Source organism: Klebsiella ornithinolytica NBRC 105727 = ATCC 31898, from assembly GCF_001598295.1.
In the GTDB taxonomy this organism is placed as follows: Bacteria; Pseudomonadota; Gammaproteobacteria; order Enterobacterales; family Enterobacteriaceae; genus Klebsiella; species Klebsiella ornithinolytica.
This window is the reverse complement of the sequence record NZ_BCYR01000001.1, coordinates 113,939-228,275: the sequence shown is the minus strand read 5'-3', so window position 1 is coordinate 228,275 and position 114,337 is coordinate 113,939. Positions and strand designations below refer to the sequence as shown.

Here is a 114,337-nt window from a genome sequence, read left to right as displayed (position 1 = left end):
GTCTGCACGGCGATCTGTTTACGCCGGCGACGGATCTGGTGCTGACTTCACCGGCGGGTCCGTCTGATGACGATGCGGAGCAGGAAGCGGTTGCTGCGCTGGTAGCGCTGGGCTATAAACCTCAGGAGGCCAGCCGGATGGTGAGTAAAATCGCTCGCCCGGATGCCAACAGTGAAATGCTAATTCGCGAAGCGCTCCGCGCCGCGTTGTGAGGTAAGGGATGATTGAAGCAGACAGGCTGGTATCGGCAGACAGCGCCGGGTTTGAAGAGACGGCCGACCGCGCAATCCGCCCGAAATTGCTGGCAGAGTATGTCGGTCAACCGCAGGTGCGTTCGCAAATGGAGATTTTTATCCAGGCGGCAAAGCTGCGCGGGGACGCGCTCGATCACCTGCTGATCTTTGGTCCACCGGGGCTGGGAAAGACGACGCTGGCAAACATCGTCGCCAATGAGATGGGCGTCAACCTGCGAACCACCTCCGGTCCGGTGCTTGAGAAGGCGGGTGACCTGGCCGCCATGCTCACCAACCTCGAACCCCACGATGTGCTGTTTATTGATGAAATACACCGCCTCTCGCCGGTAGTGGAAGAGGTGCTGTATCCGGCAATGGAAGACTATCAGCTGGATATTATGATCGGCGAAGGGCCTGCGGCGCGGTCGATCAAAATCGATCTGCCGCCGTTTACCCTGATTGGCGCCACGACGCGCGCGGGGTCATTAACTTCGCCGCTGCGTGACCGTTTCGGGATTGTACAGCGCCTCGAGTTTTACCAGGTTCCTGACCTGCAGCATATCGTCAGCCGCAGCGCGCGCTTTATGGGGCTGGAAATGAGCGACGAAGGTGCGCTGGAGGTGGCCCGCCGCGCGCGCGGCACGCCGCGTATCGCCAACCGCCTGCTGCGCCGGGTACGTGACTTTGCCGAAGTGCGCCATGATGGCACCATTTCGCTGGAGATTGCCGCTCAGGCGCTGGACATGCTGAATGTTGATGCGGAAGGGTTCGACTATATGGACCGCAAACTTCTGCTGGCGGTCATCGATAAATTCTTCGGCGGCCCCGTCGGCCTGGATAACCTGGCGGCGGCGATTGGCGAAGAGCGGGAAACTATCGAAGATGTTCTGGAACCGTATCTGATCCAGCAAGGCTTTTTGCAGCGTACGCCGCGTGGGCGTATGGCGACGGTACGCGCCTGGAATCACTTCGGTATTACGCCGCCGGCAATGCCGTAACCTGGCTGCCGGCAGATGAGCGGTGAGCTTGTTCCGACAGGGCAGGGATGAGGACCCCGGTCAACTCGCCGCGACCGGGGAAGAGGGCGCGGCTCAGGCGGCCGATTTTTTCATCATGCTGAAGATAAACAGCAGCGCGGCGCACAGCACCACGGACGGGCCGGCGGGGGTGTCGTAAAACGCCGAGAAGGTCAGTCCACCGGTCACCGCGATAATCCCCACCCCAACGGCAGCGGCGGCCATCTGCTCCGGCGTACGGGCAAAGCGGCGCGCCGTGGCGGCAGGAATGATCAGCAGCGAGGTAATAATCAACGCGCCGACGAACTTCATGGCGACGCCAATGGTCAGCGCGGTGACCAGCATTAGCAGCAGTTTCACCCGCTGCAGCTTCACGCCATCGACAAACGCCAGATCGGGGCTGATGGTCATCGACAGCAGGTTGCGCCACTGCCAGAGCAGGATAGCCAGCACAATCACCACGCCAATGGCGATAGAGATCAAATCTTCCGGCGTTACCGCCAGTAAATCGCCAAACAGATAGGCCATCAGGTCGACGCGAATATTCGACATCAGGCTAACCACCACCAGACCAAGCGACAGCGCGCTGTGCGCCATAATCCCCAATAAGGTATCGAGCGCCAGATGCGGACGTTTTTCCAGCCACACCAGACCGCCTGCCAGCATTAAGGTCACGGCGATCACCGCATAAAACGGATTGACGTTAAGCAACAGCCCGAAGGCCACGCCAAGCAAAGAGGCATGCGCTAAGGTATCGCCGAAATAGGACATCCGGCGCCAGACCACAAACGACCCGAGCGGGCCTGCCGCACAGGCAAGCATCATCCCGGCCAGCCAGCCGGGTAACAGAAGTTCAATCATCAGCGCTCATTTCCCCTACGCAGTACAATCCGCCCCTGCAGGTCATGGCGGTGATTATGATGGTGACGATAGATTCCCAGCTGTTCCGCCCCACGCTGGCCAAACATCGAGATAAACTGCGGATGCGTGGAGACCACTTCCGGGGTGCCGGAACAGCAAATATGTTGATTCAGGCACAGCACCTCATCGGTTTTTGCCATCACCAGATGCAGGTCGTGGGAGACCATCAGCACCGAGCAATCAAGCTCCTGGCGGAGCTGGTTTATCAGATCGTACAGGGCAACCTGCCCGTTAACGTCGACGCCCTGCGTGGGTTCATCCAGCACCAGCAGCTGCGGCTGGTTCAGCAGGGCCCGGGCCAGCAGCACGCGCTGGGTTTCGCCACCGGAGAGTTTTTGCATCGGCGCTTCAATCAGGTGCCCGGCCTGGACACGTTTCAGCGCCGGCAGGATGTCCTGCTTGCGGGTGCCGGGACGTAAGCGCATGAACCGGCTGACGGTCAGCGGCATCGTGGCATCCAGATGCAGTTTTTGCGGGACGTAGCCAATCCGCAGATTGTTCTCGCGCTTGATAACACCGTCACTCGGTGCTACCAGTCCAAGAACCACCCGCACGAGCGTGGATTTGCCTGCGCCATTAGGGCCGAGTAAGGTCAAAATTTTGCCGGGCTTTAGCGTCAGCGAAATGTCAGACAGTACGCGTCGTTGGCCGAAGGCGACCGAGACGTTTTCGAGAGTTACAAGATTTGTCATGTCAAATTAGGGGTTGCACAAGCGAGTGAATGTTATAATATCACATCTTTCTCATTCATTACGATGACTAGACGCATTATGTTACATAAAAATACGCTTCTTTGCGCTGGACTTAGCGCCGTTTTTTTGTTCGCTCAGACCTCTACGGCGAATGCTGCCGTGGTTACCTCAATGAAACCCTTAGGCTTTATCGCTTCCGCTATCGCGGATGGGGTCACGGAGACCCAGGTGCTCCTGCCTGACGGTGCCTCAGAGCATGATTATTCACTGCGTCCTTCCGATGCAAAACGCTTACAGAACGCAGACTTAGTGGTCTGGATTGGTCCAGAGATGGAAGCGTTCATGGACAAGTCAACGCAAAGCATTGCGTCGAATAAAAAGGTGACCATCGCTGAGCTTGCCGGCGTGAAACCGCTGCTCATGAAAGGGGCGGATGACGACGATGACGATCATGGCCACGAACACGCCGCAGGTGAAAATAGTGACGGCGATCACCATCATGGTGTTTACAATATGCATCTGTGGTTATCCCCAGAGATAGCGCGGCTTTCAGCGGTTGCAATCCACGATAAATTATTGGAACTTATGCCGCAGAGTCGAGCCAAACTTGACGCTAACCTGAAAGAATTTGAGGCAAAATTAGCCTCAACCGATAAGCAGGTGAGTAACGAGCTCGCACCGCTGAAAGGAAAAGGGTATTTCGTTTTTCATGATGCCTATGGCTACTTTGAAAAACACTACGGTCTGACCTCTCTGGGGCATTTTACCGTAAACCCTGAAATACAGCCCGGTGCGCAGCGTTTACACGAAATCAGAACACAGCTGGTTGAGCAAAAAGCAACGTGCGTTTTTGCTGAGCCACAGTTCAGGCCAGCCGTTATAGAAGCTGTTGCCAGGGGCACCTCTGTGCGCATGGGGACTCTGGACCCTCTCGGTACCGGGATTAAGCTGGGTAAAGAAAGTTACCCGCAGTTCCTCGACCAACTGGCGAAACAGTATTCGAGCTGCCTGAAAGGAGATTAACGAGGAAGTGAATACGTGCAACAGATAGCCCGCGCTGTCACTCAGGCATTCAACAATTTGCCACGACCTCACCGCGTCATGCTGGGGTCGTTGAGCGTTCTGACATTAGCGGTCGCCGTCTGGCGACCCTATATCTACCATCCAGAATCCGCCCCTATCGTCAGGACGATTGAGCTGGAAAAAAGCGAAATCCGCTCTCTGCTGCCGGAAGCCTCCGAACCTATCGACCAGGCGCCGCAGGAAGAAGAAGCCATTCCTCAGGATGAACTGGATGATAAAGCCGACAGTGAGTCAGGCGGCCACGAATATGTGGTCTCCACTGGCGATACGCTGAGCAGCATCCTCAACCAGTACGGCATCGATATGGGCGATATCGCCCAGCTCTCCTCAGCCGACAAAGAGTTGCGAAACCTGAAAATTGGTCAACAGCTCTCGTGGACCTTAACGGCAGAGGGGGATTTGCAAAGTCTGACATGGGAAATGTCGCGCCGTGAAACCCGCACCTATACCCGGGTTGCGAACGGCTTTAAAATGAGCAGCGAGCTGCAGAAAGGGGATTGGGTCAACAACGTGTTGAAAGGCACCGTGGGCGCCAGCTTTGTTGCCAGCGCTCGTGAAGCCGGGTTAACCAGTACGGAAGTCAGCGCGGTGATCCGAGCGATGCAGTGGCAGATGGACTTCCGCAAGCTGAAAAAAGGCGATGAGTTCTCGGTACTGATGTCGCGCGAAATGCTTGACGGTAAACGGGAACAGAGCCAGCTGCTGGGCGTGCGTTTGCGTTCAGAAGGCAAGGATTACTACGCGATTCGTGCGGAAGACGGTAAGTTCTACGATCGTAACGGTACCGGTCTGGCGAAGGGCTTTATGCGCTTCCCGACGGCGCGCCAGTTCCGCGTCTCTTCGAACTTTAATCCGCGTCGCCTGAATCCGGTGACCGGGCGCGTGGCGCCGCACCGCGGCGTCGATTTTGCTATGCCGCAGGGGACGCCGGTTCTTGCGGTCGGCGATGGTGAAGTCGTGGTCGCTAAGCGCAGCGGCGCGGCGGGATACTATGTGGCCGTACGCCATGGTCGCACCTATACCACTCGCTATATGCACCTGCGTAAACTGCTGGTGAAACCGGGGCAGAAAGTGAAGCGCGGCGATCGTATTGCGCTGTCGGGTAACACCGGCCGTTCTACCGGTCCGCATCTGCACTACGAAGTGTGGATTAACCAACAGGCCGTGAACCCATTAACGGCGAAACTGCCGCGTACCGAAGGGTTGAGCGGTTCCGATCGCACCGATTATCTGGCGCAGGTCAAAGAGGTCATCCCGCAGCTGCGGTTTGACTAGCAGGATGTCAATGCAAGCCGGTGCCTGTCGCGCGCCGGCTTTTTCTTTTGTAGGTTCCCCGTCGTATCGCTAAACTATACCCACAATAAGTCGTCTTACGGCTTCTGAGGCTGCAACTTGCGGTTTGACGGGATTACCCCATTATCTTTTTTATGCAGTACGGCTGTGGACTGGGCATGGAAACGAAAAAAAATAATATTGAGTTTATTCCAAAGTTTGAAAAATCCTTTTTACTCCCGCGCTACTGGGGCGCCTGGCTGGGGGTTTTTGCGTTTGCCGGTATCGCTCTGACGCCTCCCTCTTTTCGCGATCCGATCCTCGGTAAACTGGGACGGGCGGTGGGTCGGCTGGCGAAAAGCTCGCGCCGACGTGCGCAGATAAACCTGCTGTACTGCTTCCCGGAAAAGAGCGAGCAGGAGCGCGAGGCAATTATCGATGAAATGTATATGTCGGCACCGCAGGCGATGGTCATGATGGCCGAGCTGGGTCTGCGGGATCCTGCTCATATTCTTTCCCGCGTCGACTGGCAGGGCAAAGAGATCATCGAAGAGATGCAGCGCAATAACGAAAAGGTGATCTTCCTGGTGCCGCACGCCTGGGGGGTGGATATTCCAGCCATGTTGATGGCCTCGGGCGGTCAGAAAATGGCGGCAATGTTCCATAACCAGGGGAATGCGGTCTTCGACTACGTGTGGAATACCGTCAGACGTCGCTTTGGCGGGCGCATGCACGCGCGTAACGATGGCATTAAACCGTTTATCCAGTCGGTCCGCCAGGGCTACTGGGGCTACTATTTGCCCGACCAGGATCACGGCGCCGAGCACAGCGAATTCGTCGATTTCTTCGCGACCTATAAAGCCACCCTGCCGGCGATTGGCCGGCTGATGAAAGTCTGCCGTGCGCGCGTGGTGCCGCTGTTTCCGGTCTATGATGGGAAAACTCATCGTCTGACGGTGCTGGTGCGTCCGCCGATGGATGACCTGCTGGACGCCGATGATCGCACGATCGCGCGGCGGATGAACGAAGAGGTCGAGATTTTCGTCAAGCCGCATACCGAGCAATATACCTGGATCCTCAAGTTGCTGAAGACGCGTAAACCGGGGGAAATCGAGCCTTATAAGCGCAAAGAGCTCTTCCCGAAAAAGAAATAGCGCCCGCCTGTTCCTGCACCGACGTAGCAAAAGAGAGCCAATGAACCTGTCGGGTTCATTGGCTGTATTGTCTGAGTAAAGCGATATGTTCGCTAATCAACCGATAGCGGTATTCCGGTCTGCCGGTGAGACCATAGTGGTTATTGGTGAAGAGAATCCCCGTTTTTTCTAGCCAGATTAAATATTTACGACACGAAACTCTGGAGATTTGCAGCGCGGTGGCGATCTCATTTGTCGAGAAGGCACTCTCCTGATGGGTATCGATCCATTGGCATACCAGGCGCAGCGTTTGCGGCGTTAATCCCTTAGGTAAGCGGCGGGCGTTATCCGGGCGCTGAATACCGCTGCGCAGTAAATCGTCAACATCGGACTGCTCGTAGCGGGATTTGGCGCGCTGCAGCTCGCGTCGTTTACGCCATGTCAGCAGCGCCTCTTCAAAGCGCGGGAACTGAAACGGTTTAATTAAATAATCAACCACGCCATAGCGCATTGCCGTCTGGACGGTTGCCGCATCGGCGGCGGAAGTAATCATGATCGCATCGATGCTGCGGGCGCTCGTACGCAGGGTGGGCAGCAGATCCAGCCCGTTCTCTCGCTGCATGTACACATCCAGCAGAACCAAATCGATCGGTGGCAAATGGTTCAGCATCTGCTCAGCTTCCGCCAGCGTTGAGGCGATACCGCAGCAGCGAAAATCGGCGACCCTGCTGATAAACAGCCGGTTCAGCTCCGCAACCATCGAATCATCATCCACAATAAGCACATTGAACATGCGTGGTTCCTTTGACTATCGGGAAGCAGGGGAGTCGACGCCTCGATGCTTCCCGCAGGATTAATGAAGAGACGTGTCGCTATAGCGATGAACGCTTATAGGAGGTGTAACGCGCGTGCCAGAAGGTTTTATCAATATTCGCGATCAGCTCTTCCTCGCTGAGTTTTGCGGCGACGCCTTCGGCCTGGGCCACCAGAGCGACATCAAGGGCAATGGCCCGGGAAATCATCTCAATCTCTTCTACCGGGGGTAATAATCCGCCTTTTCCGGTTGTGGCTAACGGCGAGTGCGCCGCCAGCGTTTTACTGCAGGTAATCAGCATGGCTTCGGTGACGCGTTCTGCTTTGGTCGCCAGGATGCCTAGCCCCAGTCCCGGGAAAATATAGGCGTTGTTGCACTGAGCGATATCGTAAGTCGCACCTTGACAGAACACCGGTTCAAACGGGCTGCCGGTGGCGATCAGCGCGTTACCCTGAGTCCATTCAAGCAACTCTTTCGGCTGCGCTTCGGCGCGGGAAGTTGGGTTAGAGAGCGGCATCACGATTGGCCGCGGGCAGTGGCGATGCATCTCTTTGATAATCTCTTCGCTGAACAGACCCGGCTGTCCGGATACGCCAATGAGCACGGTCGGGTGCACATTGCGCACGACATCCATCAACGACAGGTTGGCAGACGTGACATCCCAGTGGGCAGTAGTGTCCCGCGGCGTCACGAGGCGTTGCTGAAAATCGAGCAGATTGGGCATCTCATCGGTCAGTAAACCAAAACGATCGACCATGAAGACTTTGCTGCGGGCCTCTTCCTCCGACAAACCATCATCAACCATCAGCGCAATAATTTTTTCAGCAATACCGCAGCCGGCGGAACCGCCGCCGAGGAAGACAACGCGCTGGTCGCGCATACGGGTACCTGCCACCGCGGCGGCGGCAATCAGCGTACCTGTCGTGACGGCAGCGGTTCCCTGGATATCATCGTTGAAACAGCACAGCTGGTTGCGATAGCGATTAAGCAGGCGGCTGGCATTCTTCTGGGCAAAATCTTCGAATTGCAGCAGGACATGCGGCCAGCGACGTTTTACCGCATCGACAAACATATCCATAAACTCCATATACTGATCGTCGTTAATGCGCGGATGACGCCAGCCCATATACAGCGGGTCTTCAAGGAGCTTCGCATTGTTGGTCCCGACGTCCAGCATCACTGGCAGCGTCGCGGCGGGATGAATGCCGCCGCAGGCGGTATACAACGAGAGTTTACCGATCGGAATACCCATCCCGCCGATGCCCTGATCGCCCAGACCAAGAATACGCTCGCCGTCGGTGACGACGATCACCTGAATATCGTTGCGCGAGAAGCCCTGCAGCATCTCGTCAATGTGATGGCGGTTAGGCCAGGAAATAAACAGGCCGCGGCCGCGACGATAAATTTCAGAGAAGTGTTCGCAGGCTTCTCCGACGGTTGGCGTATAAATCACCGGCAGCATCTCTTTCATATGACGGCGCAGTAAATGATAAAATAGTGTCTCGTTAGTATCCTGAATATTCCGCAGATAGATATGCCGGGAAATATCGCGCTTAAATTCACTGAACTGCTTCCACGCGCGCTCCGTTTGTTCTTCGATAGTTTCAACATTATGCGGAAGCAATCCCTGGAGATTAAACGCCGTTCTTTCCCCCTCGGTAAATGCGAGCCCTTTATTTAACAGCGGATTTTCCAGCAGGACTGCGCCATTATAAGGGGTATATAATGTTTCTTTGACTAACATTTGATGACTCCTGAACATTGTTTAAATAAAAACAGGTTTTAACTTGATAGAAATGTTGCCCTGAGACGGTAATTAAGAAATTAAATAAATCATGATCCCTTCGGTGACCACGCCAATGGCGGTGCCGAGTAAAATAGAGGATGAGGCCGGCTCAATATACGTATCGCTGCGCAGTGCAAACATACCGGCGGCGATGGCTGAAGGGGTTGCGCCAATGATAATGACCTGCTGCATCAGCGTGTGGCTAAGACCAAAAGCCAGGCCTGCCGCGGCCATCATGGCGGGCTGAATCAGATTTTTAATACTGATGTTGGTGCAGGTCTGAATATTAACCGTCGGGCGTTCGCCATAAAACAGCAGGCCAAGAGCAAACAGCGACAGGCCGCCGGCAATTTTCCCGACCATTTCAATCGGCATGCTGAGCATATGGGGAAGCTGTACGCCAGCAAGGCTCAGCAGCACCCCTGAGATAGGGATCCAGACGATTGGATTTCTTATGGCTTTCAGCAGGTTTTGCACAATCAGCTTACCAGCATGAATCTCCTCGCTATCGCCAGCGGCATGTTTATCGCCCATCCGAATCAGGATTATCGTCAGGGGAATCATGAACACGCTGGTGATTAAGTTGCCGATAAGCACGCCCAGAAAGCCTTCGGGTCCAATCAGGACGGCAAGGACCGGCGCACCGAAATAGGCCATATCAGGAAATGCGCACACCAGGGACTGGATCGCGCTGGTTTTGATGTCATGGCGGAATACGTAGCGCGAGATCAGCAGAGTAAGGAAATAAGACCCCATCAGGCCAATCACTAATACGGCCATAAAGGCGAAGTTTTTAATTTTATCCGGGTTGGTATTTAACGCGCCAATAAAAAGATGGAAGGGCAGAGCAAACCGAATGACCACGGTGGCTAACACCGAAGCATCTTCACGACGGGTATAGCCTAACTTACCGCTGAGCCAACCGAGTAACATGATAAAAACTAATGGGAACAATGATTGCAATAGCAGCGTAGGCATAAATTATCCTGAAAATAGGGTGTAGGGTTGCTTGTGGTTTTTAATCTAACGATCCCCTATGGAATGAAAGGTGATTGAAATCACAATGGCGGGTATTTAAATAATTTCGCCTTGGGAACTTTACTTACAAATAGCGGTGCGGAGATTAACTCCTTGTTTTTCATGGCTGTCGATAACGCAATGTCGTAACCAATAACTTTAACTACGGCGTAATAATTTAAATTACTTAAAAGGGAGTTTCTAACTCAGTCACAAAGTCGTGAACGGAGAACGTTGTTTTCTTTTTTAGCGAAAATTCCTGTGCTACCGTTTACGTGGTTTTAATTCGAATGCTTCTTCATTTTTTGTTTCTTTTTATTTTTATTTGACTGCGCAATTTTAATATTGCGCCTCGATCCTACGCCATCTATCACAATTCAGGTGAAACATGAAAAATAATTCACTCAACCATCCGGTAGAACAAACGCACTCGAGTGGGCAAACTCCGCGGTTCTTATCCAACGTTGATGTCGGCGCCGTACCTTTAACGCTGTTTGTCGGTATTGCAATGATTGTCGCCGTCTCATCAATGGCGGGACTGTTGCCAAAGAACATGATTGGCGGGCTGGCGGTCATTATGACCCTGGGATTCGCGCTGGCCAAAATCGGGCGAATGGTGCCGGTGCTTAAAGATATCGGCGGCCCGGCCATTTTGTGTCTGATGATGCCGTCGGTACTGGTCTATTTCGGGGTATTTGATCCCCACACTCTGGGCACCGTGCATCTGTTGATGAAAGAGGCCAATTTACTCTATTTTGTCATCGCCTGTCTGGTGGTTGGCAGTATTCTGGGAATGAACAGAACCATTCTTATCCAGGGAATGGTGCGTATGTTCGTTCCGCTGGTTGTGGGGACCGGAGCGGCGATCGCGACGGGGCTGCTGGTGGGAAGCCTGTTTGGCTACAGCATGTACCATACCTTTTTCTTTATTATTGTGCCGATTATCGGCGGCGGTATTGGGGAAGGCATCCTGCCGCTGTCGCTGGCATATTCTGCGATCCTCGGGCAAACGCCGGACGTGTATGTGGCACAGCTGGCGCCAGCTGCGGTGGTGGGGAATATCTTCGCCATTATCTGCGCAGGCTTTCTGGCTCGCCTGGGCGTCCGCCGCCCGGCGCTGTCCGGCGATGGCATGTTAATTCGCAGCCATGATGATAACCACGTTTTCTCGCAGTCTCAGGGAGGGCAGCCCACCGATTTCCAGCTGATGGGGGCCGGGCTGCTAATGATCTGCGCATTTTTCATCGTTGGCGGGCTGCTGGAGAAAGTGCTGCACATCCCGGGACCGGTATTGATGATTCTGGCCGCCGTTCTGTGCAAATACACCAAAATTATCCCCGCAGCGATGGAGCTGGGGGCGCATAGCTGCTACAAATTTGTGTCCGCAGCCCTCGTCTGGCCGCTGATGATCGGCCTTGGGATGCTGTATGTCCCTCTGGAGAGCGTGGTTTCCGTCTTCTCGATTGGCTACGTCGTGGTTTGCGGTTCCATCGTGATTGCCATGGCGTTAAGCGGATTTTTCATCGCTTCCCGGCTGAATATGTATCCTGTTGAAGCGGCGATTGTGACCAGCTGCCACAGTGGGCTGGGCGGCACCGGGGATGTGGCGATACTCTCGGCATCGAATCGCATGTCGCTGATGCCGTTTGCACAGATTGCCACCCGTATTGGCGGCGCCTCAACGGTGATTGCCGCGACGTTGCTGCTGAGCTGGATTGTCTGATTACGGATAAAAAAAACCTGCCAGCATGATGCTGGCAGGTTGGGCGTTCACCACGAGGTCGGTATTACTCGACGGTCAGAATACGCGTGGTGTTAGTGCTGCCGATGGTGCTCATCACGTCACCCTGGGTCACGATAACGAGGTCACCGGAGACCAGATAGCCTTTATCACGCAGCAGATTCACCGCATCGTGCGCCGCAGCGACGCCGTCGTTGGTGCTGTCGAAGTGAACCGGCGTCACGCCGCGATACAAGGCGGTCAGGTTCAGCGTACGTTCATGGCGGGAGAGGGCGAAAATGGGCAGGCCAGAGCTAATGCGTGAAGTCATCAGCGCGGTACGACCGGACTCGGTCATGGTGATGATCGCGGTGACGCCTTTCAGGTGGTTCGCCGCATACATCGCTGACATGGCAATCGCCTCTTCAACGTTATCGAACTGGATATCCAGACGATGTTTGGAGACGTTGAGGCTTGGGATTTTTTCGGCGCCCAGACAGACGCGCGCCATAGCGGCCACGGTTTCTGACGGATACTGACCGGCGGCGGTTTCCGCTGAGAGCATCACGGCATCGGTACCGTCGAGGACGGCGTTAGCGACGTCCATGACTTCCGCGCGGGTTGGCATCGGGTTAGTAATCATCGACTCCATCATCTGAGTCGCGGTGATGACCGAACGGTTCAGCTGACGAGCGCGGCGAATCAGGGCTTTCTGGATCCCCACCAGCTCCGGGTCGCCGATTTCAACGCCAAGGTCGCCACGGGCAACCATCACCACGTCAGAGGCCAGAATTACGTCGTCCATTGCGTCCTGATCGCAAACCGCTTCCGCACGCTCAACTTTCGCGACGATCTTCGCATCGCAGCCGGCTTCGCGCGCCAGGCGGCGGGCATAGTTCAGGTCTTCGCCACAGCGTGGGAAGGAGACGGCCAGGTAATCAACGCCGATTTTCGCCGCGGTGACGATGTCAGCCTTGTCTTTCTCAGTCAGCGCTTCGGCGGACAGGCCGCCACCCAGTTTGTTGATACCTTTATTGTTTGACAGCGGTCCGCCGACGGTGACTTCGGTGAACACTTTCAGACCCTTAACTTCGATGACTTTCAGCTGTACGCGGCCATCGTCCAGCAGCAGGATATCGCCTGGCACGACATCCGCCGGCAGGCCTTTATAATCAATACCGACTTTCTCTTTGTCGCCTTCGCCTTTGCCCAGCTCTGCATCAAGCAGGAATTTGTCGCCGATATTAAGGAAAATTTTGCCTTCTTTGAAGGTGGATACGCGAATTTTGGGGCCTTGCAGATCGCCGAGGATGGCCACATGACGGCCCAGTTTTGCCGCGATCTGACGGACTTTATCCGCGCGAATCTGATGATCTTCCGGGGTACCGTGAGAGAAGTTCATACGTACCACGTTAGCGCCTGCGGCGATCACCTTTTCAAGGTTGTTATCACGATCGGTTGCCGGGCCTAAGGTCGTTACGATTTTGGTTCTGCGAAGCCTTCTGGACATGTAATACTCCGTTGACTAAAACAACTTTGGTGTTGCGTGAACATGGAATCGGCGGTGCCGGTCAGCAATGTCGCTCTGCCGGAACGTTACCGAAGGTGTAATGGGTCACTACCTAATTATCAAGTTTTATGGGTTGTCGCTGTGTACAGGCAGCTCTTTATCAAAACGCGATTCCTTCAATGCTTCCTTGACCCTCTTCAAGTTATCTCTGAATTTCGCTCCTCGACGGAGGGTAAAACCGGTGGCCAGCACATCTATTACCGTCAGCTGAGCAAGACGTGAAACCATGGGCATATAGATATCCGTATCTTCGGGGACATCAAGCGTAATCGACAAGGTTGCCTCTCGCGCCAGCGGGGTATCCGCCGACGTGATGGCGATGACCATGGCATCGTTTTCACGCGCCAACTGCGCCAGTTCGACCTGGCTTTTTGTCCGGCCAGTATGTGAGATAATCACGACAACGTCATCATCATTGCAATTCATACAGCTCATGCGTTGCAGGACAATGTCGTCGGAGTAGATAACCGGAACGTTAAAACGGAAAAATTTGTTCATGGCGTCATGCGCGACGGCTGCCGAGGAGCCGAGGCCAAAGAAGGCAATTTTCTTGGCCTGGGTCAGAAGGTCGACGGCACGATTAACCGCTGACATATCGAGAGAGTGGTGGACCTGATCTAAACTGGCCATGGCTGACTCGAAAATCTTCCCCGTATAGGACTCTACGCTGTCGTCTTCATCGACATTGCGGTTAACATAGAGAGTACCGTGTGCCAGGCTTTGTGCCAGGTGAAGTTTAAAATCAGGAAAGCCGCGGGTTTCCAGACTCCGGCAAAAACGGTTAACGGTCGGTTCGCTGACGCCAGCTTCCAGCGCCAGGGCCGCAATGCTTGAATGAATTGCCTGAGCAGGCGTAGCAAGAATGACTTCCGCCACTTTGCGTTCGGATTTGCTAAGGTGTTCCAGCCGGGACTGGATTTTTTCCAGCATGTTCATGGGTAACGGAGCGCTCATCAGTGGAAGCGATTTCATTAATGGATGAAATCATCAGGCGTTTTAGCAAGAATATACCCCTCCGTTACGCTAAGCGGGGAGGAATGACGTTAAAAAATGTTGTTTTTTTTCATTACATGATCAGAGTCGTATTTTATTAACTTAAAACCGGTCGAAAGAACGAACAAGTTTAGCCGTTTGCCCAAATAGTCGCCGGAACTTTTCTCCGCGTGCGGTTTAGCGTCGGGAATGGCGGCCTGAGGGTTTCGGGAAGTTCGTAAACACAGTACAGTGCAGTGTAAGAAAATTACAAATATAGCCTGGCATAAGCACCAGACTATCAACTGAGGAGAATGACATGGCGGTAACGCAAACGGCCCAGGCATGCGATCTGGTCATTTTCGGCGCGAAGGGTGACCTGGCGCGTCGTAAATTGTTGCCTTCCCTGTATCAGCTCGAAAAAGCTGGCCAGATCAACCCTGAGACCCGGATTATCGGGGTCGGACGTGCTGACTGGGATAAAGATGCTTACACCAAAGTCGTCCGTGAAGCGCTTGAAACCTTCATGAAGGAAAAGATTGATGAAGGTTTGTGGGAAACCCTGAGCGGACGTCTGGATTTTTGTAACCTCGATGTGAACGATACCAAAGCGTTTTCCCGTTTGGGCAAAATGCTGGATCAGGAAAACCGCGTCACCATCAACTACTTTGCCATGCCGCCGAGCACTTTTGGCGCCATTTGCAAAGGCCTCGGCCAGGCGAAACTGAACGCCAAACCTGCGCGCGTGGTGATGGAGAAACCGCTGGGTACCTCTCTGGATACCTCCCGCGAGATCAACGATCAGGTCGGCGAATTCTTCGAAGAGTGCCAGGTTTACCGTATCGACCATTACCTCGGCAAAGAGACGGTGCTCAACCTGCTGGCGCTGCGCTTTGCGAACTCCCTGTTTGTCAATAACTGGGACTGCCGCACGATCGACCACGTTGAAATCACCGTAGCGGAAGAAGTGGGTATCGAAGGTCGCTGGGGTTACTTCGATCAGGCCGGGCAAATGCGCGACATGATCCAGAACCATCTGCTGCAGATCCTGTGCATGATCGCGATGTCGCCGCCGTCAGACCTCAGTGCCGACAGTATTCGTGACGAAAAAGTAAAAGTGCTGAAGTCGCTGCGCCGTATCGACCGCTCCAACGTGCGTGAGAAAACGGTCCGCGGCCAGTACACCGCCGGCTTCGCCCAGGGTAAAAAAGTCCCGGGCTACCTCGAAGAAGAGGGGGCGAACAAATCCAGCAATACCGAGACCTTTGTGGCTATCCGCGTCGATATCGATAACTGGCGCTGGGCCGGCGTGCCGTTCTACCTGCGTACCGGTAAACGCCTGCCGACCAAATGTTCTGAAGTGGTGGTGTATTTCAAAACCCCGGAGCTGAACCTGTTTAAAGAGAACTGGCAGGAGCTGCCGCAGAACAAGCTGACGATTCGTCTGCAGCCGGATGAGGGCGTGGATATTCAGGTCCTCAACAAAGTGCCGGGCCTTGACCACAAACACAATCTGCAGATAACCAAGCTGGATCTGAGCTATTCGGAGACCTTCAACCAGACTCACCTGGCGGATGCCTATGAACGTCTGCTGCTGGAAACCATGCGCGGTATCCAGGCGCTGTTCGTGCGTCGTGATGAAGTCGAAGAGGCGTGGAAGTGGGTTGACTCCATTACTGAAGCCTGGGCTGCCGACCGCGATGCGCCGAAGCCCTATCAGGCAGGTACCTGGGGGCCGGTCGCCTCTGTGGCGATGATCACCCGCGACGGTCGTTCCTGGAACGAATTTGAATAGTTTGCGGGTTATCCGGAGGAGTTATTTTACCGGTAACATGATCTGACGCAGCAAGTCGCATAATTTTTGCTCTTTTAAGCCCCGGGAGGATTCACCCCCGGGGCTTTTTTTATTACACTGCGGATAGATATTTTGCCGCTGAGCTGCAGTGTTGGTGCCTTTCACCTTCTAAGAAGTTGCTAAAATGCTGTGGCCGGACAGATAAAAATTCAGGAGCCTTTATGAATTCGACAATGTTACGGGTAACAAATCGCATTATCGAACGGTCGCGCGATACCCGCACCGCCTACCTCGCACGGATTAACCAGGCGAAGACCGATACCGTCCATCGCGCGCAGCTGGCGTGCGGTAATCTCGCCCACGGCTTTGCTGCCTGTCAGTCGGACGATAAAGCCTCGCTGAAAAGCATGTTGCGTAACAATATCGCCATTATTACCTCTTACAACGACATGCTGTCCGCCCACCAGCCCTATGAGTATTACCCGGATATCATTCGCAAAGCGCTGCATTCGGTAAATGCGGTAGGCCAGGTCGCGGGGGGCGTTCCGGCGATGTGCGATGGTGTCACCCAAGGTCAGGACGGGATGGAACTCTCCCTCCTGAGCCGCGAAGTGATTGCAATGTCGGCCGCTATCGGCCTGTCGCATAACATGTTCGACGGCGCGCTGTATCTGGGCGTATGTGACAAAATCGTCCCCGGACTGACGATGGCCGCGCTCTCCTTTGGCCACCTGCCGTCAGTCTTCGTACCGTCGGGCCCGATGGCCAGCGGCCTGCCAAATAAAGAAAAAGTGCGCATCCGCCAGCTGTATGCTGAGGGTAAAGTCGATCGTATGGCGCTGCTGGAGTCTGAAGCGGCGTCCTACCACGCCCCGGGTACCTGCACATTTTACGGTACGGCGAACACCAACCAGATGGTGGTGGAGTTTATGGGCATGCAGCTTCCGGGCTCGTCGTTTGTGCATCCGGATGCCGAACTGCGCCAGGCGCTGACCGCCGCCGCCGCACGCCAGGTGACGCGCATGACCGGTAACGGTAATGAATGGATGCCGTTAGGCAAAATGTTTGATGAGAAAGTGGTGGTCAACGGGATCGTGGCGCTGCTGGCAACCGGCGGTTCGACCAACCATACGATGCACCTGGTGGCGATGGCTCGCGCGGCGGGCATTATCATTAACTGGGATGATTTCTCCGATCTCTCCGACGTTGTGCCGCTGCTGGCGCGCCTTTACCCGAACGGTCCGGCGGATATAAACCACTTCCAGGCCGCGGGCGGCGTACCGGTGCTGGTCCGTGAGCTGCTGAAAGGCGGCCTGCTGCACGAAGATGTCAACACCGTAGCCGGTTTTGGTCTCTCGCGTTACACCATGGAACCCTGGCTGAATAACGGCGAACTGGACTGGCGTGAAGGGGCGACGGCGCCATTGGACGATCAGGTTATTGCAACTTTCGACAAGCCATTCTCTCGCCATGGCGGGACGAAAGTGCTGAGCGGCAACCTCGGGCGTGCGGTGATGAAAACCTCGGCCGTACCGGTTGAGAACCAGATCATTGAAGCGCCGGCGGTGGTGTTTGAAAGCCAGCACGACGTTTTGCCTGCTTTCGAGGCCGGAATGCTGGACAAGGATTGCGTGGTGGTTGTTCGCCACCAGGGGCCAAAAGCGAACGGCATGCCAGAATTACATAAACTTATGCCGCCACTTGGTGTATTATTGGACCGCCGTTTCAAAATTGCGCTGGTTACCGATGGTCGACTCTCTGGCGCATCCGGCAAGGTTCCGTCAGCAATCCACGTTACGCCGGAAGCGTATGATGGCGGGCTGCTGGCAAAAGTACGTGATGGCGATATCATCCGCGTCAACGGGCAGACGGGCGAACTGACGCTGCTGGTGGATGACGCTGAACTGGCTGCACGCCAGCCGCATGTTCCTGACCTCAGCAGTTCGCGCGTCGGGAGCGGCCGGGAAATGTTCGCAGCGCTGCGTGAAAAACTCTCCGGAGCCGAACAGGGCGCAACCTGCATCACTTTTTAAGACGATACAATTTGTAGATCTGGCGAGAGAGAAACTCTGATGAAAAACTGGAAAACAACTGCAGAAGCAATCCTCACCAACGGCCCGGTTGTCCCGGTGATCGTGGTGAAAAAGCTGGAACACGCTGTGCCGATGGCCAAAGCGCTGGTTGCCGGCGGCGTACGCGTACTGGAAGTCACGCTGCGTACCGCATGCGCGCTTGATGCGATTCGCGCGATTGCGAAAGAAGTGCCGGAGGCGATTGTCGGCGCAGGTACCGTAACAAACGTTGAGCAGCTGAAAGCCGTCACCGAAGCTGGCGCGCAGTTCGCTATCAGCCCGGGTCTGACCGAGTCCCTGCTGAAAGCGGCGACTGAAGAAGGGACCATCCCGCTGATCCCGGGGATCAGCACCGTGTCCGAACTGATGCTGGGCATGCAGTATGGCCTGAAAGAGTTCAAATTCTTCCCGGCAGAAGCTAACGGCGGCGTGAAAGCGCTGCAGGCGATTGGCGGTCCGTTCGCCCATATCCGTTTCTGCCCGACTGGCGGCATCTCTCCGGCGAACTACCGCGACTACCTGGCACTGAACAGCGTGCTGTGCATCGGTGGTTCCTGGCTGGTTCCGGCGGATGCGCTGGAAGCGGGCGATTACGACCGTATTACCAAAATTGCTCGCGAAGCGGTGGAAGGCGCGAAGTAATTTTCACGCCCTGATAACGAGCGAAATCCAGACCCGGTAGCGCTGAGGCGACCGGGTTTTTTTTATCCCTGAATCAGCACGGCCGACGCGGCGGCTTTCGCGCGCGCCACCGCCTCCTCGACGCTATCGGCGACGGCCAGCGTGACGCCCAGTCGACGAGAACCGTCAATCTCCGGCTTACCGAACAGGCGCAGCTGTAGTCCCGCCCCTACCGCGCCCTGGATATTGCTAAAGGTGACGTTCTGGCTGGTGAGCTGCGGCAGAATGACCGCGGAGGCCGCCGGGCCATACTGGCGAATCGCGCCAACCGGCAGACCGAGGAAGGCGCGAACGTGCAGAGCAAATTCCGAGAGGTCCTGGGAAATCAGCGTCACCATCCCGGTGTCGTGTGGGCGAGGGGAGACTTCACTGAAAATCACCTCATCGCCGCAGACGAACAGCTCTACGCCAAACAGACCGTAGCCGCCAAGCGCCAGCACGACTTTGCTGGCAATGTCCTGGGCGCGGGCCAACGCCAGCTCGCTCATCTGCTGCGGCTGCCAGGATTCGCGATAATCGCCATCCTCCTGGCGATGGCCGACCGGGGCGCAGAAATGGACGCCATCGACCGCGCTGACGGTAAGCAGGGTAATTTCAAAATCGAAATTCACCACCCCCTCGACGATAACCCGACCGGCGCCCGCGCGGCCACCTTGTTGCGCATAGCGCCAGGCCTCAGCCAGCTGATCAGCGTGACGAATAAAGCTCTGACCTTTGCCAGAAGAGCTCATGACCGGCTTCACAATGCAGGGAAGGCCAATCTCCGCGACGGCTTCGCGAAAGGCCGCTTCGCTGTCGGCAAAGCGGTATGCCGAGGTGGGAAGCTGCAGCTCCTCCGCAGCCAGGCGGCGAATACCTTCGCGATTCATGGTCAGTTTCGCCGCGCGAGCGGTGGGAACGACTTTTTGCCCGGCCTGCTCCAGCTCCACCAGCGTATCCGTGGCGATAGCTTCAATTTCCGGCACGATAAAGTCAGGTTTTTCTTCCGCAATCAGCGCGCGCAGCGTTTCACCATGCAGCATGTTGATGACGTGCGAACGGTGCGCCACTTGCATCGCCGGCGCGTCGGGGTAGCGGTCGACTGCGATGGTCTCAATACCCAGCCGTTGGCACTCAATGGCGACTTCTTTACCCAGTTCGCCGGAACCTAACAACATCACCCGTGTCGCTGCCGGACGCAGCGCTGTGCCTAATAACGTCATGACTCTTTTCCACAGTAAAAAAACATGCGCCACATTATAAACGAAAACGTTTGCGTCTGTCTTTATGACCGTTGGTTGAGTCCTGGGTGAAAATTTGCTATACTGTATAAAAATACAGTATAAAGAGGCTGCACAATGGCGGTTGAAATTAAATATGTGGTGATCCGCGAAGGTGAGGAAAAGATGTCGTTTACCAGCAAAAAAGAGGCCGATGCTTACGACAAAATGCTCGATCTTGCCGAGGTCCTCAACGACTGGCTGGTAGAGTGCCCGCTGACGCTGGATGAAACCCAGCGTGATGAAATGGCAATGTGGCTGGCGGAACGCAAAGAGACATTGCACCACATTCTGAGGTCAGGAAAACGCCCGGAAGCAGAAGACGGGGCAACCGGACAGGCTTCTCAGGATGAGAGCTCCGCGGCTGAAATCTCAGAGGCCGTAGCCGAGGGGGCAAGCGAACAACCCGCGGCAACCGCGCCGGCAAAATCGCGCAAGGTAAAGGCCGCCTGAGTCCGGCCGAATTTGCGCATCTTTAGCTGCTCATAACATTTCCTGACATCTCGTCGTTTAGGCTGATGACATCGCTTAATAAGCAACGAGGGAAATCATGGCTAACTGGCTTAATCAACTCCAGTCCCTGCTGGGCCAGCAGGGACCGTCTTCCTCATCAGGCGAGCGGCCGGATGGTAAAAGCTTCCTTCTGCCCGGGGCGCTGGGCGGCCTGGCGGGGCTGCTGGTGGCCAGTAAATCATCGCGCAAGCTGCTGGCCAAATATGGCACCAGCGCACTGCTGGTTGGCGGCGGGGCGGTGGCGGGAAGCGTACTGTGGAACAAGTATCAGCAGAAAATGCGGGAAAATTCCCCTGCGCAATCTGTCGCTTCGCCGGGGCAAGCCACCGGGGCGTCAACCTCGCCAGCCTCCGGGCTTGATGCCCGCAGTGAACGGCTCATTCTGGCGCTGGTGTTTGCCGCTAAAAGCGACGGGCACATTGATGACAGCGAGCGGGCAAACATTGAAGAGCAGCTGCGCGCGGCCGGTATTGCCGTGCAGGGGCGCGTTCTGATCGATCGCGCGCTGTCCCAGCCTCTCGATCCGCAGCGTCTGGCGCAGGGCCTCAACAGCGAGCAAGAGGCGCTGGAGATCTATTACATCAGCTGTGCGGCGATCGATATCGACCATTTTATGGAGCGTAGCTATCTCAACGCTCTTGGCGAAGCTTTAGGCCTCCCGCCAGAAGTGCGTGCCGACATCGAACAGGATATTCAGGCACAAAAACAGGCGCTTTCTACCTAAATCAGCAGGTTTTGCTTGCAACGTGGGCCACTTTTGCCACCCTTATACACACGCCATCCTTCAAGCCGCTTCTTGAATGATTTTGTGTATGAAATACAGGATGCAGAAGACCAAAAGATGCCACCAAAAGCAAAACGAATCCCCCACGCCATGACCCTTCATGGCGATACCCGTATCGATAATTACTTCTGGCTGCGCGACGATGAGCGTTCGCGGCCGGAAGTGCTTGATTATCTTCGCGAGGAAAATGAGTACGGCCGGCAGGTCATGGCGACTCAACGTAGCCTGCAGGAGCGGGTGCTAAAAGAGATTATTGATCGTATCCCGCCGCGCGAAGTCTCTGCGCCCTACAGCAAAAATGGCTACCGCTATCGTCAGGTATATGAGCCGGGCTGTGAATACGCTATTTATCAGCGTCAGTCGGTGCTGAAAGAGGAGTGGGATGAATGGGAGGTGCTGCTCGATAGCAACCAGCGCGCGGCGCAGAGTGAATTCTATACTCTCGGTGGGCTGGGCATTTCGCCGGATAACATGATCATGGCGCTGGCGGAGGATTATCTCTCCCGTCGGCAGTATGGCCTGCGTTTGTGCAATCTGCAAAATGGCGAATGGTATCCTGAAGTGCTGGAAAACGTCTCCCCGGAATTTGCCTGGAGCAATGATTCGCAAACGCTGTGGTATGTCCGCAAGCACCCGACTACGCTGCTGCCTTACCAGGTCTGGCGGCATACCGTGGGCGCTTCGCCGCGTTCCGATGTGCTGGTCTACGAGGAGAAGGATGAAACCTTCTACGTCAGCCTCCATACGACCACCTCCCGGCAATTCGCCGTGATCTATCTTGCCAGCGCGACAACCAGTGAAGTGCGGCTGCTGAATACCGAAATGCCGGATGCGGAACCGGTGTGTTTCCTGCCGCGACGTAAAGATCACGAGTACAGTCTCGATCATTACCAGCATGCTTTTTATCTTCGCTCCAACCGCGAGGGGAAAAACTTTGGTCTCTATCGTACCCATGAACGCGACGAACAGCAGTGGGAGACGCTGATTGCGCCACGCCAGGATGTGATGCTCGAGGGATTCACCCTGTTTACCGACTGGTTGGTGGTTGAAGAGCGCCAGCGCGGGTTAACCAGCCTGCGCCAGATTAACCGCAAGACCCGGGAAGCGGTTGGCATTGCCTTTGATGACCCGGCCTACGTGACCTGGCTTGCCTATAATCCGGAGCCGGAAACTTCGCGCTTACGCTACGGATACTCATCCATGACCACGCCGGATACGCTCTTTGAGCTGGATATGGATACCGGTGAGCGGCGGGTACTGAAACAGCAGGAAGTGAAAGGGTTTGAGGCCAGCCATTATCGCAGTGAACATCTGTGGATTAAGGCTCGGGATGGTGTGGAGGTTCCTGTTTCGCTGGTTTATCGGCGTGAGCATTTCCGCAAGGGCGTCAGTCCGCTGCTGGTCTATGCCTACGGGTCGTACGGCGCCAGCGAAGATGCTGATTTCAGCGCCAGCCGGTTGAGCCTGCTCGATCGTGGTTTCGTGTTTGCGATCGCCCACGTTCGCGGCGGCGGTGAATTAGGGCAGCAGTGGTACGAAGACGGCAAGTTCCTGTGTAAAAAGAATACCTTTAATGATTATCTTGATGTCTGCGATGCGCTGCTGGCGCAGGGATATGGCGATCCTCGCCTGTGCTACGGCATGGGCGGCAGCGCGGGCGGCATGTTAATGGGCGTCGCTATTAATGAGCGGCCGGAGCTGTTTCACGGCGTAGTGGCTCAGGTTCCGTTTGTCGATGTCCTGACCACCATGCTCGACGAGTCGATTCCGCTGACGACCGGGGAATTTGAAGAGTGGGGAAATCCGCAGGACGAAGAGTACTATCGCTATATGAAGAGCTACAGTCCTTACGATGGCGTCACGGCGCAGGCCTATCCCCATCTGCTGGTTACCACCGGCCTGCACGATTCCCAGGTGCAATACTGGGAACCGGCAAAATGGGTGGCCAGGCTGCGCGAGCTGAAAACGGACGATAACCTGTTACTGCTGTGCACCGATATGGATTCAGGGCACGGCGGTAAGTCGGGGCGTTTTAAAAGCTATGAAGGGGTTGCGCTGGAGTATGCCTTTCTGATTGGCCTGGCGCAGGGGACGTTACCCGGCCAGGCGGACGTTTAGCGTCGCTACTCCCCGAGATAGTGCTTGAGCGTTAAGCGCAGCTCGGGGCTCATCCGATCCAGGTTATTGAACAGCCAGCGTAAATAGCCCGGGTCGTTTTCTGCGATTTCGGCCACCGCCTTGCCGCGATATTTACCGAAGGTAAAGGTGGTCAGCAGCGCCGGACGACCGGTAATGGTCGCCATCTCCTCAGGCTGCCAGCCGGAAACGTTGATAATATCGAGAAGCAGTGCGGCGGTGATATAGCAGTCGTACAGTGCGCGGTGTTGATGCAGTCCGGCAGGCGTTGCGACACTGAGCTTACGCGATTTATACAGCCCCATATTGCTGTATTTAATGCCTGGCCACAGACGGCGGGCCATCTTCATGGTGCAGATCCACTCCCCGTGCATTTCCGGTAACACCCGGCGATCGAAGCTGGCGTTGTGGGCGACATACCACCGGCTGCCGATGTAATGCGGCAGAACCTCTTCAATCCACGGCTTGTCGGCGACCATCTCTTCGGTGATACGGTGAATTGCCATGGCCTGGGGGCTGATAGGTCGGTCGGGACGAACCAGATGACTCATGGGATTGGTTATCTGACCATCGACAATATCAACAGAGGCGATTTCCACAATGCCTCCCTGCAGTCCGCAGGTTTCCGTATCGATTACGCGTAGCATGGCTCACTCCGGCCCAAAGAAACCAGCGTAAATGAATGCGCAGCGCTTGCCAACCGGGACGTCCGTAAGGGACGAGAATTATTTCGCTTTGGGTTCATAGGGCAGGCGCGACAGCGAAACAGACGCCAGTCGATGGGCGATCAGGCGTTCACGGAACCAGTCACGCAGGTGTGACGGTTGCTCCCGCTCCACTAAATCGGCGACAACGGGCATATTGTAGCGTTCTTTAAAGGCGACACCGGCCGCGGCAAGGTCGACGTTCACTTTGTCCATCTCGTCCTGCGAAATTTTGGCCAGATTTTTTTCCATATGGTTTCTCCTTCATGATGCTGAAAACCGATCGGGCGCGACGTCGGACCGGGACGCATCGCTCGACTACGCCATTATACAGGGTTATTCTCTGTGCTACATACATAACGAAAAGGAATGACGATTATGCGTACCATCGCCGGGCGCGCGCTGCGCGCCTCTGCTTTTTTCGCCGGTTTCCTCGTCAGCACCGCGGCCTTTGCCCATGCGCATCTTCAACAGCAAACGCCAGCCGCAGATTCGACTGTCGCCGCCTCTCCCGAATCACTGACCTTGAGCTTTTCTGAAGGTATCGAAACGGCCTTTAGCGCCGTGACCCTGACCGGCCCGCAGCAGAAAGCCGTTGCGACCGGTAAGCTTACCCGCAGCGACAGCAATAAAGCCCAGCTGATTGTTCCGCTGACGCAGCCGCTGGCGGCGGGGGAGTATACCGTTGACTGGCACGTGGTCTCCGTTGATGGCCACAAAACCAAAGGGCAATATCACTTTACCGTGAAATAACGCATGCTCACGGGAATCTATATCGGTCTGCGCTTCGTCCACTTTCTCTCGCTGATGGTGGCGTTTGGCTGCGTGCTGTACGGCGCGTGGTGGGCGCCGCTGACGCTGCGGCGTTTGCTGATGCAGCGTTTCTTCCCGCTACTGCGCCACCTTCTGCTGCTCAGCGCGGTTTCTGCGCTGCTGATGCTGATGGTACAGGGCGGTCTGATGGGGAATGGTTGGGCGGATCTCTGGCAGCCTGCTATCTGGCAAGCCGTTGCCGGTACCCGCTTTGGCAGCGTCTGGGTCTGGCAGATTCTGCTGGCGTGGATTGCGCTGGCGATCGCGTGGCTCAAACCGCGTCGTCCGGCGCGTCTGCTGCTGGTGCTGCTGTGCGCGCAGATCTTGCTGATGGCGGGCGTTGGCCATGCGGCAATGAGCGAGGGGGGACGAGGTGTAGTGCAGCGGACTAACCATGCTGTGCATCTGTTCTGTGTCGCCGGCTGGTTTGGCGGGCTGCTGCCGTTCATCTACTGTCTGCGCCTGGCGCGCGGGCGCTGGCGTCAGGCCGCTATCGGCACCATGATGCGCTTTTCTCGCTACGGACATCTGGCGGTTGCGGGCGCGATCGCCAGCGGTGTGATAAATGCGCTGCTGATCCAGGGCGGATTATTCCGTGATTCGCTGTGGGGAGAGATGCTATTGATCAAATGTGCCCTGGTCGCAGGGATGGTAGCAATTGCGCTGGTGAACAGGTATGTTCTGGTGCCACGTATGTCGGTGAACGGAACGCGAGCGGAGCAGCTCATTTTGCGCACCACGCAGGTTGAAATGGCGCTCGGAGCATTGGCGCTGCTGGCCGTCAGCCTGTTTGCGACCTGGGAACCTTACTGAATTAACTGGCTAAATCATGAAAAAAACTCTTTTAACTATGTTGTTACTGGCAAGCTCTGGCGTCGCGCTGGCAGCACCGCAGATTATCACCGTTAGCCGCTTCGAAGTGGGGAAAGATAATTGGGCGTTCAATCGCGAAGAGGTGATGTTGACCTGTCGCCCGGGGAATGCGCTGTTTGCCATTAACCCCAGCACGCTGGTGCAGTATCCGTTGAATGATGTTGCTGAGCAGCAGGTGAAAGCGGGGAAAACCAGCGCTCAGCCGATCTCAGTGATCCTGGTCGACGATCCGCAACATCCGGGACAAAAAATGAGCCTCGCGCCATTTATTGAGCGCGCGCAGAAGCTTTGTTGATACCCGAACCTATCTTACTGTATTAACATATAAAAAACCGCCTACATTCCTTTCAGGAAGCGGCGGTTTTTTGTTGGCACCGGCCATTTTGTCAGGAATTATTCGACCACTTTTGTTGCGGACTGGAAAACCTGACGCGGTAAACTATTCTTATAAGGCAAGGCGACTTAGCCTGCATTAATGCCAACTTTTAGCGCACGGCTCTCTCCCAAGAGCCATTTCCCTGGACCGAATACAGGAATCGTGTTCGGTCTCTTTTTATCTGAAGCTTATCAACTCGTTACATAAAAAGACCGGAAATCATCCCTCATTTCCCGTTACGGTCTTTTTCCCTTATACCACAACAAAAAACGCCTTAACATTCTCTTTACAGTAAATCTGAGCCGGATACTCCGGGTTCTGCGGGTCAAGGTCAGGGCGATGGCGCGCCGCGCGCCCGCAGACAGGTCCTCATCGCCGCGGGATATCCATGCCCTGAAGATACGCGGGCATATTATTTTAGTGCGATCTATTTGGCCGCGCGTTGCCAGGAAATGAAGGGCTGCCGGGATGAAGATGGAGTAATAAAAACAACGTATTATTCAGGCGCGACGATTGACGGATACAGCTGGGATTCAAGGTAGCAGACCAGGGTCCAAATCTCACCGCTGAAAATAAACCAAAGCGCACCGAGCAGAATTATTATCACGATAACCAGAAGGGCAATTTCACTCTTACTCATAACTTCACTGGCTACCAGAAAGGAAACGATGAAGAGATGATAGTAACGAAACCACAGGATAAGATGCAAACGCCGTGATTTAAAAACGGCGTTTGTTTGATATGGACAGGCGTTAATCTGTCAGGGTTGGGGAGTCAGCTGCGCGACCTGCGCGATCAGGTCGTCCAGCAGCTGGAAGCGGCGGCGGTATTCCGCCCGCTTTTTACTGGCGATGGCATCCAGCGATTTCCTTTCCATCTGTCGCGGCAAGCGCCAGCGCCAGGCGCCATCGGCTACGCCATCAATAGACTGCCAGAACTCATCATAGCTGGCGTGGAAATGGCGCCCCTTGCTGAGACGATAGCGCAGCGCGCGGAAAACGTGGCCATTATCGCTTACGCCATAAATGGCCTGAATGTGGCTTCTGGCGGCCAACGCCCAGATAAACTCGATCAGCAGGCGTTTAGGAAACAGACCATGGCAGGCGCGGGTAGCGAGTTTAATCACTTCATGCGGCACGTTACGTCGCGGCCCCTGCAGCCCGCCGATAACCAGCTGCCATTGCTCCTGCTGGCGCACGACGCTGAAGGTGGCGCTGGCCAGCAGCGTCTGGTTACCATCGCGCAACCACAATGTGGTTTCGCCTTCGCGCTCGGCTTTACCCGCGGAGGAGGCCGAGAGAGTGAAGCGGGCTTCATCTTTACCCTGCAATTCCAGCAGGATCGTCTCTTTAGCGGCGGTCATGGCAGCAGCCAGCTGCGTGCCTGACAGTGAGTCGATGAACTGATAGTGGCTGATAATCGCCTGGGCGCGTTGGCTGGCGTTTAACCCACGCGTCAGATACTGGCGGTGAACTTTACCCGGCAGGGTAACCTGTGCGGCAAGCAACTGATTAAAGTCAGGACGCACGGAAAGATTATCCAGCATTGCGCGAGTGGGCGTATAAAATAAGGCCGTACGCAATAAAAATTTCAGCCGGTAATTACGCTTTTGCCAAATCGGAGCGGGAATAAGTCTGCCCATCACCAGATCGGCAATAAGATTTGTGCGGGGCTGTTGTGCGAAGGCTGAGTGCAGGCTATTGTCCGTCACGATAAAATACCTCGTTGTTATTTAGCCTCTATTTTAAGGGCTTGGTGAGGCGAGATTAATATCCTGGCGGACTATATTTCTGTTTCGTTTATATTTGATTGAGGTGGGTATCTTTGGGGTGGTGAAGAGAGAATTAACTATAATTGTATCAGGGGGGCAAAATATGTATCAGCGTATTGAGGGTTCGGCCTGGCGCAATATCTGGCTGGTTGGCGATCTCCACGGCTGCTTTGCCGTATTGATGAGCCATCTCCGGCAGATAAAATTCGACCCATACCAGGATCTTCTCATCTCCGTGGGCGATTTGATCGATCGCGGGCCGCAAAGCGCGAAATGTCTCGCGCTTCTCGACTGCCGCTGGTTCTGTGCGGTGCGAGGTAACCATGAACAGATGGCGCTGGATGCGCAAGAGAGCGGGGCGTTGACGCTATGGGTCATGAACGGAGGCCACTGGTATCAGGAGAGCACGCGCGGCGAGCGGCTGCAGATTGACGAACGCCTGGATCGCTGTCGCCAGCTGCCGCTGATTGTGGAGCTCAGCGCCGGATCGCTGCGCCATATTGTGGCCCATGCCGACTACCCGGCGGCGACCTATCGTTGGCAGCAGCCGGTGGATGAACAACAGGTGCTCTGGAGCAGACAGCGCCTGATGGACCATCTGGCCGGTCGACATGGCGCGATAGGCGGAGCGGACCACTTCTGGTTTGGCCACACGCCGTTGAAGCAACGTTATGATAGCGATAATCAACATTATATTGATACGGGGGCGGTATTCGGCGGTGCACTCACCCTGGTGCAGCTGCAGTAAGCCGCTTAAAAATCGCTGTATTCGCTGGCAGGCTGCCAGAAACCATCAATAAAATCTTCAACCGGAAAACAGCCGCCCTGGCGTATCCGCTGATCGTTCATCGCCACAAGGCACCGTCGTTCGTTATCGTAAACGTCGACGACAATATCTTCGCAACCACCGTCCAGGTAACAAATAAACAAAACTAAGGCGAACATCCTGGCCTCATGTTTGGGTTTGTTAATCAGTATAGGGTAGTTCATAAACGGGGGGAATAAATAACCCGTCTCAGGCGACGGGTTCTTTTTGAATCAGGCAACGCGCATGATCCAGGCATCGGATTGTTGATCGTAGTGCTTACGGTAGAGGACGGAATGTTGACCATCAAGAATGGCAGGGACGCTGGTTTCCGCATCCCAGCCATCCAGCTGCATGCATAAGTCCGGATCGGATTTGCAAGGAATGCTTAACGTTCGCTCTCCCTGCTGTTCACCGTGCAGCTCGGCGTCATCTATCTCAAACGCGCCGATTCGAATGCTGGTTTTACTCATAAATTCACCCCGTTGGTCTGCTGAGTTGTGGTACGACCAGTTAGGCCGTCATTTTTCAGCGTAGACAACGGGGGACAAACCGCCAGTAAAAAAATGCGGTTTTTTTGCAGTCGATCACGCCTTACCGGCAAATAGTTTACCGTCGCGAACCAGCTCACGCGGGTAGCTGTTTTTCAAACGGGAGCCGACTTTTTTCGCCAGGCCCAGCGTTGCCCCCTGGAACGTGACGATGACTTCATCCTGCTGCGGCGTCGTTTCAGGGTAGACGTCGCGGCCACGATACCACTCTTCCGCTTCATCCTGCGTCAGTTCAAAAGGAGCATCCGGGACGGCGAGCGCAATGACCGCTTCGTGCTGCCAGCGAAAGCCTTTGTTATGGGTTTCCGCCAGGCGAATGCCAATCCGCGAAAAACGGACCTGGCCGATAAATGATTCCAGCGCTTGCGGGAACAGCCAAATCTCTTTATCACGCTGCCAGAGCGTATGATGGTCATCCCAGTGTAGTCCGACGGCGGCAGCGGCGGCGGAAATCGCTGCAGATTCCCGGCTTTTAAGCGGCGTAAAAGGAAATTTTCCGACTTTGTAACCCGGCGCCGGTAGCGCCTCGATCGCTGCGGTTTTCTTGAGGCGGGCAACAAAAAAACCTTCGCAGTCAAAAATCTGCGGAAAGACGTGGAGAAATCCCTCAGTGGTTAAGGCTTCCGTAGCCTGCGGGAACAGCGTGCCGAGCGGTAGCACCTCGACCGCCTGCGGATAGCGGGCTAACAGCCACTGCACGACCTCTTCGTTCTCTTCCCGGTTCAGGGTGCAGGTCGAGTACACCAGCGTGCCGCCGGGGCGCAGCGCGTGAAATGCGCTGTCGATGAGCTCCCGCTGAGTTTCGGCGATCTGCTGATTACTCTCAGGCGACCAGTTTTTCAACGCATCGGGATCTTTGCGCACCACCCCCTCGCCGGAGCAGGGGGCATCCAGCAGGATGGCGTCAAAGCGTTCCGGCAGCGCGGCGCCAAACACCCGACCATCGAAGTGGGTCAAGGCGACGTTGCTGATGCCGCAGCGGCTGATATTGGCATGCAGGACTTTAACCCGACTGGCGGAAAACTCGTTGGCGAGAATCCCGCCCTTATTTCCCATGCGCGCAGCAATCTGTGTGGTTTTGGAACCAGGGGCGGCGGCCACATCCATGACCCGCTGCGGCATGTCGCCATCGGCAAACAGCGCCGCAACCGGCAGCATAGAACTGGCTTCCTGGATGTAAAACAGGCCGCTGAGATGTTCGGCGGTGCTGCCCAGCGGCAGGGAGTCCTCATCATCGCGTTCGATCCAAAAGCCCTCTTCGCACCACGGGATCGGCGTCAGCTGCCAGCCATAGGGCGCCACCTGCTGCAGAAAGTCGGCGACGGAAATTTTCAGCGTATTCACGCGCAGGCTGCGGCGTAACGGGCGCTGGCAGGCCGCGATAAAGGCATCGAAAGAGAGATGCGTGGGCATCGCGTCACGCATTTGAGCGAGGAATTGGTCAGGAAAATAGACTGCGTTTTGAGCCACTGGTGCGCACCACAAGAAAAAAGGGTGCGCAGTTTATCATAAACGCTCCGGCGGGGGACACCGGAGCGTTTTGCTTACTGTGGCAGGGCCGTGCCCCATTCCCGCCACTCTTTCGGTTCGCTTTCCAGCAGCAGGAAGTGTTTACCATCCTGTGCCTTCGGCGCCAGCGGCGTGCCCGGCGGCGTGGCAAAGGAGATACCGCCGCGAATGAACTGGTTAAAGGTCCCGGTTTTCACGACGCCGCCAATCAGGCCAAAGTCGAGGTTATAGCCGGAAGAGAGCCAGAAGACCGAATTGTTACGCACCAGATACTGATAGCGTTTGCTGATACGCAATTTGACCATCACGCGATCCGACATCGAGCCCAGCGTCAAGCCGGTCACCGTACCGACTTCCAGGCCGCGGAACAGTACCGGCGTTCCGATATCCAGCGAACCGGCTTCCGGCACTTCGACAACGATGCTCAGACCGTCAATGTAGCGGGAGTCGCTAATTGTCGTTTCCTGAATTTCGAAATCACGGCGTGGCGTGCCGCGGCCGGGTTCAACGTTGATGTAGGGCTGGAAAATGGTATCCAGGTGTTCGACGCCCGCCGCAGAAATCTGCGGGGTGATCACCGAGAAACGGGTCCCGCTGCGGGCGAAGGTCTCGACGTACTCCGGGTAAAGCACGGCTTTCGCCTGGACTTCGTTTTTCGCGGTAATCAGATTCAGGGACTGGATCTGGCCGATATTAATGCCCAGGTAGCGAATCGGCATCCCTTCGGAAATTTTACCGGCATCAAAGGCATGCAGCGTAATCTGGCCACCGACTGCCCGGGCAGCGGTTTCAGAAGCATAGAGAATGCGTTTGTTGCCAATTCGCGCGCCGGCGCTACTGCCGCTGAGATCGTCAAAGCTGATTGCGCCTTTCAATGCCCGTGACAGCGGTGATGCCTGCACGGTCAGACCATTGCCATCGAGCTGGACTTTGGCGCCGCCCTCGGCCCAGAAGACGCTATTGTTGGTCAACAGATTGCGATATTCCGGCTTAATATGCAGATCGATATCAAATGCGTTGCGGCGGGGTTTAACCGAAATGATCTCGCCGACGGCAAACTTACGATACAGCACCACCGAGCCTTCCTGAACATCCGGCAGGGTCTCTGCCGTCAGGCTCAGAGTGGTGGTGGGCACTTCGCTGAGGCTGTTTTCTTCCGCCTTCTCCATATTGGCATACAGCGGATAGCTGGCCTGTATTGCCCCTTTCTCGCCAGGGATAATACGAATACCGCCTTCGACCCACTCGCTGGCGCTGGCGCCCAGCACTTTGATGCCATCAAAACCCACTTTCACGTCAAGACGGCTGTTAACGACAAATTTGCTGTCGCCGCGCACCAGGTCGCGATACTCAGGGGTAATGGCCACCTGGAACGTGACGCCTTTAGCGGTCAGCTTGCGCTCCAGAACCTGACCCACTTTCACGCCGTGCAGCACCAGCGGCTGCCCGGCATCAATGCCGTAACTCTCCGCTGCCGTGAGCGTCACCGTCGCCACATCCGGTTCATCGAGCAGGGATTTGTCAGCCGGAAGCACCACAAAGTGATTTCGCGTCTCCCCCTCTCCGGGCACCAGTTCGAACGTATTCCCGGTCAACAGGGCACTGAGGCTGGGGTTATCCAGCGAGATTTTCGGCTTTTTCATCTGAATAAGCGTCTTATCTCTGAGCAGGGTGACCACGCTTGGGTCAACCGTCATCTCACCGGTCACTTTACTGCCGGGATTGAGGTTGAGTTTGGTCAGCTGCCCGACTTCCAGCCCCTGGTACATCAGCGGGGTGGAGCCGGCTTTCAGGCCTTCGCCGTCAGGCAGCTCCAGCGTGACCAGAACCCCGCGCTGGCTATGAGCCAAATCTTCGTACAGACCAAACTCATCGTTTTGTTGCGCGGCCTGAGAATCGGCAGGGGAGTCAAAGGCAATAGCGCCATTGACCAGCGCGGAGAGGCTTTCCAGCTGGACTTTCGCGCCGCCGAGGCCGACATCGGCCTTAACGCCTGACACATTCCAGAAGCGGCTGCCTTTTTTCACCAGGTTTGTAAAGCGGCGTTCAATCAGCACATCGATAGTGACGCCCTGATTGTTATCATTGAGCGCAAAATCGTACACCCGACCCACCGGAATTTTGCGGAAGTAGACCAGCGATCCGCTGGTGAGCGAACCGAGGTCCGGCGCCTGCAGATGAATCATCAGCTCGCCGTTGTTGATATGGTATTTCGGCTGGGTATCGAGAGCGACGAAATGGTCCTGCGGCTCCCCTTTACCCGGCATCATGCCGATGTAGTTACCGCCAACCAGCGCATCAAGACCGGATACGCCGGCCAGCGAGGCTTTCGGAGTAACCAGCCAGAACTGGGTATCTTTGCGCAGAGCGTCTTTCATATCGCCCTTCACACTGGCCGAGACTTCGATTTTGCTCAGGTCTTTGCTCAGCGAGATATTCTCGACGGTGCCCACCTCGACCCCTTGATAGCGGATAGGCGTGCGCCCCGGGACAATCCCGTTGGCCGACTGGAAGTCGATGGTGATGGTCGTCCCGCGGTCGTTATAGCTGGTCCAGATCAGCCAGCTGGCGATCAGCAGGGCTATTACCGGCAGCAGCCAGAATGGCGAGATGCGACGTTTAGTTTTAATTCTGGCTTCAGTCGGTGAAGCGGGCGTTTCCTGACTCATGTGCGTCCCAAAGTAAGCGGCTGTCCAGCCATTCAACAGCAAGGATAGTTAATATTACCGCGGCGCCGAAATATACCGCAGCAGGCCCCATCGTGAAAGCGAGGAGTTGGTCGCGATTAATCAGTGACATGGTTAATGAGATAACAAAAAGATCCAACATTGACCAACGGCCGATCCAGGTAATCAGCCGCAGCAGGATGATGCGGGTACGCAGCCCCTGTTCGCACTTGAATTGTATGCTCACTAACAGCGTAAACAAGACAATAACTTTGGTAAATGGCACCAGAATACTGGCGATAAACACCACGCCGGCAATCGCCACATTGCTATTGGCCAACGACATAATCCCCGACAGAATCGTATCATCCTGTCGTGCGCCGTTGACGTAAATAATGGAGATCGGCAGCAGGTTTGCGGGAAGCAGGAACACCACCGACGCAATCAGCCCGGCCCAGCTTCGCTGCAGACTCTGCGGCCGTCGATGGTGGAGCGGCGTATGGCAGCGTCGGCAGCGTCCGCGGGCATCGCGAAAGCCGGTGTAATGACAGCCGGTGCAAACCTGTAGCGCCGGGTCGGCCCGAAACGCTGGACGCTGGGGATAAAATCGCTCCCATAGCTCTTCAACGTTCATATGAATGATCGTCAGAATGCTGAGCAGGGTGAGCGAGATAAAGGCCACAAGCCCGACGCCCGGCTGCAGGAAGGCATAATCCTGTACTTTGATGGAGGCCACGCCGATACCGACCAGATAGATATCCAGCATCACCCACTCTTTGAGTTTTTCCAGCATCAGCAGCACCGGGCGTAAATTCATCCCCAGAACGTTCCCCAGCCAGAGATAGGCGATCGAGATGACCAGCAGCGCCGGTGCGCCAATCGCACAAAACAGCACCATCGCGGCAGTAAGCGGATCGCCCTGACCGGTCATTTGCCAGATCCCCTGGATTACGTTCGCATCGATACGTACGCCGAGCAGATGCAGACGCAGTAAGGGTTCGGTCCACGCAAAGGGCATCAGGAGCATCATGGTAATGGCCATACTACCCAGTCGCGAAAGAGACCAGTCGCGGCCATCACGCACTTTCGCATTGCAGCGCGGGCACCAGGCACTTTGATAACGCTTAAGCACCGGCAAACGAAAAAGAACGTCACACTGCGGGCAGCGGTGATAATGTGCCTGAGGGAGCGGACGGCTGACCGCATGCACGACCATCTTTTTTGCCGGTGTTATCGGTTGTGTTTTTAGTGGCATTTATTACGTACAGGAATGAATGTATCTCACTATCTTAACCCAGGATTGAATTCATCTTGAGCCTGAACGCATTTAATGCTTATTTTATTAGGCAATGCGTGTTTCGCAGTAAGACAACTAAGTGACCAGATAATGAACAAAACAGAATTTTACGCGGATTTGAACCGTGATTTTCAGGCTTTAATGGCAGGTGAAACCAGTTTTTTGGCGATGATCTCTAATACCAGCGCGCTGCTGTTTGAGCGCCTGACCGAGGTTAACTGGGCAGGTTTCTATCTGCTTGAAGGGGACACGCTGGTTTTAGGACCATTCCAGGGCAAACTGGCCTGCGTACGGATTCCGGTTGGGCGAGGCGTATGCGGTGCGGCCGTTGCGCAAAATCGCGTTCAGCGGGTGGAAGATGTTCATGCCTTCGATGGACATATCGCGTGTGATGCCGCCAGCAATTCGGAAATCGTCTTTCCGCTGCAGGTGAACAATCAGATTATTGGCGTTCTGGATATCGACAGCACCGCCTTCTCCCGCTTCACCGCTGAGGATGAGCAGGGGCTGGCTGAACTGGTCGCGCATCTGGAAAAACTCATTTCTGCGACTGACTATCAAAAAATATTCGCCCACGTCGCAGGATAATCAACGGATAACGTAGCATTTAGCGATGGCGTCATTATAATGACGCCTGTTCATGCCTGCGGCTTGTTGGCTACGTCCGTTGTAATCAGGAAATTTCATGGAAAATCAACCTAAGTTGAATAGCAGTAAAGAAGTTATCGCGTTTCTGGCCGAACGTTTCCCTCAGTGCTTCAGCGCTGAAGGTGAAGCTCGCCCCCTGAAAGTCGGTATTTTTCAGGATCTCGTGGAGCGTGTTGGGGGGGAGATGAATCTCAGCAAAACCCAACTTCGTGCCGCTTTACGTCTTTATACTTCGAGCTGGCGCTATCTGTACGGCGTTAAGCCAGGCGCAGTTCGCGTTGACCTTGACGGCAACCCGTGCGGCGAACTGGAAGAGCAGCATGTTGCTCACGCTCGTCAGCAGCTCGAAGAAGCAAAAGCTCGCGTTCAGGCGCAGCGCGCAAGCCAGCAGGCTAAAAAGCGCGAAGCCGCCGCCGCTGCGGGTCAGCAGGAAGACGGTGCTCGTCGTGAGCGTAAGCCACGTCCTCAGGTTCGTCGCAAAGAAGGCACCGAACAGCGTAAGCCGCGTCCAGCCGTTGCAAAAGCACCGCGTGAAGAGCGTCATACCCCTGTATCAGATCTGACCGCGTTAAGCGTTGGCCAGGCTCTGAAGGTGAAAGCAGGCAACAACGCAATGGACGCCACCGTTCTGGAAATCACCAAAGATGGCGTTCGTGTACAGCTGACTTCTGGTATGTCAATGATTGTACGCGCAGAACACCTGGTGTTCTGAAACGGAGGCCGGGCCAGGCATGAACACATTCTTTAAGCTCACCGCGCTTGCGGGCCTGCTAGCAATAGCAGGCCATGCGTTCGCCGTGGACGATATTACTCGAGTCGATCAAATTCCCGTGCTGAAAGAAGAGCCGCAGCACGCGACGGTGAGTGAGCGCGTTACCTCGCGCTTTACCCGTTCTCACTACCGGCAATTTGATCTCGACAACGCCTTCTCGGCAAAAATTTTCGACCGCTATCTGAATCTGCTGGACTACAGCCACAATGTGCTGTTGGCCAGCGATATCGCTCAGTTCTCGGCGAAGAAGAATCAAATCGGCGATGAGCTGCGTACCGGAAAGCTGGACGTTTTTTACGACCTGTATAACCTGGCGCAGAAGCGTCGTTTTGAGCGCTATCAGTATGCATTGAAGGTGCTGGAACGTCCGATGGACTTTACCGGCAACGACAACTTCAACCTTGACCGCAGCAAAGCCCCCTGGCCGAAAGACGAAGCCGAGCTCAACGCGCTGTGGGATGCCAAGGTTAAGTTTGACCAGCTGAGCCTCAAGCTTACTGGCAAAGATGACAAAGAAATTCGCGATACCTTAACGCGTCGCTACAAGTTCGCCATTCGTCGCCTGGCGCAGTCTAACAGCGAAGATGTGTTCTCGATGGTGATGACCGCTTTTGCTCGCGAGATTGACCCGCACACCAACTATCTGTCCCCGCGCAATACCGAACAGTTCAATACCGAAATGAGCCTGTCGTTAGAGGGCATCGGCGCGGTACTGCAGATGGATGACGACTATACGGTCATCAATTCGCTGGTAGCCGGTGGTCCGGCGGCGAAGAGCAAATCGATCGCCGTCGGCGATCGTATCGTCGGCGTCGGCCAGTCCGGTAAAGGCATGGTTGACGTTATCGGCTGGCGTCTGGATGACGTTGTTGCGCTGATTAAAGGGCCGAAGGGCAGCAAAGTGCGTCTCGAAGTTCTGCCTGCTGGTAAGGGCGCGAAAACCCGCATCGTCACGCTAACCCGAGAGCGTATTCGTCTCGAAGACCGCGCGGTGAAGATGTCGGTGAAAACCGTCGGCAAAGAGAAAGTCGGCGTGCTGGATATCCCGGGCTTCTACGTTGGCCTGACGGACGACGTCAAGGTGCAGCTCCAGAAGCTGGAGAAACAGAACGTCAGCAGCATTGTTATCGACCTGCGCAGCAATGGCGGCGGGGCGCTGACCGAAGCCGTTTCACTCTCCGGTCTGTTTATCCCGTCTGGCCCGGTGGTTCAGGTCCGTGACAACAACGGCAAAGTGCGTGAAGACAGCGATACCGATGGCGTGGTGTACTATAAAGGCCCGCTGGTGGTGTTGGTCGATCGTTTCAGTGCTTCGGCCTCTGAAATCTTCGCTGCCGCCATGCAGGATTACGGTCGCGGCTTAATTGTTGGCGAGCCGACCTTTGGTAAAGGCACCGTTCAGCAGTATCGCTCGCTGAACCGGATTTACGATCAGATGCTGCGCCCTGACTGGCCGGCGCTGGGCTCTGTACAGTACACCATTCAGAAGTTCTACCGCATTAACGGCGGCAGTACCCAACGTAAAGGCGTCACGCCGGATATCATGATGCCGACCGGTAGCGAAGATCGTGAAACCGGTGAGCAGTATGAAGATAACGCGCTGCCGTGGGATAGCGTCAATGCGGCGACCTACGTGAAATCCGGTGATTTGAAACCGTTCGATCCGCAGCTGCTGAAGCTGCATAATGAGCGCATCGCCAAAGATCCCGAGTTCCAGTACATCATGAAGGACATCGCTCGCTATAACGCAATGAAAGATAAGCGTTATATCGTTTCTCTCAACTACGCTCAGCGTGAAAAAGAGAACGAAGAAGACGATGCGACGCGCCTGGCACGGATTAACGATCGTCTGAAGCGCGAAGGTAAACCGCCGCTGAAGAAACTGGACGATCTGCCGAAGGACTACCAGGAGCCGGATCCGTATCTTGATGAGACAGTCCACATTGCGGTAGACCTTGCGCATCTTGAGAAAGAGATGCCCGCGGTAGAACCGCCGGTCAGCAAATAAGCACCCAACGGGCACAATGATTGTGCCCGTTTTTCTTTCCGTCATCTTCCCGACCGTCCTCTCTTAGACATACAAAATGTCAACAACTTACGCAGATGTCAGTTCGCTGTGACAAAATGTAAAGTTGTGTTTTTCTCGTGACTTAGCGGGGCCTGATCGTTGAAAATTGGCGTTCTACCCATACGATATGGGTAATCGCATAGTGCGTTTTGTTAAATCGAGGTTAAAAGAAAATTATGATGCGAATCGCGCTTTTCCTGTTGACCAACCTGGCGGTGATGGTGGTATTCGGGCTGGTGTTAAGCCTGACGGGAATTCAGTCAAGCAGCATGACCGGGTTACTGATCATGGCGCTGCTTTTTGGTTTTGGTGGATCGATCGTTTCGCTGATGATGTCGAAATGGATGGCACTGAAATCCGTGGGTGGGGAAGTGATTGAGCAGCCGCGCAATGAAACAGAACGCTGGCTGATGAACACCGTCGCACAGCAGGCGCAGCAGGCGGGTATTGGCATGCCGCAGGTCGCCATCTACCATGCGCCGGATATCAACGCGTTTGCCACCGGCGCCCGCCGCGATGCTTCTCTGGTCGCCGTGAGCACCGGGCTGCTGCAAAACATGAGTCGTGACGAAGCCGAAGCGGTCATCGCTCACGAAATCAGCCACATCGCCAACGGTGACATGGTCACTATGACGCTGATTCAGGGGGTGGTGAACACCTTCGTTATCTTTATCTCGCGTGTTATCGCGCAGATTGCCGCCGGCTTCCTGGGCGGAAACCGGGATGACAGTGAAAGCAGCAACGGTAACCCGCTGATTTACTTTGCCGTAGCGACCGTGCTGGAATTGGTGTTCGGTATTCTGGCCAGCATTATTACCATGTGGTTCTCGCGCTATCGTGAATTCCACGCCGATGCCGGGTCTGCCAGACTGGTTGGGCGTGAGAAAATGATTGCCGCGCTGCAGCGCCTGAAAACCAGCTATGAACCGCAGGAAGCCAGCAGCATGATGGCGTTCTGCATTAACGGTAAGGCGAAGTCAATGAGCGAACTGTTCATGACTCACCCGCCGCTGGATAAGCGTATTGAAGCGCTGCGCAGTGGCGAATACCTGAAGTAACGTTGTTGCTGAATAGCTAAAAAAATCCGCGGCCCACGGGCTGCGGATTTTTTTTGGACTGAAGCCTGAGGAGAGCGGCTATTGTCCCGGACGGGGCTGGGTTACGCGAAGCCCGCTGACGGTTGCGGCAATCACCGCCAGCCCACCGGCCAGCAGCAGTGCGCTGTGGGTGCCGCTGTTGCCCTGCAGGTTAAGTAGCAGGGCAACCAGCGCCGCACCGGTACTTTGACCGAGCAGTCGCGCGGTCCCCAGCATTCCGCTGGCGCCGCCGCTGCGCTGGGCCGGTGCGGAAGAGACAATGGTATGGTTGTTCGGCGACTGGAACAGGCCAAAACCGGCGCCGCACAGCGCCATGCGCCAGATAATATCCAGATCGGAAGGCGAGGAGGGCAACAGCGCGAGGCCAAACAGGCCGCAGGCCATCACCAGCAGACCGATTGCCCCCAGTAATCCCGCGTGCACTTTCTCAATCATATAACCCGCCAGCGGCGCCATCACCATGGTAGCCAGAGGCCACGGCGTCAGCAGTAAGCCGGTTTCGACTTCGCTACGGCCCATCACCGACTGCAGGAAGAAGGGCAGGGAAACCAGCGCCAGCATTTGCGCGCAGAACGAGCAAACAGAGGTACAGATAGACAGGGAAAACAGCGGGATGCGCAGCAGGTCAATCGGCAACAGCGGTACCGGCATCTGCAGCTGGCGGCGCACAAAGAAGAAACCGATAACCAGCATCGCGGCCACTTCTGCAAGCACGAGTCGTCCCGACTGACCCTGGGCAAAACCGCCGAGAGCGGTGATCAACAGGCCAAACGTCAGCGCATTCATTATGGCGCTGGGAAGATCGAAACGGGTGATTTTGCTCCGGCCAACGTTCGCCGGCAGGTAACGCATGGCGAGGATAAGCGAAACAATCCCGAGCGGAATATTAATAAAAAACAGCCATTGCCAGGAGGCCACCGAGAGAATCGCTGCCGCAATAGTGGGGCCAGCGGCCGATGAAACCGCCACCACGAAGGAGTTAATCCCCATCCCGCGTCCGAGAAAACGCTGCGGGAAAATAAGCCGGATCAGCGCCGTATTGACGCTCATCAGGGCGGCGCCACCAAGGCCCTGCGCGACGCGGGCAAGGGTCAGCATCTCCAGACTATGGGAAAGTGCGCAGGCGAGCGAGGTCAGAGTAAACAGCGCAAGGCCGATTTTATAGATACGCCGATAGCCAAACATATCGCCGAGAAAAGAGAGCGGCAGAAGGGCAATCACGATAGCTATCTGGTAGGCGTTGACAATCCAGATTGACGCCGCCGGCGAGGCGTTTAAATCGGTGGCAATAGTCGGCAGGGCCACGTTAGCGATTGCGCCGTCGAGCACCGCCATGGCTAACCCTAAAACGATGGTCAGAATTGCGCCGTAGCGCTGCGGCAAAGGCAGGCCATCGGAAATGTTTTTATCCATGTTGAATGTATGTCTTTAGGGTAATTATTCTCTGAGTAATGATTTTAGCATTGATTATTCGGCTGTATGTCGCAGATTTGTAACGAATGAGCAGAAGAACGATTGCGGGGGGCGCGATGCGAATTTATAATAAAAACCGGTTCTGATTTTTATAAAACAGTTACGATGAGGTGATAAATGGCAGTTGCAGATTTGGATAAGCAGCCAGATTCTGTCTCTTCGGTATTGAAGGTTTTTGGCATTCTGCAGGCGCTTGGTGAAGAGCGTGAAATTGGCATAACCGAACTGTCCCAGCGCGTCATGATGTCAAAAAGCACCGTTTATCGCTTTTTGCAAACCATGAAATCGCTGGGCTATGTGGCGCAGGAAGGTGAATCCGAGAAATACTCCCTGACGCTCAAGCTGTTCGAACTGGGCGCGCGTGCGCTACAGAATGTCGATCTGGTCCGCAGTGCCGATATCCAGATGCGTGAACTTTCGCGGCTGACGAAAGAGACGATCCACCTGGGGGCGCTGGATGAAGACAGCATCGTCTATATCCACAAAATCGACTCGATGTACAACCTGCGGATGTACTCACGAATCGGTCGCCGCAACCCGTTGTACAGTACCGCTATCGGTAAAGTGCTGCTGGCGTGGCGCGATCGCGCTGAAGTTGAGCAAATTCTTGAAGGCGTCGAATACAAACGCAGCACCGAGCGGACCATTACCAGTACGGAAGCGCTGCTTGGCGTCCTGGATCAGGTTCGTCAGCAGGGCTACGGTGAAGATAATGAAGAACAGGAAGAGGGACTGCGCTGCATCGGCGTACCGGTTTTCGACCGCTTTGGCGTGGTGATTGCAGGTCTGAGTATCTCTTTCCCGACTCTGCGTTTCTCGGAAGAGCGTCTGAGTGAATACGTGGAGATGCTGCACACGGCGGCGCGTAAGATTTCTGAACAGATGGGCTATAACGACTATCCATTCTGATCCGAAGGGCAGCCTGGTCAGTTAAGCGACAGCGGGAATACGTTTCCCGCTGTCGCTTTTACGCATTAACCTTTGTCGATAACGGTTTCGCTTTTGCGTAAAATCGGGCAGTCGGTAACACCGATAATACCGCTATCAGAATTAACGTATTGTGCGGTACTGGTGCCGCGAGCGGTCAGATATTTACACTGAAGCCCCAGTCCCGCAGCATTCTCATTGCTGCCAATAAGAATGCCATAGCCGCTCAATAATATCCCAATCCATACGATAGCCAGTACTACAATGGAACGAATGATTAATCGCATTGTTGCCTCATGGTTTACATTATCCCTGCGCCTATTTTGACAGCTACACGTATTGAAACAAGTCTATGATTCCTAAACTTGTCTTTCGTATTACAGTTAGCCACGGTTTAAGATGCTCATGTTATCCTGGAAACATCTGATACTGATGCGGAGAATGGAGTGAAAAAAGTACGCTGGGTTTTGCTGATAGTCATCATAGCGGGCTGTTTGTTGCTGTGGACTCAGATGCTTAACGTAATGTGCGATCAAGATGTACAGTTTTTCAGCGGCATCTGCACAATCAACAAGTTTATCCCCTGGTAAGACATTTTTATGACGACCGATTTCCTTCTGCTGCGCGAGTGGTAGAATGGACGCCTTCTCTTTGAGGTGGTGAAATGAGTGAGTTACTGAATCCTGGGATCTTAAATCTGGCATCGCTGGCACTGTCCGTTGTGCTGCTGCTTGTCGGTTTGTTGTTATGGTTTTTTGTTAATCGCGCAAGTTCGCGCACCAATCAGCAGATTGAACTGCTGCAGGCGTTACTGGACCAGCAAAAGCGGCAAAATGCGCTGCTGCGCCGTCTCTGTGAAGCCAATGAGCCTGAGAAAGAAGAGGTTACTAAGACTTCGGCGGGAGAGAAAGACGATGACGACTTTATCCGTCTCGTCGCCGAACGGTAACTGACTGACAGGTGTGCACCGCGTCGGTGTGCACCTGGATCACGGAGAGGCTATAACTTTTTCTTATCCTTCCCGAGCGTTTTGTTACACTTCCTCGCGCCCTGAGTGTGTTCCCGCTCCCAATTCTGGCTATTGACGCCATTGATTTTTTAGTTAATCAAATTAAATAATAACAATCTGTTTTAATTGTCTGATGAAAAAATATCGTCATTAATGCTTCATGTTTAAATTGTATTATAAATAATATTTATAACGTGAGCGGGTGACGATTTTATATCTTTACCTCCGCAGAATTTAAGCGAAATTTCAACTATAGATATGACCTTTTATACGCATCATTATGCACCGCTCCTGACGGTGCTTGCTGAAAATGTGGTGTTTGAATAGCCAGGTACCTGGACGAACCGAAGTTGTTGAGCTATGGTAAAAAAGTTGCAATCATGGGGTTGGCTATATTGCGAATCCTGCGGTAGCAGCGAGGGCAACCCTGGGCGGCAAAGACGCATAAATGTGCAGGCGATCAAATGATTACCTTATAATTTGTGCGAAGGATCGAGACACGTTTAAAAATGGCTTGCCATTATTTACGTTGTATGTGATAACACCTTTCGGGTTAAACGAGGTACAGTTCTGTTTATGTGTGGCATTTTCAGTAAAGAAGTCCTGAGTAAACACGTTGTCGTTGAATACCGCTTCTCTGCCGAACCTTATATTAGTGCCTCATGCAGTAATGTGTCAGTTTTATCTATGTAAGCGCCTGTGGGCGAAGAAAACAGTCTAAGGAATTTTGCAAATGGCAAAGATTAAAGGTCAAGTTAAGTGGTTCAACGAGTCTAAAGGTTTTGGTTTCATTACTCCGGCTGATGGCAGCAAAGATGTGTTCGTACACTTCTCCGCTATCCAGGGTAATGGCTTCAAAACTCTGGCTGAAGGCCAGAACGTTGAGTTCGAAATTCAGGACGGCCAGAAAGGTCCGGCAGCAGTTAACGTTACTGCTATCTGATTCAAGACCACTCATCTTGTAAGAAAAGCCTCGCCTCTGCGGGGCTTTTTAGTCTTTATTGCAAAACATTTCCATTTTTCCCCCTCCGTCGCGCTTTGTTGCAAAACAACATCCTTATTCGCATAGTTTCGCATCCTGTTGTGCCGATTTTCTGTTAAATCAGAGGGTTGTAATATAATGCTGGAGCTACGGTGCTAAAGTACAAAAATAAGTCAGTTGCTCATTTCACCCCTCTTCGTTTTGGGCTGTTGTGCGTGGCAATTCTCGGGTGTCTCGGAATACTGTTGGGGCGGGTAGCCTGGCTGCAAATCGTTTCTCCAGATAACCTGGTGAAACAAGAAGATATGCGTTCGTTGCGCGAAGAACCCATCGATGTACAGCGTGGAACCATCAGCGACCGCGAGAACCGCCCGCTGGCGGTCAGCGTGCCGGTGAGCGCTATCTGGGCCGACCCGCAAACCATTATGCAAAAGGGCGGCGTCGGCTATGGCCCGCGCTGGCAGGCGATGGCGGAGGCGCTGCACCTCAATCTGAGCGAATTGGCCAAACGCGTTGAGAGCCATCCGCATATGCGGTTCATCTATCTGGCCCGTCAGGTTAACCCGGAGCAGGCCGAATGGATCGACAAACTGCACCTGCCAGGGATCAACCTGCGCGATGAGTCGCGCCGCTTCTATCCCGCGGGGCACGTGGCGGCTAACCTGTTGGGGTTTACTAATATCGATAACCAGGGCATTGAGGGGATTGAGAAAAGCTTTAATGTCCAGCTTACCGGAAAGCCGGGGCGCCGGCTGGTGCGTAAAGATCGTCATGGCCACGTGATTGAAAATATCACCGAGATGCCGGCGGTGCCTGCGCATAATATTCAGCTGAGTATCGACGAACGTCTGCAGACGGTGACTGAAGATGCGCTGGATAACGCTGTGAACTGGAATAAGGCGGAATCAGGGGCGGCGGTACTGATTAAGATTGATACCGGCGAGATACTGGCGATGGCCAGCTATCCGGACTTCAATCCCAATAATCGTGACAACGCCAGGCTCGATGATTTTCGCAACCGCGCCATCAGTGACACCTTTGAGCCAGGCTCGACGGTAAAACCGCTGGTAGTGATGACGGCGTTACAGCAGGGGATTGTGCAGCCGGACAGCGTAGTGGATACCCATCCCTTTGTGCTTGATGGTCACCGCATTCGTGACGTTGGCTATTATCCCGAACTGTCATTGACCGGTATTTTGCAAAAATCCAGCGATACCGGCGTTTCGCATCTGTCGCTGGCCATGCCGGTTCAACACCTGATCGATACCTATAAAGCGTTCGGTTTTGGCGACCCGACCGGGCTGGGGCTGACCGGTGAAAGCGCCGGACTGATGCCGCAACGGCGCTATTGGGGCCAGCTGGACCGCGCGACCTTTGCCTTCGGATATGGTCTGATGGTGACTCCGCTGCAGCTGGCGCACGTTTATGCCACTATCGGCGGTTTCGGTATCGAACGACCGCTCTCGATTACCCGTATCGACCCGCCGGTTATCGGCACGCGGGTTATGCCAGAACCGATAGTGCATGAAGTGGAGCATATGATGGAGAGCGTGGCGTTGCCGGGCGGCGGCGGAACCAAAGCGGCGGTGCGCGATTATCGCATTGCGGTGAAAACCGGGACCGCGAAAAAAATCGGTCCTGACGGTAAATATATCGATAAATATGTGGCGTATACCGCAGGCGTGGCGCCCGCCAGTCGTCCGCAGTTTGCGCTGGTGGTGGTGATTAACGATCCCAGCAATGGTGCCTATTATGGTGGGGCGGTTTCTGCACCGGTCTTTAGCCAGATCATGGGAGATGTGCTGCGGCTGGAAAATGTGATGCCGGACGGTATGCCACAAGGTTCGGAAAATCTGATTGTGATGCATAGCGGGGATGCCGTTCCGCCGGCGTTGTAACAGTGGTCTGAAAGGGCGAATAGCGCTACACTTTCGCCCTTTCAGCGACACCGGAGTTGTCATGTCATACAGTTGCCCACTTTGCCACGCGCCGCTTTCCCGCCGCGATAATAGCTATATCTGCCCGCAGCGGCACCAGTTCGATCTGGCGAAAGAGGGGTATGTCAATTTACTGCCGGTGCAGTTTAAGCGGTCTCGCGATCCGGGCGATAGCGCGGAGATGATGCAGGCGCGGCGGGCGTTTCTCGACGCGGGCCACTATCAACCTCTGCGTGATGCCATTAGCGACTTTCTGTCCGTCGCTGCCCCTGAGCGCCTGCTTGATATCGGCTGCGGGGAAGGGTATTACACCCATGCGTTTGCCGCCATCGCCGCTCATTGTTGGGGGCTGGACGTCTCAAAGTCGGCCATTCGCGCGGCGGCCAGACGCTATCCGCAGGTTAACTTTTGCGTCGCATCGAGCCAGCGTCTGCCGTTCGACGACGCCAGCCTGGATGCGGTGGTGCGAATTTATGCCCCTTGTAATGCGCAGGAGCTGGCGCGGGTGGTCAGACCCGGCGGCTGGGTCATTACCGCCACGCCGGGGCCGCGTCATTTGCTGGAGCTGAAAGGGTTGATTTACGATGAGGTGCGTCTGCATGAGCAAAATCATGAACAGATGGCCGGTTTTACATTAAGCCAGCAGCAGCAGCTGGCCTATCCGATGCAGCTGACCGGGGCCGAGGCTGAAGCGCTGCTGCAGATGACGCCATTCGCGTGGCGGGCGAAGCCAGCGGTGCGTGAAACGCTGCGCGCGCAGGCGACTTTCCGCTGCCAGACCGATTTTATGATTCACTGCTGGCAGCGTGAGGCCTGAGAACTAACCGGCGAAATGGCTCCAGAGAATCTGGGCGCCGATACCCATCAGGACAATACCACCAAGAATTTCGGCTCGTTTGCCCAGCAGCGGGCCGATAAACCGTCCGACCATTATCCCCAGCGTCGACATCACCAGCGTTGCGCAGCCGATAGCCAGCGCGGTGGCGATAATATTTACCTGCAGGAATGCCAGGCCGACGCCGACGGCCATCGCATCGAGACTGGTGGCGAAGGCGGTGGTGACCAGCAGCCAGAAACCATGGCGACGAGGCGCTTCACACGCCTCATCTTCGGTTGTACGAAAACCTTCGATGACCATACGTCCGCCGAGAAAGACCAGCAGCACGAACGCGATCCAGTGATTCCACTCCAGCACGAACTGGCTGGCGAGCATCCCCATCCCCCAGCCGACAAGCGGGGTGAGTGTTTCGATGGCGCCGAAAATTAACCCGGTGCGCAGCGCTTCGGAGAACTTAGGTTTGTGTAAGGTGGCGCCTTTACCGATAGAGGCCGCGAAGGCGTCCATGGACATGCCAAAGGCAAGAAGAATCGTAGCGGAGATGTTCATGATTGCGTCCTGACCGGGGAAAATCCATATGACACATCACAGCCCCCAGTAGATATACGCAGCCCGCGATTCAGGTATGCGTACAGCGGTGATGTGTCTATGGTCTCGCCTGATTGAACACCTTCTTCAACCCGTACGTGCCACGTTTTGCAACGAGTATGTTGACACGCACATTTCCTGGCAGGCAGGAAACCGGCTACTCCCCAACGACGGGCGCAACCTTAACATATTTTTAGAATATAAAACAATAACAGGATTTATTTATTTCGATAACCAAATGATAACGATTTTCATTTGAATTTATGGGTAAATAATTCGTTAATAAATATAAGTAAAGTGCGCAGACGGAATATAGCCATGGCTATATATCCATCTGCCAGAAATCGCTGAAATATAGCGTTGGCTATATTAGTAACTTACTGAGTTGAAACGAGAAGTTTGTATATCTTTTCCAGATCGTCGATGTTTCGTACACGAATAAGCAGGCGCCGCTGTTCTAATTGCATCACCAGTACGCCATCTTCCGATAAATTCATCGCTTTAATTCGCTTATATTCAATCCAGATATTGGCGAAGAAAAAACCAGTTGGTTTGAAGATGATTTTCGGCGTCCGGATCCAGAACAGAAACAACCCCATTAACGCCAGCGCAGATAATAACCATGTGGTGATTAGCGCACCGTGACTGATGATATTGTTATAAATCAGAATGGCGATCAGGCCGACGAAGATGATCCCGTCAACGCGACTGCGGCGGAGCAGGGGGATGGCCAGGAGTAACGGGCCGTTGCGACGGGGCATAATAAACTGGTCATAAATGGCAAACGCCAGCAGAACAACAATAAACAGAATCAGCACCAGATCCGTGATTGTCATCTATCCTCCAGTGAAAAAAAAGCCGGGGGCAAGCCCCCGGCGGACAACAGGATTATTACAGGCCCAGCAGGCCGATAGCGTAGCCGACGATACCGATGACGAAGAAGCCGACGATAATCCACAGGGCGTTAACTTTCTTACGCAGCAGCCACATACAGGCGAAAGTCAGCAGCAGAGGCACCAGGCCCGGCATCAGCTGGTCAAGGATAGTCTGTACGGTCGTTACGTGAACCTGACCATCTGAACCGGTGATTTTTGACACCACCAGCGGAATGTTCACATGCGTCCACTTGTTAACCAACGCCCCCATGACAAACAGGCCGAGAATTGACGCCCCCTCGGTCAGTTTCTGCAGGAAGCCGCCGCCCATATCCTTAACGATATCGACACCTTTGCTGTAACCGTATGCCACGCCGTAGTAACGGGTCAGCAGACGGACGGCGTTGAACAGAATAAAGAACAACAGCGGGCCTAACAGGCTGCCGCTCATCGCGATACCGGCGCCCAATGCCGCAAATACCGGACGCACGGTACCCCAGAAGATCGGGTCGCCGACGCCAGCCAGCGGCCCCATCAGACCGACTTTGATACCGTTGATGGCACCATCATCGATCTCGGCACCGTTTGCACGCTGCTCTTCCATCGCCAGCGTTACGCCCAGAACGGGCGCTGCGACGTACGGGTGAGTGTTAAAGAACTCCAGGTGACGCTTAATTGCCTGCTTACGCGCATCGTTGTTCTCCGGATACAGGCGACGAATAGCCGGTACCATAGAGAAGCAGAAGCCCAGCGCCTGCATACGTTCGAAGTTCCATGACCCCTGGAACAGGTTAGAACGAATGAACACGCCACGAATGTCACTCGGAGTGAGTTTTTTCTCGGTGGTATTTTTAGTCATATCAACCATTTCGCTCACCTGTTAGTCCAGTTCGTTATCGAGATCGTTATTACCAGCAGCCTGCGCTGGCGCACCCGCTACGCGGTTGTATTTCGGGCTCAGCTGGATGTAGAGGATAGCCATTACCGCGCCAATCACCCCCAGCGCAACCAGGTTGAAGTTAGTGAACGCAGCGGTGACGAAGCCAAGGTAGAAGAACGGCATCAGGTAGCCTGCGCGCATCATGTTGATGACCATCGCGTAACCAACGACCACGATCATGCCGCCGGCGATGTTCAGACCGCTGGTGACCACTTCAGGAATCGCATTCAGCATGCCCTGAACTTCGCTGGTTCCGACGGAGATAGCCACGATGACCGCCGGGATAGCGATACGCATAGCCTGCAGGAACAACGAAGAGACGTGGAGCCACGAAATCGCCGTCAGGTTGCCATTTTCCGCCGCTTTATCCGCCGCATGCTGGAAGGCTACGGTAATGGTACGCACGATGATGGTCAGAACCTGGCCTGCTGCTGCCAGCGGGATAGCCAGTGCGATACCGGCGCCGATACCCTGATGACCGGCAATAACCAGAACGGTAGAAATGATGGATGCCAGCGCGGCATCCGGCGCAACCGCCGCACCGATGTTCATCCAGCCCAGGGCGATCATTTCCAGGGTACCACCGATGATGATACCGGTTTTCATATCGCCGAGAACGGCACCGATCAACGTACACGCGACCAGAGGACGGTGGAACTGAAATTCATCAAGTACCGACTCCATACCCGCAATACACGCGACGATGAACACCAGCACAATCTGAAGAAGGGTAATCTCCATTGTACTTCTCCTGTTGATTAAGTCTTAAGTTGAAAACTGGGGCGCGACCCGCAAGGTTATTTCGTTACCTTGCCAATCAGGTCCATCATTTTCAGTTTCTGGTCGGTGGAAACTTTGCGGACTTCCAGCTCGATACCGCGGGCATTTAGCTTTTTAAATGCTTCAATATCTTTTTCATCGACCGAAACGGCGTTGTTCACCTGCGTTTTACCCTGACGGAAAGCCATACCACCAATATTGACGGTGGTGATTTTCACGCCGCCTTCAACGACACGTTCGACGTCGGTAGGGTTGGTAAACAGCAGCATGACGCGATCGCCTGCGTATTTCGGGTTGTTGTAGACGCGAATCATCTTCGCAACGTCGACAACGTGGGCCGTCACGCCCGGAGGAGCAACCTGAGTCAGTAACGTTTTGCGCACGGTATCCGCCGCCACTTCATCACTCACGACAATAATACGGGTAACGTTGGTTTCTTTGGTCCAGCGGGTGGCCACCTGACCATGAATGAGACGGTCATCAATACGCGCCAGGCCGATGACCATGTAGTCGTTCGGACCCATTGGTTTTGCCGGGGCTGCCGCTTTGGCTGCTGCCTTAACCGGCGCCGGAGCGACTTTTTCCACCGCTTTCGCTTTCAGCGCCTTCACGCCTTCGCGACCGGTTTCTACCGCCAGAGCCACCAGCTCGTCGAACGACGGATCGTCGTCGCGCGCCATCAGCGTTTCGACCAGCATCGGAATGTTGACGCCAGCAATCACTTCGTAATGTTCTTTATCGACGACAATGCGGCTGGCGGCATTAAATGGACTACCTCCCCACGTATCGACGAGAAATAACACGCCCTTAGTTGTGTCCAGCTTTGCCAGCTGTGCGTTGTATTTCTCAATTAACGTTTCGGCATTTTCACCGGGAACGAAATCGATCCAGCCAACGTTTTCCTGCTCGCCCAACAGCATTTCTGCGGTTTTCAGCAGTTGTTCTGCAGCCCAACCATGTGTGCCTATTACAATAGCAATCGTCACTTGCTACCTCCTTTATTATCGTGAATGCATCATCTGTGGTGATACATCCTGAATCACTCTTGCGAACAAAATCGATTCAGTGAGGGTGTAAGATCTAAAATAATTACTACCGCGAATTATTTTAGATAGTGAAAAAATAATTAATGTGATGAAGATCCGTTAATCACGCATCTGCGATTAATAATTTCGCAGCGCAAAAAATAGGCTTACCTATTGCAAAGACTGGTAAAATTTTTTCCAATCTTCCTCCATTTTTTGCTATGTTTAGCTTCCGTTTAATTACTCAGGAGTATAGGGCATAGCCCGCTGTATGGACCCTCATCGACGTCTTTTCACCTTCTGGCATTTTTCTGCCACCGCTACCTGCTACGCTTTTTTACCAGCAACGATTGTCTCTGCCGTGCGTGACATCGCGATGACTCCGTCTGTCGTGAACTGGAGCAACTCATGGAATTCTTAATGGATCCCTCTATCTGGGTCGGTTTATTGACGCTGGTCGTCCTTGAAATCGTCCTCGGTATCGACAACCTGGTCTTTATCGCTATCCTCGCGGATAAACTGCCGCCGAAACAGCGTGACAAAGCGCGGCTGATCGGTCTGTCGCTGGCGCTGTTTATGCGTCTGGGGCTGCTGTCAGTCATCTCGTGGATGGTGACCTTAACCAAACCGCTGTTCAGCATTGCGGATTTCTCTTTTTCCGGGCGCGATCTCATCATGCTGCTCGGGGGGATATTCCTGCTGTTTAAAGCGACGACGGAACTGCATGAACGGCTGGAGAACCGCCAGCACGATGCCGGTCATGGTAAAGGTTATGCCAGTTTCTGGGTGGTGGTGTTACAAATCGTCGTGCTGGATGCGGTCTTCTCGCTGGATGCAGTCATTACCGCCGTCGGGATGGTCAACCATCTGCCGGTGATGATGGCCGCGGTGGTCATTGCGATGATGGTGATGCTGCTGGCCTCTAAGCCGCTGACCCGTTTCGTGAACCAGCATCCGACGGTCGTGGTGCTCTGTCTGAGCTTCCTGCTGATGATCGGCCTGAGCCTGGTGGCTGAAGGCTTCGGTTTCCATATTCCGAAAGGGTACCTGTACGCCGCTATCGGCTTCTCGATCACCATTGAGTTCTTCAACCAGGTGGCACGACGCAACTTTATTCGTCACCAGTCGACGCTGCCGTTACGCGCACGCACGGCTGACGCTATCCTGCGTATGATGGGCGGGCGCAAACAGCACGCCGTGAGCCACGATGGCGAGAGCCCGGCGCCGGTTCCGGTGCCGGAAGGGGCGTTTGCGGAAGAAGAGCGTTATATGATTAACGGCGTCCTGACCCTGGCACAGCGTTCATTGCGCAGCATCATGACGCCGCGCGGTGAAATCAGCTGGGTGAATGCGGAACAAAGCGAAGAAGAAATTCGCCGTCAGCTGCTCTCTTCGCCGCACAGTCTGTTCCCGGTATGCCGGGGCGAACTGGATGAAATCATTGGTATCGTACGGGCCAAAGAGATGCTGGTGGCGCTGGAGGCCGGTGAGAACGTCGCCGCATTAGCCTCGGCTTCGCCGGCGATTGTGGTCCCGGAAACGCTGGATCCTATCAATCTGCTGGGGGTGCTGCGTCGCGCTCGCGGAAGCTTCGTCATCGTGACCAACGAGTTTGGCGTGGTGCAGGGGCTGGTGACGCCTCTGGATGTCCTTGAAGCCATCGCCGGGGAGTTCCCTGATGCCGATGAGACGCCGGAAATCGTCGCGGATGGCGACGGTTGGCTGATTAAAGGATCAACCGATCTGCATGCCTTACAGCAGGCGGTCGGGCTCGATGACATCGTCGATGAAGATGAGGATATTGCGACGGTAGCCGGACTGGTCATTGCCGTGAACGGCCATATACCGCGTACCGGCGATATTGTTGAGCGGGCGCCGCTGCAGTTTACCGTCCTCGAAGCGAACGACTATCGTGTCGATCTGGTGCGCGTAGTCAAAACGGTGCATGACAGCCAGGAAGAAGAATAATCCTCCGGTGTCGTCAAACTGATCGGCCGGTCTCCGCTGGAGGCCGGCCGGTTTTATTATCTGCCATCGCCTCGACCTGACGTCGGGCCGCCAGCCACTGCGGAAAGTCTTCAACCGGCATCGGCCTGGCATAGTAAAATCCCTGCAGAATATCAACGCCGTGGCGCCGCAAATATTCGTCCTGCTGCTGGGTCTCCACACCTTCTGCCACCGTCACAATATTCAGCCGGTGCGCCAGCGCAATAATGATATCCGTTACCGTCGCATTCACGCTGTCGATACCGATAGCGCTGGTAAAGGATTTATCAATTTTCAGCACGTCAGGCCGCAGTTTTTCCAGCCAGGAGAGCGAGCTGTTGCCGGTGCCAAAGTCATCGATAGCCAGGTGCACGCCTCTGAAATGCAGATGTTCCGCCATGTGGTGATCGCCGTCCTGAAGCACGTCCCGCTCGGTGAGTTCAACCACCAGCTGCTGCACCGGGTAGGCGCTGAACCAGAGTTTATGCAGATCGCGCAGCAGTTCACCCTCGGCAAAATGGCGAGCGGCGACATTAATCGAAATGTGAAAATGTTTATCGTGGGGGAATAGCGAAAGCTGGCGTGCGGTTTCCGCAATGACATAGCGGGTGAGGGGAATGATCAGGTTGTAGCCTTCGGCGATAGGAATGAACACATCCGGCGATATGTTTCCCCGTCGCGGATTGTTCCAGCGGAGTAAAACTCGACGCCGGTACATTTTCCCGAATGCAGATCCTTCAACGGTTGGCACCACAGCTTGAATTCGCGGGCGGCGATGCCGAGGCTGATTTCCCGGGAAAAACTCATCCTGCCTGCGGTAGCCAGCCAGGCTATTCCGGTCATCAGTAGACTCAGGATCAGCGCCAGCGGCAGTTCGCCCGGCAGTTCGTGGAGGGCGATAGCGGAAGCGCCGGGACCGCTGACGTTGATGGCAAACGGGAACTGGGTCGAATGTTGACGGTATATCACAGACTCGCCGGGAAGCACCGGATGAGCAACCACCCCGGTCCCGCTGATAAAGTTGCGGGGGCCGACGCTCAGTCCAATACCGGTAATCAACGATGATTTTGCGTTGAGAATTAACTCTCCCAGCAGCTCAATATTGATGATCATCATCACGCCGTCGGCGCTATTGAACGCCGAGGGATACCATTGAATTAAGATGGGCGAGCCGACCAGCAGCGTGTTATCGGTTGAAAAAGCCAGCAGCTCCCGCTGGACTGGCAGGTCGGGTTGCAGCTGATGAATAGAGACGTTGCGATCGCCAAAGATGCTGGAGCAGTAGAGAATATTCGACTTAACCAGCACGATCGAACGCACGGTCTGTAGCGAGGCCGCCAGTTTGCGCAGCGGCAGACGCACATCCTCGCAGGGTTTCCCCACCAGCTGAAGCAGCGAAAGGTGTTGTTCCGATAACGGGCGTAAAATTTTATCCATCGCCACCACCATTTTATTGGTGGTCATCTGGACACGCTGCTGATTTAAACTACGCTGCGAAATAAATCGGATCGCCAACGTGGTCGTCAACGTCAGGAGCGCAACAATCAAACAAATGACAATCCGCTTACGACGGTATGTCGAAATGACCTTTTGTGCATTTTGCATGCGCGACACCCTGTCGACTCTTTGTGTGGAGTAGAATAACAACCGCCATTCAGCAAGTGTAGTGGGTGTAAATAAATAACCGAGAAAAATGCGCCCGGAAGGGCGCATTTGATGGGGAGAGTTTAGTCACACTGAACTTTGATTGCCAGACCACCGCGAGAGGTTTCGCGATACTTGGCGTTCATGTCTTTACCGGTCTCATACATGGTCTCAATAACTTTATCGAGAGAGACGCGCGGTTCGCTGGTGCGACGCATGGCCATACGCGCGGCGTTGATCGCCTTCACGGATGCAATCGCGTTACGTTCGATGCACGGAACCTGTACCTGGCCGGCAACCGGGTCGCAGGTGAGGCCCAGGTTATGCTCCATCCCGATTTCTGCCGCGACACAAACCTGTTCCGGGCTGGCGCCAAGAAGTTCGGCAAGACCGGCTGCCGCCATGGAGCAGGCCACGCCAACTTCACCCTGACAGCCGACTTCCGCGCCAGAAATAGAGGCGTTCATCTTGTACAGGGTGCCAACGGCGCCGGAGGCCATAAAGTAGCGAATATAAATATCCGGGCTGACCGATTCGATAAAATGATCGTAGTAGGCGAGTACCGCCGGTACGATTCCGCAGGCGCCGTTTGTGGGGGCCGTCACCACGCGTCCGCCGGCAGCGTTCTCTTCGTTTACGGCCAGGGCGAACATATTCACCCAGTCAACGACGTTCATCGGGTCGTTTGACAGCTTATCGCTGGCTACCAGCAGACGACGCAACGCAGAGGCGCGACGAGGAACTCGCAGCGGGCCAGGCAGCACGCCTTCGGTATTCATCCCGCGATCGATACAGGCGCGCATGGTCTGCCAGACGTGAGCAAAATAGTCTTCAATCTCTTTTTTGCTGTGGAGAGCCAGCTCGTTTTGCATCACCATGCCGGAGAGCGACAGCCCGGTCTCTTTGCAATAGGCCAGCATCTCCTGCGCCGATTTGTACGGGTAAGGCACGCACAGTTCGTTGGCACTTTCTTTACCGAAGTGCTCTTCGTCGACGATAAAACCGCCGCCAATAGAGTAGTACGTTTTGCTGTAGATCTCTTTGTCGCCCGCCCAGGCATGAATCGTCATGCCGTTCTCGTGCAGCGGCAGGTTGTCGCTACGAAAGCGCATGCCGTCATCCGCCGGGAAGTCAACTTCATGCTGCCCTTGTGCCAGCAGCAGACGTCCGCGGGTTTCAACGTCGCGGATAAATGCCGGTATCGCGTCAATATCGACCGTATCGGGCTGATTACCCGCCAGTCCCATAATGATGGCGATATCCGTATGGTGGCCTTTGCCGGTTAATGAAAGTGAGCCGTAGACATCGACTGCCACGCGGGTCACTTCATTAAGCAATCCCTTTTCGACCAGGTCATCGACGAACTGTTTACCGGCCTTCATCGGGCCTACAGTATGGGAAGATGAGGGACCAATCCCCACCTTGAACATGTCGAATATACTAATCACGATAATACTCCTGACAGGGTTACCGCAGCGGCGGTAACGATGTGATAACTGCGCATAGTGTAAGAGGGAACCGAACCATCAGCTTAACTATTCACATGAATTAAACTAATGGATAACGGTGAATTTACTAATGGTGAGAGCGCATTCTCATTTTGAGTATATACCCGAAACAGATACCCCGACGACGGGGATCGCGACGGGTCCGAAGCGAGGGAGGCGGCCGGAATTTCAGCCGCGTCAGGCATGATGAAGAAAACTAAGGTTTAGTCCCGATTTGCAGCGCCAGTTCGCGAATAATACCGGCGGTCATTCCCCAGACGAAATAGTGCTGATACCACGACAGCCAGACGCGATGCGAGTTACCGCGGCGGTGAATATCCAGCGGGTGGTAGCGTCCCAGACGCAGCGCTTCAGCGAGCGGCATCTCGAACACCGCAGCGACCTCATCCTGACTGGCGTGATAGTGGAGATTCGGCGGAATGATGCCGACCACCGGCGTGACCTGGAAACCGGTCACGCTGTCTACCGGCGGCAGCACGCCGATAATCTCGACCGACCCGGGGGGAATGGCGACCTCTTCCTGCGCTTCGCGCAGCGCGGCGGCAATCAGCGTGGCATCGGTGGCATCCACGGCGCCGCCGGGGAAGGCAACCTGACCGGCGTGTTTACGTAGCCGCGGCGAGCGTTGGGTTAACAGCAGTCCCGGCTGCGGACGACGAACGATAGGCACCAGCACCGCAGCCTGGCGCTGATTCAGCGCATTGCGCGAGGGCTGCGGGCGCAGTAATTGAAAACGCGAAAGAAAGTCGTCCAGCTCAAGGGCGCCATCCGCCATGTTCTAGCTCTCCAGTTGTTGCAAAATACGATTAACTTTATCAAACGTTTCCTGATATTCGGCCGCTTCTTCGCTGTCCGCCACGATGCCGCCGCCGGCGGAACAGTACAGTTGACCGTGCCAGGCCGTCAGCGTACGAATAGTAATACTGGTATCCATATTGCCACACAGGCTCAGATAGCCGATACTGCCGCACCACGCATTGCGGCGCTGCGGTTCGAGCTCATCGATGATCTGCATCGCCCGCACTTTGGGCGCGCCGGTAATCGACCCGCCGGGGAAGGCCGCACGCAGCAGGTCGCTGGCATGCAGATGAGCCGGCAACCGGGCGGTAATGGTGCTCACCAGGTGGTGCACCGCCGGGAACGGCTCAACCACAAACAGCTCCGGAACCCGTACGCTACCGGCTTCGGCAACCCGACCGATGTCATTACGCATCAGATCGACAATCATCAAATTCTCCGCCCGATCTTTAGGCGAGCTGGCCAGCTTCTCCGCCTGACGGGCGTCCTGCTGCGGATCGGCCAGACGCGGCAGCGTACCCTTAATCGGGCGGGTCTGAATTTCGCCCTGGCGAAGCTGGATAAAGCGTTCCGGCGAAAGGCTGAGTACGGCGCCGTCCTGCAGACGAATAAAGGCGCTGAACGGCGCGCGATTGACGCGGTTCAACTGGCAAAATGCCTGCCACTCATCGCCGCGATAGCTGGCCTGAAAGCGCTGAGCCAGGTTGACCTGATAGCAGTCGCCGCTGTGCAGCCAGGTCTGAATCTGACGAAATTTTTCTCCGTACTGTTCGCGGCTCATATTGGAGCGCCAGGCGGACGTCAGCGCAAACGGGGTCGTTGGCGCGGCGGACTGCGCCTCCAGCCAACGCAGGCGGGCGTGCGGATCGCCATAGCTGAGCAGCGACACTTCGCGGCGCTGGTGATCGACAATCAGCGCCCAGTCATAAATACCGACGGCCATATCCGGCAGCGCGATATCCGCGACGGCGTGCGCGGGCAGAGATTCAAAACGGCGTCCTAAATCATAGCCGAATAACCCCAGCGCGCCGCCGAGGAACGGCAGATGAGGATGCGCCTGTGGCTTTAATCCGCAGCGATCCAGCTGCGTCTGCAGCAGCGTCAGGGGATCGGCCGTTGAGCTGCTCCGCGTCTGACCGTCATCCACCGCGGTTATTTCACCGCGGGTCAGCAGCGTCGTGAGCGGATCGGCGACGATAATGTCAAAACGGTTATGCGGATGGTCAGCAAAACCAGAATGCAGCAGCATCGCCCACGGGGTTGTGCTTAAAGGAGTAAAGTAACGCTCGGCAGCATCCGGGTGCCATGGCAGGGTAATAATAGCGGGGGACAACATCTTCCTCGATCCTAATCGTCACCGTCCTCTGGAAAATCAGGCGGGCGGCATGAAATAATTACGCCACACAATGTAGCAGGAGTGAGTCATGTTTGCAGGTTTACCTTCGCTGAGCCACGAGCAGCAGCAAAAAGCGGTAGAACGTATTCAGGAGCTGATGGCTAACGGGATGAGTAGCGGTGAAGCCATTGCGCTGGTGGCGAGCGAACTGCGCGCCACGCATACCGGCGACCGGATCGTAGCGCGCTTTGAAGATGAAGACGAAGACGAGTAATTACACCGCGGCGATAATTTTAATTTCGACTTTGTATTCAGGCTTCATTAACGCGGCCTGAACGGTGCAGCGTACCGGGGCGTGACCGGCAACCACCCAGGCGTCCCAGGCTTTATTCATGGCGGCAAAATCGCTTTTGTCCGCCAGGAAAATGGTGGCATCAAGAATACGTGACTTGTTGCTGCCCTGTTTTTCCAGCACCGCGTCAATCTGCGCCAGGGTGTTCGCGGTTTGCTCACAGGCGTCCGCGTCAAGGTTGGCCGGTACGCCGGTGTAGTAAAGGGTCTGGTTGTGGATGACGACATCAGACCAGCGGGCTTCCGCATCGATACGCGTAATTGTCATTTTCATTTCCTTCGGTTTTATTCCATCAGACAGCGGCAAGACTGCCATAATGTTCTGCCCACGTCACTACCCGGGCTGGTGAAACGACGCCCTCCCTGACATAATCACTGTCCAAATAACCAGGGGGCAATGTGATCGACGATTTTGCAGCAGACGGCCAGCTGGCCAGCGCCATTCCGGGATTTAAACCGCGCGAACCGCAGCGCCAGATGGCGGTGGCGGTGGCCCACGCCATAAAAGAGGCGCGGCCGCTGGTGGTTGAAGCCGGGACCGGGACCGGGAAGACCTATGCCTATCTGGCGCCGGCACTGCGGGCCAACAAAAAGGTGATCATCTCCACCGGTTCGAAAGCGCTGCAGGATCAGCTCTACAGTCGCGACCTGCCAACGGTGGCAAAAGCGTTGAACTTCACCGGCAGGCTGGCGCTGCTGAAGGGGCGGTCAAATTACCTGTGCCTTGAGCGTCTTGAGCAGCAGACTCTGGCCGGCGGCGATCTGCCGGTGCAAACCCTGAGCGACGTCATTTTGCTGCGATCCTGGTCTAATCAAACCATTGATGGCGATATCAGCACCTGCGTCAGCGTCGCCGAAGACTCTCAGGCCTGGCCGCTGGTGACCAGTACCAATGACAACTGTCTCGGCAGCGACTGCCCGCTGTACAAAGATTGCTTCGTCGTTAAAGCGCGTAAAAAGGCGATGGATGCCGATGTGGTGGTGGTTAACCACCACCTTTTCCTTGCCGATATGGTGGTGAAGGAGAGCGGTTTCGCCGAGCTCATCCCCGAAGCGGAGGTGATGATCTTCGATGAAGCTCATCAGCTTCCGGATATCGCCAGCCAGTATTTTGGCCAGTCGCTCTCCAGTCGTCAGCTGCTGGATCTGGCGAAAGATATCACCATTGCCTACCGCACCGAGCTGAAAGATACCCAGCAGCTGCAAAAGTGCGCCGACCGGCTGGCCCAGAGCGCGCAGGATTTCCGCCTGCAGCTCGGCGAGCCCGGCTATCGCGGCAATTTGCGCGACCTGCTGGCGGACAGCAACATTCAGCGGGCGCTGCTGCTGCTCGATGACGCACTGGAGCTGTGCTATGACGTGGCAAAACTGTCTCTGGGTCGTTCGGCGCTGCTGGATGCCGCCTTTGAACGCGCGACGATCTATCGTGCGCGGCTCAAGCGACTGAAAGAGATCAACCAGCCGGGCTTCAGCTACTGGTACGAATGTACTTCCCGCCACTTTACCCTGGCGTTGACGCCGTTGACCGTGGCCGAAAAATTTAAAGAGGTGATGGCGCAGAAAGCGGGGAGCTGGATTTTTACCTCCGCGACGCTGTCGGTTAATGACGATCTTCGTCATTTCACCGCGCGGCTTGGCATCGAAGAGGCGGAATCGCTGCTGCTGCCCAGCCCGTTTGATTACGCGCATCAGACGCTGCTCTGCGTGCCGCGCAACCTTCCTCTGCCAAATCAGCCCGGTGCCGCGCGACATCTCGCCGCGATGCTCAAGCCGTTGATTGAAGCTAACGACGGCCGCTGCTTTATGCTGTGCACCTCGCACGCGATGATGCGCGATCTGGCGGAGCAGTTCCGCGCCACCATGACTTTACCGGTTTTGTTACAGGGGGAAACCAGTAAAGGGCAGCTGTTGCAGCAGTTTGTCAGCGCCGGCAACGCTCTGCTGGTGGCGACCAGCAGCTTTTGGGAAGGGGTGGATGTGCGCGGCGATGCGCTATCGCTGGTGATTATCGATAAGCTGCCGTTTACCTCACCGGACGATCCGCTGCTGAAAGCGCGAATGGAAGACTGTCGCCTGCGCGGCGGCGATCCGTTTGACGAAGTCCAGCTGCCGGATGCGGTCATTACGCTGAAACAAGGGGTCGGGCGTCTGATCCGCGATATCGACGATCGCGGGGTGCTGGTCATTTGCGACAACCGGCTGGTGATGCGCCCCTATGGCGCCGTCTTCCTCGCCAGCCTGCCGCCAGCGCCGCGAACCCGCGATATCCGCCGGGCGGTGCGTTTCCTCGCCGTGCCGCCGGCGAGGTAATCTGTCGCAAAATGTGGTAAGCTGCGCGCCATTTTGTCAATCTGCTAGAGCGAGAGCGCGACAACTCATGCGAATTTTGGCTATCGATACCGCCACGGAGGCCTGCTCCGCGGCGCTGTGGAATGATGGCACCCTTTGTGCTCATTTCGAAATTTGTCCCCGTGAACATACCCAACGTATTCTGCCGCTGGTGCAGGATGTCCTGAATGAAAGCAATGTCTCACTGACCGAGCTGGACGCTCTGGCCTTTGGCCGCGGGCCAGGCAGCTTTACCGGCGTGCGCATTGGTATAGGCATTGCTCAGGGGCTGGCGCTGGGGGCTGAACTGCCGATGATTGGCGTATCGACCCTGGCGACCATGGCGCAGGGCGCATGGCGTAAAACCGGGGCCACCCGCGTTCTGGCGGCCATCGATGCCCGAATGGGTGAAGTGTACTGGGCCGAATATCAGCGCGATGAGCAGGGCGTCTGGCACGGCGAAGAGAGCGAAGCGGTGCTGAAACCTGATGCCGTTCGCGAACGTCTGCAACAGCTGGACGGTAGCTGGGCGACGGTAGGGACCGGCTGGCAGGCCTGGCCCGATCTGGCGAAGGAGACTTCGCTGGTCTTAACCGACGGTGATATGACGCTACCGGCGGCGGAAGATATGCTGCCGCTGGCCTGCTACCTGCTCGCTGCCGGGAAAACCGTTGCTGTAGACAAAGCCGAACCGGTTTATTTGCGTAACGACGTGGCGTGGAAGAAACTTCCTGGCCGAGGATGAATCTCAGTAGGTATAAGACTGAGAGAAGGAGTCGCATCATGGCGGGTCAAAACAAAGCAGTACGTTGGTTATTAGCGGGCGCCGTTGCCGTCGCGTTAAGTGGATGCGTGTCGGTGCCGGACGTGATTAAAGGCTCCAGCCCGACGCCACAGCAAGATTTAGTCCGGGTCATGGCCGCGCCACAGCTCTACGTTGGTCAGGAAGCCCGTTTTGGCGGTAAAGTCGTCAACGTCCAGAATCAACAGGGTAAAACCCGTCTGGAAATTGCCACGGTTCCGCTGGACAGCGGTGCCCGGCCTGAGCTGAACGAAGCATCACGCGGGCGCATTTTCGCCGATGTGAACGGTTTCCTTGATCCGGTTGATTTCCGCGGCCAGCTGGTGACCGTCGTTGGCCCGATTACCGGCGTCGTTGACGGAAAAGTCGGCAGCACACCGTACAAATTTATGCTGATGAATGCGACCGGCTATAAGCGCTGGAACGTGGTGCAGCAGGTGGTGATGCCGCCGCAGCCCATCGATCCGTGGATGATCGGTCCGCGCCCCTGGGCTTACGGTTATGGCGGCTGGGGCTGGTACAATCCGGGCCCTGCGGAAGTCAGAAATGTTGTAACTGAATGATTTTGTGGTTTTTGTAAGCTAAAAGAAACAGCGGCTTGTCCGCTGTTTCTTTATTTTTGGACTAATAAGAAAAATAAATAGTGACGCGCTTCGCAACCTGTAAAACGCCTAATTAATAAACTGGTACGCTGAGTTAATATAATGTTAACAGAATGTTTGTTGATCAGGGGCTGTGATGACGACGAATAACTATTTCAGAGGTGATGCAGTGAAAAAGGTTTGGCTAAACCGCTATCCCGCCGATGTTCCGGCGGAGATAAATCCTGACCGCTACCAATCCCTGGTTGAATTATTTGAACATGCCGCCACGCGCTACGCCGACCAACCGGCGTTTATCAACATGGGCGAGGTGATGACCTACCGTAAGCTGGAGGAGCGCAGCCGGGCGTTCGCCGCTTATCTTCAGCAGGGGCTGGGGCTGCAAAAGGGCGATCGCGTCGCGCTGATGATGCCTAACCTGTTGCAATACCCCATTGCGCTCTTCGGTATTCTGCGCGCGGGGATGATTGTGGTGAACGTCAATCCGCTGTATACGCCGCGTGAGCTTGAACATCAGCTGAATGACAGCGGAGCGGCGGCGATTGTGATCGTCTCCAACTTTGCCCATACCCTGGAGAAAGTGGTCGAGAAAACTCAGGTTAAACATGTGATCCTGACCCGGATGGGCGATCAGCTCTCGACAGCGAAAGGCACCCTGGTGAATTTCGTGGTGAAGTACATCAAGCGCCTGGTGCCGAAGTATCACCTCCCCGATGCGATCTCTTTCCGCAGCGCGCTGCATGCCGGTTATCGCATGCAGTACGTTAAACCCGACATTGTCTGTGCCGATCTGGCTTTCCTGCAGTACACCGGTGGCACTACCGGCGTGGCGAAAGGGGCAATGCTCACCCACCGCAATATGCTGGCTAACCTCGAGCAGGTGAATGCGACTTACGGGCCGCTGCTACATCGTGGGAAAGAGTTTGTCGTGACGGCGCTGCCGCTGTACCACATTTTTGCGCTGACCATGAACTGCCTGCTGTTCATTGAGCTCGGCGGCCAGAACCTGCTGATTACCAACCCGCGTGATATCCCGGGGCTGGTCAAAGAGCTGGCAAAATACCCGTTCACCGCAATGACCGGGGTCAATACGCTGTTCAACGCCTTGCTTAACAACAAAGAGTTTCAGCAGCTCGATTTCTCTTCTCTGCATCTTTCCGCCGGCGGCGGAATGCCGGTGCAGCAGGTGGTGGCCGAGCGGTGGGTTAAGCTCACCGGTCAGTATCTGCTGGAGGGCTATGGCCTGACGGAGTGCGCGCCGCTGGTCAGCGTGAACCCGCACGATATTGACTACCACAGTGGCAGTATCGGGCTGCCGGTTCCGTCGACCGAAGCGAAGCTGGTGGACGATGACGATAATGAGGTCGCGCCGGGCCAACCGGGCGAGCTGTGCGTGAAAGGCCCGCAGGTGATGCTGGGCTACTGGCAGCGCCCCGATGCGACCGCTGAAATCATCAAAAACGGCTGGCTGCATACCGGCGATATTGCGGTGATGGACGATGAAGGCTTTTTGCGCATCGTCGATCGCAAAAAAGATATGATTCTGGTCTCCGGGTTTAACGTCTATCCGAACGAAATCGAAGATGTGGTGATGCAGCATTCGGGCGTTCAGGAGGTGGCTGCCGTTGGCGTACCGTCGGGAAGCAGCGGTGAAGCGGTGAAGATTTTCGTCGTCAAGAAAGACACGTCGCTGACCGAAGAGGCGCTGATCACCTTCTGCCGCCGCCAGCTGACCGGATACAAAGTACCGAAACTGGTTGAATTCCGTGATGAACTGCCGAAATCCAATGTTGGAAAAATTTTACGGCGAGAACTGCGTGACGAAGCCCGCGCTAAAGTAGACAATAAAGCCTAAGGTATACGAGAGTCGCCAGACGCCGGCTAAGCCGGCGTTTTTTATGGGCGCAAGTTAAGAGAGCATGATTTGAACTATCAGATGATCACCACCGACGATGGTCTTCGCGCCATCTGTGAAGCGGCAAACGCGGCACCCGCGATTGCGCTGGATACAGAATTTGTCCGCACCCGCACCTACTATCCGCAGCTGGGCCTGCTGCAGCTGTTTGACGGGGAACAGGTTTCGCTGATTGACCCGCTGGAGATAACCGACTGGGCGCCGATGCGTGAGCTGCTGCTGAACAAAGACGTCACCAAGTACCTGCACGCTGGCAGTGAAGATCTGGAAGTGTTCCTCAACACCTTTAACCTGATGCCGCAGCCGTTGATTGATACCCAGATTCTGGCCGCTTTTTGCGGGCGCCCGATGTCCTGGGGATTTGCGTCAATGGTGGAAGAGTATACCGGCATTGCGCTGGATAAGAGCGAGTCGCGCACCGACTGGCTGGCTCGTCCGCTGACCCAGCGTCAGTGCGACTATGCGGCGGCAGATGTCTGGTATCTTCTGCCGATCGCCAGCAAGCTGATGGCGGAAACCGAGGCCGCTGGCTGGCTGGATGCCGCGCTGGACGAGTGCCGTCTGATGCAGCAACGCCGTCAGGAAGTGCAGGACCCGGCGCAGGCGTGGCGTGATATCGGCAACGCCTGGCAGCTGCGCACCCGTCAACTGGGCTGTCTGCAGCTGCTGGCGGAGTGGCGTTTACGTAAGGCGCGCGATCGCGATATGGCGGTCAATTTTGTCGTTCGTGAAGAGCATCTGTGGAACGTGGCGCGCTATATGCCGGGGAGTCTCGGTGAACTTGATAGCCTCGGCCTGTCCGGCAGCGAAATTCGTTTTCACGGTAAGACGCTGATCAGTCTGGTGGCGAAAGCCCAGGAGTTGCCTGAAGAGGCGCTGCCGGAGCCGCTGCAAAACCTGATCGATATGCCGGGCTACCGCAAAGTCTTTAAAGAGATTAAAGCGCTGGTGCAGGAAGTGAGTACCGAGAAGGGGCTGAGCGCTGAGCTGCTGGCGTCAAGACGACAGATTAATCAGCTGCTGAACTGGCACTGGCAGTTGAAAAGCGGAAACGGGCGACCTGAGCTGATTTCCGGCTGGCGAAGCGAGCTGATGGCCGATCGTCTGCAGGCGTTGTTAAGCGAATACCCGCGCTAAGCCACAGCAAAAAGCCCGGACAGACTCTCCGGGCCACTAAGTCGACCAACCCGATAGCGCAAGGCTGTCGGGTTTATTTGGCTCAGGACTTCGACTCTTCCGTTTCTGGCAAAGTCACGTTCAACTCCAGAATCGAAATATCGCCATCCCGTTGTTCCAGCTGAACGCTGACCATTTCCGGGTCGATCTGCACATACTTACAGATCACTTCCAGAATATCTTTTCGTAGCTGCGGCAGGTAATGTGGTTCAGCATCGCCGCGACGACGCTCCGCGACGATGATTTGCAGGCGCTCTTTCGCAATGTTGGCCGTGTTCTTTTTCCGCGAGAGAAAAAAGTCGAGTAATGCCATAATTTATCCTCCGAACAGGCGTTTGAGGAAACCTTTCTTCTCTTCTTCAATGAAGCGGAAAGGACGTTCTTCTCCGAGCAGACGTTCAACCGTATCGGCATAGGCCTTGCCTGCGTCTGACGCGTCATCCAGGATAACCGGCTCACCCTGGTTTGATGCCCGCAGCACGGACTGATCTTCCGGGATTACGCCTACCAGATTGATACGCAGGATTTCCAGAACATCTTCCATGCTCAGCATGTCGCCTTTGTTGACACGACCTGGGTTGTAGCGGGTCAGCAGCAGGTGTTCTTTGATCGGCTCATCGCCATTTTCCGCGCGGCGGGATTTGGAGGCGAGGATACCGAGGATACGGTCGGAGTCACGAACGGAGGAGACTTCCGGGTTGGTGGTGATGATGGCTTCATCGGCAAAATAGAGCGCCATCAGCGCACCGGTTTCGATGCCTGCAGGGGAGTCGCAGACCACAAAATCGAAATTCATCTTTTTCAGTTCTTCGAGAACTTTATCTACACCTTCGCGGGTCAGCGCATCTTTATCACGCGTCTGGGAGGCGGGGAGGATATAGAGATTGTCGGTGCGTTTATCTTTGATTAACGCCTGATTCAGCGTGGCATCGCCCTGAATCACGTTGACGAAGTCATAAACGACCCGACGCTCGCAGCCCATAATCAGGTCGAGGTTACGCAGACCGATATCAAAGTCGATAACGACAGTTTTCTTTCCCTTCTGGGCCAAACCGGTAGCGATGGCCGCGCTGGAGGTGGTCTTGCCAACGCCCCCTTTACCCGAAGTCACAACAATAATGCGTGCCATAGAAATTCCTTGTTAAAAAGGGACTAACTCAACGGTTGAATAGTCAAAGCGGTATCACCCAGACGCAGGCGGGCCGCTTTGCCATAAAATTCGGCCGGGATATTATCACTCAGCCAGTATTCCCCTGCGATGGAAACCAGTTCCGCCGTGAGGTGTGAACAAAATATTTGCGCTTCTCTGTCGCCGCCTGCGCCCGCGAGTGCGCGTCCCCGCATCATGCCATAAACATGGATGTTACCATCGGCAATAAGTTCCGCACCGGCACTCACATGATTTGTAACAATCAGATCACAGTTTGGTGCATAAATGCGCTGACCGGAACGTACCGGCAGATCAATTAAACGCGTTTTTGTGATCGGATTAACAACTGGCGGCGGCGCGACCGGCTCTGGCGTCGCCTGGCGGGGGATTTTCTCTTTCCCTTCCGTCAGTAAAGGAATCCCGGTGCGGTCGATTTCCGTTTTCAGCCGCGGGATTTTGCAACCACTCACGCCCATAATCCGTAAACCGGTGCTCGCAATGGCTTCATGCATAGGGCGCCAGTCAACGTCGTTTTCGACATTGCTGATATTCACAACGACCGGAGCGTGACGTAAAAAAGCGGGAGCCTGGGCGATCTTGTCTTCTAACGCCTGACGAATAACCTCGGGATTTGCGTCGTGCAAATGAACGACAGATAAGGTGAAGCTACTGCCCTTAAGTTCGATTGGCGTATTTGACATCCTGGCCTTACTCAATTTGCTGTTTATCACCCGCCGAAGTGCGGTGATATTCCGAAGACTAAAAGGCATGTTATAGTCACTCATATATTGAGGCAAGTGACCACGGGTCTAATTCCGAGTAAAACTATGTTTTGTGTGATCTATCGAAGTACTAAACGTGAGCAAACCTATTTATATGTCGAAAAAAGGGACGATTTCTCACGCGTTCCTGTCGAACTGATGGCAAGCTTCGGCACGCCGCAGATGACCATGCTTTTACCGCTCGACGGACGGAAAAAGCTTGCCGGTGCCGATCTGGAAAAAGTCAAACAGTCGCTGATTGATCAGGGCTATTATCTCCAACTTCCTCCTCCGACTGAGAATCTACTTAAGAAACACCTGGCGGAACAGGGGAATAAATCTGATTAACCCACCGAGGGGAAATAATGTACCAACATCATAACTGGCAGGGAGCATTACTGGATTATCCGGTAAGTAAAGTCGTTTGCGTGGGCAGCAATTATGCAAACCACATTAAGGAAATGGGCAGTGCAATGCCGGAAGAACCGGTGCTGTTTATTAAACCTGAGACGGCGCTATGCGATATCCGCCAGCCGTTGGTGCTCCCCGAAGGATTGGGTTCGGTGCATCACGAAGTTGAACTGGCGGTGCTGATTGGCAGCACGCTGCGTCAGGCGACGGAAGAGCACGTGCTAAAAGCGATTGCGGGCTACGGCGTGGCGCTGGATCTTACCCTGCGCGATCTGCAGGGTAAGATGAAAAAAGCCGGCCAGCCGTGGGAAAAAGCCAAGGGCTTTGATAATTCTTGCCCGGTTTCCGGTTTTATTCCGGCGGCAGAATTTCATAGCGACCCGCAAAATACGCCGCTGAGCCTGAAAGTGAACGGCGATGTTCGCCAGCAGGGAACGACGGCCGATATGATCCATAAAATCGTTCCGCTGATTGCCTATATGTCGCGTTTCTTTACGCTCAAAGCCGGCGATATCATCCTGACCGGCACGCCAGAAGGCGTCGGGCCGCTGAGTAGCGGCGATGAGCTGGAAGTCGGCTTTAATGGTCTGACGCTCTCCACCCGCGTACTGTAACGTCCTTTTGCCGCCTTTGCGGGCGGCAAAACTTGCATCAGCGTGCCAGACTGGTTATAAGGTGCACCCTGAATGGCAATGACGGACATCCCCTATGAGCGAACAACTTTTCTGGCAGCAAAAAACACTTGATGAAATGACCGACGCGGAGTGGGAATCACTGTGCGACGGCTGCGGACAGTGCTGCCTGCATAAGCTGATGGATGAGGATACGGATGAGATCTATTTCACCAACGTCGCCTGTCGTCAGTTAAATATTAAAACCTGCCAGTGCCGGAACTATGAGCGACGTTTCGAGTATGAGCCGGACTGCATCAAGCTGACCCGCGATAATCTGCCAACGTTCGAATGGCTGCCGCCGACCTGCGCCTATCGCCTGCTGGCGGAAGGGAAGCCTCTGCCGCACTGGCACCCGCTGCTCAGCGGCTCGAAAGCGGCGATGCATGGCGAACGCATCTCCGTACGCCATATTGCGGTTAAAGAAGAGACGGTGCGCGACTGGCAGGATCATATCCTCAATAAGCCCGACTGGGCGCAGTAAAGCGTTACCGCTTGCTAACGTTTGCTAAAACCCGCCGCGAGGCGGGTTTTGTGTTTCAGGCTCTCTGAGCGGCGGGGTCAGGCTTTCTTAGCATGAAACAGGCCGTTTTCGCCATGGCTCTCTTCTTCAACCCAGAAGTTGATATTGAACTGGGCATCATCGCTCATCTCGATGCGGTGCCAGTACTGCGGCGGGCTGGTGGCAAACTGGCCGGCGTTAATCACCACTTTGACTTCCGGTTCGCTTGCCTGTTCGTCAGCAAAGCCATAATAGGTGACGGTTCCTTCCATCACGCACAGCTGGCCGAAAACGCCGGCGGCGGTATTGTGGTGGCTGAGCAGGGCGGCGGGGACGTTCTGTTTGGTGAAAAATGGCGTGGAGCGTTTAACTTTCCAGTGAGCAGGAATACGCAGGTGTGACATCGTCGGCTCCTTAGTGGATACTTAAAAGATGCATTTAATATGCATCTTTTAAGGTGGCGTCGTCAATCGACAGGCAAAAAAAAACGCCCCTGAAGGAGCGTTTTTACTACCACGAACTTAGCGGCCGAAGAGATCGCGTTTTTTCGGTTTGAAAGGCTGGGCAATCAGCACCAGCAGCGCCACGATCAGATAGGCGGCGAAGATCCCCACCAGCCACTGCGGCATCTCCAGCGTCAGAAACTCCCACTGACGAACGGAGCAGTCGCCGCTGGCGACGAACATCTGCGGGATCCATTTATCCAGCGGGAGCCACGTCGGAAAACGGGCGGCGAAATCGCAGGTCTGGAACGGGGAAGGGTGCAGCTGAATCATGGTGTGTTCCCACGCCAGCTGCAGACCGCGCAGCGCGCTGTATAGCCAGATGACCAGCGCCACATAGCGTAACGGCGTTTTTGGCGCGATGGCTCCGACAATACCGGCGCCCATAATGCCTAATAATGCACAACGTTCATAAATACACATCACACAGGGTTGCAGCAACATCACGTGCTGGAACCACAGTGCGACTAATTCAAGGATAAAAGCGGTTAACGCCATCAGGAGCCAGGCTCCGCGTCCCCTCGAGCACTGGTTTAAATATCGCAACATAGTCATTTCCCTGGAACATGCTAAATCATGGCAGTGTAAACGAAAACCGAACCGACGCCAGCAGCAAGCCCGAAAATATTACGTAAAAGAATTTTGACCTTCCGCCGATCGGCGGCGGAAGGTCGCTTTCGTATTCAGGGGAGCAGCGGCGTTACGATCCACTGATGATCGAGCATCCACTGGGTAACAGGCATCAATGTGAATTCAACGCACAGCAGCCCCACCAGGGTCATGACGATGGTGTAGGGCAGCGCCATCCACACCATGCGGCCATAGGAAAGGCGAATCAGCGGCGCCAGCGCGGAGGTCAGCAGGAAAAGAAACGCTGCCTGGCCGTTAGGCGTGGCGACGGAAGGCAGGTTGGTGCCGGTATTGATCGCCACCGCCAGCAGTTCAAACTGCGGCAGGCTGATAACGCCGTTGTGCAGCGCCGTGCGGGCTTCGTTGATATACACCGTGCCGACGAAGACGTTGTCGGAAATCGACGACAGCAACCCGTTAAACAGATAGAACAACGACAGCTGGGCGTGCGGTGAGGCCTGGAGGACAAACTGAATCACCGGCGTAAACAGGTGCTGGTCGATGATCACCGCAACCACGGCGAAAAATACGGTCAGCAGGGCCGTGAACGGCAGCGCTTCGGTAAAGGCTTTACCAATGGCGTGTTCATCGGTGACGCCGGAAAAGGTGGTGGCCAGAATAATCACCGACAGGCCAATCAGCCCGACTTCAGCGAGGTGCATCGCCAGCGCGGTCACCAGCCAGATGCCGATAATCCCCTGAGCAATCAGCCGCAGGCGATCCTGACGGCTGCGCTGCTGGCGGCTGCGATCGTCGAACTCTTGTAACACCTTACGTACGGCTGGCGGCAACGGCTCGCCGTAGCCGAACCGTTTGGTTTTCTCCAGCAGCAGGCAGGTCAGCAGGCCGCAGATCATGACCGGTAGCGTCACCGGCGCCATCCGCAAAAAGAACTCGCCGAAGTGCCAGCCCGCCGCCTTGGCAATAATCAGGTTTTGCGGCTCGCCCACCATGGTCATCACGCCGCCCAGCGCCGTCCCGACGCCCGCATGCATCATCAGGCTGCGCAGAAAGCCGCGGAACTGTTCCAGCACTTCACGATAATGCTGGTCGATGTGGCTATCGTCGAGGATATCGTTATCATCCGGGCGCGCGGAGGCGACGCGGTGATAAATGCCGTAGAAGCCAACGGCGACGCTGATCACGACCGCCACAACGGTCAGCGCATCGAGGAAGGCGGAGAGGAAGGCCGCGGCGAGACAAAAAGAGAGCGACAGCAGCATCTTGCTGCGAATCCCCAGCAGCAGGCGGGTAAAGATAAACAGCAGCAGCTGCTTCATAAAATAGATCCCCGCCACCATGAACATCAGCAGCAGGAGCACTTCCAGATTGCTGGCAATCTCTTCACGGACATGTTCCGGGCTGGTCATGCCGATCATCACCGCCTCAATCGCCAGCAGGCCTCCCGGCAGGAGCGGATAACACTTGAGCGCCATGGCGAGGGTAAAGATAAATTCCACCACCAGCATCCAGCCGGCAATAAACGGATTGAGGTGAAAAACCAGAGGGTTAACGATTAAAACAATGATGAGAGTGAGTTTATACCAGTCAGGGGACTGGCCAAGAAAATTGCGCCACAGAGCGCGGCCATAAGACATTTCCACGACAGACTTCCTTCCCGTCAAATTAATGACATAATTTTACGTGTAACTATTCACAAGATTACCAGTTGAGCAAAACGGGAAGCAACTTACTTCGCCCCGCGTTCGCGCAATGACGGAGAGAACGAAAAGTTGAAAATGAAACGCCGATCCCCTTTTAATTACTTCCTGACGCTATCTGCTCTATAGCGGCTCTGGTATGATGAGTGGAATATGCAACGCTGTGTAATGGAAATCTAATTATGGTCATTAAGGCGCAAAGCCCTGCGGGTTTCGCGGAAGAGTACATCATCGAGAGTATCTGGAATAATCGTTTTCCCCCAGGCACCATCCTCCCCGCCGAACGTGAACTTTCTGAACTCATTGGTGTAACCCGCACCACCTTACGCGAAGTGTTGCAACGTCTGGCCCGCGATGGTTGGTTGACGATTCAGCACGGCAAGCCGACGAAGGTGAATAATTTCTGGGAAACCTCCGGGCTGAATATTCTCGAAACTCTGGCGCGTCTTGATCATGACAGCGTTCCGCAGCTGATCGATAACCTGCTGTCGGTACGTACCAATATCTCGACCATCTTCATCCGCACCGCGTTCCGCCAGCATCCCGACAATGCGCTGGAAGTACTTGCCAGCGCGCGGGAAGTCGAAGATCACGCCGACGCGTTTGCCGAGCTGGATTACAACATTTTCCGCGGCCTGGCGTTCGCCTCCGGGAACCCGATTTACGGCCTGATCCTCAACGGAATGAAAGGGCTGTACACCCGCATCGGTCGTCACTATTTCGCCAACCCGGAAGCGCGCAGCCTGGCGCTGGGCTTCTATCATCAGCTGGCGAAAGTGTGCGAAGAGGGGCTGCACGAGAAGGTTTACGAGATTGTCCGTCGCTACGGCCACGACAGCGGCGAGATCTGGCACCGGATGCAGAAAACCATGTCGGGTGATTTAGTCATCGGCATGCGTTAAGGTATGTTGAGGTTATAAAAAATGCCCGGCAAGTGGACTGTCGGGCATTTTTTTATCGTTTTACAGCGCGTTCTGGCGCGGCGGGCTGCGCTCCAGCAGCTCGATACTGCCATCGGCATTTTGTTGTTCCAGCAGGATATCAAACCCCCACAGACGATGGACGTGCTTGAGCACTTCGCGACGCCCTTTATCCAGCGGGACGCGGTTGTGCGGCACATAGCGCAGCGTCAACGAGCGGTCACCGCGTAGATCGACGCTCCACACCTGAATATTCGGCTCAAGGTTGCTGAGGTTGTATTGGGCGGACAGCTTCGAGCGGATCTCCCGATACCCCTCCTCGTTATGGATAGCGGAAATCTCCAGGTAGTTGTTATGATCGTCATCCAGCACCGTAAAGAAGCGGAAATCGCGCATGACCTTCGGTGACAGGAACTGACTGATAAAACTCTCGTCTTTGAAATCACGCATCGCGAAATGCAGCGTTTCCAGCCAGTCAGAGCCGGCGATATCCGGGAACCAGTAGCGGTCTTCTTCGGTCGGCGACTGGCAAATACGCTTAATGTCCTGGAACATGGCGAAGCCCAGGGCGTACGGGTTAATCCCGTTATACCACTGGCTGTTATAGGGCGGCTGGAATACCACGTTGGTGTGGCTGTGCAGAAACTCCAGCATAAAGCGCTCCGTCACTTTCCCTTCGTCATAAAGGTGATTGAGGATCGTGTAATGCCAGAAGGTGGCCCACCCTTCGTTCATCACCTGGGTCTGCTTCTGCGGATAAAAATACTGGCTGACCTTGCGCACGATCCGCAGGATTTCGCGCTGCCACGGTTCCAGCAGCGGCGCGTTCTTCTCCATAAAGTACAGCAGGTTCTCCTGCGGCTCTGAAGGGTAGCGGCGGGCCGACTCAATGGTCTTCTCTTCTTCCCGCTTCGGCAGGGTGCGCCATAGCATATTCACCTGGCTTTGCAGATACTCTTCCCGGCTTTTCTGCCGCGCTTTCTCCTCCTGCAACGAGATTTTTTGCGGGCGTTTGTAGCGATCGACGCCGTAGTTCATCAGGGCATGACAGGAATCGAGGAGTTTCTCAACCTCATCAACGCCGTAGCGCTCTTCGCAGTCGGTAATGTATTTCCGGGCGAAAATCAGATAATCAATGATCGAGCTGGCGTCGGTCCAGCTGCGGAACAGATAGTTGTTTTTGAAAAAAGAGTTGTGACCGTAGCAGGCATGCGCCATGACCAGCGCCTGCATGGTGATCGTGTTCTCCTCCATCAGGTAGGCGATGCAGGGATTGGAGTTAATCACAATCTCATAGGCCAGCCCCTGCTGACCGTGCTTATACGCCTGCTCGGTTTCGATAAACTTTTTACCGAACGACCAGTGCGGGTAGTTGATGGGCATGCCGACGCTGGAGTAGGCATCCATCATCTGCTCGGAAGTAATGACTTCGATCTGGTGTGGATAGGTGTCGAGACGGTACAGCTTCGCTACCCGGTCAACCTCGGCAAGGTAGGTTTCCAGCAGTTCAAAAGTCCAGTCGGGTCCATCGCTTAAACGAGTGGTGTCCCTGTTCATGGAATCAATCGTAGCCATTAGCGCGCCCTCGTTGTAGGTGGCTCTCTCTGTACGGAAAGCCTCTCATCAAGCATAGAACAGGGGATGACAAACTGCGCCTCCCGACAATTTCTTTTCTTCGCGATTTCGCAATCTTAAAGGCCTTATTTGCCCAATGATGCAGAGTATTATTCTGAGTAAAAATGAAGCGCAGCAGGAGATAGTAAATCTATAGGGTCAGTGCTGGTGCGGTTTGCTGTGAGTTAAGTCACCATAAATAAAGCGTATGTTGAATAATATTTTCAACTGAGTTATCAATTTGTAATCAGATGATTGTTCTTTAACTATTACGGAGTCGCTATGCGAGTCGTCATACTGGGAAGTGGGGTAGTTGGGGTTGCGAGTGCATGGTATTTAAGCCAGGCGGGCCACGAAGTGACGGTTATCGACCGTCAACCCGGGGCGGCGGAAGAGACCAGTGCCGCTAACGCCGGGCAGATTTCCCCGGGCTATGCTGCGCCGTGGGCGGCGCCAGGCGTGCCGCTGAAGGCCATCAAATGGATGTTCCAGCGCCACGCGCCGCTGGCTATCGGTCTTGACGGGACTCAGTTCCAGTTGAAGTGGATGTGGCAAATGCTGCGCAACTGCGATACCCGCCATTATATGGAGAACAAAGGGCGGATGGTGCGTCTGGCGGAATACAGCCGCGACTGCCTGAAAGCGCTGCGTGAAAGCACCGGAATCCAGTATGAGGGCCGTCAGGGCGGCACATTGCAGCTGTTCCGTACTGAAAAACAGTATGAAAACGCCACCCGCGACATCGCCGTGCTGGAAGATGCCGGCGTTCCGTACCAGCTTCTGGAAGCGAAGCGTCTGCTGGAAGTGGAGCCCGCGCTGGCCGAGGTCAGCCATAAGCTGACCGGCGGTCTGCGTCTGCCCAACGATGAAACCGGCGATTGCCAGCTGTTTACCACGCGCCTGGCGGCGATGGCGGCGCAGGCGGGCGTCACCTTCCGCTTTAATACGCCGGTGGACGCGCTGCTGTATGAAGGCGAACAGATTGCCGGCGTAAAATGCGGCGCGGAAATCATCAAAGGCGATGCCTATGTGATGGCCTTTGGTTCTTACTCTACCGCGATGCTGAAAGGGCTGGTGGACATTCCGGTCTATCCGCTGAAGGGCTATTCGCTGACCATTCCGATTGCCGAAGAGGACGGCGCGCCGGTTTCGACTATTCTTGATGAAACCTACAAAATCGCCATTACCCGCTTTGACCAGCGCATCCGCGTGGGGGGGATGGCGGAAATCGTCGGCTTTAATAAAGATCTGCTGAAGCCACGCCGGGAAACCCTGGAGATGGTGGTCCGCGATCTGTTCCCGCGCGGCGGCCACGTCGAGCAGGCCACCTTCTGGACCGGGCTGCGCCCGATGACCCCGGACGGTACGCCGGTGGTGGGCCGTACAGCGTATAAGAATTTGTGGCTGAACACCGGGCACGGCACGCTGGGCTGGACCATGGCCTGCGGTTCCGGGCAGTTGCTCAGTGATTTGATCTCAGGCCGTACACCGGCCATTCCGTATGATGATCTGGCCGTCGCGCGCTATAGCCCCGGCTTTACTCCGGCACGCGCTCAGCATCTGCACGGCGTTCATAACTAAGGAGTCTTCATGTCCCGTCCTGTATTGGCCAGCATTGATTTGCCGGCCTTGCGGCAGAATTTGCAGATTGTCCGGCGTGCGGCCCCCGCCTCGCGCCTGTGGGCGGTGGTGAAAGCCAACGCCTATGGTCATGGCCTGTCGCGCGTCTGGAGCGCGCTGAGCGGCGCTGATGGCTTCGCGATGCTCAACCTTGAAGAGGCGATCCTGCTGCGTGAGCACGGCTGGAAAGGGCCAATTTTGATGCTGGAGGGTTTCTTCCACGCCGATGAGCTGGCGCTTTTCGATAAGTATCGCCTGACCACCAGCGTGCACAGTAACTGGCAGATTAAGGCGCTTCAGCAGGCAAAACTCCACGCGCCGCTGGATATCTACGTCAAGGTCAACAGCGGGATGAATCGCCTCGGCTTTATGCCGGATCGCATTCATACCGTCTGGCAGCAGCTGCGGGCGCTGAACAACGTCAGCGAAATGACGCTGATGTCGCATTTTGCCGATGCGGAAAATCCGCAGGGCATCATTGAGCCGATGCGCCGTATCGAGCAGGCGGCGGAAGGACTGGACTGCCGGCGCTCGCTCGCTAACTCGGCGGCGACGCTGTGGCATCCTGAAGCCCATTTTGACTGGGTGAGGCCGGGTATTGTGCTGTATGGCGCATCGCCTTCCGGCCAATGGCAGGATATCGCCAATAGCGGCCTCAAGCCGGTAATGACGCTCAGCAGCGAAATCATCGCCGTGCAGAACCTGAAGGCGGGAGAGGCGGTGGGTTACGGCGGCCTGTATCGGGCATCCGGCGAGCAGCGGATTGGGATTGTGGCCTGCGGTTACGCCGACGGCTATCCGCGCGTGGCGCCGGACGGTACGCCGGTGCTGGTTGACGGTGTTCGGACCCGCACGGTGGGCCGGGTTTCGATGGATATGCTGGCGGTCGATTTAACGCCTTGCCCGCAGGCCGGGATCGGTGCGCCGGTGGAGCTGTGGGGCAAAGAGATCAAAATTGACGATGTCGCCAGCGTCTGCGGCACCGTCGGCTATGAGCTGATGTGCGCGCTGGCGCCCCGCGTTCCGGTGGTGACCGGGTAACGTGCCTGAACGGCGCCATTCGCCACTCTTATGAGCCAGAATTTCAGTAAGTTACTGGGATTCTGGTTTTCCGCTTACGCTCGTCAGGAAAACCGACGCCGTTGTAAGCCGGGGAAATACCCGCGTCAGCCGTGCGTTGGCGGCGCGGGCCCGCTGCTCATCCTCGTCCCGCACGCCCCGGCCCGACCGCCGCAGGCCTGCCCGCAATACAACGTGCCGCTTGATAGCCACCTGGCGCCTTGATTCGATGTTGTTGCCTGCTACGATCTGCTTAGCGCAGGCTGGCATCGCCATAAGCACGGATGGTCCGAACATGACGCACTGCAAACCCGGAGATACGGTGTTCGACGGGACGGGGCCCTCCAGCGTGTCCGACAGATTTGGCAATATCAATACCGCCCCTCCCGAAGGTGGCGCGGTCATCGACGGTCGTCATAAGCGCAGACAATAAAAATCAGCAACCGACTACTTCTGGAAACAACGTCCATCACATGACTACAATGCCCCGGCGAGCCAACGGTCGTTATGTACAGAACACAACACGGACAGCGATATGCCAATGATGAGATTTACCCGCCCCCTGATTAACGCTGGTTTAAAAATGGCCTCGCTGGGGAAAAAAATAGCGATTGGCCTGCTTATCGTTATTACCGTTTTTATTGCCGGGCGTATTTACGAAACGCAGCGAGGGCCTGCACTGCATCCGTGGCATACCTGGTCTGCCGATGAAATGTCGGCAGCAGAGATAGACCGCACAACCTTCGCTGGCTATCTGGGGCGAGAAGAGGCGATTTTTCGCGAGATGAAACTTGAGCTGATCGATACGCTTCCTGACGATCAAAAAACGCCGCTTAATCGTTTTTATGCCCAAAGTCAGGTCTACCCGCAACAGTTTCAGCCTGACTGGAATCGCTCCTTTGTGCTACTGCCGGAGGGAACGCCGCGCGGCGCCGCGGTGTTGCTTCATGGCTTGACGGACTCGCCGTACAGCGTGCGCTATCTGGCAAAAGCCTACCAGCAGGAGGGGTTCGTTGCCGTGGTACCGAGGCTGCCGGGGCACGGTACAGCGCCGGGTTCGCTGACCGCCGTTGACTGGCAGCAGTGGATGGCGACCACGCGACTGGCGGTACGCGAAGCGACCCGACTGGCCGGGGCGAACGTCCCGCTGCATGTTATCGGCTATTCCAACGGCGGCGCGCTGGCGCTGAAATATGCGCTCGACGCGCTGGATGATAAGGCCTTGCCTCCGCCGCAGCAGATAGTCCTGCTGTCGCCGATGATTGGGGTGACCGCGTTTGCCCGCTTTGCCGGACTGACGGGATTACCGGCGGTGTTTCCTGCTTTTGCCCGGGCGGCATGGCTGAACGTGGTACCCGAGTTTAATCCTTATAAATACAACTCATTTCCGGTGAAGGCGGCCCGACAGTCGTGGTTGTTAACCCAGGCGCTGCAGGAGAAAATTGTCCAGGATTCCCGCAGCCAGCGGCTTGCTGCGCTTGCTCCGGTGCTGACTTTTCAGTCGGTGATGGACTCCACGGTCAGCACCCGGGCCGTGGTGGATTCGCTGTATCGCTATTTGCCGGACAACGGCAGTGAGCTGGTGATTTTTGATATCAACCAGGCGGCGAATTTACGCGCGCTGTTTCGGCCTGCGGTCTACTCTGCGCTCAGCACGCTATTGCCGCCAGCGCCGCGCCGCTATCGCACAACGGTGATTACTAATGCTTCGCCTACCACCTACGAGACCGTCGCACGTACCACGCCAGCAGGCGCGCAAGAGGAGCAGGTGACGCGGCTGAACATTGCATGGCCGCAGGATATGTATTCGCTCTCGCACGTCGCGGTGCCATTCCCGATGAACGACTCCCTGTACGGTCGCGAGCCGACGGAGAAGAACCGTTACGGTATTAGTATCGGCACCATTTCGCTACGCGGAGAGACTTCAACCCTCAGCGTAGGGCTGGATACGCTGATGCGCGTCACCTCCAACCCGTTCTTCCCGTTTATGATGGACCGTATTCAGCAACATATTCGCGGCGCTTTCCCGCCTTCCCCCGAATCGGGATTATAATGCAGAGGACATTCTGTTATTTCCCGGCCGGCAACGATATACCTGTCATAAGGGACGCCTGTTAGCCGCAAAAATGGCGGCGGTGATATTTGCAAAGGGTGTTTATTCTTCCCGGACGAAATCGTTACCGGTGATTTTTTAAGGAAAAATCTATGCAACATTGTCGGCTGATAGTGTGGGCAACCCTGGTGATTTTCGCCACTGCGGTACAGGCTGAAGACCATGTTTACGGCGAACAGCGCATCAGCGGCTGGTGGAACTGGCTCAAAAACGATGTTTCGCAAACCTGGAATCAGCCGCAAAATTATGACCTGTATCTGCCGTTTCTTAGCTGGCACAACCGTTTAACCTACGATAAAGAGAAAACGGATAACTACAACGAGATGCCCTGGGGCGGCGGCTTCGGTCTCTCTCGCTATCACGATGACGGCGACTGGAGCTCGCTGTACGCCATGATGTTTAAGGATTCGCATAACAAGTGGCAGCCGATCGTTGGCTACGGCTGGGAGAAGGGCTGGTATCTGGATAGCCGCCAGGATTTCCGCCTTGGCCTTGGCGTGACCGCCGGGATCACCGCCCGCGATGATTTCGCCAATTACGTGCCCTTACCGATTATTCTTCCCTTGTTTTCCGCGAGCTATCGGCGACTTAGCGTACAGTTCACCTATATTCCTGGCACCTACAATAACGGTAACGTCCTGTTTGCCTGGCTGCGCTATGGTTTTTAAACCCGGCGTCAGGCCGGGCGCCGGTGATTTAAAGGGTGATCACTTTTTTAGCGACGGAGTTGGATAACGCCAGCATTGAAATCAATACCGAGACGATAAACGTCAGGGCAATCAGCATTAATTTTGTGCTCAGCGAACCGATTGGGATAAGGGTGCTCAGGAGATGAAAAATGGAGTAATGGAGGATATAAACCCCGGTCATCGTTTTGCTGATTGCCGCCAGAATACTCTCTTTAAACTCGCTGTTTTTTCGGAAACGGACGCCGTTGGCCGCAATAACCAGCGCGACCACCAGAATATAAATTTGCGAACCGGTGAGAATGAATGCATTTCTGTCGGCCTTGAACAGAGCGAAAAAGAAATGGCGCTCGTAAAACCAGGTGAAAAGATAAATAAAGGGTATCGCAAACATCGCGGCTTTGACCACCTTATCGCGATTAAGCCAGCGCACCACCAGCGGGTCGCTAAACAGCTGACCGGTTAGATAGAACAACAGCCAGGTCCACAGGCGATACTGCGGCGCCAGCGTCAGCGCATGCACGTTGGGATAGAGGGCTGCCAGCAGGTCGTAACCATAGGAGAAAAGCAGCAATACAAACACCACGCCAAAGAAGATCCTTCTGCGCTGGCTTAGCCACTCGATCAGCGGGTGGAAGGTATAGATCACAATAAAGGCGAAGACAAACCACGGCTGGATAAGATAGCCGCGCTGGTAAGGTTCCCAGAGATAGTAAATCGTCATCCAGAAAAGAAAGACGATCACCACGCTTTTAATTTTCCCCATCTGCCAGCTCGTGCTATGCCGGGACTGGGCATCGAGATAGCCGGCCACCACAAAAAACAGCGGCGTGGCGATGGTCGAGATAAACGTCAGAAAGCCGAGGATCCAGTGGTAATCGTAATCATACCGATCCCAGGTGTTATAGATGGTAAAGAACGTTACCGCCGTCATGCATCCCAGCGTTTTAATAATATTTAACCCGGTGGTGTTCATTGTGGTTGCTGCATATCCTTAGGGTGGAAACAGGCGTAAATAACCGGAAGAACCAGTAGCGTCAGAATGGTCGCAAAACCCAGCCCGAACATGATAACCACCGCCATACTCTGGAAGAAGACGTCCAGCAACAGCGGCGCCAGCCCGAGCACGGTGGTGAAGGCCGTGAGCAGTATAGGGCGTAAGCGCGAGGTTGCCGCATAGATAATCGCCTCGTGCTGCGGTTTTTCCTGTTTTTGTTGTTCAATCTCTTCGACCAGCACGATGCCGTTACGGATAAGCATGCCGCTCAGGCTGAGTAAACCGATAAGCGCCATAAAGCCGAAGGGGATGCCGGTAATTAAAAAGCCCGGGGTCACGCCAATCAGCGCCAGCGGCACGGTCAGCCAGATGGCGACCGCATTTTTCAGCGAGCTGAACATCAGGACGGTGATGACGAACATCACCAGATAGCCCAATGGCAGGGTGGTGAACAGCCCCTGCTGCGCTTCGCTGGAGTTCTCCGCGTCGCCTCCCCACTCAATGCTGTAGCCGTGCGGCAGGCTGAGCGCGTTAATCTGCGGCTGGACCCGCGCCAGAATATCGCCCGGGGTTTGATTGCTCAGCGGGTCGGGGTCGGTCATCACCGTGAGCACGCGACTGCGGTCGCGGCGCAGAATTAACGGGTCTTCCCATTCGAGGTTAAAGCCGCTGACCACGTTGCTCAGCGGAATGTACTGCTGACGGCTTTGGCTCCACACCAGCACGTTTTTCAGATGGTTGGCATCCTGACGTTCGGCGGCCGGCGGGCGCACCACCACCGGCAGCAGATCGGCGCCTTCGCGGTACAACCCGGCGCGGCTACCGTTGAAATTCATCTGCAGCGCACTGTCGATATCTTGCTTATCCACCCCCAGCTCGCGCCCCAGGGTCGGGGAATACTGCGGGCGGATCGTTTTACTACGGTTTTGCCAGTCGTTGCGCACGCTACCGACGGCCGGATCCGCCGTGAGGATAGTGCTTACCTGGCTGGCTATCAGCCGTAATCTGTCGGGATCGGGGCCTTTAATTCGCACCTCGATGGCGCTGTCGCCGGATGGACCAAACATCACCCGCTTGCTGCTGGCATTCACCTGCGGATAGTGGCGCGCAATATAGGCATCCACGTGGCGAGTGAGGGCGTCAATACTACGCTGGTCGTCCATGCGCACCATGATCTGCGCATAGTTGCTGTACTGGCGCTGGCCGCTATAGGTGAGGATAAAGCGCATGCTGCCCTGACCGACGGTCGCCACGGTGGTGACGACGCCGGGCTGGCCGTTAATCGCGGTTTCGATATCGCTGGCCATTTTTTCCGTGGAGGCAATGTCGGTGCCGTAGGGCAGCCACAGATCAACAAAGAAGATCGGCGTATTGGATGACGGGAAAAAGTTCTGCCGCACCGAGCCAAATCCCCAGACTGCACCGGCCAGTAGCGCGGCCATCACCACGAGGGTGACGGTTTTTTGCCGCAACAGAGCGTTGAGGATCCGCTGATAGCTACGGTAAAAGCGTCCGCGGTAAGGATCGGCCTCAGCGGCCGGCGGCGGGGAGGCGGCGCCTTTAAACAGCCACCATTTGATCAGCACCGGGGTAATGGTGAGCGCCGAGAACCAGCTGAGCATCAGGGAGATTAACAGCACCTGGAACAGCGATTTACAATACTCCCCCGTCGAGTCCTGCGACAGGCCGATGGGCGCGAAGGCGAGGATCGCAATCACCGTTGCCCCCAGCAGGGGCAGGGCGGAACGGCGGATAACGTAGTTGATGGCGGTCAGCAGCGTTGACCCCTGCTGACGGGCAATCAGCACCCCTTCGACAATCACGATGGCATTATCGACCAGCATGCTAAGGGCGATAATGAGCGCCCCCAGCGAGATCCGCTGTAGCTCAATACCCCACAGATACATAATCAGCAGCGTGCCCAGCACGTTGAGGGCCAGCGAGAACGCGATAATAATGCCGCTGCGCACGCCCATAAAGATCAGCAGCACGCCGACAACAATGGCCAGCGCCATTAAAAAATTAGTGATAAAGCCGTTAACCGAGTGGCCAACTTCAGCCGCCTGATCGTAGAACAGATCGAGGTGAATCCCGGCGGGTTTTTCCGCCGACATTTGTTCCAGCTTTGCCTCCAGCGCATGGCCAACATCGATGACGTTGACGCCGGGAATGAACGAGACGCCCATCGTCACCGCCTGGCGGCCGTTGGCGTGGTAGATGCTGGACGGGGATTCGCTCAGCCCGCGCGAGAGGGTGGCAATATCCCGCAGCCGGGTCGCCGCTCCCGTACCGTGCGGGTTGATCGGCAGGTCGCCCAGTTCGTCGATATTCTCAAACTCCCCGGTCGGATGCAGACGAATGGACTCGCTGCCGGATGTTATCTCTCCGGCGCTGGAAACGACGTTCAGGCGGCTGAGAAGAGCGGAAAGCTGGTTAAGCGTGATGCCGCGGGCCGCCATTTTAGGCAGCGAGATATCAATGTTAATTTGCTGCGGGATCGCTCCGCCGATGGCTACCTTGCCGACGCCGGGCACCAGCACCAGCTCCCGGCGCAGCTGCTCGGCATAGCGGACCAGCTCAGGATTGGTAAAACTGTCGCCGGAAATGGCAAAGAAGAAGCCAAACACGTCGCCGAAATCATCGTTCACGAAGGGGGAAACCACGCCCGGCGGAAAGAGGCGGGCCGCATCGCCCACCCGGCGCCGCAGCTCGTCCCAGATTTGCGGCAGCTCGTTGGAGTGGTAATTCGAGGCGATATTCACCGTAATCTGCGACAGCCCGTTGGACGAAATAGAGCTGACGTTATCCAGGTAGGGCAGCTGTTGCAGGGCGTTTTCCAGCGGCAGGGTGACCTCTTCCTCGACCTGTTGCGCCGATGCGCCAGGGTAGTGGGTAATGACCACCGCCGTTTTAATGGTAAAGGCCGGATCTTCCAGACGGCCGATATTGAGCAGGGCGAAAATACCGCCAATGCCCAGCAGCAGAATAGTGAGCCAGACGCGCACGGGATTATTAATAAACTGGCGAGAGATATCCATTACAGGCCTCGTTCACGCGTCCAGATTCGAACCGGCTGTTGGGCATGCAGTTCGCTGACGCCAGCCGCCACAACGCGCTCGCCGGCGCTGAGACCGTCGGTAATAACCACCCCCTGGGTTGTCACCTGCCCGGCGCTCACTTTGCGATCCTCAAGATGCAGCTGCTCGCCATCGCCTTTAATCACCCACACGTGCGGCTCGTTGCGCGGATGATTATCGGGATTGAACACCGCCTCAACCGGCACCACCAGCGCTTCACGACCGGCGTTAGCGGGCAGATTTGCCAGATTCACCGTCACGGTGCCGCTGACGCCGCCCACCGCAGGGAAATCAGCCGGGCGCGGCATGGTCAAAATCACCTGCCAGGTGAGCGTGCTATTGTCGCTGCTGCCGGAATGCTCTTTGTACTGGGCGGTGAACTGGCGGTCTGGCAGGGCGTTGATTTTCACTATCGGGCGGTACTGCGCGTTGCGAATATCAAAGGCGCTAAACAGGTTTTCCGGAATACTGAAGACCACATCGAGGAGATCGGTACGCGTCAGGGTCACAATGGTCTGGCCGGCGGCGACCACCTGGTGATTGCGAACCGGCACGCTGGCCGCTACCCCGCTGAACGGCGCGTTGAGCGTCATCTGGTCGAGTTCTTCGCGGGCAATTTTCAACGCCGCATTTGCCGAGTCGCGGCTGGCGCGCTGGATGTCCATTTCGGCTTTCGAAATAGCCTGGCGGCCGGCCAGGGTCTGGAAGCGATCGAACTGCCGCTGCGCGAGCGTGGCGGCAGTTTGTCGTTCATTGACGCGCTGCTGGGCTTCCCGGGCGTTAAGGCGGGCGAGGACCTGTCCTTGCGTAATGTTCGCACCCTGACGAACGTCGAGCGATTCAACCTGGCCACCGCGTTTAAAAGACAGATCCGTCGAATCCCCGGATTCGATGCGTGCAGGAAAAATACGTTGCTGTGAATCACCGACGGCGGTCACCTCCACCGCTTTAACCATCCGCGGTAGCGGCGTGACCTGAGGTGCTTTCTGATCGCAAGCTGTTGTTATTAAAATAACAACAGGAATGAGAGAAAAATAACGCTTCACTGTATTCCCCTCAGAGTGAATAGATTTATTTTACATGTTTGTTACAAGCGCCATGATTATTCAGCCAACGCGGAGACAACGACATAAGTGAATAAACCTGTCGCCGTACAGGCAATGATTGCCAGGGCGATAAACAGGCTCAGACGAACCAGACTATAGCCAAACATCGCTCCTCCTTTAGTACTGGATATATAGTAAGTAAATTCTCATATGCCTAATTATGGAGTGGTTTTTGGAAGTGCTATAGCTCCTGATTATGAGCATAGTCGTAGAAAGGCGGAAATGTTAAAAAGAGTAAAAATTTTCCTTATGTCGACGTTTTAGCGTGGTTTCCAGCCGTTTTGTCTGAGGGGGGCGGGCTCTGTGATATTTTTCAATATAATAATTGGTGGTTGAATAATGTTAACCGTCCTGTGCTACGTTTAATTATAGCGACTTCTGTGCCAGCTTTTGTTTCTGAGATTCTTTCCTCAATACGACACGTCAGGCGTTAATCGCCAACTATTCTATTGGTAATAAAAGGATTGTCTGTATGTATAAAAATATCCTGGTCCCGGTTGATGTCTTTGAAATCGGCCTCGCCGACAAAGCGTTATCCCATGCTCAGTTTCTCGCGCAAAGCGCTTCCGGGCAAATTCATTTAGTGCACGTAAACCCGCTGTTTTCCCCACAGCTGACGCGCGGATTTATTTCTGATGCGCGAAAAATGGAAGACTATCTGGTTAAAAACTCAGAGGAAAAACTTGCTGAGCTGGCCAAAAAGTCCAGTCTGCCGGAAAGCGACATCCATATTCATGTCCGCAGCGGCAATATTCGTGATGAAGTGATCAAACTGGCCGACGAACTGCAGGCAGATGTGGTGATTATTGGCTCGCGTAACCCCAATATTCAGACCCATTTGCTGGGTTCCGAGGCGGCAAGCATCGTTCGTTATGCTCACGTTCCGGTTTTCGTTGTGCGTTAGGGGCGGCCTGATGCTGTTCTGATTTCCGTTACAGGAGTGAGGAGATAACCATGAGTACAGACAAACCGGCTGGCCCGTTCTACAAGCTCTCCGTCGATGAAACCCTGACCAGCACCAACAGTTCCTCCGAAGGTATTAGCAGCGCAGAAGCCGCCTCGCGGCTCCAGCAGTACGGTGAGAATGCGCTCCCCCAAAAGCCGGGCAAGCCCGCATGGCTCCGTTTCCTGGCCCATTTCAACGATGTCCTGATTTACGTCCTGCTGGCGGCCGCGCTGCTGACTGCGGTGATGGGGCACTGGGTCGATACCCTGGTGATTCTGGGCGTCGCGGTGATTAATGCCCTGATTGGCCATATCCAGGAAAGTAACGCGGAAAAATCGCTGCAGAGCATTCGCAATATGCTTTCCAGCGAAGCGGTGGTGATCCGCCAGGGGAACCATGAAACGGTGCCGACCACCGCGCTGGTGCCGGGTGATATTGTGGTGATCCGTGCGGGCGACCGAATCCCTGCCGACCTGCGGGTTATTGAAGCCCACAATCTGCGGGTGGAAGAGGCGATTCTTACCGGCGAGTCGACGGTCGTGGAAAAAAACACCGAGGCGCTGAGCGGCGATCTTCCTCTCGGCGATCGCACGAACCTGCTGTTTTCGGGGACCACGGTCAGTTCCGGCGGCGGTAAAGGCCTGGTGGTGGCGACCGGCGGAGATACCGAACTGGGCCATATCAACCAGATGATGGCGGATATTGAAAAGCACCGTACGCCGCTGCTGGTACAGATGGATAAGCTCGGCAAAGCCATCTTTATTATCATTCTGGTGATGATGGCCGCGCTGTTCGTCTTCAGCCTGCTGTTCCGCGATATGCCGGTTTCAGAGCTGATGCTCTCGCTGATAAGTCTTGCGGTGGCCTCGGTGCCGGAAGGTTTGCCGGCGATCATCTCGATCATTCTCTCTTTGGGCGTGCAGACCATGGCGCGGCAGAAGGCGATTATCCGCAAGCTGCCGACGGTTGAGACCCTCGGGGCGATGACGGTGATCTGCTCGGATAAAACCGGGACGCTGACCATGAACGAGATGACGGTAAAAGCCGTCATTACGGCGGATACCGTCTATCGGGTAGAAGGCGATAGCTATGAACCGATCGGGAATATTCACCCGGTAGATGGGGCCGGGCCGGTTGTGGTGGCGCCCGGTACGCTGCTTGAGCGCTATTTGAGGACCATTGATTTATGTAATGACAGCCAGCTTATTAAGGATGAAAGCGGGTTATGGAAAATTACCGGCGGTCCAACGGAAGGGGCGCTGAAAGTGCTGGCGGCGAAAGTCGCGCTGCCGGTGGTGGCAACCGAATTGCGCAGCAAGATCCCTTTTGATTCGCAATATAAATATATGTCGACGCTCTATCGGATCGGTAATGAAGAGATGATCTTAATCACCGGTGCCCCGGATGTACTGTTCCGGCTTTGCCAGCAGCAGCAGACCGAGGACGGCCTGCAGCCGCTGAATCAGCCTTACTGGGAAGCAAAAATTGAAGAGTACGCGCGGGAAGGGTTGCGCATGGTTGCGGCGGCGTGGAAACCGGCGGCCAGCGGGCAAAGCGAGCTGACCCATCAGGATCTGCAGCAGGGGGTTATCCTCCTCGGTATTGCCGGAATGATGGATCCGCCGCGTCCGGAAGCGATTACGGCGATTGGCGACTGCCTGCAGGCGGGCATTCGCGTGAAAATGATCACCGGCGATCACCCGCAAACCGCGATGAGTATCGGCAAAATGCTGGGCATTGGCAATGCCGGCAATGCCATCACCGGGCGTGAACTGGAGGTGATGGACGACCTGCAGCTCAGCGAAGCCGCGCAGAAATTTGATATTTTCGCCCGTACCAGTCCAGAAGATAAATTCCGTCTGGTGCAGGCGCTGCAGAGTAAAAAAGAGGTGGTGGGGATGACCGGCGACGGGGTGAACGATGCCCCGGCGCTGAAGCAGGCCGACGTTGGGATCGCCATGGGCATCAAGGGGACCGAAGTGACCAAGGAAGCGGCCGATATGGTGCTGACTGATGACAACTTCGCCACCATCGCCAGCGCGGTCAGGGAAGGGCGGCGGGTGTACGATAACCTGAAGAAAACCATCCTCTTTATTATGCCGACTAACCTGGCGCAGGGGCTGTTGATTATTATTGCCCTGCTGGCGGGGAATTTAATTCCGCTGACCCCGGTGCTGATCCTGTGGATGAACATGGCGACCTCGGCCACGCTGTCGTTTGGCCTGGCGTTTGAGGCCGGCGAAAAGAACATCATGAAGCGTCCGCCGCGCGATCCTAAGCTGCACGTTATGGACGGTTTCGCTATCTGGAGGGTCATTTTCGTCGGCTCGATGATCGCCGTGAGCGCCTTTGTGCTGGAAGCCTGGCTCCAGCCACGCGGCTATTCGCCAGAGTTTATTCGTACCGTCCTGCTGCAAACGCTGGTGACCGCTCAGTGGTTCTATATGCTCAACTGCCGCGTCGCCGACGGATTTTCTCTGAGTAAAGGGCTACTGGCAAACAGAGGCATCTGGATCGTCAGCGCCGTCCTGCTGGCGCTGCAGCTGCTGATTATCTACGCGCCGTTTATGCAAATGCTGTTTGGTACCACCGCGCTGCCGTTCCGCTATTGGGTAATCACTTTTGTCATCGGATTTGTGATGTTCCTGATTGTGGAAATCGAAAAACCGTTAACCCGGAAATGGCGTACCGCCTGATGTACGTCGACATGAGGATGCCTGCTGTGAAAACGTTCAGGTAAAAGGTAGGCGGGCATCGGGGAGGGGGCTTTCCCGCAGCGACCGTGGCCTTGAAGGCCACGGTCGCGCGTTTGCGGAGATGATATCGGGGGGCTTTATACGGCTCTGTAATGAGCAAAAGCATGCAAGATTAATATCTTAACCAGGATGATGAGGCGGTTCATTCCGCCTCGTCTTCCGCCACGCGTACCCCGACCTTCAGCACGTGGTCTTCCTCTTTCTCCGCCACCGTCCACAGCATCCCGGCGAACTCCACCTGGTCACCGACGACCGGCGCGGCCCCGAGCAGGTCCTGAATCACGTCCCCCAGCGACTGCTGGCGTTCGCGAAACTCTTCCCCGCCGTCAAGACCGTAAATTTGCGCCACATCGGCGAATTTTGCGCTGGCGTCGAGAATAAAGTCGCCGAAGAAGCGCTGGTCGAGCGCCACCGGCGGCGACTGGCTGAACATTTTACCCAGCGCCGGCAGATCGTGCTCGCGGCCGATCACGCAGAGAATATCGCCTTCGAGCAGGCGGGTGCTGCCGGTCGGGTGCAGCAGAACATTGTCGCGGAACAGGGCGGCAATGCGGGTTTCCGGCGGCATATGCAGATCGCGCAGCGCCGCGCCGACGCACCATTTATCGGCGCTCAGCTGGTACACAAACTGCTCCCAGGGGTTTTCCGGGTGAATATCCAGCCCGACGCGGGAAATAGGCCAGCCCACCGGCGGAACCACCACTTTGGCTTTTTTCGCCGCCCAGGAGAGGGAGGTTCCCTGCAGCAGCAGCGAGACCAGCACCACGAAGAAGGCGACGTTAAAGAACAGGCGGGCGTTATCAAGACCGGCCATCATCGGGAAGACGGCGAGAATAATTGGCACCGCGCCGCGCAGGCCAACCCAGCTGATAAACACCCGCTCGCGCAGGTTAAAGCCGCGAAACGGCAGCAGGCCGGCAAAGACCGACAGCGGGCGGGCGACGAAAATCATCCACATCGACAGCAGCAGCGCCGGGATGGCGATAGGCCACAGATCCGACGGCGTGAGCAGCAGACCGAGCACGAGGAACATGGCGATTTGCGCCAGCCATGCCAGTCCGTCAAAGTTCTGCAGGATCCCGTGGCGGTTGCGAATCGGCCGGTTGCCGAGCAGGAAACCGCACAGATACACCGCCAGAATACCGCTGCCGTCCAGCGACGTGGTGACGGCAAAAATCATAATTCCGCCGCTCAGCGCCAGCAGCGGATAGAGTCCCGTTGGGAGCACGATGCGGTTAATCATCTGCAACAGCAGATAACCGCCGCCGAGACCAATCGCAATACCGAGGCCGAACTGCTGCACGATATGCACGGCAAACATCCAGCTCAGGCCGGTTTCATGCTGCTGAATCATCTCGATAAGGGTAATGGTCAGGAACACCGCCATCGGATCATTGCTACCGGATTCAATCTCCAGGGTGGAGCCCACGCGTTCGTTCAGTCCTTTGCCGCCGAGCAACGAGAAGACCGCCGCGGCGTCGGTGGAGCCGACAATCGCGCCGATCAACATCCCCTCGATCAGATCGAGATGGAACAGCCACGCGGCCATCATCCCGGTCAGACAGGAGGTGATCAGCACGCCCACGGTCGCCAGCGAGAGGGCGGGCCAGAGCGCGACGCGAAATGAGCTCGCCTGGGTGCGCATGCCGCCGTCCAGCAGGATCACCGCCAGCGCCAGGTTACTCACCATGTAGGCGAAAGGGTAGTTGTCAAAAGGGATGCCGCCGATACCATCGACGCCGGCCAGCATACCGATGGCAAGGAAAATAACCAGAATCGGGATGCCAAGGCGTGAGGAAAAGGAACTCAATAAAATGCTACAGGTTACTAATACAGAACCCAGAATAAACAGACTAATGACCGCACCGGCGTCCAAAGTTGACGTACTCCTTACTGGCGTGAAGGTTTTATGAAAGTGACATCATTTTAACAACCTGCAGAGTATCCGAAAATGTGTAACAGAAGTTTTTATTCTGTCAGTACCGGATGTCCGCTGAGCGTTAAGGTGGTGGTGGCCGCGTTGTTCACCAGCAGCGCATCCGCGCCGAGGGGCAGAGTCACGGTCTGCTGCTCGTGGCCGAAGTCCAGGCCGCTGATGAGCGGAACATCGAGCTGGGTGCGAAGATAGTCACAGACCTGCGGTAAATCATAGCCCGCGTCGTAATCGTTAGGCCGGGCACCGGTAAAGCTGCCGAGGACAATGGCGCGCTGATTCGCGAGGAGACCACTATTGAGCAGCTGCAACAGCATTCGTTCGACGCGGAACGGATGCTCATTAATATCTTCCAGCACCAGAATACCGTTGGCGATTTGCGGCAGCCACGGCGTGCCAATCAGCGAGGTTATCATCGCCAGATTGCCGCCCCACAGGGTTCCCTGGGCCCGACAATCCGGGCCTTCGCCCTGCCACTCGAGGGTAAATTCCGGGCTGCGCAGCGCTTGCCAGAAGTGGCGTTCAGTAAACGGATCCATCGCTTCGGCGCCAAAGTTACCGGCCAGCATCGGACCGCTGAAGGTGATTATGCTACCCTTTGCCAGCAGGCCCATCTGAATCGCTGTAAAATCGCTGTGTCCGCAAATGATTAGCGGGTTCTGCCGCTGGCGTGCAACGAGGGCCTGCCAGTCGATGTGCGGCAGCAAGCGGCTGGCGCCGTAGCCGCCGCGTACCGCCAGCACGATACGATTAGCGCCTTCGAGGGTAGCCAGCTGGTTGATGTCGTTCAGGCGCTGATGCTCAGTTCCGGCAAACCGCTGCTGGCGGCGAGGGATGACCTCCTGGTGCAGGACCTGATGCCCGGCTTCCTGCAGACGTTGAACGCCGCGGTACGCTGCCTCCTGGTTGAGGCAGTAACCTGAAGGGGCGACCAGATAAAACTGAGACATGACAATTCCTTGCTAAGAATGAAAGGGTTATCATGCCGCCTGGAGCGATTATTGTCATCTCCAGGCGGCAAACTTCAGCCAATAAGGATAGATGTGTGAAATTGAGATGGTTTGTTTTTATCGTTGTATTGTTGGCCGGTTGTAGCTCAAAACAGGATTATCGTAACCCGCCGTGGAACGCTGAAGTTCCGGTTAAGCGGGCGATGCAGTGGATGCCGATCAGTGAAAAAGCCGGCGCGGCGTGGGGCGTTGATCCGCAGCTGGTGACGGCGATTATCGCCATTGAATCCGGCGGCAACCCGACGGTTATCAGCAAATCCGGTGCAGTAGGCCTGATGCAGCTGAAGCCTTCCACATCCGGGCGCGATGTCTACCGGCGCATGGGCTGGCGCGGCGAGCCGTCGGTCAGCGAGCTGAAAAACCCCGAACGTAATATTTCGATGGGCGCGGCCTATCTGAGTATCCTTGAGAATGGCCCGCTTGCCGGGATTAAAGATCCGCAGGTGATGCGCTATGCGGTGGTGGTCTCCTACGCCAACGGCGCCGGGGCGCTCCTGCGCACCTTCTCCTCGAATCGTCAGGATGCGATTGACGAGATTAACGATATGGATGCCGATGAGTTCTTTGAGCACGTGGTGAAAAAACATCCGGCTCCGCAGGCTCCGCGCTATATCTGGAAGCTGCAGCAGGCGCTGGACGCCATGTAGCCGCTTCCGCTCGCGCTGCGCTTCACGGTGACACATCGGGTGTCATTCGCAGAGCCCGGCGCGAGCGGAACGTTTTTCAGACAATCCTTAGAAGTCGTAGCCGACGGTGGCGGTCACGCTGCGTTCGGCTCCCCAGTAGCAGTTGCCGGTTCCGTAGCAGCCGGAGAGATACTCCCGGTCGCTGAGGTTATTGGCATTAACCTGCACAAAAGCTCCTTTCAACGACGGCGACCAGACGCCGAGATCGGCGCGCACCATCGCATCCAGTAAGGTGACCGACGGCAGGCGCTCGGTATTCGCATCATCCGCCCACTGTTTCCCGATATAGCGTACGCCGGCCCCGGCGCTGATCCCTGCCGGGAACTGATAGCGCGCCCAGAAAGAGGCCATCTGATCCGGCGTCAGCTGCGGCGTGTTGTCGTTAGTCCCATCTTTAGTGTCCTGGAAGCGCAGGCGGTTCCAGGTGTAGGAGGCGAGGGTGCTCAGCTCAGGCGTAATCTGGTTGTGCATCTCCAGCTCCACGCCCTGAGAGTGAACTTTTCCTGCGGGAATAAAGGTCGCGGTGGCGATGTTTGGATCGCGCGTCGCCACATCTTTTTGCGTTAAATCGTAGATAGCGATGCTGTACATATCGGCGGAGCCCGGCGGCTGGAACTTCAGTCCCGCCTCCAGCTGCTCTGCCGTGGTCGGTTTCAGCAGGGTGCCATCGGCGCCCGGCAGCATCGCTGGGGTAATCGCCTGGCTATAGCTCAGATACGGCGAGAGGCCGTTTTCCAGCGCATACAGCAGCGATGCCCGGCCGCTGATATGGTCATCGGAGCGGCGGCTGGAGGTGCCGAAGGTATCGCTGACCTGTTGCGAAACAATGCGATCGTAACGGCCGGAGACATCCAGATGCCAGCGCGCCCAGACCATTTCGTCCTGCAGATAGAGCCCGGTCTGGTAGTAGCGGCGGTTGTTGTTATCGCTGTAGGTCACGGTATGCCCGGTCTGCGCGGTATAGCCGCTGAACGGATCGAGAGGCGACGCGCTGCCGGCGCCGGTCCACAGATCGTTGCGGAAACGGTGATATTCCCCGCCGAGGATCAGCGTATGGGCCAGTTCGCCGGTGGTGAAATCGGCGCGCAGGCGGTTGTCGGTTGACCAGGCATCCAGCGAGCCGCGCGAGCCGCTGTAACCGCGCGCCAGACTATCGCTGTCATTAATCCAGCCGACCTGATACACCTGATCCAGCGATACGTTGGTGTGGGTATAGCTTCCGGCGGAGTAGGCGGACCAGACGTCATCGAACTGATGAGTGAACTCGTAGCTGTAGATCTGCTCGCGGCGCTGATACCCGTCTGACGGATCGCCTTCGTTGGTGCTGGTGGAGAGCTTACGTCCGTTGTGAGCATAGCGGGTGCCGTCCAGCGGCAGCGAGCCGTGATAGCCGCCCGACGGATCTTTTTGCAGGTAGGCGCGCAGCAGCAGCGAGGTGTCGGTATCCGGCTGCCAGAGCAGGGAAGGTGAAATGGCGTAGCGCTCTTCGCGGGTATTATCGTACTGGGTATCGCTGGTGCGCGTCATGCCGATAATCCGGTAAGCCCATTGATCGTTGAGGGCATCGGTATAATCGAAGGCGGCCCCTTTGGTGTTCTGCGTCCCGCCGCTGAGGCGGAAATGGCCTTCCGAGGTAAACTGCGGGCGTTTCGAGGTCAGATTCACCACCCCGCCCGGCACGCTCTGACCGTACAGCGCCGAAGAGGGGCCCCGGATGACGTCAACCCGTTCAACAAACCAGGGATCGATTTGCAGGACGTTGTGGCTGCCGCCGTCGCTCATCAAGCGCATGCCGTCGAGAAACAGGTTATCAACATCACCGCCGTGGTAGCCGCGTAGCGATACCGTATCAAAGCGGGTCGCGCCGCCGCCGAAGCTGGAGTAAACCCCCGGGGTGTATTCCAGCGCCTGGCTGATGGTATTGGCTCCCTGATCATTCATCTGTTGACGGGTGATGACGGAGACCGATTGCGCGGTGGTAATCAACGGCTGATCGGTTTTCGTCGCGCCAGCGGAGGTTTTGGCACTATAGCCCTGCGTTGGCGAGATGGCTGAGTCGATGGGTTGTGCGGTGACGATAACCGTCTCTTCCGCCAGGCTGGCAAACGGGAAGACGGTGGCCAGCGCGTACAGCAGCGCCGGGCGTTTGAAAATGACGCGAGCGGTCATGACATAATCCTGAGTTGACGTAGCCTGGTACTCCTGTACGCCACCACGCATAAAAAACGAAAGTGTCATCTCTCGTAAAAAAGTAATGCGAATTATTATCGTTCTGTTTTTGATTATCAAGGCGGGATTGGTAAATATGAAAATGAAAACCCATGAAAAACATAATGTTTATTTGACAGGACGGTGATAAACAGCGGATTAAGCGGCGATGGAAACCTGAACTGGCTACCTGATTTGGTAGCCAGTGGTTGAGGGGGGAGGGGATCAGCGGCGACTGTCTAAGCGCATCATGGCAATGGCTCTCCAGGGGGTGGCAAGGAACGGCATCGCAGAAAGAGCCTGCAGCTCCTCTTCCGTCCCTCCATCACTGAAGATGATCGCCTGCACCCGGCTGAGTGGCCAGTCTACGGCAGGGCGGTCGAGCAGTCGGAATGTATCGCCGCAGCGGGCTTCGCCAGGCGCTATCACCCGATAAAACCAGCCGTTGCGCGACTGTTGATGCATCAGTTCTGGAGCATCAGGATCCTGCAAACGGGTCGCCATCGTTTGACAGGCAACGCGCCCCCAGGAGACCTGTACTTCGGCAGCGCCAAGACGAAAGACATCGCCCGGACATACGTTAGCTTCCGTCATGCCATAAGTGGACAAATTTTCCCCAAACAGGCCGGCGCAGAGGCGCTGCCCGGCCTGCGCGGGATATCGCTCACGCCAGAAATCGTAATGTTCCCGGGCATAATGCATGAGCGCGCAATCGGGATCCTGAAAATGTTCCCGGATGCCGTTCTCGGCTTCCAGTCCATGCGTATTGAAATACACGCTGCCGCTTAACGGCACTTTGTGCACTGACCCGTCCGTCCGACGTTGATTGCCGAGGATTGTATGCAGTATCACTTTAAAATCTACGATCATAAGGATCTCCTTCATTTTTCCACCGAGTGGAGAAATGAATCAGAATTTGTATTCCACGCCGGCCCAGAAATTACGACCTTCTTCGATAAAACCTTCGCTGTAGTAATAGCGCGTATCGAAGAGGTTATTGACCGATGCATTGACGCTAAAGCCGTGGCCTATTGCGTAATCGGCGCGCAGGTGGGTGATGGCAAACCCTGGCGCTTTTTGCGAACCATTGCTGTTGCTGTAGCTAGAGGAGCGCGCTTCTTCAGAAAGGGTGAGCTGCAGCGGCGCAATCGGTTTTAGTGTCAACCAGGCGCTGAGCGTCTGGTTTGGCAGGTCGGTGACTTTGCCCGCCTCTTGCCTTTTGCTATCGGCATGAATCAGGCCATAGCTCAGACCGACATCGAGCATTTCAAACGGTGACCCTTTGATCCCAAGATCCAGACCGGTATAGTCGACCCGGCCGCTGTTCTGGTTCTGGACCGTATCAGCATCGATATTAATCGACAAAATGGCGTCACTGACGCGGTTATAGTACGTGCTTATCTCATAGGCCCAACCGTCGGTGATATGGCCATTCCAGGTCAGGTCGATGCTGCGGGCCCGCTCTGGTTTCAGGTAAGGATTCACAAGGGCAATCTGGTCTTTCGCGGGTTTTGAGGTCGTGTAGCGCTCTTTGAGCGTCGGGAAACGGGTACGGTCGGACCAGGACAGGGCCAGCGTATCTTCGTTGGCGAAATGATAGCGGGCCATCGTTTCCCAGTTGAATGCGTTCTGCCTGTTTTCGTCGTAGCGGGTCACGCTGCCGTTCTTCTCGTGTTTCATTCCTTCGAGACTGTTGCGCCAGTCATAACTCATACCGGCGACGATATCGAGATTATCTGCGGCTTCCCATTGATATTCACTGGCGAGAGACCAGGTCCGATCTTGATAGCGATCGTAAGGGCCGTCGGTGCTGCTTTTTTCTCTGTGGACATCATCTTTCCAGTTCACGCCGAAAGAGAGCTGGTCGCGATGACGTACGTCTGCTGAAAGCTGTAAACCTGCGCCAGTGCTGTAGTCGCTATAGTGGCTATAGTTGCCGTTTTTGCTGTGCAGATCGGCCAGCGAGTTATACATCATCAGGGTGTTTTTGAAGGTATCGCGATACAGGCGACTTTTCAGCGTGAAGCGGTCGCCGAGGTGAGTTGTCCCTTGATAGTAATAGCTTTCTTTATCGTACTCTGGCCACTGCCAGTAGCGTGATTTTTGCGAGCTGTTCCCGGCATAAGGTGGATTCTGCTTTTCGCCATCCTGCTTGATCCAGGTAAAAGCATATTCATCGTTTCCCCGAGGGGTAAAACCGAGTTTGAAGATCCCGCGCTTATCATCGCTCGCCGAGTTGGTCATCTTGCCATCTTCACCCGCGAGAGGATTTGTTGTCCCGTGGGGCAGAGCAAGGAAATCCCGTTTCAGGCGGCTACCGCTGAGCTGGATATAGCCCAGTTCGTTGCTTGCCCCGAGAGAAGCATGCGTATCATAGGCGCTATTCTCGCTACGGCTCCAGCCCTGGCGATAACCGATACTGGCCTCCAGCGGTTTGCTCGGGCGCGGCGTGGTAATATTGATGGCGCCGCCCATCTGGTTTGGCCCCTGCAGCAGCGAGGAGTAACCCTTCGACACTTCCACTGACCCGATGTCCGATGTGAGAAAACGCCCGAGGTCGAGATTACCGTCGTAGGGGACATAGATTGGCACGCCGTCGAAAAATACCGGGACCTGGCGACCGTCAAACCCGCGAACTTTGACCTGGAGTTCATTTCGCCCACCTGATTTTTGTAAAACAACACCGGGCATGACGGACAACGCGTGCGCCACATCCTGCTTATCCAGACTCTGGATGGTGTCTGTCCCGAGGATATTCGTTGTCGCAGCGGGTACGGAACTGGACCATACGGTCATCGATTCTTCCGGCCGATCCCCCCACGCGACCTGACTTAAGCTCAAACTTATCAATGTGCAAAGATAACGTTTCCTGACTCTCATTTTTATTATTCCTGTTTTGGTTATTTTTATTTTGAATTGTCTGGCCTCAGTCGAACCTGAATATCAGCCGGTGGCGCATACCACGGCGCCGAAGTAATAAACAATTCAATTCCACAATCGAGGTACTGACAAAGGCTGGCGAGGGTCATTCCGCCGGTCAGTGCCAGCGTGCAAAGCGGGGCGATATGGCGGGCTTGATCTGAGACCTCGCGGGCCTGCTGAGGCGTAAATTTATCAAGTTGCAAAATGTCGGGTTGTGCTCGCAGCGCAGCCAGCGCTTCTTCCGGCGTATCGGCTTCCACGGCCACTTTTTTTTCGGGTGAGCGTCGACGCAGCAGATCTATGGCGTGGGCCCAGTCGCCGTCGTCGGTAAGGAAGCGACGATGGTTCGCGAACAGCAGCAGCGTTTCGGCGCAGCCAGCACGATGGATTAAGCCGCCTGCGGCGACGATCGCCTGGGTGCCTAGCAGCCGCGTGCCGGGGATGGCCTTGCGGGTACAGGCAATATGCGCGTTGGGAAGTCGGGTATGCAGCAGGGCCAGCATCTGCGCAACGTAGGCCGATACGCCGCAGCTCCACTCCAGCACATTTTGCACGGCTTTCCAGCCCTGTTGCAGCGCACATGCGCGACCGGTCGCGCGCAGCAGCACCTCGCCTGGCCTTGCCTGGGCGCCATCTTCCAACCGTGCGGTGACCGTTAACCCGAGGCTTCGCAGCATCTGCGCCGCCGGCGCAATGCCGCTCACGCAGCCGCCCTGACGATGGCGAAACTCCATTATTCCCGCCTGGTTTCCCGTTCCCAGCGCGCGGGTCGTCAGGTCTCCGCCTTGAATATCTTCCATCAACCATGCATCGGTTAGCGCCTGAGGTATGTAGATCATGCTCTTTCTCCGCAATCCCAGGAGATCAGCGCCCAGTCACGGGTAGCGGGCGCGATGGCCTGCGGGGCCTGCTGTTGGTACCAATGGTGAAGCCGTGCTCGCTCTTCATCACTGAGTACGCCGAGCGTCCACTTAACATTTTCTTCGAAGCGTTCGTAGGTGCTGTTATCGCGCTGACAGTTGCGGCCACGGATAAAATCGACCCGCGCCTGAATCCCCATCTGATAGAGGATGTTCAGCGCGTAAATGTAATTTGGCAGTTCGATAACCGCGCGACCCAGCGCGCGTTGGATGGCCGGCGACATAAATGTCGGGCTGACGAGATGTGTGGTATAGACGCGTAGTCGAGCCTGTTGGTGGAGTTTAGTCATCGCTTCCTGCATATCGCCAACTAGCGTTGAGCGGGAGGCGACGGCAATGTCGCAGCGGGGAATATCGTGCCACGATGATTCCCACGCGCGGCAGTGCCAGTGAGCATGGGTGATGCCCATTTGCGAGGCACGCCTTGCGGCAACGTCGAGCATCTTCGGGCTGTAATCGACGCCGTGCACGGCGTGAAGTTTATCAGCCAGCGCCAGCGATACGGTTCCCGGCCCGCAGCCCATATCGAATAAGGTCTCTGCGCCGGTGAGATCGATTTTTGCCAGCAGCTGTACAAGGTAGCTGTCCGCTGGATCGCTGCAACTGATGGACATTTTCTCCGCCCGGGCGTCCCAGTGGGCAGGGGATTTTTCCGTGCGACCGGCAAATCTGAGCTGTTGTCGGTATAGTTCTGCAAAATCAATATCATCAATAAGCATAATCATTCCTGAAAGTGAGGGTTGCCAAGGTGGTGACGAATCTGGGCGGGGGTAACGCCATAGAGCCCGGCGAGGTTATCTGGCTGAAGCTGGGTTGACGGTGGTCCGTGGCTGACAAGCCCATCCGCTTCAACCCGGATAACCGTGTCGGCAACGGCGAGAGCGTGCAGCGGATGATGGGTTGCCATCAGCAGGGTCATGCCGTTTTGGCGAAGTTCACGTAGCGTGTCGAGCAGGCGAATCTGATGGCCAAAGTCGAGGCTTGAGGCGGGTTCATCCAACAGCAACAGCCGCGGCCGCTGCGCCAGTGCGCGGGCGATAAGCGCCAACTGGCGTTCGCCACCGCTCAGCGTGGCCCAGTTCCTGGTTGCGAGATGGGCAATGCCGAGCGTCTCCAGCTGGGCTAAGGCGATATGGTGTTCGCTCTTGATTGGTTGGGAAAAGGCGCCGATGTAGGGGCTTCGTCCCATCAGGACCATCTCCAGCACGCTAAAAGCGAAGGCTCCGTCGTGGGCCTGTGGCACCCAGGCGACGGCGCGCGCACGGTCACGAGGGGTCATTTGTGCGATGGCGATGCTGTCTATCAGAATCTGACCAGAGAGCAGGGGAAGGAGCCCGAGAATACTGCGCATCAGCGTGGTTTTGCCGCTGCCATTGGCGCCCAGCAGACAGCATACCGAGCCAGACGTCAGAGAAAATGACACTTCGCGAAGAACCGGGCGTCCCGGGTAACCCACGCTGGCATGCTGAATCGTAAGCCGTGTCATGGGCGGTTTCCTCGCAGCAGCAGCGCCAGAAAGAACGGCGCGCCGACAAATGAGGTCAGAATTCCCAGCGGGATCTCGGTTGCACTCAGCCCGCGAGCCAGGGTATCGGTGAAGAGCAGCAAGATTGCGCCGATCCCCATTGCCACCGGCAGCAAACGCTGGTGATTACTGCCGGTCAGCAGGCGTCCGGTATGCGGAACAATCAGTCCAATCCAGCCAATAATACCGGCAATGGCTACCGCGCTGGCGGTGGCCAGAGTCGCGCAGACCACCACAATCAACCGTAAGCGTGCGACATCAATGCCCAGAGAACGAGCTTCGTCATCGGACAGCGTCAGCAGGTTAAGGCGCCAGCGTAGCAGCCATAGAGGCAGGCAACCGATAATCATCAGCGGAGCGGCAAAGGCCAGATCGCGCAGGGTAATATCCGCTAAGCCGCCCAACAGCCAGAACGTAATAGAGGGAAGCTGAGTATAAGGATCGGCCAGGGTTTTAATCAGTGAAATGCCCGCCCCGCATAGCGTGCCGAGCGCAATGCCTACCAATACCAACGTCAGCGCCGGATCGTGGCGCGTGATGGCGCGGGCCAGTATGCCGGCACTCAGAACGACCAGCAGACCACCGCAAAAGGCCAACAGCTGGATATAGAATATCGACAAGCCCAGCCAGATGGCGAGACAGGCGCCCAGACCGGCTCCGGCGGCCACGCCCAGAATATCCGGCGAGACCAGGGGGTTACGAAACATGCCCTGATAGGCCGCTCCCGCAGCGGAGAGCGACGCGCCGATGGCAAGGGCGGCGATAATTCTCGGCAGGCGGATTTGCCAGAAGACGATAGTTGCCTGGGGAGGAAGCGACGCGCTATGGGGAGTGAATAAGAGCTCGAACAAACGCCCGACGGTGAGATTCCACGGGCCAGTCAACAAGGCGCCGGAGATAGTCAGTAGCGCAGCCAGCAGCAGTATGAGACTTAGCGTAGATAGTTTCATGCTGAATGCATCAATGTAGCATAGCGGGCAGGCGTTAACGCTGCATGCCAGAAGAGCGAGCTATAGCGAGTTAAATCATCCTGCAGCGAAGTCTGGATCCGTGGGTCGAGCCAGGCATGAAGCCGGCGCATCCCGGCAAGACGGTTAATGCCCGGTGGCGCATCCAGCCAGCCAAACGGCAAACCATCAAGCAGTAGCACCTGCCGTTTCGCGACGGCGCTGACCCCCTTCCATGCAGGATCCTGCAGGATGTAGTTTCGCGTCGTCACATTTTGAGTCAGGATGATATCCGGTTGCCAGGCCAGCAGATTTTCCAGAGAGACCTGGGTGAGCCCGCTGCGTCCGGCGACGCGGGCAACGTTTTCCAGCCCCAGCAGCTCTGCCGCCTCGGTATGCAGCGATCCCGCTAACCCTGTCTCCAGTCCCTTCGCCCCGCGGGCGGCATAAAAGCGCGTCCGTGCTCTGGAACCGCTTGAAAAGGCCTGAGCGTCGGCGATGAATCTCTGCGCCAGCGCCGCCTGCCGCCGCGTACGGGCTTCGGTCCCAACGATATCGCCAATCGTAAGCAGCTGCTGGGCTGATGAGGCCAGGTTTCCGCCGATCAGTACCCACGGAATCTTGCTGCGTTCGCTGACCCGTTGTGCCTGAGAGACCCAGCTGTCGTCTACATTGCCGCAGTCCACCACCAGATCGGGTTCAAGCGCGAGCAGCGTCTCCAGCGATAGCGTGCTGGCGTGTCCGGCAAGTCTCCCCAGTCTGGGAAGTCGGGCGATGTCCGCCGGGACGGGGGCATCCGGGAACTGAGAAAAATCAAAAGAGGAAAATCCCAGCAGCTTTTCCGGCGCTGCCGCAAGCAGCAACATGTCGGCAGGTGCCCCGGCGCTGATAATCCGACGAATATGAGCGGGAGCGGGGCGTTCACCTACGTGCAAAGCCAGCGGCGTAGCCGCCGTCCCCTCCAGGGTGGGGAGACACAGGAGCAGGCTTAGCGCCTGGATAAAGGTGCGGCGGGATAGAGGCATAAGTTTCTTTCCTGAAACAATAAGATGAAAAAATCGCTATATATTTACATATATAACGATGCTGGAATTGCTTGAGATCAAGGAGAGCTGGATTTGTGTACGAACTACCCCGTAAGGGTAGGAATGAGAACAAGGGCCGGAGTGGGGGAACGCAGGAGAGTCTGGACAAAAAACGCGGCGGTGAGCCCGCCGCGTACGAAGTTTACGGCGCCGATTTTTTAGCGGGTTCGGCGACAGCATCGTTGGCGGCCGGCTGGGTGCTGACGGCGGCAACGGGTTTTTCCACATTCTCGACCGGGCGCGAGGCCGGCAGTGAATCGCACGGTTTCTCTTGCGGACAGATCAGATCCAGCATTTTCAGCGTGACGCCGTTGGTCCAGCCAAAACCGTCCTGCAGCGGATATTCACCGCCGCCACCGCCGGTGCCCGTCGAGCTGACATCATACTTTTCGACCAGCTTTTGTTGACTGTCGTAGGTATGCTGGACATTGCTGAGGAAACGCCAGCTCACCTCCATCGCTATTTTCTGCTGACCGTAGTTTTGTAGCCCCTGGGCGGCAACCCACTGCAGCGGCGCCCAGCCGTTCGGTGCATCCCACTGCTGACCGCTGTTCACGTTAGTCGTGGTTAAGCCACCGGGTTTCAGTAGCTGCGATTCTGCCGCCGCAGCAACCTTCGCCGCGCGCTCGCGGGAAGCGGCGTTGACGTACAGTGGGAACAGGGCCGCGGCGGTGAGCTGATTACGTACTTTATGAGTCTTGAGGTCATAATCGGCGTACCAGCCCGCTTTATCATTCCACAGATATTTCTCCAGCGCCTTCTGGCGGTCGTTGGCCAGGGCATCGTACTGCGCCGCTTTGGCGCTGTCGCCCGCGGCCTTGCTGGCGCGCGCGAGGGTTTTCTCCATGTGGAACATCAGCGCGTTGAGATCGACCGGCACGATGCTGGTGGTGCGGATGGTGCCCAGTTTTTTCGGGTCATCCATCCAGCGTGAGCTGAAATCCCAGCCCGAGGCGGCGGCAGAACGCAGGTCGCGATAGATCTCGGTCGCCGGACGATTCGGGTTGTTCTTCGCGGTGGTGACATCATCGAGCCACGATTCCGGACGCGGCGTATCGTTATCATCCCAGTAGCGGTTCAGCAGCGCGCCATCCTCCATACGCACCACCCGCTGGTTGGCTTTTCCCGGCTCCAGCGCATCGGCGCCTTGCATCCAGTACTGGTACTCTTTTTCCATCTGCGGCAGCCAGGTTTTCAGCACCCGATCGCCATCATGGGTCGCGAGGAGCTCCACCATAAATGAGAAAAACGGCGGCTGTGAGCGGCTTAAATAGTAGCTACGATTACCGTTGGGGATGTGGCCCCAGGCATCGATCTCCGCCGCGAAGTTGGTCACCATACCCTCAACGTTATCCCAGTGCCCGCTCTCGGCCAGGCCCAGCATGGTGAAGTAGCTATCCCAGTAATACACTTCCCGGAAGCGGCCGCCGGGCACCACGTAGGGTTTAGGCAGCGGCAGTAAAGAGTCCCACTTTTCGACTTCAACGGTGCTGCGGGTGAGCACTGGCCACAGGCCGTCGATATGCTGACGCAGCGTCTGACCCTTCGGCGGAACGTAGCGGTCATTGTCTTTCGGCAGGGTGAAGTTCAGCTCGACGAAATGGCGCAGGTCGAAGCTGGTCTGGTTTTTTTGCATGCGATAGTCGGCCAGGATCATCAGCGGATCGCTATTGGGGATGGCATCGGCAAAGGTTTTCTGGTCGGGGAAGAGTCTGGCATTTTGTACATCATTAAACAGCGGGCCGAGCATCACATCCGGGGATGGCGGCACGGGTTTGGTTTCCACGGCCTGGGCGGCCAGCGTCGATAAAGCGAAAATCGCGCCTCCGAGCGCCAGAGATAAAGCGTAAGGCAACGTTGCGGGACGACGTGAAACCGATCTCGTCATGGGGAATTCTCCTTATCATTTCAGACGGTCTTGCCACTGCATTTGACCATCAGAAAACCTTAGACGAATATCCGCCATCCGGGGTGTTGCAGGTAACATTTTGCGTGAAAACAGACAATTTACCTGCCCGTCCGGCCAGAGAAACGAGAATAAAAGACCGGGGGAGAGCGGCGGTGTGCTGTTATCGGTCGATTAAAGTCTGAGGAGAACTGCGGGTGAATCGACGTCATTTTCTACTGTTAAGCGCCGTGTCGCTGTGGGCTGCGGCACGCGCCGGGGCCAGCGATCGCCGGGATGAGGCGCTCTGCTTATGGCCTGGCGAACCGCCGGGCGGCGGCGGGCCATCCGGGGCGCCGCGGCTCTCTGCGCGCGGCGCGCTCACTCATATTGCCCGGCCGCAGCTGACGGTGTGGCGACCGGCGCTATCCCGCGGTCATGGTGTACTGATTGCCGCCGGAGGCGGCTACCGGCGCATCGAAATGACGAAAGAAGCCTGGCCTGCCGCGCGCTGGCTGACCGCCCGCGGTTATACCGCCTATATCCTGAGCTACCGCTTGCCCGGCGAAGGGTGGGGCGCCGGCGCGCTGGCGCCGTTGCAGGACGCCCAGCGGGCGCTGCGGCTGATTCGCGCGCGGGAAGAACAGGTCAGCCTGCTGGGGTTTTCCGCCGGCGGGCATTTGCTGGGTATGGCGGCCTGCCGGGCCGATTTTGCCGCTTATTCGCCGCAGGATGCCCTCGATGATCGCCCGGCTCGTGCCGATAAAGCCGCGCTGATTTATCCGATTATTTCGCTGATGTCGCCCTATAGCCATACCGCGACGCACCGGATGCTGGCAGGAGCCCATGCCTCAGAGGCGGTTGACCGCGCCTGGTCGGTCCAGACCTACGTCAATGCACAGACGCCGCCCTGCTTTCTGGCCCAGGCGGAGGACGATTCGGTGTCCGATCCGCATAACACCCTGATCATGGCCGCCGCCTGTCGGCAGCATCAGATACCGGTCAGCCTCTATCGCTATGCCCGCGGCGGACATGGTTTTGCCATGGGCCGCCCCGGTACGCCGACCGTCGAATGGCCGGAGCATTACGCGCGCTGGCTGAACGGGGGCTAACCCTGATGGCGCAGGCGCACGATATTTGCCTCATGGTGGTGCACAACCGGCGTGGCATCGGCTATCGGGGTGATGGTTTTTTGCACAATAAAGCGGCGCGCTGCGGGGAATTGCACTCGTCTCATGCCGTCTGCTACCTGGCATAATAAATGCTTATCTCTTTGCGGGGTTACCCCAACGTGAGTATAACCGGAGGAGACGGCCATGATAAAAATAACGCTTCCTGACGGGCATTATTATGATGAGATGCTTACCGCGCAGGGACAGCAGCGTCACCACTATAACGCCTGGTGGCAATGGTTTCACAACACCGATCAATTCTCTATCCGGCAAAAGAAAGAGCAGGCGGAGCTGCTTTTTCACCGCATCGGCATCACTTTTAATGTGTATGGGGAAGATGAAGGTACCGAGCGTTTGATTCCGTTTGATAGCGTCCCGCGCATCATTCCCGGCGGAGAGTGGAAAAAGATCGATCGCGGTATTCGTCAGCGGGTCAAAGCGCTGAACGCCTTTTTGTACGATATCTACCACGAGCAAAATATCCTGCGCGCGGGCCTTATTCCGGCGGAGCAGGTACTGGCCAATGAACAATATCAGCCCTGCATGCAGGGGATAAATCTGCCCAATAATACCTATGCCCACATTACCGGCGTCGATATGGTGCGCAACAGCGACGGCCAGTATTACGTGCTGGAGGATAACCTGCGGACCCCTTCAGGGGTCTCGTATATGCTGGAAAACCGCAAAATGATGATGCGTCTCTACCCGGAGATGTTTGAAAATCACCATATTGCGCCGGTCGAGCGCTATCCGGGCTACCTGCTGCAAACCCTGCGTGAAAGTTCCCCGGTGGACGATCCCTGTGTGGTCGTGATGACGCCCGGGCGTTTTAACAGCGCCTATTTCGAACACAGTTTCCTCGCCCAGCAGATGGGGGTTGAGCTGGTAGAAAGCGCCGATCTGTTTATTAAATCGGGCGCGGTCTATATGCGCACCACCGAAGGACCGCGGCGGGTGGACGTAATTTACCGGCGTGTTGATGATGCCTATCTCGACCCGCTGGCGTTTCGCGCCGACTCGATGCTCGGCGTGCCCGGCCTGCTGTCGGTATATCGCGCGGGCGGCGTGGTGCTGGCTAATGCGATTGGCACCGGTGTGGCGGACGATAAGTCGATCTACCCCTTTGTGCCGGAGATGATCCGGTTCTATCTTGGCGAACAGCCGATTCTGAACAACATTCCCACCTGGCAGTGTCGTAAGCCGGAGGATCTGCAGTACGTGCTGGGTAATCTCGAGAGGATGGTGGTCAAGGAAGTTCATGGCGCCGGGGGATACGGCATGCTGGTGGGGCCGCGTTCAACCAAAGAAGAGCGGGAGATGTTTCGCCAGCGTCTGTTGGCCAATCCGGCTAACTATATCGGACAGGAGACCCTGGCGCTGTCAACCTGTCCGACCTTCGTGGAAGGGGGGCTGTCGCCGAGGCATATCGATTTGCGTCCTTTTGTCCTCTCCGGCCAGGAGATTCGTCTGGTGCCAGGCGGTCTGACGCGGGTGGCGCTTACCGAAGGCTCGCTGGTGGTGAACTCATCGCAGGGCGGGGGCACCAAAGATACCTGGGTGATGGAGGATGGTGAATCATGCTGAGTCGGACTGCGAGTGAACTATTCTGGATGGCGCGCTACCTGGAGCGCGCGGAAAGCTATGCCCGGGTGCTCGATGTGACGTGGAAGCTGTCGATGATCCCGCGTCACAGCCAGCAGTCGCGGGACCTGGCCCTGCCGCTGAATTTGTCCTTAACCCATGAACTGTTTCAGGCGCGACATGCGCGCTTCACCATGAGCAATTTGCTCAACTTCTTCGCCCTCGACGGCAACAACCCCTGCAGCATTTACAGCTGCGTGGAGATGGCCTGGAACAACGCGCACGCGGTTCGCGGCAGCCTGTCCGCCGAGGTGTGGGAGTGCATCAACGCGACGCGCATTGAACTGCGCCAGCTCCGCCAGCGAGGGATTAGCGAACTGGGCACCGATGGTTTTTTCGAGTGGGTAAAGGAGCGGGTGCACCTGTTTCGCGGCGCGGTGCTGGGTACGCTGCTGCGCAATGACGCGCTGAGTTTTATCGGTATCGGCACCTTGATTGAACGGGCCTACGCCACCACGCAACTGCTGCTGATCAAGGATCAGCAGCTGAGCAGCGATCCGGATCCGGTGCGTGAATACTACCGGCTGGATACTCTGCTTAACGCGGTCAGCGCCCGGGAAGCCTACAACAGTATCTTTCGCCAGCCGGTCACCCGGGAGACGGTGATGGAGCTACTGATTTTGCGCAACGACGTGCCGCGATCCCTGCGGGCCTGTATCTCCGATCTGATTGGTCAGCTGGAGCATATCGCCAACGACCGCTCGCACCTGCCGCTGCGCCTGGCGCATCAGCTGAATGTCGATCTGCGCTTCAGTACCCGCGACGATCTGGCGGGCGCCGATTTACAAAGTTACCTCAACGGACTGCTGGCGCGTATTAATGCTCTGTCCGACAGCATCAGACAAACTTATCTGGAGGCGCTATGAAACTGGTCATCGATCACCTGACCCGCTACGGCTACGATGAAGAAGTGAAGTTTTCGACCCAGTATCTGCGCCTGACGCCGCGCAGCACCGGGCGGCAAACCATTACCGCCTGGACGCTAACCTTGCCGGAAGGTGCGGCGGTGACGACCACCGACGCGTGGGGAAATGTCCTGCATGTGTTAACGCTCGACAATCCTCACAAAGAGATTGCCATCCGCGCCAGCGGGATCGTGGATATTGCCGAGGACAGCGAACAGAGCGATGTGGCGGAAGAGGAGCTGCTCTCTCCGCTGGTCTATTTACGCTGTACGCCGTTGACCCGTGCCGACGATCGGATCCGCGAGTTTGCCCGGCGCCTGTATCGCCACGACGAGCCGGAGGAGAGCCTGAATCAACTGATGGCGGACCTGCTGCTGAGAATGCCATACTCACCGGGAGCCACGCAGGTACAGGACTCTGCCGCGGATGCCTTTGCCAGGGCAAAAGGCGTCTGCCAGGATCACACGCACGTCTTCCTCGCCTGTTGTCGCGCGCTGGAGATTCCGGCGCGCTACGTCAGCGGCTACGTTTACAGCGATAATGCCCAGCATGTCGCGATGCACGCATGGGCAGAGGTGTGGCTCAACGGACGCTGGCAATCTTTTGATATCACCAATAATACCCGTCACCTCAACCAGCATCTGCGGCTGGCGACCGGGCTGGACTATCTTGACGCCTGCCCGGTGCGCGGTACCCGGCTGGGCGGCGGCGGGGAAATAATGCTAACCAACGCTGAAGTGCGCGAGCATTCGCAACAGGCACAGCAGCAATAAAAGCAGGAACAATTAACGATGACCTACTGTGTGGCCATGTGTTTAGCGGATGGACTGGTTTTCGCCTCAGATTCCCGTACCAACGCGGGAGTGGATCATATTGCGACCTTTAAAAAGCTCCATGTCTTCGCCGAGGACGGTGAACGCGTCATGGTGCTACAGTCCGCCGGCAATCTGGCCACCACCCAGAGCGTCATAAGCCTGCTGAGTACGCGGATTGCGACTCAGCAGGAGCCTAATTTGATGCAGGTGAGTTCGCTGTATGATGCGGCGATGCTGATCGGCAAAACGCTGCAGGAGGTGATTCAGCGCGACAGCAGCAATCAGCAGCACTGTGGCAACACCAATTTCAACTGTAATCTGCTGCTGGGCGGGCAGATTGCCGGGGAAACGCATCGCCTTTTCCATATCTACCCGGAAGGCAATTTTATTGAAGCCTCGTACGACACCCCTTATTTCCAGATTGGCGAGAGCAAATACGGCAAGCCGATTATCGACCGGGTGCTCAGCCGGGAGACACCGCTGGAGCAGGCGATGTGCTGTGCGCTGATCTCGATTGACTCCACCTTGCGCAGCAATCTCTCCGTGGGCCTGCCGCTGGACACGCTGCTGTACCGCAGCGGCAGTTTGAGCAGCGCCGGCCAGCATCGCATCACCGAAAGCGACCCGTACTTCAACACCATTCGCAAGGCGTGGTCGGAAGGACTGCAAAACACGTTCCTGACCTTGCCGCCCTATGCGCCGGGCGGCGATCGTTAACGCGTGGTCTGCGGTAAGAAATAGCGTCCCGGCGTCATGCCGGTCATGGTGCGGAAAAAGTAGATAAAGGCGCTGTCGCTGGCGAAATCCAGCGCCTGCGCGGTATCGGTAATACGCGCCCCGGTGGCCAGCAGCTCCACCGCTTTCATCAGGCGCCACTGCTGGCGCCACTGCTGATAAGTCATCCCGGTATCGCGACGGAAAATCCGGCTGATGGTCTTTTCGCTGGCTCCGCAGCGGACCGCCAGCTGCTGCAGCGGCGGCGGCAGGGCGTCGCCGGCGAGCAGCGCCAGACGCTTATCCTGAGGCAGGGCGAGCATCATCGGCTCCTGCGCCGCGCTGCACATTTCCGCCTCGCAAAGCGCGGCGAGGTGCCAGCCGATGCCGTTCTGCCAGTCACTATCCCACGGGCTGGCGGCGATTCGCTCCAGCAGTTCGCGCAGCAGCGGGCCGACGTTAAGGATCGCCGGATGACGTGGGAGAGCAGGATAGTGGGTCGGATGAAACCAGATCGAGCGATAGTCGACAATGCTTTTCATCTCCGCACGATGGTCTATACCGGCCGGTATCCAGGCCGCCCGGGTGGGCGGCAGCAGGCACAGCAGCGCGCCGTTGTTGAGGGTCAGGCGTACGCAGCCCTGACGGGTAAACAGCAGCTGTCCCATCCGGTGCAGGTGGCTGCCGGAATCATGCTGGCCCAGCGCCGAGCAGACGCCAATCACCCTGTTATGCAGATCGTCCGGATTAAATAGCGCATTCGCCTCGAGCCACGCCATGATGTCTGATTTCCGATATAAAAAGTCATTATGTTTATAATGTGCGATTTATGGTCCGCCTACAATAGCGCCTCTTAATGGTTCAGGAGGTGATGATGTTCGGGCGTTCGGCCATGGTGCTGGTCACCGCATTATTGATGTTCCCGCAGATCGTGGAGACGATTTACAGTCCGGCGCTGACCGATATCAGCCGCTATTTTTCCATCAGCGCGGCAGAGGCGGCGCAGACTCTGTCGGTTTACTTTATCGGCTTCGCCGTCGGCGTTCTGTACTGGGGCCGATTCAGCGACCGCTATGGCCGGCGTCCGGCGCTACTGGCGGGTCTCGCGACCTATGCCCTGGGCTGCGTGCTGGCGCTGGCGGCGCGTGATTTCACATTACTGCTGGTCGCCCGGATACTGTCGGCGTTCGGTGCGGCAACGGGGTCTGTGGTGAGCCAGACTATCCTTCGCGACCGCTTTAACGGCCGCCAGCTTGCCGCTCTCTTCTCGATGATGGGCCTCGTGCTGGCGGTCAGCCCGGCGGCAGGCGTCTACCTCGGCGGCGCCATCGTTGCCGGCTGGGGAATGCACGGTGTGTTGACGGCCCTCGCGCTGCTGGCCGCGGTTTTGCTGCTGCTGTGCTGCTGGCTGCTGCCGGAAACTCGTCCGCCGCAGCATGTTCACACCGCGTTTTTACCGCTGTTACGCCGGATGGCGACGGATAAGTCGCTGGCGCTGGCGGTCCTGCTGGTGGCGGCCTTCAACGTCAGTCTGTTCAGCTATTACAGCCTGGCGCCGTTCATTTTCGCGCAGCTGCGTCAGGGGAGCGTGGCTTTTGGCTACAGCGGCATCGCCTTGGCCGTCGGGTCGTTGGCCGGGGCGCTGTTCAATCGTTGGCTGCTCCGCAAAGCCGTTGCGGAAGCGGAAATATTGCTGCTCGCCTGCCTGATACAGCTGATCAGCAGCGTAGCGGTGTTCTGCCTGGCGGATACGCTGCTGTTCCTGCTGCCGATGATGGGGATCACCTGCGCCTACGCCATGGCGATCCCGCTGCTACTCGGCACGGCGCTGGGCGCTTATGGCCACTGTCGGGGAACCGCCGGGGCTATCTTCGGCCTGGCCTATTATGTGCTGATTGGCCTCGGGCTGGCGGCGGTGGGATGGGGGCAATCGCTGGGTGGAACGCTGATCGTGAGCGCCAGCGTAAGCTGCATCGCCGGGCTACGCTATGGCTGCTGTTTGCGCGACATGCGGGCGGGGGCGACCTGACCCGCCCGCGAGGTTCAGCGTGCGGATATCAGCCGTTCGCCGCTGGCGGCGTCGAAAAGATGGATTTTCTCGCGCCGTACCGCCAGCGATAAGGGCTGACGGATAGTCGCTTCGAGACGCCCGGCGACCTGGACATGGATTGGGAAGCCCTGCCAGTCGAGATGCAGCAGCGTGGACTCGCCGGTGATTTCGACAATATTGACGACCCCCGGCAGCCCTTCGTCAGCCGGCTGAATATCCTGCGGACGCAGACCGACAATCACCGGCGCCTGACCCTGCCGTGCCGCCGCCGGATACCAGCGTTCAGGTAGAGCCAGCCACAGTTCGCCGCACTGCACGCCGGGCTGGCCATCGCGCTGCTGAATCTGCCCCTCCAGCAGATTCATCGGCGGGGAGCCGATAAAGCGCGCCACGAAGGTGTTGCAGGGGCGATCGTAAATCTCCAGCGGCGCCCCCTGCTGCACGATCACGCCATCGCGCATCACCACGATCTGGTCGGCAAGCGTCATGGCTTCAACCTGATCGTGGGTGACGTAAATCATGGTGGTGTTGAAGCGCTGGTGCAGGGATTTGATCTCGGCCCGCAGCTCCATGCGCAGCTGGGCATCGAGGTTGGAGAGCGGCTCATCGAACAGAAAAACCTGCGGGTTGCGCACCATCGCCCGGCCCATGGCCACGCGCTGACGCTGGCCGCCGGAGAGCGCTCGCGGATAGCGGCCGAGCAGCTTATCGATACCCAGCATGCTGGCGATGTGCTGAACCTTGTTTTTCTGTGTCGCCTTGTCGACTTTTTTGACCTGCATATGAAAGGCGAGGTTTTCCGCCACCGTCAGATGGGGGTAGAGCGCGTAGCTCTGAAAAACCATGGCGACATCGCGGTCCGCGGGATCGAGATCGTTGATTGGGCGGCTGTTCATCAATATCGTTCCCGCCGACAGGCTTTCCAGCCCGGCCAGCAGGCGCAGCAGCGTTGACTTTCCGCAGCCGGATGGCCCGACCAGCACCGTAAAGCTGCCGTCCGGAATGGTCAGATCCAGCGGATGCAGCACCGTCTGTTTACCGTACTGCTTGGCGACGTTTACCAGTTCAACGCTGGCCATAGTCGACCTCCTCGATATGGTGTTGCAAGGTTCGCCAGTCGGGATAGCGACGCGGGGATGAACCGATCGCGTATGCGGCCACGGCGTTGCCCCAACGTAACGCCTGTGAGGCCGGCTGGCCGTTTAACAAACCGGCAAGAAACCCGGCATTAAAACTGTCTCCGGCGCCGATAGTGTCGATGACCTCGACCGGTTTCGCCGGCGCGTGATGCCCCTGGTCTGCCGTCCACCACCAGGCGCCATCGGCGCCGCATTTGACAATGCAGCCGCCCCGGCCGCTGAGACGCGCCGCCAGCGTGCGGGCCGCCGCCGGGAGTACGTCCATATCTGCAAGGCCGAGCGTTTCAACCTCATTGAGCAGCAGCCAGTCGCAATCGCCCAGCCAGCGGTGGGTCGCCTCACGCAGCGCGCTGTCCCAGCTGTGCGGCGGCCAGCCGGTATCGACCGCCACCTGAAAACCGCGGTCGCGCAGGGTCGTCAGCAGACGCGGATAGTCCGGCAACAGCGCGGTGCATAAGAAGGTGCCGCAGAGCAGCACAATATCGCCGGGCGTCGCCCGGGTCGGGAGCTGGGTCAGAATGTCGTCGGCGGACAGGCGGGTGATATGTCCATAGTTGCTGAGAAACGAACGCTCTTTGTCGGGATGCGTCACCGCCACCGTCAGCGAGGTCTCGCAGGGGTACTGCGGCCAGCGTTCGGCGCTGCCGGGGAACTGCGCCGCCAGCCAGGCGGTAAAGGCGTCGTCTCCCTGGCAGCCGACGGTGCAGTGGGGGATCTGCATGGCCGCCGCCGCCAGTGCGCAGTTGCCCGCGGAGCCGCCGGGGCGCAGCGCGCTGTGTTCCAGCATCACCTCGGTACCGGGGAACGGCCAGTGCGCGAGGGTCCCCATAATTAAGTCAATATTGTAATTACCTGCGATATAGAGCACAGGCGCGGTGAGCGTTTGCATAGTTATCCTTTACTTCCACCGTGAGTGAGACCGCTGACCAACGTTTTTTGTAACCAGATGGCGATAAACAGCGGCGGGACCGAGGCGAGGATACCGACCGCCGCCACCAGTCCATCGTCGGTGGCGCGCCCGGCGGTGAATCCGGCAATGGTGACCGGCAGCGTCTGGGCGGTAATGTTGCTGGTAAACAGCAGCGCATAGAAAAACTCGTCCCAGGCCAGCAGCCAGCCGAACAGCGCCGACGCCCCCAGCATCGGTTTTGCCAGGGGAAGGGTGATGCGCAGCAGTACCTGCCAGACCCGCAGACCGTCGAGTCTGGCGGCCTGCTCAATATCCTGCGGCAGCGCGTCGAACTGATTTTTCACCATCCAGGTGAGAAACGGCATAATCAGCGAACAGTAGACCAGCACCAGCCCGCTGCGGGTATTCAGCAGCCCGAAATGTTCGAGAATAAAATAGAGCGGCAGCACGAAGGCCACCGGCGGCACCATATAGATGCCGAGTCCGGCGTACAGCCAGCCGTCGCGTCCGGGGTAGCGCGAGAAGCTGAAGGCAGCGGGCACCGCCAGCAGCAGCGACACCAGCGTCGCCCCCGCGGCAACCAGCAGGCTGTTGCGCAGAGCGGGGAGAAACAGCGCGCCGGGCTCGCCGGGCTGCAGTGACAGCAGACGGGCGTAGCGGCTGAAGTCCCACTGGCGCGGCAGCCACTCCAGCGGTACCCGGGTCAGATCGGCCGTGGCGCTGACGCTCATCAAAAAGAGCCACGTCATCGGGGCAAGTATCGACAGCGCGACCAGCAGGGCCGCCAGGTAGCGCAGCAGAATACGCAGTTTACGCTTCATAATCAGTGCTCCGGCGACGCTGACGAAGCAGCATAAACAGATACAGGACGATCAGCAGGGCGCACATCAGGGTCATCAGGATGGCGTACGCCGCGCCGCTGCCCGCCCGCAGATAGCTAAAGGACTCCTGGTAGACGAAGAAACTCAGCGTGCGGGTACTGTCCAGCGGCCCGCCGCGGGTCATCACGTAGATGATATCGAAGACTTTAAACGCGTCGATGGTGCGCAGGACCAGGGCCACGCCGAGCGGGGCGACGATCGCCGGGAAAGTAATGGCGCGAAAACGCCGCCATGACGAGGCGCCGTCAAGGCGGGCTGCTTCGTATAAATCCTCCGGAATGGATTGCAGCGCGGCCAGCACCAGCAGGGTGACCAGCGGATAGTTTTTCCAGATATCCGCCAGCATCACCGCGTTGAGCGCCGAGTCCGGCGACCCCAGCCAGCTGCGGTAACCGTCGATAATGCCCCATTGACTGAGCAAGGCGTTAATACTGCCGTAGTCCGGGTTGAAGTTGAGCCGCCACATCATCGCGTTAACGATAGTCGGCAGCGCCCAGGGCAAAATGACCAACACCCGCAGGATATTGCGTCCGACAAATTTCTGATTGAGCAACAGCGCCACCAGCA

107 protein-coding genes and 1 pseudogene (2 of these 108 cut by a window edge) are annotated in these 114,337 nt (G+C 56.3%); 52 read left to right on the top strand and 56 right to left on the bottom strand.

Translation table 11 applies throughout. From position 1 onward, the window contains the following. Both ruvA and ruvB read left to right on the top strand, forming a co-directional pair. Window positions 1-212, top strand: partial view of a Holliday junction branch migration protein RuvA gene (ruvA, locus tag ROR01S_RS01050; protein ID WP_004864039.1) — the final stretch only. 400 nt of this gene lie to the left of the window's left edge; the window shows 212 of its 612 coding nt (coding positions 401-612); its start codon lies beyond the left edge, outside the window; it ends in the stop codon at window positions 210-212. Between the two features lie 8 nt (window positions 213-220). Beyond that, complete coding sequence (gene ruvB, locus ROR01S_RS01045; protein WP_004864035.1) at window positions 221-1,231, top strand: Holliday junction branch migration DNA helicase RuvB; 1,011 nt, start codon at window positions 221-223, stop codon at window positions 1,229-1,231. A 93-nt stretch (window positions 1,232-1,324) separates the two neighbouring features. Here the strand turns inward: ruvB and znuB are convergent, their stop codons facing one another. Both znuB and znuC read right to left on the bottom strand, forming a co-directional pair. Continuing rightward, a complete protein-coding gene (gene znuB / locus ROR01S_RS01040; protein ID WP_004864032.1) occupies window positions 1,325-2,110 on the bottom strand; it encodes a zinc ABC transporter permease subunit ZnuB in 786 nt (261 codons plus the stop codon). Then, entirely contained in the window at window positions 2,110-2,862 is a 753-nt protein-coding gene (gene znuC, locus ROR01S_RS01035; protein ID WP_004864029.1) for a zinc ABC transporter ATP-binding protein ZnuC, read from the bottom strand. Before znuC ends, znuB begins: the two co-directional genes overlap by 1 nt. A gap of 78 nt (window positions 2,863-2,940) precedes the next feature. Between znuC and znuA the strand changes: the two genes are divergently transcribed. From znuA to lpxM, 3 genes are all read left to right on the top strand, one after another. Further along, on the top strand, window positions 2,941-3,885 hold the full coding sequence (gene znuA, locus ROR01S_RS01030; protein WP_032717095.1) for a zinc ABC transporter substrate-binding protein ZnuA: 945 nt from the start codon (window positions 2,941-2,943) through the stop codon (window positions 3,883-3,885). 15 nt (window positions 3,886-3,900) lie between these two features. Further along, window positions 3,901-5,220, top strand: a complete 1,320-nt coding sequence (gene mepM / locus ROR01S_RS01025) for a murein DD-endopeptidase MepM (protein WP_004864022.1) — start codon at window positions 3,901-3,903, stop codon at window positions 5,218-5,220. Between the two features lie 176 nt (window positions 5,221-5,396). After that, complete coding sequence (lpxM, locus tag ROR01S_RS01020; protein WP_064359000.1) at window positions 5,397-6,371, top strand: lauroyl-Kdo(2)-lipid IV(A) myristoyltransferase; 975 nt, start codon at window positions 5,397-5,399, stop codon at window positions 6,369-6,371. Window positions 6,372-6,426: 55 nt separating this feature from the next. On the opposite strand, the gene dcuR is transcribed toward lpxM, so the two are convergent. The 3 genes from dcuR to ROR01S_RS01005 all read right to left on the bottom strand — a co-directional run bounded on the left by dcuR (window position 6,427) and on the right by ROR01S_RS01005 (window position 9,928). Then, window positions 6,427-7,143, bottom strand: a complete 717-nt coding sequence (dcuR, locus tag ROR01S_RS01015; protein WP_004864016.1) for a two-component system response regulator DcuR — start codon at window positions 7,141-7,143, stop codon at window positions 6,427-6,429. 79 nt (window positions 7,144-7,222) lie between these two features. After that, entirely contained in the window at window positions 7,223-8,908 is a 1,686-nt protein-coding gene (locus ROR01S_RS01010) for an NAD-dependent malic enzyme (RefSeq protein WP_004864014.1), read from the bottom strand. Window positions 8,909-8,980: 72 nt separating this feature from the next. Next, window positions 8,981-9,928 carry an AEC family transporter gene (locus ROR01S_RS01005; protein ID WP_004864011.1) on the bottom strand — a complete coding sequence of 316 codons (948 nt, stop codon included), beginning with the start codon at window positions 9,926-9,928 and terminating at the stop codon, window positions 8,981-8,983. 427 nt (window positions 9,929-10,355) lie between these two features. Between ROR01S_RS01005 and ROR01S_RS01000 the strand changes: the two genes are divergently transcribed. Beyond that, complete coding sequence (locus ROR01S_RS01000; RefSeq protein ID WP_004864007.1) at window positions 10,356-11,690, top strand: 2-hydroxycarboxylate transporter family protein; 1,335 nt, start codon at window positions 10,356-10,358, stop codon at window positions 11,688-11,690. 64 nt (window positions 11,691-11,754) lie between these two features. Here ROR01S_RS01000 and pyk read toward each other — a convergent pair whose 3' ends face one another. Both pyk and ROR01S_RS00990 read right to left on the bottom strand, forming a co-directional pair. Beyond that, window positions 11,755-13,197 (bottom strand): pyruvate kinase, encoded by a 1,443-nt coding sequence (gene pyk / locus ROR01S_RS00995; RefSeq protein ID WP_004864005.1) that lies wholly within the window; start codon window positions 13,195-13,197, stop codon window positions 11,755-11,757. A 126-nt stretch (window positions 13,198-13,323) separates the two neighbouring features. Further along, complete coding sequence (locus ROR01S_RS00990; RefSeq protein WP_162268825.1) at window positions 13,324-14,229, bottom strand: MurR/RpiR family transcriptional regulator; 906 nt, start codon at window positions 14,227-14,229, stop codon at window positions 13,324-13,326. 319 nt (window positions 14,230-14,548) lie between these two features. Here ROR01S_RS00990 and zwf point away from each other — a divergent pair, with 319 nt between their 5' ends. From zwf to ROR01S_RS00975, 3 genes are all read left to right on the top strand, one after another. Continuing rightward, entirely contained in the window at window positions 14,549-16,024 is a 1,476-nt protein-coding gene (gene zwf / locus ROR01S_RS00985; RefSeq protein ID WP_004863999.1) for a glucose-6-phosphate dehydrogenase, read from the top strand. 221 nt (window positions 16,025-16,245) lie between these two features. Next, window positions 16,246-18,057: a phosphogluconate dehydratase gene (gene edd, locus ROR01S_RS00980; protein ID WP_004863996.1), complete on the top strand. Its 1,812-nt coding sequence runs from the start codon at window positions 16,246-16,248 to the stop codon at window positions 18,055-18,057. Between the two features lie 39 nt (window positions 18,058-18,096). Next, window positions 18,097-18,738, top strand: a complete 642-nt coding sequence (locus tag ROR01S_RS00975; RefSeq protein ID WP_004863992.1) for a bifunctional 4-hydroxy-2-oxoglutarate aldolase/2-dehydro-3-deoxy-phosphogluconate aldolase — start codon at window positions 18,097-18,099, stop codon at window positions 18,736-18,738. Window positions 18,739-18,800: 62 nt separating this feature from the next. Here the strand turns inward: ROR01S_RS00975 and purT are convergent, their stop codons facing one another. After that, the gene (gene purT, locus ROR01S_RS00970) at window positions 18,801-19,979 is read right to left on the bottom strand and encodes a formate-dependent phosphoribosylglycinamide formyltransferase (RefSeq protein WP_064358999.1); all 1,179 of its coding nucleotides are present in this window, start codon (window positions 19,977-19,979) and stop codon (window positions 18,801-18,803) included. Between the two features lie 135 nt (window positions 19,980-20,114). Here purT and ROR01S_RS00965 point away from each other — a divergent pair, with 135 nt between their 5' ends. The 3 genes from ROR01S_RS00965 to ptrB all read left to right on the top strand — a co-directional run bounded on the left by ROR01S_RS00965 (window position 20,115) and on the right by ptrB (window position 23,451). Continuing rightward, a complete protein-coding gene (locus ROR01S_RS00965; RefSeq protein WP_015584009.1) occupies window positions 20,115-20,489 on the top strand; it encodes a YebG family protein in 375 nt (124 codons plus the stop codon). Window positions 20,490-20,586: 97 nt separating this feature from the next. Beyond that, window positions 20,587-21,273: a tellurite resistance TerB family protein gene (locus tag ROR01S_RS00960; protein ID WP_004863985.1), complete on the top strand. Its 687-nt coding sequence runs from the start codon at window positions 20,587-20,589 to the stop codon at window positions 21,271-21,273. Window positions 21,274-21,390: 117 nt separating this feature from the next. Continuing rightward, window positions 21,391-23,451 carry an oligopeptidase B gene (gene ptrB / locus ROR01S_RS00955; RefSeq protein WP_032724251.1) on the top strand — a complete coding sequence of 687 codons (2,061 nt, stop codon included), beginning with the start codon at window positions 21,391-21,393 and terminating at the stop codon, window positions 23,449-23,451. A gap of 5 nt (window positions 23,452-23,456) precedes the next feature. Here ptrB and exoX read toward each other — a convergent pair whose 3' ends face one another. Together exoX and ROR01S_RS00945 are read right to left on the bottom strand one after the other, a co-directional pair. Continuing rightward, window positions 23,457-24,116, bottom strand: coding sequence for an exodeoxyribonuclease X (gene exoX, locus ROR01S_RS00950; RefSeq protein ID WP_004863981.1), 660 nt, complete (start codon window positions 24,114-24,116; stop codon window positions 23,457-23,459). Window positions 24,117-24,194: 78 nt separating this feature from the next. After that, complete coding sequence (locus ROR01S_RS00945) at window positions 24,195-24,425, bottom strand: DNA polymerase III subunit theta (RefSeq protein WP_004863978.1); 231 nt, start codon at window positions 24,423-24,425, stop codon at window positions 24,195-24,197. 126 nt (window positions 24,426-24,551) lie between these two features. On the opposite strand from ROR01S_RS00945, the gene yobA reads away from it, so the two are divergent. From yobA to ROR01S_RS00930, 3 genes are read left to right on the top strand one after another with little or no spacing between them, the layout of a single operon-like run. Beyond that, complete coding sequence (gene yobA / locus ROR01S_RS00940; protein ID WP_004863975.1) at window positions 24,552-24,926, top strand: CopC domain-containing protein YobA; 375 nt, start codon at window positions 24,552-24,554, stop codon at window positions 24,924-24,926. A gap of 3 nt (window positions 24,927-24,929) precedes the next feature. After that, window positions 24,930-25,799, top strand: coding sequence for a copper homeostasis membrane protein CopD (copD, locus tag ROR01S_RS00935; protein ID WP_004863974.1), 870 nt, complete (start codon window positions 24,930-24,932; stop codon window positions 25,797-25,799). Window positions 25,800-25,815: 16 nt separating this feature from the next. Further along, window positions 25,816-26,154: a YebY family protein gene (locus ROR01S_RS00930; RefSeq protein ID WP_015584012.1), complete on the top strand. Its 339-nt coding sequence runs from the start codon at window positions 25,816-25,818 to the stop codon at window positions 26,152-26,154. A 577-nt stretch (window positions 26,155-26,731) separates the two neighbouring features. Here ROR01S_RS00930 and ROR01S_RS00925 read toward each other — a convergent pair. Together ROR01S_RS00925 and ROR01S_RS00920 are read right to left on the bottom strand one after the other, a co-directional pair. Then, complete coding sequence (locus ROR01S_RS00925; RefSeq protein ID WP_054828791.1) at window positions 26,732-26,875, bottom strand: Ecr family regulatory small membrane protein; 144 nt, start codon at window positions 26,873-26,875, stop codon at window positions 26,732-26,734. Window positions 26,876-26,995: 120 nt separating this feature from the next. Then, window positions 26,996-27,967 (bottom strand): VirK/YbjX family protein, encoded by a 972-nt coding sequence (locus tag ROR01S_RS00920; protein ID WP_172412537.1) that lies wholly within the window; start codon window positions 27,965-27,967, stop codon window positions 26,996-26,998. 142 nt (window positions 27,968-28,109) lie between these two features. Between ROR01S_RS00920 and pphA the strand changes: the two genes are divergently transcribed. Then, a complete protein-coding gene (gene pphA / locus ROR01S_RS00915; protein WP_004863967.1) occupies window positions 28,110-28,754 on the top strand; it encodes a protein-serine/threonine phosphatase in 645 nt (214 codons plus the stop codon). Between the two features lie 5 nt (window positions 28,755-28,759). Here pphA and ROR01S_RS00910 read toward each other — a convergent pair whose 3' ends face one another. The 5 genes from ROR01S_RS00910 to yebS all read right to left on the bottom strand — a co-directional run bounded on the left by ROR01S_RS00910 (window position 28,760) and on the right by yebS (window position 34,792). After that, complete coding sequence (locus tag ROR01S_RS00910; protein WP_004863962.1) at window positions 28,760-28,951, bottom strand: YdfD/YebW family protein; 192 nt, start codon at window positions 28,949-28,951, stop codon at window positions 28,760-28,762. A gap of 93 nt (window positions 28,952-29,044) precedes the next feature. Beyond that, window positions 29,045-29,284: a YebV family protein gene (locus ROR01S_RS00905; protein WP_004863958.1), complete on the bottom strand. Its 240-nt coding sequence runs from the start codon at window positions 29,282-29,284 to the stop codon at window positions 29,045-29,047. Between the two features lie 114 nt (window positions 29,285-29,398). Next, window positions 29,399-30,832 carry a 16S rRNA (cytosine(1407)-C(5))-methyltransferase RsmF gene (gene rsmF / locus ROR01S_RS00900; RefSeq protein WP_073972265.1) on the bottom strand — a complete coding sequence of 478 codons (1,434 nt, stop codon included), beginning with the start codon at window positions 30,830-30,832 and terminating at the stop codon, window positions 29,399-29,401. Between the two features lie 74 nt (window positions 30,833-30,906). After that, window positions 30,907-33,540 (bottom strand): PqiB family protein, encoded by a 2,634-nt coding sequence (locus tag ROR01S_RS00895; RefSeq protein ID WP_015584016.1) that lies wholly within the window; start codon window positions 33,538-33,540, stop codon window positions 30,907-30,909. Continuing rightward, complete coding sequence (yebS, locus tag ROR01S_RS00890) at window positions 33,509-34,792, bottom strand: membrane integrity lipid transport subunit YebS (RefSeq protein WP_015584017.1); 1,284 nt, start codon at window positions 34,790-34,792, stop codon at window positions 33,509-33,511. Before yebS ends, ROR01S_RS00895 begins: the two co-directional genes overlap by 32 nt. Before the next feature lie 132 nt (window positions 34,793-34,924). Here yebS and msrC point away from each other — a divergent pair, with 132 nt between their 5' ends. From msrC to htpX, 4 genes are all read left to right on the top strand, one after another. Further along, entirely contained in the window at window positions 34,925-35,422 is a 498-nt protein-coding gene (gene msrC, locus ROR01S_RS00885; RefSeq protein ID WP_015584018.1) for a free L-methionine (R)-S-oxide reductase MsrC, read from the top strand. Window positions 35,423-35,519: 97 nt separating this feature from the next. Then, window positions 35,520-36,194, top strand: coding sequence for an RNA chaperone ProQ (gene proQ / locus ROR01S_RS00880; RefSeq protein WP_004863942.1), 675 nt, complete (start codon window positions 35,520-35,522; stop codon window positions 36,192-36,194). A gap of 19 nt (window positions 36,195-36,213) precedes the next feature. Next, window positions 36,214-38,262, top strand: coding sequence for a carboxy terminal-processing peptidase (gene prc / locus ROR01S_RS00875; RefSeq protein ID WP_004863939.1), 2,049 nt, complete (start codon window positions 36,214-36,216; stop codon window positions 38,260-38,262). Window positions 38,263-38,498: 236 nt separating this feature from the next. Beyond that, the gene (htpX, locus tag ROR01S_RS00870) at window positions 38,499-39,380 is read left to right on the top strand and encodes a protease HtpX (RefSeq protein WP_004863936.1); all 882 of its coding nucleotides are present in this window, start codon (window positions 38,499-38,501) and stop codon (window positions 39,378-39,380) included. A gap of 78 nt (window positions 39,381-39,458) precedes the next feature. On the opposite strand, the gene ROR01S_RS00865 is transcribed toward htpX, so the two are convergent. Then, window positions 39,459-40,832 carry an MFS transporter gene (locus tag ROR01S_RS00865; RefSeq protein WP_004863932.1) on the bottom strand — a complete coding sequence of 458 codons (1,374 nt, stop codon included), beginning with the start codon at window positions 40,830-40,832 and terminating at the stop codon, window positions 39,459-39,461. Between the two features lie 177 nt (window positions 40,833-41,009). Here ROR01S_RS00865 and kdgR point away from each other — a divergent pair, with 177 nt between their 5' ends. Then, window positions 41,010-41,801 (top strand): DNA-binding transcriptional regulator KdgR, encoded by a 792-nt coding sequence (kdgR, locus tag ROR01S_RS00860; RefSeq protein WP_004863930.1) that lies wholly within the window; start codon window positions 41,010-41,012, stop codon window positions 41,799-41,801. 65 nt (window positions 41,802-41,866) lie between these two features. Here kdgR and ROR01S_RS00855 read toward each other — a convergent pair whose 3' ends face one another. Then, entirely contained in the window at window positions 41,867-42,106 is a 240-nt protein-coding gene (locus tag ROR01S_RS00855) for a YobH family protein (RefSeq protein WP_064358997.1), read from the bottom strand. A 159-nt stretch (window positions 42,107-42,265) separates the two neighbouring features. On the opposite strand from ROR01S_RS00855, the gene mgrB reads away from it, so the two are divergent. The 6 genes from mgrB to rlmA all read left to right on the top strand — a co-directional run bounded on the left by mgrB (window position 42,266) and on the right by rlmA (window position 46,564). Beyond that, on the top strand, window positions 42,266-42,409 hold the full coding sequence (mgrB, locus tag ROR01S_RS00850) for a PhoP/PhoQ regulatory lipoprotein MgrB (protein ID WP_015584020.1): 144 nt from the start codon (window positions 42,266-42,268) through the stop codon (window positions 42,407-42,409). Between the two features lie 74 nt (window positions 42,410-42,483). Beyond that, window positions 42,484-42,768, top strand: coding sequence for a YebO family protein (locus ROR01S_RS00845; RefSeq protein ID WP_004863926.1), 285 nt, complete (start codon window positions 42,484-42,486; stop codon window positions 42,766-42,768). Window positions 42,769-43,404: 636 nt separating this feature from the next. Next, window positions 43,405-43,521 carry a DUF2627 domain-containing protein gene (locus ROR01S_RS25630; protein WP_049267871.1) on the top strand — a complete coding sequence of 39 codons (117 nt, stop codon included), beginning with the start codon at window positions 43,405-43,407 and terminating at the stop codon, window positions 43,519-43,521. Window positions 43,522-43,561: 40 nt separating this feature from the next. Beyond that, a complete protein-coding gene (cspE, locus tag ROR01S_RS00840; protein WP_001062678.1) occupies window positions 43,562-43,771 on the top strand; it encodes a transcription antiterminator/RNA stability regulator CspE in 210 nt (69 codons plus the stop codon). 191 nt (window positions 43,772-43,962) lie between these two features. Continuing rightward, window positions 43,963-45,708: a peptidoglycan glycosyltransferase FtsI gene (ftsI, locus tag ROR01S_RS00835; RefSeq protein WP_064358996.1), complete on the top strand. Its 1,746-nt coding sequence runs from the start codon at window positions 43,963-43,965 to the stop codon at window positions 45,706-45,708. A 61-nt stretch (window positions 45,709-45,769) separates the two neighbouring features. Further along, a complete protein-coding gene (gene rlmA, locus ROR01S_RS00830) occupies window positions 45,770-46,564 on the top strand; it encodes a 23S rRNA (guanine(745)-N(1))-methyltransferase (protein ID WP_032717106.1) in 795 nt (264 codons plus the stop codon). A 3-nt stretch (window positions 46,565-46,567) separates the two neighbouring features. On the opposite strand, the gene mntP is transcribed toward rlmA, so the two are convergent. The 5 genes from mntP to manX all read right to left on the bottom strand — a co-directional run bounded on the left by mntP (window position 46,568) and on the right by manX (window position 50,754). Continuing rightward, complete coding sequence (gene mntP / locus ROR01S_RS00825; RefSeq protein WP_004863916.1) at window positions 46,568-47,134, bottom strand: manganese efflux pump MntP; 567 nt, start codon at window positions 47,132-47,134, stop codon at window positions 46,568-46,570. Between the two features lie 416 nt (window positions 47,135-47,550). Next, a complete protein-coding gene (locus ROR01S_RS00820; protein ID WP_004863915.1) occupies window positions 47,551-48,009 on the bottom strand; it encodes a DUF986 family protein in 459 nt (152 codons plus the stop codon). Window positions 48,010-48,064: 55 nt separating this feature from the next. Then, window positions 48,065-48,916 carry a PTS mannose transporter subunit IID gene (locus ROR01S_RS00815; RefSeq protein ID WP_004863911.1) on the bottom strand — a complete coding sequence of 284 codons (852 nt, stop codon included), beginning with the start codon at window positions 48,914-48,916 and terminating at the stop codon, window positions 48,065-48,067. A 12-nt stretch (window positions 48,917-48,928) separates the two neighbouring features. Beyond that, the gene (locus ROR01S_RS00810) at window positions 48,929-49,729 is read right to left on the bottom strand and encodes a PTS mannose/fructose/sorbose transporter subunit IIC (protein ID WP_004863908.1); all 801 of its coding nucleotides are present in this window, start codon (window positions 49,727-49,729) and stop codon (window positions 48,929-48,931) included. A gap of 56 nt (window positions 49,730-49,785) precedes the next feature. Beyond that, the gene (gene manX, locus ROR01S_RS00805) at window positions 49,786-50,754 is read right to left on the bottom strand and encodes a PTS mannose transporter subunit IIAB (RefSeq protein ID WP_004863905.1); all 969 of its coding nucleotides are present in this window, start codon (window positions 50,752-50,754) and stop codon (window positions 49,786-49,788) included. A 447-nt stretch (window positions 50,755-51,201) separates the two neighbouring features. Here manX and yoaE point away from each other — a divergent pair, with 447 nt between their 5' ends. Beyond that, window positions 51,202-52,761: a CNNM family cation transport protein YoaE gene (yoaE, locus tag ROR01S_RS00800; RefSeq protein ID WP_004863902.1), complete on the top strand. Its 1,560-nt coding sequence runs from the start codon at window positions 51,202-51,204 to the stop codon at window positions 52,759-52,761. A 13-nt stretch (window positions 52,762-52,774) separates the two neighbouring features. Here yoaE and pdeD read toward each other — a convergent pair. The 4 genes and pseudogenes from pdeD to pabB all read right to left on the bottom strand — a co-directional run bounded on the left by pdeD (window position 52,775) and on the right by pabB (window position 58,065). Next, window positions 52,775-54,384, bottom strand: a pseudogene (gene pdeD / locus ROR01S_RS00795) (cyclic di-3',5'-guanosine monophosphate phosphodiesterase PdeD). 122 nt (window positions 54,385-54,506) lie between these two features. Continuing rightward, window positions 54,507-55,871, bottom strand: coding sequence for an L-serine ammonia-lyase (gene sdaA, locus ROR01S_RS00790; RefSeq protein WP_004863895.1), 1,365 nt, complete (start codon window positions 55,869-55,871; stop codon window positions 54,507-54,509). A gap of 256 nt (window positions 55,872-56,127) precedes the next feature. Further along, window positions 56,128-56,706 (bottom strand): CoA pyrophosphatase, encoded by a 579-nt coding sequence (locus ROR01S_RS00785; protein WP_004863892.1) that lies wholly within the window; start codon window positions 56,704-56,706, stop codon window positions 56,128-56,130. 3 nt (window positions 56,707-56,709) lie between these two features. Further along, entirely contained in the window at window positions 56,710-58,065 is a 1,356-nt protein-coding gene (gene pabB / locus ROR01S_RS00780) for an aminodeoxychorismate synthase component 1 (protein ID WP_064358995.1), read from the bottom strand. Window positions 58,066-58,153: 88 nt separating this feature from the next. Between pabB and ROR01S_RS00775 the strand changes: the two genes are divergently transcribed. Continuing rightward, window positions 58,154-58,339: a YoaH family protein gene (locus ROR01S_RS00775; RefSeq protein ID WP_004863886.1), complete on the top strand. Its 186-nt coding sequence runs from the start codon at window positions 58,154-58,156 to the stop codon at window positions 58,337-58,339. Here the strand turns inward: ROR01S_RS00775 and ROR01S_RS00770 are convergent, their stop codons facing one another. Beyond that, the gene (locus ROR01S_RS00770) at window positions 58,340-58,684 is read right to left on the bottom strand and encodes a RidA family protein (RefSeq protein ID WP_004863882.1); all 345 of its coding nucleotides are present in this window, start codon (window positions 58,682-58,684) and stop codon (window positions 58,340-58,342) included. Window positions 58,685-58,815: 131 nt separating this feature from the next. Between ROR01S_RS00770 and yoaA the strand changes: the two genes are divergently transcribed. From yoaA to rnd, 5 genes are all read left to right on the top strand, one after another. Further along, window positions 58,816-60,726 carry a DNA repair helicase YoaA gene (gene yoaA, locus ROR01S_RS00765; protein WP_004863879.1) on the top strand — a complete coding sequence of 637 codons (1,911 nt, stop codon included), beginning with the start codon at window positions 58,816-58,818 and terminating at the stop codon, window positions 60,724-60,726. Window positions 60,727-60,793: 67 nt separating this feature from the next. Next, window positions 60,794-61,489 carry a tRNA (adenosine(37)-N6)-threonylcarbamoyltransferase complex dimerization subunit type 1 TsaB gene (gene tsaB, locus ROR01S_RS00760; protein ID WP_004863876.1) on the top strand — a complete coding sequence of 232 codons (696 nt, stop codon included), beginning with the start codon at window positions 60,794-60,796 and terminating at the stop codon, window positions 61,487-61,489. A gap of 38 nt (window positions 61,490-61,527) precedes the next feature. After that, the gene (locus ROR01S_RS00755; protein WP_004863873.1) at window positions 61,528-62,109 is read left to right on the top strand and encodes a Slp family lipoprotein; all 582 of its coding nucleotides are present in this window, start codon (window positions 61,528-61,530) and stop codon (window positions 62,107-62,109) included. Between the two features lie 208 nt (window positions 62,110-62,317). After that, entirely contained in the window at window positions 62,318-64,003 is a 1,686-nt protein-coding gene (gene fadD / locus ROR01S_RS00750) for a long-chain-fatty-acid--CoA ligase FadD (RefSeq protein WP_155728869.1), read from the top strand. Window positions 64,004-64,084: 81 nt separating this feature from the next. Further along, window positions 64,085-65,200, top strand: coding sequence for a ribonuclease D (gene rnd, locus ROR01S_RS00745; protein ID WP_004863868.1), 1,116 nt, complete (start codon window positions 64,085-64,087; stop codon window positions 65,198-65,200). Between the two features lie 82 nt (window positions 65,201-65,282). On the opposite strand, the gene minE is transcribed toward rnd, so the two are convergent. From minE to minC, 3 genes are read right to left on the bottom strand one after another with little or no spacing between them, the layout of a single operon-like run. Further along, window positions 65,283-65,552 (bottom strand): cell division topological specificity factor MinE, encoded by a 270-nt coding sequence (gene minE / locus ROR01S_RS00740; RefSeq protein WP_002910902.1) that lies wholly within the window; start codon window positions 65,550-65,552, stop codon window positions 65,283-65,285. A gap of 3 nt (window positions 65,553-65,555) precedes the next feature. After that, complete coding sequence (minD, locus tag ROR01S_RS00735) at window positions 65,556-66,368, bottom strand: septum site-determining protein MinD (RefSeq protein WP_004863866.1); 813 nt, start codon at window positions 66,366-66,368, stop codon at window positions 65,556-65,558. A gap of 23 nt (window positions 66,369-66,391) precedes the next feature. Next, complete coding sequence (gene minC, locus ROR01S_RS00730) at window positions 66,392-67,090, bottom strand: septum site-determining protein MinC (protein ID WP_004863864.1); 699 nt, start codon at window positions 67,088-67,090, stop codon at window positions 66,392-66,394. Window positions 67,091-67,216: 126 nt separating this feature from the next. Between minC and ROR01S_RS00725 the strand changes: the two genes are divergently transcribed. The 3 genes from ROR01S_RS00725 to ycgN all read left to right on the top strand — a co-directional run bounded on the left by ROR01S_RS00725 (window position 67,217) and on the right by ycgN (window position 68,716). Continuing rightward, window positions 67,217-67,498 carry a YcgL domain-containing protein gene (locus tag ROR01S_RS00725; RefSeq protein WP_004863862.1) on the top strand — a complete coding sequence of 94 codons (282 nt, stop codon included), beginning with the start codon at window positions 67,217-67,219 and terminating at the stop codon, window positions 67,496-67,498. 17 nt (window positions 67,499-67,515) lie between these two features. Continuing rightward, a complete protein-coding gene (locus ROR01S_RS00720; RefSeq protein WP_004863860.1) occupies window positions 67,516-68,175 on the top strand; it encodes a fumarylacetoacetate hydrolase family protein in 660 nt (219 codons plus the stop codon). Window positions 68,176-68,269: 94 nt separating this feature from the next. Continuing rightward, window positions 68,270-68,716 (top strand): cysteine cluster protein YcgN, encoded by a 447-nt coding sequence (gene ycgN, locus ROR01S_RS00715; protein ID WP_004863857.1) that lies wholly within the window; start codon window positions 68,270-68,272, stop codon window positions 68,714-68,716. A 77-nt stretch (window positions 68,717-68,793) separates the two neighbouring features. Here the strand turns inward: ycgN and ROR01S_RS00710 are convergent, their stop codons facing one another. The 3 genes from ROR01S_RS00710 to nhaB form a co-directional block, all read right to left on the bottom strand. After that, window positions 68,794-69,138 (bottom strand): TehB family protein, encoded by a 345-nt coding sequence (locus tag ROR01S_RS00710; protein WP_004863851.1) that lies wholly within the window; start codon window positions 69,136-69,138, stop codon window positions 68,794-68,796. Window positions 69,139-69,255: 117 nt separating this feature from the next. Next, window positions 69,256-69,786 carry a disulfide bond formation protein DsbB gene (dsbB, locus tag ROR01S_RS00705; RefSeq protein ID WP_004863849.1) on the bottom strand — a complete coding sequence of 177 codons (531 nt, stop codon included), beginning with the start codon at window positions 69,784-69,786 and terminating at the stop codon, window positions 69,256-69,258. Window positions 69,787-69,920: 134 nt separating this feature from the next. Then, window positions 69,921-71,471, bottom strand: coding sequence for a sodium/proton antiporter NhaB (gene nhaB, locus ROR01S_RS00700; RefSeq protein WP_004863846.1), 1,551 nt, complete (start codon window positions 71,469-71,471; stop codon window positions 69,921-69,923). Window positions 71,472-71,710: 239 nt separating this feature from the next. Here nhaB and fadR point away from each other — a divergent pair, with 239 nt between their 5' ends. Continuing rightward, entirely contained in the window at window positions 71,711-72,430 is a 720-nt protein-coding gene (gene fadR / locus ROR01S_RS00695) for a fatty acid metabolism transcriptional regulator FadR (RefSeq protein WP_004863845.1), read from the top strand. Window positions 72,431-72,490: 60 nt separating this feature from the next. Here fadR and ROR01S_RS00690 read toward each other — a convergent pair whose 3' ends face one another. Further along, window positions 72,491-74,023: a SpoVR family protein gene (locus ROR01S_RS00690; protein WP_004863842.1), complete on the bottom strand. Its 1,533-nt coding sequence runs from the start codon at window positions 74,021-74,023 to the stop codon at window positions 72,491-72,493. A gap of 321 nt (window positions 74,024-74,344) precedes the next feature. On the opposite strand from ROR01S_RS00690, the gene ROR01S_RS00685 reads away from it, so the two are divergent. The 5 genes from ROR01S_RS00685 (at window position 74,345) to pagP (ending at window position 79,522) form a co-directional block, all read left to right on the top strand. Further along, window positions 74,345-75,643 carry a D-amino acid dehydrogenase gene (locus ROR01S_RS00685; protein ID WP_004863841.1) on the top strand — a complete coding sequence of 433 codons (1,299 nt, stop codon included), beginning with the start codon at window positions 74,345-74,347 and terminating at the stop codon, window positions 75,641-75,643. A 9-nt stretch (window positions 75,644-75,652) separates the two neighbouring features. Then, complete coding sequence (gene dadX / locus ROR01S_RS00680) at window positions 75,653-76,723, top strand: catabolic alanine racemase DadX (protein ID WP_015584028.1); 1,071 nt, start codon at window positions 75,653-75,655, stop codon at window positions 76,721-76,723. A gap of 30 nt (window positions 76,724-76,753) precedes the next feature. Further along, window positions 76,754-76,966: a hypothetical protein gene (locus ROR01S_RS00675; protein ID WP_064358993.1), complete on the top strand. Its 213-nt coding sequence runs from the start codon at window positions 76,754-76,756 to the stop codon at window positions 76,964-76,966. 310 nt (window positions 76,967-77,276) lie between these two features. Further along, on the top strand, window positions 77,277-78,794 hold the full coding sequence (locus ROR01S_RS00670) for an alpha/beta hydrolase (protein WP_064358992.1): 1,518 nt from the start codon (window positions 77,277-77,279) through the stop codon (window positions 78,792-78,794). Between the two features lie 152 nt (window positions 78,795-78,946). Continuing rightward, window positions 78,947-79,522 (top strand): lipid IV(A) palmitoyltransferase PagP, encoded by a 576-nt coding sequence (gene pagP, locus ROR01S_RS00665; protein ID WP_004863830.1) that lies wholly within the window; start codon window positions 78,947-78,949, stop codon window positions 79,520-79,522. Between the two features lie 28 nt (window positions 79,523-79,550). Here the strand turns inward: pagP and ROR01S_RS00660 are convergent, their stop codons facing one another. From ROR01S_RS00660 to ROR01S_RS00650, 3 genes are read right to left on the bottom strand one after another with little or no spacing between them, the layout of a single operon-like run. Beyond that, window positions 79,551-80,474: an acyltransferase gene (locus ROR01S_RS00660; RefSeq protein ID WP_162098183.1), complete on the bottom strand. Its 924-nt coding sequence runs from the start codon at window positions 80,472-80,474 to the stop codon at window positions 79,551-79,553. Between the two features lie 38 nt (window positions 80,475-80,512). Then, window positions 80,513-83,575, bottom strand: a complete 3,063-nt coding sequence (locus ROR01S_RS00655; protein WP_015584033.1) for an efflux RND transporter permease subunit — start codon at window positions 83,573-83,575, stop codon at window positions 80,513-80,515. Beyond that, entirely contained in the window at window positions 83,575-84,660 is a 1,086-nt protein-coding gene (locus tag ROR01S_RS00650) for an efflux RND transporter periplasmic adaptor subunit (RefSeq protein WP_064358991.1), read from the bottom strand. The genes ROR01S_RS00655 and ROR01S_RS00650 overlap by 1 nt, the downstream gene beginning before the upstream one ends. A 532-nt stretch (window positions 84,661-85,192) precedes the next feature. Here ROR01S_RS00650 and ROR01S_RS00645 point away from each other — a divergent pair. Both ROR01S_RS00645 and ROR01S_RS00640 read left to right on the top strand, forming a co-directional pair. Continuing rightward, window positions 85,193-85,624 (top strand): universal stress protein, encoded by a 432-nt coding sequence (locus tag ROR01S_RS00645; RefSeq protein ID WP_004863814.1) that lies wholly within the window; start codon window positions 85,193-85,195, stop codon window positions 85,622-85,624. A 50-nt stretch (window positions 85,625-85,674) separates the two neighbouring features. Then, window positions 85,675-88,362, top strand: a complete 2,688-nt coding sequence (locus ROR01S_RS00640; protein ID WP_015584035.1) for a cation-transporting P-type ATPase — start codon at window positions 85,675-85,677, stop codon at window positions 88,360-88,362. A 202-nt stretch (window positions 88,363-88,564) separates the two neighbouring features. Here the strand turns inward: ROR01S_RS00640 and ROR01S_RS00635 are convergent, their stop codons facing one another. Both ROR01S_RS00635 and ldcA read right to left on the bottom strand, forming a co-directional pair. Continuing rightward, window positions 88,565-90,298 (bottom strand): potassium/proton antiporter, encoded by a 1,734-nt coding sequence (locus ROR01S_RS00635; RefSeq protein WP_004863807.1) that lies wholly within the window; start codon window positions 90,296-90,298, stop codon window positions 88,565-88,567. A 92-nt stretch (window positions 90,299-90,390) separates the two neighbouring features. Further along, entirely contained in the window at window positions 90,391-91,305 is a 915-nt protein-coding gene (gene ldcA, locus ROR01S_RS00630; RefSeq protein ID WP_064358990.1) for a muramoyltetrapeptide carboxypeptidase, read from the bottom strand. A 95-nt stretch (window positions 91,306-91,400) separates the two neighbouring features. On the opposite strand from ldcA, the gene emtA reads away from it, so the two are divergent. Further along, a complete protein-coding gene (gene emtA / locus ROR01S_RS00625) occupies window positions 91,401-92,012 on the top strand; it encodes a membrane-bound lytic murein transglycosylase EmtA (RefSeq protein ID WP_015584038.1) in 612 nt (203 codons plus the stop codon). An 87-nt stretch (window positions 92,013-92,099) separates the two neighbouring features. Here the strand turns inward: emtA and ROR01S_RS00620 are convergent, their stop codons facing one another. The 9 genes from ROR01S_RS00620 to ROR01S_RS00580 all read right to left on the bottom strand — a co-directional run bounded on the left by ROR01S_RS00620 (window position 92,100) and on the right by ROR01S_RS00580 (window position 103,546). Continuing rightward, entirely contained in the window at window positions 92,100-94,220 is a 2,121-nt protein-coding gene (locus tag ROR01S_RS00620) for a TonB-dependent siderophore receptor (protein ID WP_064356931.1), read from the bottom strand. Window positions 94,221-94,484: 264 nt separating this feature from the next. After that, the gene (locus ROR01S_RS00615; protein ID WP_032717117.1) at window positions 94,485-95,129 is read right to left on the bottom strand and encodes an MOSC domain-containing protein; all 645 of its coding nucleotides are present in this window, start codon (window positions 95,127-95,129) and stop codon (window positions 94,485-94,487) included. A 39-nt stretch (window positions 95,130-95,168) separates the two neighbouring features. Further along, window positions 95,169-97,139, bottom strand: coding sequence for a TonB-dependent receptor plug domain-containing protein (locus ROR01S_RS00610; protein ID WP_064358989.1), 1,971 nt, complete (start codon window positions 97,137-97,139; stop codon window positions 95,169-95,171). A gap of 26 nt (window positions 97,140-97,165) precedes the next feature. Next, window positions 97,166-98,020 carry a ModD protein gene (gene modD / locus ROR01S_RS00605; RefSeq protein WP_015584040.1) on the bottom strand — a complete coding sequence of 285 codons (855 nt, stop codon included), beginning with the start codon at window positions 98,018-98,020 and terminating at the stop codon, window positions 97,166-97,168. After that, complete coding sequence (locus tag ROR01S_RS00600; RefSeq protein ID WP_015584041.1) at window positions 98,017-98,820, bottom strand: class I SAM-dependent methyltransferase; 804 nt, start codon at window positions 98,818-98,820, stop codon at window positions 98,017-98,019. Before ROR01S_RS00600 ends, modD begins: the two co-directional genes overlap by 4 nt. A 2-nt stretch (window positions 98,821-98,822) precedes the next feature. After that, window positions 98,823-99,587, bottom strand: coding sequence for an ABC transporter ATP-binding protein (locus ROR01S_RS00595; RefSeq protein WP_054828769.1), 765 nt, complete (start codon window positions 99,585-99,587; stop codon window positions 98,823-98,825). Next, window positions 99,584-100,576: a FecCD family ABC transporter permease gene (locus tag ROR01S_RS00590; protein ID WP_015584042.1), complete on the bottom strand. Its 993-nt coding sequence runs from the start codon at window positions 100,574-100,576 to the stop codon at window positions 99,584-99,586. Before ROR01S_RS00590 ends, ROR01S_RS00595 begins: the two co-directional genes overlap by 4 nt. Then, the gene (locus ROR01S_RS00585; RefSeq protein ID WP_015584043.1) at window positions 100,573-101,598 is read right to left on the bottom strand and encodes an ABC transporter substrate-binding protein; all 1,026 of its coding nucleotides are present in this window, start codon (window positions 101,596-101,598) and stop codon (window positions 100,573-100,575) included. Before ROR01S_RS00585 ends, ROR01S_RS00590 begins: the two co-directional genes overlap by 4 nt. Window positions 101,599-101,800: 202 nt before the next feature. Then, a complete protein-coding gene (locus ROR01S_RS00580) occupies window positions 101,801-103,546 on the bottom strand; it encodes an alpha,alpha-trehalase (RefSeq protein WP_064358988.1) in 1,746 nt (581 codons plus the stop codon). Between the two features lie 215 nt (window positions 103,547-103,761). Here ROR01S_RS00580 and ROR01S_RS00575 point away from each other — a divergent pair, with 215 nt between their 5' ends. Next, the gene (locus tag ROR01S_RS00575; protein ID WP_064358987.1) at window positions 103,762-104,655 is read left to right on the top strand and encodes an alpha/beta hydrolase; all 894 of its coding nucleotides are present in this window, start codon (window positions 103,762-103,764) and stop codon (window positions 104,653-104,655) included. Here the strand turns inward: ROR01S_RS00575 and ROR01S_RS27425 are convergent. Further along, complete coding sequence (locus ROR01S_RS27425) at window positions 104,652-104,780, bottom strand: hypothetical protein (protein WP_255265535.1); 129 nt, start codon at window positions 104,778-104,780, stop codon at window positions 104,652-104,654. The two genes, ROR01S_RS00575 and ROR01S_RS27425, sit on opposite strands and share 4 nt — an antisense overlap. A 79-nt stretch (window positions 104,781-104,859) precedes the next feature. Here ROR01S_RS27425 and ROR01S_RS00570 point away from each other — a divergent pair, with 79 nt between their 5' ends. Genes ROR01S_RS00570 through ROR01S_RS00555 form a run of 4 tightly spaced genes read left to right on the top strand, consistent with a single transcriptional unit; the run spans window position 104,860 to window position 108,793 of the window. Next, the gene (locus ROR01S_RS00570) at window positions 104,860-106,299 is read left to right on the top strand and encodes a circularly permuted type 2 ATP-grasp protein (RefSeq protein WP_004863765.1); all 1,440 of its coding nucleotides are present in this window, start codon (window positions 104,860-104,862) and stop codon (window positions 106,297-106,299) included. Continuing rightward, the gene (locus tag ROR01S_RS00565) at window positions 106,293-107,222 is read left to right on the top strand and encodes an alpha-E domain-containing protein (protein ID WP_004863763.1); all 930 of its coding nucleotides are present in this window, start codon (window positions 106,293-106,295) and stop codon (window positions 107,220-107,222) included. Before ROR01S_RS00570 ends, ROR01S_RS00565 begins: the two co-directional genes overlap by 7 nt. Beyond that, window positions 107,219-108,034 (top strand): transglutaminase family protein, encoded by an 816-nt coding sequence (locus tag ROR01S_RS00560; protein WP_004863760.1) that lies wholly within the window; start codon window positions 107,219-107,221, stop codon window positions 108,032-108,034. The genes ROR01S_RS00565 and ROR01S_RS00560 overlap by 4 nt, the downstream gene beginning before the upstream one ends. Window positions 108,035-108,052: 18 nt before the next feature. Then, window positions 108,053-108,793 (top strand): proteasome-type protease, encoded by a 741-nt coding sequence (locus ROR01S_RS00555; protein WP_004863757.1) that lies wholly within the window; start codon window positions 108,053-108,055, stop codon window positions 108,791-108,793. Here ROR01S_RS00555 and ROR01S_RS00550 read toward each other — a convergent pair. Next, window positions 108,790-109,569, bottom strand: coding sequence for an AraC family transcriptional regulator (locus ROR01S_RS00550; RefSeq protein ID WP_015584045.1), 780 nt, complete (start codon window positions 109,567-109,569; stop codon window positions 108,790-108,792). The genes ROR01S_RS00555 and ROR01S_RS00550 overlap by 4 nt on opposite strands. 95 nt (window positions 109,570-109,664) lie before the next feature. Between ROR01S_RS00550 and ROR01S_RS00545 the strand changes: the two genes are divergently transcribed. Beyond that, window positions 109,665-110,819, top strand: coding sequence for a Bcr/CflA family efflux MFS transporter (locus ROR01S_RS00545; protein ID WP_064358986.1), 1,155 nt, complete (start codon window positions 109,665-109,667; stop codon window positions 110,817-110,819). Between the two features lie 14 nt (window positions 110,820-110,833). Here ROR01S_RS00545 and ROR01S_RS00540 read toward each other — a convergent pair whose 3' ends face one another. The 4 genes in view from ROR01S_RS00540 to ROR01S_RS00525 are tightly spaced (at most 2 nt apart) and all read right to left on the bottom strand, a layout consistent with a single transcriptional unit that may run on beyond the window. Further along, on the bottom strand, window positions 110,834-111,919 hold the full coding sequence (locus tag ROR01S_RS00540; RefSeq protein ID WP_064358985.1) for an ABC transporter ATP-binding protein: 1,086 nt from the start codon (window positions 111,917-111,919) through the stop codon (window positions 110,834-110,836). Continuing rightward, a complete protein-coding gene (locus ROR01S_RS00535) occupies window positions 111,906-112,868 on the bottom strand; it encodes a carbohydrate kinase family protein (RefSeq protein ID WP_064358984.1) in 963 nt (320 codons plus the stop codon). Before ROR01S_RS00535 ends, ROR01S_RS00540 begins: the two co-directional genes overlap by 14 nt. A 2-nt stretch (window positions 112,869-112,870) precedes the next feature. Continuing rightward, window positions 112,871-113,710, bottom strand: a complete 840-nt coding sequence (locus ROR01S_RS00530) for a carbohydrate ABC transporter permease (RefSeq protein ID WP_004863742.1) — start codon at window positions 113,708-113,710, stop codon at window positions 112,871-112,873. Continuing rightward, on the bottom strand, window positions 113,700-114,337 hold the 3' portion of the coding sequence (locus ROR01S_RS00525) for a carbohydrate ABC transporter permease (protein WP_004863739.1). Its footprint extends 271 nt past the window's final position; 638 of the gene's 909 nt are visible here — the last part of the coding sequence; the start codon falls outside the window, past its right edge; the stop codon is at window positions 113,700-113,702. Before ROR01S_RS00525 ends, ROR01S_RS00530 begins: the two co-directional genes overlap by 11 nt.

Excerpts from the sequence above, each read along its gene's own strand:
- cspE (WP_001062678.1), top strand. The coding sequence starts at position 43,562 with ATGGCAAAGATTAAAGGTCAAGTTAAGTGGTTCAACGAGTCTAAAGGT.
- copD (WP_004863974.1), top strand. The coding sequence starts at position 24,930 with ATGCTCACGGGAATCTATATCGGTCTGCGCTTCGTCCACTTTCTCTCG.
- znuC (WP_004864029.1), bottom strand. The coding sequence starts at position 2,862 with ATGACAAATCTTGTAACTCTCGAAAACGTCTCGGTCGCCTTCGGCCAA.
- ROR01S_RS00645 (WP_004863814.1), top strand. The coding sequence starts at position 85,193 with ATGTATAAAAATATCCTGGTCCCGGTTGATGTCTTTGAAATCGGCCTC.
- ROR01S_RS00540 (WP_064358985.1), bottom strand. The coding sequence starts at position 111,919 with ATGGCCAGCGTTGAACTGGTAAACGTCGCCAAGCAGTACGGTAAACAG.
- ptrB (WP_032724251.1), top strand. The coding sequence starts at position 21,391 with ATGCCACCAAAAGCAAAACGAATCCCCCACGCCATGACCCTTCATGGC.
- msrC (WP_015584018.1), top strand. The coding sequence starts at position 34,925 with ATGAACAAAACAGAATTTTACGCGGATTTGAACCGTGATTTTCAGGCT.
- ROR01S_RS00655 (WP_015584033.1), bottom strand. The coding sequence starts at position 83,575 with ATGGATATCTCTCGCCAGTTTATTAATAATCCCGTGCGCGTCTGGCTC.
- ROR01S_RS00685 (WP_004863841.1), top strand. The coding sequence starts at position 74,345 with ATGCGAGTCGTCATACTGGGAAGTGGGGTAGTTGGGGTTGCGAGTGCA.
- ROR01S_RS00585 (WP_015584043.1), bottom strand. The coding sequence starts at position 101,598 with ATGCCTCTATCCCGCCGCACCTTTATCCAGGCGCTAAGCCTGCTCCTG.
- pphA (WP_004863967.1), top strand. The coding sequence starts at position 28,110 with ATGTATCAGCGTATTGAGGGTTCGGCCTGGCGCAATATCTGGCTGGTT.
- ROR01S_RS00545 (WP_064358986.1), top strand. The coding sequence starts at position 109,665 with ATGTTCGGGCGTTCGGCCATGGTGCTGGTCACCGCATTATTGATGTTC.
- ROR01S_RS00820 (WP_004863915.1), bottom strand. The coding sequence starts at position 48,009 with ATGACAATCACGGATCTGGTGCTGATTCTGTTTATTGTTGTTCTGCTG.
- exoX (WP_004863981.1), bottom strand. The coding sequence starts at position 24,116 with ATGCTACGCGTAATCGATACGGAAACCTGCGGACTGCAGGGAGGCATT.
- ROR01S_RS00555 (WP_004863757.1), top strand. The coding sequence starts at position 108,053 with ATGACCTACTGTGTGGCCATGTGTTTAGCGGATGGACTGGTTTTCGCC.
- ROR01S_RS00990 (WP_162268825.1), bottom strand. The coding sequence starts at position 14,229 with ATGAAATCGCTTCCACTGATGAGCGCTCCGTTACCCATGAACATGCTG.
- ROR01S_RS00660 (WP_162098183.1), bottom strand. The coding sequence starts at position 80,474 with ATGACGGCGGTAACGTTCTTTACCATCTATAACACCTGGGATCGGTAT.
- ROR01S_RS00755 (WP_004863873.1), top strand. The coding sequence starts at position 61,528 with ATGGCGGGTCAAAACAAAGCAGTACGTTGGTTATTAGCGGGCGCCGTT.
- znuB (WP_004864032.1), bottom strand. The coding sequence starts at position 2,110 with ATGATTGAACTTCTGTTACCCGGCTGGCTGGCCGGGATGATGCTTGCC.
- kdgR (WP_004863930.1), top strand. The coding sequence starts at position 41,010 with ATGGCAGTTGCAGATTTGGATAAGCAGCCAGATTCTGTCTCTTCGGTA.
- modD (WP_015584040.1), bottom strand. The coding sequence starts at position 98,020 with ATGATCTACATACCTCAGGCGCTAACCGATGCATGGTTGATGGAAGAT.
- mntP (WP_004863916.1), bottom strand. The coding sequence starts at position 47,134 with ATGAACATCTCCGCTACGATTCTTCTTGCCTTTGGCATGTCCATGGAC.
- ycgN (WP_004863857.1), top strand. The coding sequence starts at position 68,270 with ATGAGCGAACAACTTTTCTGGCAGCAAAAAACACTTGATGAAATGACC.
- dcuR (WP_004864016.1), bottom strand. The coding sequence starts at position 7,143 with ATGTTCAATGTGCTTATTGTGGATGATGATTCGATGGTTGCGGAGCTG.
- ROR01S_RS00855 (WP_064358997.1), bottom strand. The coding sequence starts at position 42,106 with ATGCGATTAATCATTCGTTCCATTGTAGTACTGGCTATCGTATGGATT.
- ROR01S_RS01010 (WP_004864014.1), bottom strand. The coding sequence starts at position 8,908 with ATGTTAGTCAAAGAAACATTATATACCCCTTATAATGGCGCAGTCCTG.
- znuA (WP_032717095.1), top strand. The coding sequence starts at position 2,941 with ATGTTACATAAAAATACGCTTCTTTGCGCTGGACTTAGCGCCGTTTTT.
- lpxM (WP_064359000.1), top strand. The coding sequence starts at position 5,397 with ATGGAAACGAAAAAAAATAATATTGAGTTTATTCCAAAGTTTGAAAAA.
- pyk (WP_004864005.1), bottom strand. The coding sequence starts at position 13,197 with ATGTCCAGAAGGCTTCGCAGAACCAAAATCGTAACGACCTTAGGCCCG.
- ROR01S_RS00690 (WP_004863842.1), bottom strand. The coding sequence starts at position 74,023 with ATGGCTACGATTGATTCCATGAACAGGGACACCACTCGTTTAAGCGAT.
- rnd (WP_004863868.1), top strand. The coding sequence starts at position 64,085 with ATGATCACCACCGACGATGGTCTTCGCGCCATCTGTGAAGCGGCAAAC.
- ROR01S_RS00770 (WP_004863882.1), bottom strand. The coding sequence starts at position 58,684 with ATGACAATTACGCGTATCGATGCGGAAGCCCGCTGGTCTGATGTCGTC.
- ROR01S_RS00910 (WP_004863962.1), bottom strand. The coding sequence starts at position 28,951 with ATGTTCGCCTTAGTTTTGTTTATTTGTTACCTGGACGGTGGTTGCGAA.
- prc (WP_004863939.1), top strand. The coding sequence starts at position 36,214 with ATGAACACATTCTTTAAGCTCACCGCGCTTGCGGGCCTGCTAGCAATA.
- dadX (WP_015584028.1), top strand. The coding sequence starts at position 75,653 with ATGTCCCGTCCTGTATTGGCCAGCATTGATTTGCCGGCCTTGCGGCAG.
- dsbB (WP_004863849.1), bottom strand. The coding sequence starts at position 69,786 with ATGTTGCGATATTTAAACCAGTGCTCGAGGGGACGCGGAGCCTGGCTC.
- ROR01S_RS00785 (WP_004863892.1), bottom strand. The coding sequence starts at position 56,706 with ATGGCGGATGGCGCCCTTGAGCTGGACGACTTTCTTTCGCGTTTTCAA.
- ROR01S_RS00930 (WP_015584012.1), top strand. The coding sequence starts at position 25,816 with ATGAAAAAAACTCTTTTAACTATGTTGTTACTGGCAAGCTCTGGCGTC.
- ROR01S_RS00725 (WP_004863862.1), top strand. The coding sequence starts at position 67,217 with ATGTTTTGTGTGATCTATCGAAGTACTAAACGTGAGCAAACCTATTTA.
- ROR01S_RS00670 (WP_064358992.1), top strand. The coding sequence starts at position 77,277 with ATGCCAATGATGAGATTTACCCGCCCCCTGATTAACGCTGGTTTAAAA.
- yobA (WP_004863975.1), top strand. The coding sequence starts at position 24,552 with ATGCGTACCATCGCCGGGCGCGCGCTGCGCGCCTCTGCTTTTTTCGCC.
- zwf (WP_004863999.1), top strand. The coding sequence starts at position 14,549 with ATGGCGGTAACGCAAACGGCCCAGGCATGCGATCTGGTCATTTTCGGC.
- minD (WP_004863866.1), bottom strand. The coding sequence starts at position 66,368 with ATGGCACGCATTATTGTTGTGACTTCGGGTAAAGGGGGCGTTGGCAAG.
- ROR01S_RS00675 (WP_064358993.1), top strand. The coding sequence starts at position 76,754 with ATGAGCCAGAATTTCAGTAAGTTACTGGGATTCTGGTTTTCCGCTTAC.
- ROR01S_RS00595 (WP_054828769.1), bottom strand. The coding sequence starts at position 99,587 with ATGACACGGCTTACGATTCAGCATGCCAGCGTGGGTTACCCGGGACGC.
- htpX (WP_004863936.1), top strand. The coding sequence starts at position 38,499 with ATGATGCGAATCGCGCTTTTCCTGTTGACCAACCTGGCGGTGATGGTG.
- ROR01S_RS00925 (WP_054828791.1), bottom strand. The coding sequence starts at position 26,875 with ATGAGTAAGAGTGAAATTGCCCTTCTGGTTATCGTGATAATAATTCTG.
- ROR01S_RS01000 (WP_004864007.1), top strand. The coding sequence starts at position 10,356 with ATGAAAAATAATTCACTCAACCATCCGGTAGAACAAACGCACTCGAGT.
- ldcA (WP_064358990.1), bottom strand. The coding sequence starts at position 91,305 with ATGTCTCAGTTTTATCTGGTCGCCCCTTCAGGTTACTGCCTCAACCAG.
- ROR01S_RS27425 (WP_255265535.1), bottom strand. The coding sequence starts at position 104,780 with ATGAGACGAGTGCAATTCCCCGCAGCGCGCCGCTTTATTGTGCAAAAA.
- ROR01S_RS00570 (WP_004863765.1), top strand. The coding sequence starts at position 104,860 with ATGATAAAAATAACGCTTCCTGACGGGCATTATTATGATGAGATGCTT.
- ROR01S_RS00895 (WP_015584016.1), bottom strand. The coding sequence starts at position 33,540 with ATGAGTCAGGAAACGCCCGCTTCACCGACTGAAGCCAGAATTAAAACT.
- minE (WP_002910902.1), bottom strand. The coding sequence starts at position 65,552 with ATGGCATTACTCGACTTTTTTCTCTCGCGGAAAAAGAACACGGCCAAC.
- fadR (WP_004863845.1), top strand. The coding sequence starts at position 71,711 with ATGGTCATTAAGGCGCAAAGCCCTGCGGGTTTCGCGGAAGAGTACATC.
- rlmA (WP_032717106.1), top strand. The coding sequence starts at position 45,770 with ATGTCATACAGTTGCCCACTTTGCCACGCGCCGCTTTCCCGCCGCGAT.
- minC (WP_004863864.1), bottom strand. The coding sequence starts at position 67,090 with ATGTCAAATACGCCAATCGAACTTAAGGGCAGTAGCTTCACCTTATCT.
- ROR01S_RS00590 (WP_015584042.1), bottom strand. The coding sequence starts at position 100,576 with ATGAAACTATCTACGCTAAGTCTCATACTGCTGCTGGCTGCGCTACTG.
- proQ (WP_004863942.1), top strand. The coding sequence starts at position 35,520 with ATGGAAAATCAACCTAAGTTGAATAGCAGTAAAGAAGTTATCGCGTTT.
- ROR01S_RS00845 (WP_004863926.1), top strand. The coding sequence starts at position 42,484 with ATGAGTGAGTTACTGAATCCTGGGATCTTAAATCTGGCATCGCTGGCA.
- edd (WP_004863996.1), top strand. The coding sequence starts at position 16,246 with ATGAATTCGACAATGTTACGGGTAACAAATCGCATTATCGAACGGTCG.
- tsaB (WP_004863876.1), top strand. The coding sequence starts at position 60,794 with ATGCGAATTTTGGCTATCGATACCGCCACGGAGGCCTGCTCCGCGGCG.
- ROR01S_RS00615 (WP_032717117.1), bottom strand. The coding sequence starts at position 95,129 with ATGATCGTAGATTTTAAAGTGATACTGCATACAATCCTCGGCAATCAA.
- purT (WP_064358999.1), bottom strand. The coding sequence starts at position 19,979 with ATGACGTTATTAGGCACAGCGCTGCGTCCGGCAGCGACACGGGTGATG.
- ROR01S_RS00580 (WP_064358988.1), bottom strand. The coding sequence starts at position 103,546 with ATGACGAGATCGGTTTCACGTCGTCCCGCAACGTTGCCTTACGCTTTA.
- ROR01S_RS00810 (WP_004863908.1), bottom strand. The coding sequence starts at position 49,729 with ATGGAGATTACCCTTCTTCAGATTGTGCTGGTGTTCATCGTCGCGTGT.
- ROR01S_RS00535 (WP_064358984.1), bottom strand. The coding sequence starts at position 112,868 with ATGCAAACGCTCACCGCGCCTGTGCTCTATATCGCAGGTAATTACAAT.
- ROR01S_RS00710 (WP_004863851.1), bottom strand. The coding sequence starts at position 69,138 with ATGTCACACCTGCGTATTCCTGCTCACTGGAAAGTTAAACGCTCCACG.
- ROR01S_RS01005 (WP_004864011.1), bottom strand. The coding sequence starts at position 9,928 with ATGCCTACGCTGCTATTGCAATCATTGTTCCCATTAGTTTTTATCATG.
- yebS (WP_015584017.1), bottom strand. The coding sequence starts at position 34,792 with ATGCCACTAAAAACACAACCGATAACACCGGCAAAAAAGATGGTCGTG.
- yoaE (WP_004863902.1), top strand. The coding sequence starts at position 51,202 with ATGGAATTCTTAATGGATCCCTCTATCTGGGTCGGTTTATTGACGCTG.
- ROR01S_RS00550 (WP_015584045.1), bottom strand. The coding sequence starts at position 109,569 with ATGGCGTGGCTCGAGGCGAATGCGCTATTTAATCCGGACGATCTGCAT.
- ROR01S_RS00960 (WP_004863985.1), top strand. The coding sequence starts at position 20,587 with ATGGCTAACTGGCTTAATCAACTCCAGTCCCTGCTGGGCCAGCAGGGA.
- ROR01S_RS00720 (WP_004863860.1), top strand. The coding sequence starts at position 67,516 with ATGTACCAACATCATAACTGGCAGGGAGCATTACTGGATTATCCGGTA.
- ROR01S_RS00965 (WP_015584009.1), top strand. The coding sequence starts at position 20,115 with ATGGCGGTTGAAATTAAATATGTGGTGATCCGCGAAGGTGAGGAAAAG.
- ROR01S_RS00775 (WP_004863886.1), top strand. The coding sequence starts at position 58,154 with ATGTTTGCAGGTTTACCTTCGCTGAGCCACGAGCAGCAGCAAAAAGCG.
- ROR01S_RS00815 (WP_004863911.1), bottom strand. The coding sequence starts at position 48,916 with ATGGTTGATATGACTAAAAATACCACCGAGAAAAAACTCACTCCGAGT.
- ROR01S_RS00945 (WP_004863978.1), bottom strand. The coding sequence starts at position 24,425 with ATGGAAAAAAATCTGGCCAAAATTTCGCAGGACGAGATGGACAAAGTG.
- ROR01S_RS25630 (WP_049267871.1), top strand. The coding sequence starts at position 43,405 with ATGTGTGGCATTTTCAGTAAAGAAGTCCTGAGTAAACACGTTGTCGTT.
- ROR01S_RS00560 (WP_004863760.1), top strand. The coding sequence starts at position 107,219 with ATGAAACTGGTCATCGATCACCTGACCCGCTACGGCTACGATGAAGAA.
- ROR01S_RS00865 (WP_004863932.1), bottom strand. The coding sequence starts at position 40,832 with ATGGATAAAAACATTTCCGATGGCCTGCCTTTGCCGCAGCGCTACGGC.
- ROR01S_RS00600 (WP_015584041.1), bottom strand. The coding sequence starts at position 98,820 with ATGCTTATTGATGATATTGATTTTGCAGAACTATACCGACAACAGCTC.
- ROR01S_RS00610 (WP_064358989.1), bottom strand. The coding sequence starts at position 97,139 with ATGAGAGTCAGGAAACGTTATCTTTGCACATTGATAAGTTTGAGCTTA.
- ROR01S_RS00975 (WP_004863992.1), top strand. The coding sequence starts at position 18,097 with ATGAAAAACTGGAAAACAACTGCAGAAGCAATCCTCACCAACGGCCCG.
- ROR01S_RS00640 (WP_015584035.1), top strand. The coding sequence starts at position 85,675 with ATGAGTACAGACAAACCGGCTGGCCCGTTCTACAAGCTCTCCGTCGAT.
- ROR01S_RS00620 (WP_064356931.1), bottom strand. The coding sequence starts at position 94,220 with ATGACCGCTCGCGTCATTTTCAAACGCCCGGCGCTGCTGTACGCGCTG.
- pagP (WP_004863830.1), top strand. The coding sequence starts at position 78,947 with ATGCAACATTGTCGGCTGATAGTGTGGGCAACCCTGGTGATTTTCGCC.
- ROR01S_RS00530 (WP_004863742.1), bottom strand. The coding sequence starts at position 113,710 with ATGAAGCGTAAACTGCGTATTCTGCTGCGCTACCTGGCGGCCCTGCTG.
- pabB (WP_064358995.1), bottom strand. The coding sequence starts at position 58,065 with ATGTTGTCCCCCGCTATTATTACCCTGCCATGGCACCCGGATGCTGCC.
- ROR01S_RS00905 (WP_004863958.1), bottom strand. The coding sequence starts at position 29,284 with ATGAGTAAAACCAGCATTCGAATCGGCGCGTTTGAGATAGATGACGCC.
- ruvB (WP_004864035.1), top strand. The coding sequence starts at position 221 with ATGATTGAAGCAGACAGGCTGGTATCGGCAGACAGCGCCGGGTTTGAA.
- ROR01S_RS00565 (WP_004863763.1), top strand. The coding sequence starts at position 106,293 with ATGCTGAGTCGGACTGCGAGTGAACTATTCTGGATGGCGCGCTACCTG.